The organism is Vibrio sp. 10N.247.310.23 (assembly GCF_041467155.1).
Taxonomy (GTDB): Bacteria; Pseudomonadota; Gammaproteobacteria; order Enterobacterales; family Vibrionaceae; genus Vibrio; species Vibrio crassostreae_C.
This window is the reverse complement of sequence record NZ_JBFSTZ010000001.1, coordinates 4,322-119,664: the sequence shown is the minus strand read 5'-3', so window position 1 is coordinate 119,664 and position 115,343 is coordinate 4,322. Positions and strand designations below refer to the sequence as shown.

Here is a 115,343-nt window from a genome sequence, read left to right as displayed (position 1 = left end):
CCATTTAGATACGATCGCACGGATCTTGTACATGTCATCAATAACGATTTGCTTATCAACCACGTTGTGACCCGCTTCTTTAGCATGCTCTGCTAGGTAACCGCCTGAAGTGTCGTTTTCTTCTGTACGAGTATCTGAAACCGTTAGTACTGCGATGTTTGCTGCTTGGAATTTGCTTTCTGCGTGACCCATTTGTTCACCTATATAAATTTTTCATTAGACTGATTCGCCCAGCCTGAAGAAGCTGAGCGATAAAATGCTTTAGAGTGTGTAGCGGGTTAACCGCCGATTGACGCCAAGTTTGGAGTCATGCCGCTGTTGCCATCGTGTAAGAAGTGGCTAACGGACTTGGTTTGAAGCTGAGCCTGAATTCGATCAATGAGTTCTTGCTCTTGTTGATCTTCTTGAATCAGATCTCTCAGTTCAACACCATGGTCGCCAAACAGACATAAGTGAAGTTTACCGGTCGCAGAAACGCGCAGTCGGTTACAACTCTCACAAAAGTCTTTCTCGTAAGGCATGATCAAACCGATTTCACCCTTGTAGTCTGGGTGGACAAACACTTGCGCCGGGCCATCGTTAACGGCTTTGACTTTTAACAGCCAACCATTAGCAATAAGCTGGTTGCGAATCGCAACGCCAGACACATGATGTTTATCGAACAACTCGTCCATCTCGCCGGTTTTCATCAGCTCGATAAAACGTAATTGAATAGGTTTGTCTTTGATCCAATTAAGGAAGGCTGGTAATTCCTGACTATTGAGGTCTTTCATTAATACGACGTTGACTTTGACTTGTTCAAAGCCAACCTCAAACGCTTTATCAATGCCTCGCATAACCTCAGTAAACTTATTCTCACCAGTGATCTGATGGAACATGCGCGAATCTAAACTATCCACGCTCACGTTTATATGGGTTAAACCAGCATCACGCCATTGCCCTACTTGTTTCTCCATGCGGTAGCCATTCGTTGTGGTGGCTACTTTTTCGATGCCTGGAGTAGAAGCAACGGTATGTATGATTTCAGGAAAGTCTTTACGCAGACTCGGCTCTCCGCCTGTAATGCGGATCTTTGAGGTACCACAATCTGCAAACGCTTTAACAACGCGTTTGATCTCGGGAACACTTAAAAAAGACGAGTTTTTTTGCCCTGACGGTTTGTAACCATCTGGCAAGCAGTAAGTACATTTAAAGTTACAGACGTCTGTAACCGACAAGCGCAAGTAATAAAACTTGCGATGGAATCTATCTTCGAATTGTTGCGCCACGGAACACCTTTCCAAACACGGGAGGCATAATCATTTCCAATTAAGCCCTTGTGACAACATGTCACTGGCTCTTGATGCGTATCGGTACAGCAAATACCACTGTGCGACTTAGCATGCGAGAGCTCGGAGTTATGGCAACTGAGCGTTATATTCACACGCGCAGTAGCTGAGTAATAAAATACTTAATATTTGTACGTGAATCTAGCTCTGATGGTAAAAAGCGGGTCACATCGGCAAAAAAAACGTATCAAACGCTCAAAATAACTCTTGTTGAGTATATAGCGAGAAGCATTTAACCTAAATTATAGTTGGTAATAACCTAACAAGAACAATAAATGAATATTTACTCTTCAAAGAAAGTCGTAGCAATCGGCGGTGGCCATGGCTTAGGTCGCATGTTAGCTGCATTAAAAGACTTTGGTAACAACGCAACTGGCATTGTTGCAACGACAGATAACGGCGGTTCCACCGGACGTATTAGAGATTGCCAAGGTGGCATCGCATGGGGAGATACACGCAACTGTATCAACCAATTAATCACAGAGCCTTCAATCAGTTCGATGATGTTCGAATACCGCTTTCGTGGTCAAGGTGAGCTAGACGGTCATAACTTGGGTAACCTAATGCTGACGGCGTTAGACAACCTTTCCGTTCGCCCATTGGAAGCAATTAACCTGATTCGAAATATGCTCAAGGTCGATGTCAATATCGTGCCGATGACTGAGCATCCTTCAGACCTCACGGCTCTATCAATGGACGGCCGCTGGGTTACCGGCGAAACCAACGTTGATGACATGACGGAAAAGCTGCGCATGATGGACTTGTCTCCAGAAGTGCCAGCAACCAAAGAAGCCGTTGCTGCCGTTGAGCAAGCAGACTGCATTGTCCTTGGCCCTGGAAGCTTTTTAACCAGTGTGATGCCCCCTCTTCTCCTTCCAGAGATTGGCAAAGCAATCTCTGAGAACACCAAGGCAAAAGTTATCTTCGTTGAAAACCTTTCACCAGAGCACGGTCCCGCAGGGAAAATGACGCTTCAAGAGCAATTGGAGTGGTGTGAACGTACCTGTAAGGCAAGGAAAATAGACATCGTGTTAGGCAATGAACCTCACCCGGAACTAGAAGTGCAATGGAATTGTGTGACCACAGATCTTGCATCGGCAAACCGAGATTGGCGACACGACCGTGTGAAGCTTCAACAAGCCATTGAAGCCCAGTTGGCGTAGCCATAGGTTCAAGCGACAAACAACAAAAAAGGAGCATGATGCTCCTTTTTTAATCTCAGTAATAACTCGCTGTTTTAAAGGTCCGTCATCAACTGCTGATATTCAGTGTACGTCGATAACAGGAGGTCTTGCATATCTTGAAAATCAATCTCGGTTACAGGCAACGCTTGCTTCACTTTTGCGTCTAAGCTAATCGCAAAACTACACAAAGAATCCGCACCAAAGCTTGCTGCGCTGCTCTTAAGCGCATGACTGATATCAGCCAAGTACTTAGAGGTATCCGACTCTTTATTTATCTCTAGGTGTTCGTAGTAGCCTTTCAACTCACCTAAAAAGATTTCCAGTAAAACCGGGACATTCTCTTGGCCTATTTCGCCGGCAAGCTCATCAACTTTTTGCTGATTTAATACTTTCGTCATTATTATTTTCTTATTGTTTGTTGATTACTGCTTCGCATTCCACGTTTGCAACTTACGGTATATCGTCGATGGACTGACATCTAAGAAACCTGCCGCACGAGGGATGTTGCCATCACACGCTTTAATGGCCTGCTCGATAGCCGTTTTCTCAGTGATCCACAATGGGAAAATATCTTTTACCGTGATGTCTTCATTCTGCTTCTCTTTCAATCGCAGACTGTTTTCAATCGGTTGGTTCAACGGTGGTGGAAGCATGTTGAGAGTAATCTCTTTGCCGTTATTCAAAACCACCACGTTCCGCAACACGTTTTGTAGCTGACGAACGTTACCCGGCCACTCATATTGATTAAAGCGATCAAGTACTTCCTGAGCAAAACGTACAAACGCCTTCCCCTCCTCGACCGACATATAGCCTAGCAACGAATACGCGATCTCGATGACATCTTCACCACGCTCGCGCAATGGCGGCAAGTGCAATGGAATCACGTATAAACGATAGTATAAATCTTCTCTAAAGCGACCTTCTTGTACTTCTTTCCAAGGGTCACGGTTGGTCGCACACACAAAACGAACGTCGACACTCTTCATCTTCGAAGAGCCGACTTTTTGGAAAGTACCGGTTTGGATAAAGCGCAGCAGCTTGGTTTGCAGCTCTAAGTCCATTTCGCACAGTTCATCAAGGAACAGTGTTCCACCATCAGCAAGCTCAGCAGCACCTTGGCGATCGGTCGCAGCACCGGTAAAGGCACCTTTAACGTGGCCAAACAGCTCACTTTCAATCAGGTCTTTAGGGATAGCGGCACAGTTAATCGCGATGAACGGCTTATCGCCACGCTTACTCGCCGCATGAATGGCTTCTGCACATACCTCTTTACCGGTACCACTTTCACCAGTAATGAAAATGCTCGCCTTACTCGATGCAGCAGAATCGATAGTTCGGTAAACCTGCTGCATGGTTTGGCTGCTGCCGATAAAACCTTGGTAGTTCTGGTTTCCCGGGTGTTCCGAGCTATTTTTAAGTTTGGTGGCTTTGCGGATCGCATTATTCACCGTAATACGGAGTCGGTCGGCTTCACACGGTTTGATAAGGAAATCTTGAGAGCCATGACGCATCGCTTCTACAGCGGTATCGATAGAGCCGTGAGCCGTCATGAAGATAACTGGAACTTCAGGGTATTTTTGTTTTACAGCAAATAGTACGTCCATACCCGTCATATCAGGCAGACGTAGATCTAATAAAATAAGGTCTGGGATTCGATGATTCAAACTCTCGATTGCATCGCGGCCAGTGCCGACAATGTTGATATCAATTTCGAGCGGTGTAAGATACGAGCGATATAAAGCTGCTACCGAAGCGGTATCCTCTACCATCAACAAATACTTCGATTTGTTATCTAGCGTTTTTGATTGCATATCCTAGCCATTTATAATTTGCATTTCTTATTATAGTCGCATTCCGCTTTGCATTATGCAAATTAGCCACAGTATTTGTAGTGTGTTTTTTTACTTGCTTCAAACAATCAATGTTTTATCTATCTGGCACGAACGATGCAACGGTATAAATGACCTTCGGGTCACCTAGCCAACTGACGTTGTTAGTGGACCGAGTGTTCACAAACGTAAGCCAGTAGAACATTTACTACTGGCTGTTTTTTTGCCTGAAACACTCTCAATTCTTGTATTGAGGGGAACAATTCTTCGAATGAAAAGTGAGATTAGCTGTTGGTAATAAACTGCTTTCTTAGCTGATCAATTTCATCACGCTTCTGTGCTGCCAATTCAAATTCCAGATTCTGAGCATGCTGATACATCGCAGCTTCTAGCTTACTGATCTCTTTATCAAGCTGTTGCGGCGTAAGTACGGCATAACTTTCAGAAGGCTCAGCCACCTTAGATAAAGGAACTTGCTTCGATTGGCGCTGCTGCTTCGACTTGGTTAGATCACCCAGTTCCATAATGTCTTTAATATTGCGTTTCAACGCTTGCGGCGTGATACCTTGCTCTTCGTTGTAGGCTTGCTGTTTCTCGCGACGACGATCGGTTTCATCAATCGCTTTTCTCATCGACTTAGTAATCGAATCACCATAAAGGATCGCTCTACCTTCCAAGTTACGCGCAGCACGACCAATGGTTTGAATCAGAGAACGCTCAGAACGCAAGAAGCCCTCTTTATCTGCATCAAGAATCGCCACCAGCGACACTTCAGGCATATCCAAACCTTCACGAAGTAAGTTAATGCCCACTAACACATCGAACTCGCCCAAACGTAGGTCTCGGATGATCTCTACACGCTCAACGGTATCGATATCCGAGTGCAAGTAACGCACTTTAACGCCGTGCTCACTTAGGTATTCGGTTAAGTCTTCTGCCATTCTCTTGGTCAACGTGGTAACCAAAACACGCTCTTCTTTCACTGAACGGATTCTGATTTCAGACAGCAAGTCATCCACCTGCGTCGCGACAGGTCTTACTTCGATGATTGGGTCTAACAGACCAGTAGGACGTACCACTTGATCAGCAATCTCGCCATCTGATTTTTCAATCTCGTAATTACCTGGTGTTGCCGACACAAAAATCGTTTGTGGGGCTATAGACTCAAATTCTTCAAACTTCATTGGACGGTTATCCAATGCAGAAGGCAGTCTAAAACCAAACTCGACCAAGGTTTCTTTACGAGAACGGTCACCTTTATACATCGCACCAATTTGCGGCACAGTCACGTGTGACTCATCGATGATCAGCAAACCATCATCAGGCAGGTAGTCAAATAACGTTGGCGGCGCTTCCCCTTCCGCACGGCCGCTCAAGTATCGTGAATAGTTTTCGATACCGGAACAGAAGCCAAGCTCAGTCATCATCTCAATATCAAACTGAGTTCTTTGAGAGATACGCTGCTCTTCCAAAAGCTTATTGTTGTCTTTTAAGTATTGAGCACGATCGCGCAGTTCGTCCTTGATGTTCTCAATCGCCTCAAGGATTTTTTCTCTTGGCGTTACATAGTGAGTTTTTGGATAAACCGTAAAGCGCGGCAAGTCTCTTTGTTTCACCGCACCAGTCAGAGGATCAAAAATACTAATGCAGTCCACTTCGTCATCGAACATCTCAATTCGAACCGCATCTTGGTCAGATTCAGCCGGAAAGATATCAATCACCTCACCACGAACACGGAACTGACCACGTTCAAAGGCGACATCGTTTCTTGAATATTGCAGCTCAGCCAATCGACGCAGGATGTCTCGCTGATCCATCACCTCGCCACGACTCAAATGAAGCATCATCTTCAAATAAGACTTAGGATCACCCAGACCGTAGATAGCCGACACAGAAGCCACAATGATGGCGTCTTTTCGTTCTAATAAGGCTTTGGTTGCCGAAAGCCTCATTTGTTCGATATGAGCGTTCACAGACGCATCTTTCTCGATGAACGTGTCCGTGGTTGGAACGTAGGCTTCAGGTTGGTAGTAATCGTAGTAAGAAACGAAATACTCAACGGCATTGTTTGGAAAGAAAGATTTCATCTCACCGTAAAGTTGAGCCGCCAATGTCTTGTTAGGCGCTAACAGAATCGCAGGTCTTTGAGATTGGGAAATGACGTTGGCAAGGGTAAAGGTTTTACCTGAGCCCGTTACCCCTAGTAGAGTTTGATGTGCCAAACCAGAATCTAATCCGTCTAGTAATTTGGTTATCGCTGTCGGCTGATCACCGGACGGGCTGTAGTCCGATACCAAGTCAAAGAGTTTACTCATAGGTCGCCATTTCCATACTGTTTTTTTAATCAGGTCATTGTCACTCTAGGAGGAGTGTCGTTGCAACAATTATCTAGAGAAATGCATCTTAAGATCAGAGATCAGTTATAGCTTTTATTTTTAGAACTTGGTATTATCCGTGCCCTTGCAAGATCTCTTCAGCTAAATCACTCAATTTTTCATCCACTACTTTTCCCCAAAAAATCTAAAAATAGCACTTGTTTTACTGTATGTTTTATAATCGCCAAAAGTTATACAATAGTGATATTTTGATACAAATCTTTTAAATACATTACCTTACCTTAGATTTTTATATTCTCAGATTTATCCCAATTATTGTTGTTAAAGTTTCACACACACACTTATCCACAATTTTGGTGGATAACTAAAGAAAGGCTAAATCCGGTAAGGCGTCCAAGAAAGTAAAGTTTTTTATATTATTTTTTTCTGCTATTTTTTGTTGACAGAAATTCGGACTATTATTAGAATTCGCGTCGCTAACAAGCAATTCCCCTTTAGTTCAGTCGGTAGAACGGCGGACTGTTAATCCGTATGTCGCAAGTTCAAGTCTTGCAAGGGGAGCCAAATTCAGAAAAAAGCTCAATCGAAAGATTGGGCTTTTTTCGTATATAACTGCGACTAACTTGTTCCAAGTTAATGTCACAAACCTAGCCGCCCGCGTTCAAGTCTCGACAAGGGGGCCAAATTTAAAGAAGCCGCATCACTCGATGCGGCTTTTTGCGTTTTAGTGCTTTGGGCTCGTATTTTACTCGCCTCTTTCACTCCTCTTTTTGATAGTTCTGAGCACAAAAAGCCACAAATATGACCCTATTCGTAGGAAGCAAATCGAGTTCAATTCAAGAATGATCTTATGAAAGATCCAATTCAACTACTCCTACAAACTTGTCTCACGAAGTAAAAATTGGCCGTCTATACTTACGGTAACTTTAATAATCAATCGATTACCTGATGTTTTTTTCACCAAGTGTCTAAATCCCTAGTGATCCTTGGTTGTTATTAGGTGAGCAAAGCAGGATAATATCGGGATCGGAATCTCAAGAATTAATCCATTATGACCGAATACCTTTTGTTGTTGGTTGGCACAGTGCTGGTCAATAACTTTGTGCTAGTGAAGTTTTTAGGACTATGTCCATTTATGGGAGTCTCCAAGAAACTGGAGACTGCGATTGGCATGGGCCTCGCGACGACTTTCGTTCTAACGTTAGCGTCGGTCTCTGCATACCTAGTAGAAACCTACATCCTTACCCCTCTGGGTATTGAATACCTGCGTACCATGAGTTTCATCTTGGTTATCGCGGTGGTTGTTCAATTTACGGAAATGGTCGTTCACAAAACCAGCCCGACTCTTTATCGCCTGCTGGGTATCTTTCTGCCTCTTATCACCACCAACTGTGCGGTATTAGGTGTGGCACTTCTGAACATCAATGAAAACCACAACTTCATTCAGTCGATCATCTATGGTTTCGGCGCAGCGGTGGGTTTCTCTCTTGTATTAATCCTATTTGCTGCAATGCGTGAACGTATTGCGGTTGCTGATGTTCCAATGCCATTCAAAGGCGCATCGATTGCGATGATCACAGCAGGCCTAATGTCTCTGGCATTTATGGGCTTTACTGGGTTGGTGAAATAAGCATGAGTACCATTTTAATTGCGATCATTGCGCTAGCCGTTTTAGCCGCTGTTTTTGGCGCTATTTTGGGCTTTGCTTCTATCCGTTTTAAAGTTGAAGCCGATCCTATCGTCGATCAAATCGACACCATTTTACCGCAAACTCAATGTGGCCAGTGTGGTTACCCTGGTTGTCGCCCATACGCAGAGGCGATCGCTAACGGCGACAAGATCAACAAATGTCCTCCCGGTGGCCAAGCAACTATTGAAAAACTAGCAGACTTAATGGGCGTAGAAGTTGAAGACTCCGCTCATGACTTAGATAACAAAGTAAAAACCGTTGCCTTCATTCATGAAGATATGTGTATTGGCTGTACCAAATGCATTCAAGCCTGCCCTGTCGACGCCATTGTTGGTGGCACCAAGGCACTTCACACAGTAATCAAAGATGAATGTACAGGTTGTGATCTATGTGTCGCACCGTGCCCTACTGACTGTATCGAAATGATTCCAGTGGCAACAACGACTGAAAATTGGAAATGGCAGATGAACATCATTCCTGTTACTGATATCACTAACCAAGCGACTGATGCGACTGCGTCAGAGCCTAAAGCATAGGGTTAGTATGATCTCTTTAATTGAACAAATTCGCACGGGCTCTATTTGGAACTTCCCTGGCGGCGTGCACCCTGCTGAAAACAAGAAACAGTCGAATACTACTGATATCGTCCATGCAAGGCTTCCAGAAGAAATCGTTCTTCCTGTGAAACAGCACATCGGTAAGCCGGGTAACCTATTGGTTGCTGCTGGCGACACTGTGTTAAAAGGTCAGCAACTTACTGCCTTAGATACAGGTTTTACGTTACCTGTACACGCACCAACATCGGGTGTGATTACCGCTATCGAACCGCGAACTACTGCTCACCCTTCAGGCTTGAGCGAAATATGCGTGGTTATTAAACCTAATGGCCTAGACACTTGGATTGAAAAAAATCCAGTTGAAGATTTTTCGACAAAGACTTCTGACGAACTGCTTGATGTGATTCGCCAAGCTGGTATTTCAGGCATGGGCGGCGCAGGTTTCCCTACGGCTAAGAAGCTTCAATCAGGCTTAGGTCGTACCGACATTTTGATCGTCAACGCTGCGGAATGTGAACCTTACATCACCTCTGATGACAAGTTGCTTCAAGAACATGCCGACGAAGTATTAAAAGGCATCGAAGTGGTTGAACACATTCTTCAACCAAAGCTGACGGTTATCGGCATTGAAGACAACAAACCAGATGCGATAAAAGCACTTGAGATTGCAGCGAAAGACAAAGATATCGTCATTCGCGTTATCCCAACCAAATACCCTTCTGGTGGTGAGAAGCAACTTATCAAGATCCTCACCAACAAAGAGGTTCCAGCTGGCGGCATTCCTGCAGACATTGGTGTTTTGGTTCAGAACGTCGGCTCTCTTTACTCGATTAAGCGAGCGGTAATTGACGGCGAACCTGTGGTTAACCGCGTTGTGACATTAACCGGTAAAACCTTTAAACAACCTCGTAACGTTTGGGCGCTATTAGGCACACCAGTACATGAGTTACTTGAAGAGTTTGGCTACAAAGCAGATAAAAAACTGCCGCGTTTAATTTTGGGCGGCCCGATGATGGGCTTTACCTTGCCGCATGCCAATGTGCCAATCACTAAAACGTCGAACTGTATTTTAGCGCCAACGCGTCGTGAGATCTCACCAAGCACTTACGAGATGGAATGTATCCGTTGCAGCGCATGTGCTGAAGCTTGCCCTGCGTCTCTACTTCCTCAACAACTGCAATGGCATGCCAAAGCTAACGAGTTGGATAAGTGTGAAGAGCTGAATATTAAAGACTGTATTGAATGCGGTGCTTGTGCGTTTGTCTGCCCAAGTGAAATCCCTCTTGTTCAGTACTATCGCCAAGCGAAAGCAGAAATCAAAACTCGAAAAGATGAAGCCGCTGCTGCAGAACGCGCCAAGATTCGTTTTGAAGAGAAGAACGCTCGTATGGAGCGTGATAAAGCCGAACGTGAAAACCGCTTTAAAAAAGCCGCAGATAACCGCCGTAAAGATATGAAAACATCCGGCGGTGATGATGCTATTGCTGCTGCGATTGCTCGTGTTAAAGCACAAAAATCCGCTGCGGATCAGGCTCCGAATGAAGAACCAGCAGTGAAACCTGCGGTTGCTGCCGCTATTGCGAAGGCAAAAGCGAAACAAGCTGCAGCTCAAAAAGCGGAAGGCGCTGAACCAGACAACTCTGAAATGTCTAAACTGCGTGAAGAGCGCAAGCGTCAAGCGAGAGAGCGCAAGGCACAACAAGCAGCAGCCGATACTCCTGCAGAAAGCTCAGGCGATACGAAGAAAGACGCCGTTGCTGCTGCGATTGCTCGCGCTAAAGCGAAGAAAGCACAGCAAGCGGAATCTGCTTCGGATGCTCCTATTGAAAGCTCTGGCGATGCTAAGAAAGATGCTGTCGCTGCGGCCATTGCTCGTGCTAAAGCCAAGAAAGCTCAACAAGCTGAATCTGCTGCTGAAGCTCCTGCTGAAAAATCCGGCGATGCCAAGAAAGATGCTGTTACTGCCGCTATCGCTCGTGCTAAAGCCAAAAAAGCCCAGCAAGCGAAGCAAGCAGAAACATCTGAACCAGTGGTTGAAGTTGAAACCGAGACTCAATCGGAGCAAGTCGACCCTAAGAAAGCTGCTGTTGCTGCGGCCATCGCTCGCGCTAAGGCTAAGAAAGCACAGCAAGCGACACAAGAAACAACCGAAGCTCCTGAACCTGCAGTTGAAACTGAAGCTGGAAGTTCTGGCGATGCTAAGAAAGACGCCGTTGCTGCCGCTATAGCCCGTGCTAAAGCAAAAAAAGCACAGCAAACTAAGCAAGCAGAAACATCTGAACCAGTGGTTGAAGTTGAAACCGAGACTCAATCGGAGCAAGTCGACCCTAAGAAAGCTGCTGTTGCTGCAGCTATCGCTCGTGCTAAAGCGAAAAAAGCCCAGCAAGAGCTAGATAAAAAGAACAATGAGGAGAAAGAGTAGTGGCCTTCTTTATCGCCAGCTCACCGCACGCGCATAGCCGTAGAAGCACCCCAGATCTAATGAAATGGGTGGCTATTTGTGCATTGCCAGGTCTACTAGCTCAAACCTACTTCTTTGGATGGGGTACCCTCATCCAGTTAGTATTTGCTATTGCACTTGCTGTTACCTTTGAAGCAGCCGTCATGCTATTGAGAAAACGCCCGCCAGTAATGGCACTGCGTGATTACAGTGCTGTTGTAACCGCTTGGCTACTGAGTGTCGCGATTCCCCCACACTCTCCGTGGTGGATCCTCGTCATTGGTATGTTCTTCGCTATTATTATCGCGAAACACTTATACGGCGGCCTAGGGCAGAACCCATTTAACCCTGCGATGGTCGCTTACGTTGTTTTGCTGATTTCATTCCCAGTTCAAATGACCAGTTGGAATGCTCCCGCGAGCCTGACAGCAGAAGCAACAAGCTTTATTGACTCATTCTTGATGATCTTTACTGGCTTCAATAACGAAGGTTTGTCTCTGCAACAAGCACGCCTTGGCATTGATGGCACCACAATGGCGACGCCGCTTGATGCATTCAAAACGGCATTAACGGCAGGCAATACTGCCTCAGAAGCACTATCTCAACCTCAATTTAGTTGGTTAGCTGGCGTAGGCTGGGAGTGGGTAAACCTTGCTTACCTAATCGGCGGTTTAGTGCTGATTAAGCAACGTGTTATTCAATGGTATATCCCTGTGGCTTTCATCGGCAGTCTTACTCTGTTTAGCTTAGTGTTCTTAGTGCTCACTCCTGGTGAAACCGCTTCTCCAACCATTCACCTTCTGTCTGGCGCGACTATGCTTGGTGCATTCTTTATTGCAACCGACCCAGTTTCAGCATCCACGACAGTCAAAGGTCGCTTAGTGTTTGGCGCTCTGATCGGCGGTTTAGTCTTTATCATCCGCAGTTGGGGTGGTTTCCCTGATGGCGTGGCGTTTGCTGTATTGTTAGCCAACATGTGTGTTCCACTGATTGACTACTACACCAAACCTCGCACATACGGTCACTAAGGGAGCGGATACCATGCTAAATGCAATTAAGAAAAACGGCCTTGTACTCGCGATTTTTGCGTGTGCTTCGACGGGTTTGGTCGCGGTAACTCACTACCTGACCAAAGATCAGATCAAACAACAAGAACAGGCTCAGTTACTGTCTGTTCTTAACCAAGTGATCCCACACGATCAGCACGACAACGAGCTGTTTTCGTCTTGTACTTTGGTTCAAGCAGAAGAGCTTGGTACTGAGCAAGCGATGCCGGCTTACATTGCTAAGCTTAATGGTGAGCCAAGCGCGATTGCGATCGAAGCGATTGCACCAGACGGCTACAATGGCGCGATTAAAGTCATTGTTGGAATGAAAACTGACGGTACTATTTTAGGTACTCGCGTGCTTTCTCACCAAGAGACTCCGGGCTTGGGTGATAAGATTGATCTGCGTGTGAGTGATTGGATTCTTTCGTTTGCAGGTAAGCAAGTGACGGATTCTAATCTAGACCGTTGGAAGGTTCGTAAAGACGGTGGTGATTTTGACCAGTTTACTGGCGCTACTATCACGCCAAGAGCAGTCGTGAAGTCAGTCAAACAAGCGGTCCAGTACGTTAACCAAAACAACCAAGCATTGCTTGCTCAACCTCTAAATTGTGGTGGTGAATAATGAGTGACCATAAAACATTGATCAAAAATGGCATGTGGGCCAATAACCCTGCCCTAGTGCAACTTCTTGGGTTATGTCCGCTGCTGGCTGTATCGTCAACAGTCACTAACGCACTTGGGCTAGGCATTGCTACCTTGCTTGTACTGGTCGGCTCAAACGTTTCTGTTTCTTTGGTTCGTAATCATGTGCCAAAAGAAGTACGTATCCCAGTATTCGTAATGATCATTGCCTCGCTAGTAACCTGTGTTCAATTGCTGATGAACGCTTACGCCTATGGGCTTTACCTCTCTTTGGGTATCTTCATCCCGCTGATCGTAACCAACTGCATCATCATTGGTCGTGCGGAAGCCTTCGCTTCAAAAAATGAAGTGCTACCAGCGGCTCAAGATGGTTTCTGGATGGGTCTAGGCATGACATCAGTATTGGTCGTGTTAGGTGCGATGCGTGAGATTATTGGTAACGGGACCCTATTTGATGGCGCAGACCTGCTGCTTGGTGACTGGGCTTCGGTGTTACGAATCCAGATATTCCAATTTGATAACAGCTTCTTGTTAGCCCTGCTTCCACCGGGTGCCTTCATTGGTGTTGGTTTCTTAATTGCTTTGAAAAATATCATCGATAACCAAGCAAAATCTAGACAACCAAAACAAGAAAAACCAGTCATTGAACGCGCTCGCGTTACCAATGCCTAATAAGTTAAATTAGCTTAAACCTCGCTGAGTTAGCTCAACCACTCAGCGGGGGAAATCAGATCTAAACAGTACATATAATAATGACGCTCATAAGAGCGCGTAACCGATGATAAAGCAGAAGCAATCCAAGCTTCATGCCCTAACTATTTGAAAGTAATGTCGCTATGAACAATGTAAAACGAGTAGAAATACTTGAGCGTTTAAGAGAAAACAATCCAAAGCCAGAGACTGAGCTTAACTGGAACAGCCCATTCGAGCTGCTGATTGCCGTTCTATTGTCTGCACAAGCAACCGATGTCAGCGTGAACAAGGCGACGGATAAGCTGTACCCTTTAGCCAACACTCCGCAAGCAATTTTCGACCTAGGTGTTGATGGCTTAAAAGAGTATATCAAGACCATCGGCCTATTTAACTCAAAAGCAGAAAACACCATCAAAACGTGTCGTATGCTGCTTGACCTACATAATGGTGAAGTACCGGAAGATCGCGCTGCATTAGAAGCCCTTCCAGGTGTCGGTCGTAAAACAGCAAACGTAGTGTTAAATACCGCATTCGGTTGGCCAACCATTGCCGTTGATACTCACATCTATCGTGTATCAAACCGCACTAAGCTAGCGATGGGTAAAACCGTCGACGATGTCGAAGCAAAACTACTTAAAGTTATCCCAAAAGAATTCAAACTGGATGTCCACCATTGGCTCATTCTTCATGGACGTTACACCTGTGTCGCACGTAAACCACGCTGTGGCAGCTGTATCATTGAAGACCTCTGTGAATTCAAAGAAAAGAGCGAAGATTAGTCTTTCCGTTCACAACGATTAATCAATACGGCAGCGCTTAAAGCGCTGCTTTTTTATTGCCACTCTCTAGAATCCGCCTCTACATAAGTTTTCACTTCTAATTCTGCGTTCCCAAGACAACAGGCATAAAAAATCCCGCCTTTTATGGCGGGATTCAATTATTTAGCTAAGAAGTCTGTCTTAGATAAACTCCACTTTAGTCACTTCTTTGATAGCAGATAGAACAAATGTTGGTACTGCTGCAATGAAGATTAACGATATTAAGTGATTAAACTCTAGCGCTTCTGTGCTGAATACCAACTGACCGAAGCTTGTGTACACAACGCTTAAAGACAAGATAGCCGATACTGCCACCGCACCAAGTAGGTAGTGGTTAGTGAACGGATTCTTACGATAAATCGTTGTAAACGTACGTGCATCGAACAAGCTCCAAAGTTGAGCAAAGATCAGTGTTAAAAACGCAACGGTTTGTGCGTATTGAGCACTGTAACCACCGTCGAGTGCGTAAGAGAATGTCACAAAGCTTAGACCACCTAATGCGAGACCACGAGTTAGGATACGAGCGCCTAGACCATTAGAGAAGAAGCCTTGGTCACGTTTGCCTGGCTTACGCTCCATGAGATCTTTCTCTTCTGGCTCAACACCGAGTGCGAGTGCTGGTAGACCATCAGAAACGAGGTTAACCCATAAAATCATTAGTGGAGTTAGCGGAAGTACTACATCTGGTCCCATGAGTAGGAATGCAAATAGGATTACCGAAACCTCACCCACGTTCGCTGTAAGTGCTTGGCGGATAAACTTACGTAGGTTATCGAAAATTTGACGACCCTGACGTACCGCCTTCACGATAGTACTGAAGTTGTCATCCAACAGGATAAGGTCACCTGAGTCTTTCGCAACAGACGTACCTGTAATACCCATCGCAACACCAATGTCTGCACGACGCAGTGCTGGCGCATCGTTCACGCCGTCACCGGTCATAGAGGCAACTTCATTGTTCTCTTGCTGCGCTTTTACGATACGCAGCTTGTGCTCTGGAGTAACACGGGCAAATACTGCAACCTGAGAACAGATAGACAACAGCTTCTCGTCATCCATTTGGTCAAGCTCAGCACCCGTTACCACTAGATCGTCTTCGCTACGGATGATTCCGATTTCACGAGCAATCGCTGCTGCCGTGACTGCGTGGTCACCGGTAATCATTACCGTACGAACACCAGCGCTATAACAGCTATTTACTGCATCGCGTACTTCTGGGCGTGGTGGATCCATGATGCCATAGATACCCAGGATGCTGACGTCTTTTTCAAGCTCAGGGAAATCTAACTCAAGCTCTTCTTCTTTTAATTCACGGAAACCAACGGCAAGTGTACGCAGAGCATCACCACCAAAGGTTTGGATTGCCGCTTCAAAGTTTAAATGAAGCTCTTGAGACGGTGCGGTATCGAGAGCCAAGTTGCCTGAAACTTCACAGCCAACCGTTGGTACGAAACCACCGTCAACCATGAAGCTGGTTGATTTACCAAGAACAACATCTGGCGCACCTTTCAATGCTAGGAAGTGCTTACCTTGTGGGTCACGAACGATAACAGAAGCCATCTTACGACCAGAATCGAACGGGAACTTCTTAACGATTGAGTAGCCACCCGTTGATAGCATTTCATCTTGTTTAAGACCTGCTTTTGCAGCTGCAACAATTAGTGCACCTTCTGTCGGGTTGCCACGAACCGTCCATTTACCATCAGCATTTACATATTCAGCATCGTTACAAAGCGTTGCAACAACAAGACCTTTCATCATTGCAGGGCTGTTTGTCGCTTCGACATTGTGACCTTTGGTAATGAATTCACCCTTAGGATCAAAACCTTTACCTGACACATCCCAGTAACGACCAGACACATCGTACGCTTTCATCACCTGCATTTGGTTTTGTGTTAGCGTACCGGTTTTATCTGAACAGATAACGGTTGTAGAACCAAGCGTTTCGATTGCTGCTAGCTGTTTAGCCAAAGCATTATTCTTAACCATCTTAGTCGAGCCCATCGTTAATACGATAGTAACCACCGTTGGTAAACCTTCAGGAATAGCGGCAACCGATAAAGAGATACCTGTTGTTAGGATTTCTAACCATGGCATACCGTGGTAAACACCGATAGCACAAACAATAGCAACAACCACAAGAGCAACAACCAATAATGCGAGTGCGATGGTGTCCATACGCTCTTGCATTGGTGTTTTCGTCTCTTCCGTTTGGTTCATCATATCAGCGATGTGACCAACTTCAGTTTGCATACCTGTGCTTGTTACCACAGCAAGGCCTGTACCTGTAGTCACGATTGTTGTCATGAAGCCCATGTTCTTCTGATCGCCAAGACCAAGGGTCTCATCTTCAAGGCGTTCAGACTGCTTATTCACTGGCTCAGATTCACCGGTCAGTGCAGCCTCATCTACCGTCAGACGGTTTGACTCAAGAATACGAACATCAGCAGGCAGAATATCGCCAGTATTAATTTTGATGATGTCACCAGGAACGAGGGTTTTAGCTGGAACACTGATCCATTTACCATCGCGCATCACTTCGGCTTCTGGAGCTGCCATTTCTTTTAGCGCTTCCATCCCTTTCTGAGCTTTAAATTCTTGCCAGAACGCGATACCAGTATTGATAAGGATAATCACTGCAATAGCCATAGCATCAATCGCGTGGCCAGTAGACCAAGAAACGATTGCACCAACAGCTAGAATAAAAATCAGTGGGTTTTTATATTGATGAATATACAGTTCCCACGCAGAAGCTGACTCTTGTGCAGTCAGTTCGTTAGTGCCGTGCTTCTCTAAGCGTGCATCCGCTTCAGAAGTTGATAAACCTGTCGTTTGATCTGCGTTCAGTTCGTTTAAAACATCTGAACTTTGTTGTGTAAACCATTTACTCGTCATTTGAGTACTCCACATCAATGCCTCACGCCGAGGCTAATGTAATAAAATAATACTTATTCTTATGTGATAGAAAAATCGCACAAATCAAAAGTGAATATTTAGTCGATTTGGTGCGCTTGAAAAACTATATAGTAAGGATTGTCTATTTAGCAAAGATCGCAAAAGATACACTTGATACACACTTGACAACTACTTTGAAAACACAACCACATCAAACATCAAACATAAAACAAACAATACAAGCCCAAACTATTGTTTAAAAAAGATAAGCACAAAAAATAGACACCCTTTGCACTTTCGTAAAAACCATTGGTTATCGGCGTATTTTATCGAAAATTCCTTAATAACGAAGTAAAACATCGGAATAACCTTTCTATAAACAGGGAGATGTTGGCGTAATCATAAATTGATAAAATGGAAAGTTAGATGCCAATTGTAAAAACGAAAGGAAATCAGCAACAAGATGGAGATATAAGTCACAATTCAACAACCAAGGCCATTCTTGGCCATTACAAAAAAGACCAACACTCAAACTTACTATTTATGCAAAACTGCGAATTAAGCGCTAGTGACTGACAAATTAATAAGGCCGTCGATCTTTAATTTCTTGTAATACAAATAAGAAAAAAGGCAGAGGGGGAGAGTAAGATAGATGATGAGAATAAGAAAATATGACCAAACTCATCATCTCTTTGGTGTTGCTTATGAGCTTGCTCATATATAGTGCTATAAAAGAAACAACCAATAACAAGCTAGGAGCAAATCATGTCAAACGGTCGTATTTTACACACCATGCTACGCGTGGGTGATCTAGACAAGTCTATCGAGTTCTACACCAATGTAATGGGCATGCAGCTATTACGTAAGAACGAAAACAAAGAGTACGAATACACACTGGCTTTCGTTGGCTTTGGCGACGAATCTCAAGGCGCAGTGATTGAGCTGACTTACAACTGGGGCACCACGGAATACGATCTTGGCTCTGCTTTTGGTCACGTTGCTATCGGTGTTGATGACATCTACACAACGTGTGATGCGATTAAAGCAGCTGGCGGCAACGTAACGCGAGAAGCGGGTCCGGTTAAAGGCGGCTCTACACACATTGCGTTCGTGAAAGATCCTGATGGCTACATGATTGAGCTGATTCAGAACAAACAAGCAAGCGCAGGTCTAGAAGGTTAATTCCTTAACCTCTTTGAGAAGTTGGGTTTGAACGCCTGAAGAAATGAAAAACGAAGCGAGCACTATGCTCGCTTCTTTTTTATCACTCTCACCATAATCGATATTCTTTACCAATTATTCTTAACAATCTCATTGATGAAACTTTACATGATAATGATTATCATTTAAATTAACCACCTATTGATTAGTGAGGTAATACAATGATTAGCGAATGGGAAAAACACACGTTACTTGCCGATACTGCATTGCAGCTCGACGATCCTGTACGAAGTATTCTTCATTATCAGCAGGCTTTGAACTTAAGTGAAGAAATTACAGAACGCACCGATATTCAAGCCGATGAACGCTTACTGATCTCGGTGATTTCTTGCCACAATCTTGCTCAATTCTGGCGTTGGGCTGGCGACACTGAATACGAGCTCAAGTATCTTCAACTGGCTTCTGAAAAGGTACTCACACTGATCCCTCAGTGCCCTAATACTCAATGTTCAAGCTTTATCGATTCTATTGGTTGCTGTAAGAAAGCGCTGATCGATTTCATGAAACGCCACCCAAACCCTAAAATTGCCTCTATGGTGGAAAAGATCGATACCGCGACCAACTGTGAAATGATCGCCCGCTTCCGCTTGAATTAAACAAGTTCCGTTAAAACAACGACTCCAAATTTAAAACATAAAAAAGCCCGTCATCAAGACGGGCTTTGTCATTTCAAAACAAGCTGTTGTTTAGCTTAAACCTGTGTGCGACCTAAAGAGATCACAACACGTCGGTTCTTATCTTTACCAATTGGCGAGTTATTGTCCGCAATCGGACGACGCTTGCCATAGCCTTGCACTTGGATACGATCTTCTGGCAGGCCTAGAGATTTGAAGTACTCTCTTAACGATTCTGCTCTGCGCTCTGAAAGGTTTTGGCTAATCCCTTTGCTGTCGACAGAGTCGGTGTAGGTTGCCACCAGCACAAGGTCGATGTCTTGGTTATAGCGAACGTAATCGGCAATCTGGCTCAGCCTTTTGCGCGACGACTTGTTCAGCTGGTCGCTGTTGCGGTCGTAATGCAAAATAGTGAAAGAGATATCTTCAAAGCTGTAAGGCAGCAGGTTAGCAACACAGTCACTGAACACATTGTATTTTTCTTGGAACAACACCGACGACAACGACACTTCGATACGTTGATCTCGGCTCTGCCACTCTTGGTAGCTGAATGTCGGATAACGCCCTTTCTCCAACTCACTCAAGATGCCCCAAGCTGTTTGACCGCCGACATAGCCGTCAAATTGCTGGAAGAACTTAATGGTTGTCATACGATCAGCACTTTCACCCGGACGCCAAGGTGGCGGCATAGAGATCAAGCTTACATTGCGCGTCGCACCCATTGGACGGCGCATTTTAAGCTCAAAGTCCAAAATGATTTTTTTACTCGCGCGAGATGAGAACTCAGCATCACCAAAGTTTGGAATTGGGTGGACCAAGCGACATTCAAGTGGCGTGTTGGCTACCATCTCCCATGTCGACTGTTGAGGAGATGCTCCGTAACGCTTTTCTTGTGCCATGACCGATGACGACACAAGTAGCGAAAATAGCATTGAACCTGTTATGAGTTGTTTCTTCATAAAGTGGAGTATCTCTTAAGCAATTCGTTTAACAATGCAGCCAATTGCCGCATTTTTCTCTCACGTTTAAATATGCAATTATCAAGCCGCAATGGGTTAGGTAATTTAAGATTTATTGCCCTTCCCTAGTTTTTATCACTGCTATTATCTGCAATAATGCAGCCTTAATCACACTTATTTGGGCTAACATGACTGTAGAAAACGAAGCTCTGACCCTAAAAAAACGCTTTCGCGGCTATTTTCCAGTGGTCATCGACGTGGAAACCGCAGGGTTTAACGCTGAAACCGATGCATTATTAGAAATCTGTGCCATTACATTAAAAATGGATGAGAACGGAGATCTGCACCCTGCATCAACGCTTCATTTTCACATTGAGCCTTTTGAAGGCGCAAATATAGAGCAGGCAGCATTAGACTTTAACGGAATTAAAGACCCATTTAGCCCATTACGTGGTGCTGTGTCGGAACAAGAAGCCCTTAAAGAAATCTACAAGCTAGTGAGAAAAGAACAAAAAGCTTCAGATTGCAGTCGTGCAATCATGGTTGCTCACAACGCTACATTCGATTTGAACTTCGTTAATGCGGCAAGTGAGCGCTGTAAGCTTAAACGCGTCCCTTTCCATCCATTTGCTACTTTTGACACTGCAGCTCTTAGTGGTCTTGCCTACGGTCAAACCGTTTTGGCTAAAGCTTGCCGCACTGCAGGGATGGAATTTGACAACAAAGAAGCACACTCTGCTTTGTATGATACGCAAAAAACCACAGAGTTATTTTGCGGCATTGTAAACAAATGGAAAGCCCTTGGTGGTTGGCCTCTTGTTGACGAAGAATAAAAAATAGAGTCGGTAAACGTTTTTCGTATTGCCTTCATAAAAAACACAACATCCCGAGAATAATATGAATCCTGTTGTAATTTCAGTTTGCATCATGCTTGTTTTAGCTTTGATGCGCGTAAACGTAGTCGTTGCTCTGACGTTCAGTGCAATTATCGGTGGCGTAGCCTCTGGTATGAGCTTGAACGACGCAGTCGCGGCTTTCGAAAGTGGGTTAGGCGGCGGTGCAACGATTGCACTTAGCTACGCTATGCTTGGTACATTCGCTGTTGCTATCTCACGTTCTGGTATCACAGATCTCCTTGCTCAAAGTGTTATCAAACGCATTCACGGCAAAGAGAACAGTGCAGCATCGACTGGTCTTAAATACGGCATGCTTGCGTCGTTGATCTTAGTGACCATGTCTTCGCAAAACGTGATTCCGGTACATATCGCCTTCATCCCAATCTTAATCCCACCTCTACTAGGCGTATTCGCAAAAATGAACCTAGACCGTCGTCTAGTTGCGTGTGTGCTGACTTTTGGTCTGATTACACCTTACATGGTGTTACCGATTGGTTTTGGTGGCATCTTCCTAAACAACATCCTGCTTAAAAACCTTCACGACAATGGTCTTGAAAACGTTGTAGCAAGCCAAGTACCTATGGCAATGTTGTTACCAGCAGCAGGCATGATCTTCGGTCTCCTTACTGCAGTATTCTTTACTTACCGTAAGCCTCGCCAATACAAAGAAACCTCTCACACTGTTGTTTCAACAGAAGTGAAAGAGATCAACAAGAAGCACATCTTAGTTGCAGCGGCGGGTATCGTAGCTGCGCTAACAGTTCAACTGTCGACGGGCTCTATGATCATCGGTGCTCTAGCGGGTTTCATGGTATTTACCTTCGGTGGCGTCATTGCTTGGAAAGAGACACAAGATGTCTTCACCAAGGGCGTTCACATGATGGCAATGATCGGTTTCATCATGATTGCAGCGGCAGGTTTCGCGGCAGTTATGAAGCAAACAGGTGGCGTTGAATCTCTGGTTGAAGCACTTTCAACAAGTATTGGCGACAACAAGCCTCTAGCAGCACTACTTATGCTAATTGTTGGTCTATTGGTTACTATGGGCATTGGTTCTTCGTTCTCTACGATTCCAATCCTTGCAACTATCTACGTTCCATTAGCAGCAGCATTTGGCTTCTCGCCTATGGCAACAATCGCCCTAGTAGGTACAGCTGCAGCACTTGGTGATGCGGGCTCTCCGGCTTCTGACTCAACATTAGGTCCAACGTCTGGTCTAAATGCTGATGGTCAACACGAGCACGTATGGGAAACCGTAGTTCCAACATTCCTGCACTACAACATCCCACTGATCGTATTCGGTTGGATTGCAGCCATGGTTCTGTAATTAGGTTTGTAGTTAAAGAGCCCTACACTCACTTTTATAAAGACCGCCTCGTGCGGTCTTTTTTGTCTCTGAGATTCATTCTACTCTTCCTTCCGCTCACTCTCATTGAACTAGCGACACCAAACAAAAAAGGCTTACTCTGATGAGTAAGCCTTAGAAATCATTGCGAATACAGATGACTCTCGCTGAATTACGCAGCGGGAGCATTACTCACTAAAATTTCGCGAATAGACTTAAGCGTCGCTTCCGTTGAATGATAATCCAATTCAACTTCACTAAAGATGCCGTTCACTTCAAGCATTAAGGTCGGGTAAGAAAATACACCCATCGCTTCTTTAAAGCCTAGCTGGTCATCTAACTCACTTTCCAATAACTTGCTAGAAAGGTCATTTTCAAACTGTTGAACATTCATACCTAGCTCTTCAGCCAACTGCAAATGTGTGTCTTGGCTATGTGGCAACATCGCACGAAGGTAGTAAGCATGTTGAATCGCTTCAAGCATCGCTTCGTAGTGGTCTTGAAAACCTGCAGCAATCACGGCACGGCACGCAGGGTAAGTACTGCGAACAGGTTGGCACTCTGTCCAAAAATCATGGTTAAACTCAGTACCCAACTTAGCTTCGATCTGCTTCCAAATCGCTTGCAGCTTGCCTTTCATCTCTTCTGACATTGGCTCATCAGAATCCGGGGCCAAACCACCCACTACATAGTTAAACTCAATGCTCGCAGGCAATTGTTGTTTCAATAACTCAAGTGTTGGCTTGTAACCCCAACACCAGCTGCACATTGGATCATGCACATAATGAAGTTTTACGTTCATTGTTCATTCCTTATCGAGTCAATGATTCGATCAATTCAAACAAAAAAGGAGCCTGATTAAGGCCCCTCATTTTAACTATTCAGCGCAAAGGCTAGAACTTATTCAGCGTCATCGCCAGCAACTTTAGCCGCTGCTTCTTTGATGATTGGCTGAAGTTCGCCTTTTTGGAACATCTCAAGAATGATGTCACAACCACCGATTAGCTCACCTTCAACCCAAAGTTGTGGGAAAGTTGGCCACTGTGCGTAAGCAGGAAGCTCTGCACGGATATCAGGGTTTTGTAGGATATCTACGTAAGCAAATTTTTCGCCACATGCCATTAGAGCTTGAGACGCTTGAGAAGAGAAACCACAGCTAGGTAGCTTAGGAGAACCTTTCATGTACAGTAGAATAGTGTTTTCTTCAATTTGCTGTTTGATTTTATCGATAGTTTCCATTGCTTCCTCGTTAATGGATTACGGCTTTTATTGCCTTTATTCTACCCCAAACTAAAAGAATAAAAACCATATAAAAAAAGCGGTTAACAAGCTAAGCTAACAATTCACACAAAAGTAATGAAATAAGCTTTTAATAAAGTAAAAACTTGCTAAACTATATCGCAAGTCAGCAAATTGACCATGGTTGGCAGTATAGCGAGCCATGAATAATAATATCACTGGAAGCAATCGAAAGAGTTAACTCTTTCATATCAATGGAGAATTGAGCAATGGCATTTGAACTACCGGCTCTTCCTTACGCGAAAGACGCGCTAGAACCACACATCTCAGCAGAAACGCTAGATTTCCACCACGGTAAGCACCACAACACTTACGTTGTTAAGCTAAACGGCCTTATCCCAGGTACTGAGTTTGAAGACAAAACACTAGAAGAGATCGTTAAGACTTCTACTGGTGGTGTTTTCAATAACGCTGCTCAAATCTGGAACCACACGTTCTACTGGCACTGTCTTGCTCCTAAAGCGGGCGGCGAACCAACTGGCGCTGTTGCAGAAGCTATCAACGCTGCATTCGGTTCTTTCGAAGAATTCAAAGCGAAATTCACTGATTCAGCAATCAACAACTTCGGTTCTTCTTGGACTTGGTTAGTTAAGAAAGCTGACGGTTCTCTAGACATCGTTAACACTTCTAACGCTGCTACTCCTCTAACAGAAGAAGGTGTTACTCCACTTCTAACTGTTGACCTATGGGAACACGCTTACTACATCGATTTCCGCAATGTTCGCCCTGACTACATGGCTGCATTCTGGAACCTAGTAAACTGGTCTTTCGTAGAAGAGAACCTAGCTAAGTAATTATTGCTTACGCTGCGCTATTTATAGCGAGTTATCTATTGAAAGCTCATGCCTCGGCGTGAGCTTTTTTGTATCTGTCGTGTTCCACAAAATCTAAACATTTCGTAATAAACCCGCCAATAGCGCTTACTTCTCGAACTATTGATAGCCTTCTTCCCAACCCTACATAAATTCTCTATTTGCCTGTAATTAAACACTAAAGTTTGCCGACTCCATGCCGTTAAAGGTGTATCCAATGAGAGGCGACATGCAAATACATACTTTAGACAAAGCAGGAATCATCAACGAACTGAAGTTCGGCATCGGGATCAGCCAAGCGGTTGAGCAAGGTCGCCGTGCAGATTTCGCGTTGCTGTTATCTATGTTTTCTAATGATGTCCGTGATTGCACGCCAATTGACACCATTGAAATCACAGAGACAAATGAAGATCGCCTGCGCAAACAATTTGGCGTAGCAGAACCTCAACAACTGCGTTCAAACCAGTCTTCATATGAGATTTCAGCTCAGCAATCTAATCATTTTCATCAAGCTAGCCTTGCCAGCGCCAAACTCAGCCATTACTTGAAACCTGAAGCGCTTGCCTTCATGCCTGAAGATACAGCCGACTTACCCGAAGAGGTTTACCAAAACCTTTCTGGTCATGACCGACGCAAACTCGCAAACAAGCATTTACCTGATTTGCCACATGCCACGCTCTACAATGAGCTAACCACCGCGCAACGTCGGTATCAAATTCAAGCTCAAGTATAGTCACAACAAACCTTACCTCACTGCCTGCTCATCAGCTCCTAAATTGTATCCCTTAAGCAATTGATGTGAGTGATATGAACCACTAGCCTTAGGCACACTCAAAATACAAATTGTGGGTTACGTCTTGAAGTTACTACAAAATGTGAGCTGCCACTAAGTTCATACAAACTTATCAATTGGTACGTCTTAGTTTGAACCAATTCACACCCGTTGTATGAAATTTAACCCATCCTTAAACGACATAGATTATTTTCTTAGGTGTTTGGATGGAAATAAAAAGCTCAATCATATTGGTGACATCAGCAGGCTCGCGCTTGGGAGGAACGATTGCGAACCACTTTGTTAACCTTGGAGCCACCGTTATCCTTTGTGATAAAGACACGGAAGCACTTAAAGCGACGTATCTACAGTGTGCCCGGTTTTCTGACTCTGTTTACCACTACACGCTCAAAGGCAATGACAGCCAAGCGATTCTCAGCGTATATGATTTTATTCAAACCACCTTCAACACGACACCCGATGTGCTGGTCAATAACTGGATAAGCTCCCCAATGCCTAGCCTAATTGGCGATCAGCCTGTGAGCAGCTTTATTAATGATCTCTCATCGATGGCATCGACCCTGTTCGCATTTGGGCAAATCAGTGCTGAGAGATTGCGAGAGGAAGATAAGGAAGGCGTGATTGTGAATGTGATATCTCATGATGACTTTCACGATGTGTCTGGCTTAGAGAGCGCAAACTCAATGATCACTGGCTTTACCCATAGTTGGGCGAAAGAGCTGACTCCCTTTGGCATTCGAGTCGGTGGCGTTGTTCCCGCCGTTCATAACTCCGATGGCAAGCTCAACCGATGTCACTGGGCGCAGCTGCAAGACGAGCTGACCAGAACAACCGAATACATTGTCTCGAATGACTACTTCAGTGGGCGAGTTGTCGCGGCAGAGGTTTAACTCCCTATTCCAATTGAACATGACTGGCTCAGCTCATATTAAGTAGCAGAGCTATTGCCTCTCAATCCGTTTTACAAACGAACCAAACATAAAAAAAGCCCCAGTCTCTCGACTGGGGCTTTCATCTTTTCCCGATAGATAAGTATCGTGCTAGCGAAAACTTATCTCAAAACTAATGCTTACTTATTATGCGTTAGCTTTTTCTTTTTTAGCTTTTGGCGCTTTCGCTTCAGCTGGCTTTTGGTCTGCTTTCTTAAGGATAACTGTAGTACCTTCGAAAGTTTCGCCTTCAACGTATGGTTGGCCGAAGTAAGAAGTTGTTAGAACTTCTTTTAGCTCAGTGATTAGAGGGTAACGTGGGTTAGCACCTGTACACTGGTCATCGAACGCTTCAACAGCTAGCTCGTCTAGTTTAGCGATGAAGTCAGACTCGTTAACACCCGCAGCTTGGATAGATAGTGGGATGTCTAGGTCAACTTTAAGCTCTTCTAACCAAGTCAGTAGACGTTCAATCTTCTGAGCTGTACGGTCACCAGCTTGGCTTAGGCCTAGGTGGTCAGCAACTTCAGCGTAACGACGACGTGCTTGTGGACGGTCGTACTGAGAGAATGCAGTCTGCTTAGTTGGGTTATCGTTCGCGTTGTAACGTACAACGTTTGAGATAAGTAGTGCGTTAGCAAGACCGTGTGGTAGGTGGAACTCAGCACCAATTTTGTGAGCCATTGAGTGACACACACCTAGGAATGCGTTCGCAAATGCTACACCAGCGATAGTTGCTGCGTTGTGTACTTTCTCACGAGCTATTGGGTCAGCCGCACCATTTTTGTAGCTTGATGGTAGGTATTCTTTAAGCATCTTAAGAGCTTGAAGAGCTTGACCGTCTGAGTACTCGTTCGCTAGAACAGATACGTAAGCTTCAAGAGCGTGAGTTACTGCATCGTAACCACCGAACGCTGTTAGAGACTTAGGCATGTTCATTACTAGGTTCGCATCAACGATAGCCATGTTTGGCGTGATTTCGTAATCAGCTAGTGGGTATTTAGCACCAGTCTTGTCGTCAGTAACAACAGCGAATGGAGTAACCTCTGAACCTGTACCTGAAGTTGTAGTGATACATACAAGCTCAGCTTTTTGACCCATTTTAGGGAACTTGTAGATACGTTTACGGATGTCCATAAAGCGCATTGCTAGTTCTTCGAAGTGAGTTTCTGGGTGCTCGTACATAACCCACATGATCTTAGCAGCATCCATTGGAGAACCGCCACCTAGAGCAAGGATTACGTCAGGTTGGAAGCTCTTCATTGCTTCAGCGCCTTTCTCAACAACAGATAGCGTTGGATCCGCTTCTACGTCGAAGAAAGTTTGAACTTCGATGCCTTGTGCTTTAAGTAAGCTAACTACGTCATCTGCGTAACCGTTGTTGAATAGGAAACGGTCAGTTACTAGGAATGCGCGTTTCTTACCTTCTAGGTCGCTCATTGCGATTGGAAGGCTACCACGACGGAAGTAGATAGACTTAGGTAGTTTGTGCCACAACATGTTTTCAGCTCGCTTCGCTACAGTTTTCTTGTTGATAAGGTGCTTAGGACCTACGTTCTCAGAGATAGAGTTACCACCCCATGAACCACAACCTAGAGTTAGAGAAGGTGCAACGTTGAAGTTGTACAGGTCACCGATACCACCGTGAGTAGTCGGGATGTTGATTAGGATACGAGCAGTCTTCATCTTGTCACCGAAGTAACGGATGCGGTCTGCGTTAGTATCTTGGTTAGTGTAAAGACCAGATGTGTGACCGATACCACCGATTTCAACCATAGTTACCGCTTGAGCAACTGCGTCTTCGAAGTCATCTGCGCGGAATAGACCTAGAGTTGGAGATAGTTTCTCGTGAGCGAATTCGTCATCGTAAGAAACTTTACCAAGACCTTCACCTACAAGTACTTTTGTATCAGCAGGAACTTTAACACCAGCCATTTCAGCGATTGCTGGAGCAGGTTGACCTACGATTTTAGCGTTTAGGTTGCCGTCGATAAGCAGAACTTTACGTACTTTATCAGCGTCAGCTTTAGATAGAACGTGAGCTTTGTGAGAAGCGAAACGCTCTTTAACTTCGTCATATACTTCGCTAACTACGATTGCAGCTTGCTCAGAAGCACATACTACGCCGTTATCGAAAGTCTTAGACATAAGGATAGATGCTACAGCACGTTTGATGTCAGCTGTTTCATCGATAACGACAGGAACGTTACCAGCACCAACACCGATAGCAGGCTTACCAGAAGAGTATGCTGCTTTAACCATGCCTGGACCACCAGTAGCAAGGATAAGTGCGATACCGTCGTGCTTCATAAGCGCGTTAGAAAGCTCTACAGATGGTTGGTCGATCCAACCGATGATGTCTTTTGGAGCACCCGCTGCAACAGCTGCGTCTAGAACTAGTTTCGCTGCGTCGTTAGTTGAGTTCTTTGCACGTGGGTGTGGCGAAAAGATGATGCCGTTACGTGTCTTAAGAGAAATTAGAGATTTGAAGATTGCTGTAGAAGTTGGGTTCGTTGTTGGAACGATACCACAGATGATACCTACAGGCTCAGCGATAGTCATTGTGCCTAGGTTGTCATCTTCTTCTAAGATGCCACATGTTTTTTCGTCTTTGTATTTGTTGTAGATAAATTCAGATGCAAAGTGGTTTTTGATAACCTTATCTTCAACAATACCCATTCCAGATTCAGCAACTGCTTGTTGAGCAAGTGGAATACGAGCGTGGTTAGCAGCAAGAGAAGCTGCGCGGAAGATTGCGTCTACTTTCTCTTGAGAGAATGTTGCAAACTCTTCTTGTGCTGCTTTAACGCGAGCTACTAGAGCATCAAGTTCCGCTAAGTTAGTTACAGGCATGGTGGATCTCCTAAAATAATAAATATTAAAAACTTTTTATTAAATTCGCTGCTTGCCGTTAACCTTAAACACCAGCGTTCTTAGTAAATTGCTTTCAGGGCTGAGTATATTATTTCACTGTGTGAAAAAAATTGACCCAGATCAGTTACCCAAAAAGAATTAACCAGAAAGTAGTAAGGCAATCGCAAAAATGAACTTAAGAGCATGATTTATATATATTAAACTCACACTTTTCGTTCGCGCAAAAAACAAGCAAACAGACAACTTTTTTCTACATAGCGTAATAAACTGTAAAAAAGTTTCATTTTTAGTCCGTTAAATTACATGTATACAGCTATATTCGTGCTACTGAGAGTATATCCATAGCGTTGTACGGGCTAGATTCTGACATAATTTTTATTAATTTCGTGCGTCGGTTAACAGTTACTCAATAATAAATTACAAAATGAAACACTACCAACTAGCTTGCAACAGGCTTAAAACAAAAATGAGATTCAATTAGTTTTTCTAAAAAGAATCACCCATTTCAAGTTAGTTTTTTTCATTCGCGTAAATTGAGTTTGTCCCTTACATTACGCGCCTAAACTATTCACAGATCAACCCTTCAACCTTAAGTACGCTAACTGGAGATCGCTCTCATGCAAGGCTTAGAACTCGCAATTTTTATGCAATTCTTCCTTGGGCTTGTTGCTGCCGTAAACCCAATCGGCATCATGCCTGTTTTTGTTTCTCTTACTGCTCATATGCCGCCAGAAGAGAGGAACAGGACAGCCTTACAAGCAAATATTGCTGTTGCCGTGATCCTCATTGTCTCTCTTGTTGCGGGGCAAATGCTGCTTGATATGTTTAGTATCTCGCTGGACTCATTCCGTGTTGCAGGTGGTTTACTATTACTGAGCATCGCATTTTCGATGATGAGCGGTAAGCTCGGTGAAGATAAGCAGAACAAACAAGAAAAATCTGAATACATCAGCAAAGAGCAAATCGGTGTTGTTCCACTGGCTATGCCGCTAATGGCAGGCCCAGGTGCTATCAGCTCGACCATTGTTTACGGGTCTCGCTACCCTGCTGCTATTGATACGGTCGGCATCGGCATTAGTATCATCGCATTCGCAACATGCTCTTGGCTTTTGTTCCGTTCAGCGCCGGTTATCGTTCGCTTTTTAGGTCAAACGGGTATCAACGTGATCACTCGTATCATGGGCCTGATTCTTGGCGCATTGGGCATCGAGTTCATCGCCAATGGTCTACGTAATCTGTTCCCAGGCTTGGCATAACGTTTAACAACATTTCGGTTGCTCTATAAAGGGCAACAATATTGAAATATAGATGAGGCGAGTAAAGCAATTGGGCTTTCACTCGCCTCGTTATTATGAAGCTTGTATAATGACTGTTAATGCATTTAACAGAAGACGAACCTCTCCTTATGTCACGCAAGCCACTCAAGCATCATTTGTACGTCATTATCTTTGGTACTCACACGCCAGCCGGACGTGCATTTGATATAACTCTGATCGTTGCAATCTTGGCTTCGCTGTTGGTTCTGATCTTAGAATCCATCCCTAATGTGATGACCGAATGGTCACAACAGCTGCGTTATATCGAATACACCTTCACTGCACTCTTCACTCTTGAGTATTTGTTAAGGCTCTATTGCTCCCCAAAGCCAAAATCTTACGCCACCAGTTTTTATGGTGTCGTTGACCTATTGGCGATTCTTCCGACCTACCTAGCAATCATCTTCCCAGGCGCTTCATTTATGGGTGTGGTGAGACTGCTGCGTGTGATGCGTATCTTCCGAATTCTAAAGCTGGTTCGCTACCTGCAAGATTCCAATATTCTGTTGCGCTCACTATTAATGGCACGACGAAAGATACTGATCTTCTTTAGCACCGTCGGCATCTTGGTGGTTATCTTTGGCGCCTTGATCTTTGTTATTGAAGGTCCTGACAATGGCTTCACCAGTATTCCTCACAGTATCTATTGGGCGATCGTGACTATCACTACGGTAGGTTATGGTGACATGGTGCCGCAGACCGCGCTTGGTAAAGCCATAGCATCACTGACCATGCTATTGGGTTACTCTATCTTAGCAGTGCCAACCGGGATCATTACTGCAGAACTCAGTAATGAGATGAACTCGCACAAAGAGTTGGTTAAGTGCCCGAACTGTAACCGAGCGGGTCATGATTCAGACGCCATGTATTGCAAGCACTGTGCTAGCGAATTAGCGGATCCAGACAAGCGTGTCGTCACCGACGAGAAATAAAAGCAGACACGAGATTCGAGTAGCGAGATGCGAAGAGATTTAAGGGCAGTTTCGAGGGCCGAATAACGAGGTAGCAATAAACTAAAAAGGGTTGACGTTTGTCGTCAACCCTTTCGGTTTATCAGCTAATAGAATTTAAGCAATCTTGCCTATTACGCTTTCTCAGCAAGGATAATGCGCAGAGTACGACGTAGTGGTTCTGCAGCACCCCAAAGTAGTTGGTCACCAACCGTGAAGGCGTTTAGGAAGTCGTTACCCATCGACATCTTACGCAGACGACCGACAGGTACAGACATTGTGCCTGTTACTTTCGCTGGTGTTAGCTCCTGTGCCGTGATGTCGCGGTCATTAGGAATCACTTTAACCCAATCATTGTGCGTTGCGATGATCTCTTCGATCTCGTCCATTGGCACGTCTTGCTTAAGCTTGATCGTTAGTGCTTGAGCGTGACAACGCATTGCACCGATTCGTACACAAGTACCATCAATTGGGATTGGCTGACCATCTAGACCAAGAATCTTGTTCGCTTCAACACCGGCTTTCCACTCTTCTTTACTCTGACCGTTTTCACGCTTCACATCGATCCAAGGAATCAGTGAGCCTGCAAGCGGAGCACCAAATTGGTCTGTTGGGAATGAAGATGAACGAATCGTATCAGCCACTTTCTTATCGATATCAAGAATTGAGCTTGAAGGGTTTGCTAACTCAGAACTTACGCTGTCGTTGATCACACCCATTTGTGAGATCAGCTCACGCATGTTCTTAGCACCCGCACCAGAAGCTGCTTGGTAAGTCATGGCACTCATCCACTCAACCATGCCTTTCTCGTACAGACCACCTAGAGCCATAAGCATTAAGCTCACAGTACAGTTACCGCCAACGAACGTGTTGGTGCCGCTGTGAATGCCTTGCTGGATTTGAGCCAAGTTAACAGGATCAAGAGTGATGATTGAATCAGCATCCATACGCAGAGTAGATGCTGCATCAATCCAGTAACCTTTCCAACCTGCTTGACGCAGTGCTGGGTATACTTTTGATGTGTAATCGCCGCCTTGACAGGTAATCACAGCATCAAGCTGTTTTAGGCTATCAATATCAAAAGCGTCTTGAAGTAGACCCGCATCTTTACCACCTAAAACAGGGGCAGGAATACCAATCTGAGATGTGCTGTAATAAACAGGCTCAATCAAGTCGAAGTCTTTCTCTTCAACCATACGTTGCATCAGTACAGAACCAACCATACCGCGCCAACCAACTAGACCTACTCTCATCGCTCACTCTCCATGTATAAATTAAAAATTGCTCTCCCCCATCTATAAGTTTTTCAGAAACAGAACTCAAGTGCTTTTTGTCAAAAAGTGTAACTTTTTCGTTTCTTTTAAGTGAACGTAATGAATCGTGCAGTTATCTCTGTATCGACATTCCATCTCCACCTCATTGATTAAGCGTCCATTATCGTCAAATTCAAACATTTACATCGCCAAAGTCGATTCAATCGACGCTCATCACAAACAGTAAACCCCTCTTTTAAACCAAGGTTAATCAGAGTTTTATTTTACAAAACGAAAACAACGTGCGACAAATTTCAACATGTAACAATCATGAATGTAACAAAAATTTAGATTATGAAACCACAATTGATTGAGTTAACAGTCAAATATCACAACTTGGGCGTATTTTTTCGATATAATAAACTAATTACTGTAGTGTCCGTTTTGCACCACACACTATAACGAAGCACTATAAATGCTCGAAATCACAAGAGGCTTTTATGAAGCAGAGTAAAACTCGCCTACCGAACCTATTGCAGGTATTCATCGCGTTAGGACTATTTCTATCCCTTGCTTTTTCCTTTACTGCAAAGCTTGACCTTCCAATTCAACTTGCCTTGTATATTGGCTGGTTCATTATCATGGTTCTTGGTATTCGTCTTGGACACCAATACAAAGACTTAGAAAAAGCAGCACTCAAAGGAATATCCAATGGCTTAGGCGCGGTTTTAATACTTTTAGCCGTTGGCGCTCTTGTTGGTACTTGGATCTCAGGCGGGATCGTACCTACTATCATTTACTATGGTCTGAAAGCGATCCACCCTTCTATCTTCCTTTTAGCGACCATGATCATCTGTTCTCTAACTGCATTGGCGACCGGTACTTCTTGGGGTGCTGCGGGTACAGCAGGTATCGCGATGATGGGTATCGGCCAAGGCCTAGGTGTTCCAGCACCGATTACTGCAGGTGCCGTGCTGTCAGGCTGTTACTTCGGTGACAAGATGTCTCCTCTTTCTGATTCAGTGATTCTGGCTTCTTCAATGTCTGGTGTTGAAGTGGTTGAACACATCAAGGGCATGCTTCCAGTTGCGTTAATCAGCTACGTGATTACAGGCATCATGTTTACTGCGTTTGGTTTCCACTACGCGGGCAACGTTGACATGAGCCAAGTAGACTCTGTCATCAAAGCGATGGAAGTTCAGTTCTACATCACGCCTTACTCATTCGTTCCGGTACTTATCGTGCTTGGTCTGTTGGCTTTCCGTATGCCTTCATTCCCGGTCATCAGTTTTGGTTCTCTGCTGGGTATTATCTGGGCAGTCATGATCCAAGATATCGACTTCCTAACGGCATTCAACACTGCTTGGGCACCGTTCTCAATCTCATCTGGCGTAGAGTTTATTGATTCGATTCTTAACCGTGGCGGCATGTCTTCAATGCTAGGTTCAGTTGCGGTTATCGTATTTGGTCTAGGTTTCGGTGGCTTACTGGATAAAGTGGGCGTACTAGAGACAATCGCTAAGGTGTTTGAGCGCCGCGTAAACAGCGCAGGCTCACTAGCGACGAGCACAATTGGTACGGCCTTCATGGGTAACGTGTTCGGTTCTGCAATGTACGTATCGTTAATCCTTACGCCAAAAATCTGTGCGAAAAACTACGACCGTTTAGGCTACAAGCGTAAGAACCTATCTCGTAATGCTGAGTTTGGTGGCACGCTAACGTCGGGTATGGTTCCCTGGAGTGATAACGGTATCTACATGGCGAGTATTCTTGGTGTTGCGACGCTGTCTTACGCACCCTTCATGTGGTTAAGCTTCATCTGTATCATCGTGACTATCGTGACATCTTACATGGGTTGGTTCGTTGATAAGTGTGAACCAACAGCACCAGCGTTTGAAGCTGAAGAAGCGACCGAGTTAAGCAAGCAACAAGCTTAAGTTCAGGAGCTAACGCTTTCGAACGTAACTCAAAACGTTAATGGATAAATGCAAAAAGAGCGCCCTAGAGCGCTCTTTTTTGATCTGCTGATTTACTTATTTATCTATTTATTGGCGGTTCGTTTACCCAACCAGTAACCGATGCCTAACGGTGCAAAGAACACTACTAAGATAAACAGGATGAAGTAGATAATCACACCTTTGATTAACTCCATTAGCTTATCAATCGCCAGTACCACCACCTCTTGAGAGACGCGATCAAGGTCTTGCGTGAACAGTTCTCTTTCTGAAGTCACAATGCCGGCAATCTCGATGCGCTCTTTCGCAATCATCTCTACTAGAGCTTCTCTCTCACGTGTCACCATTTTTTCTAATGCCACACGTTCATCACTCAGCATCGCTAATTTTTGGTCGGTTTTATCACTGAGGTCGTTGAGCAATGGTTGCATTTCTGTCGACATAATAGAAGCCAGTGTTTGCATGTACTCCGGATTGTTCTCAATGAAGTCTTGCATGCTTGCTGATGTTTGACGAAGGCTTTCCAGCGTCATCGATAGGTCTTCACCCGTTAGTGAGCTATTCAATGCAACCAACTCCGCCTTCCACGACATCAGTTTTGGTGTCTGGTCAGCCATAAGGCTTAAACGATCAGATGCGTCACTCATTGCTTCTGGCATGGTGCCTAAGCTCTGAACGATTTGCGATTCGTCTTTACCAAGGTAATTTAGCCATTCACGGTAAGCAGGTGTGCTTCTGAATGTGAGGTCTTTAAATGGGTGGCTAGCAGAAAACTGCGCAACGAACGCTTTGCTGTTTTTGAAATCACTCGAGCTCAATACACCCTTTGCCAGCTTCTCGGCTTCTTGATCAAGAAAACGAGCGGTCTCTACTGCATCATCCGTCGCGAACAGATCCGCGCCGTCGCCTTGGCTATAAAACTGATTCATTTGGGCAGTGAAAACCCACGAGTCAATTAACGCAGACATAGGGGAAGTTTGGTAAGCCGCTTGTTGTAAGCCCTGCTCTGCATGGATCTTCCAAAGCAACACATAAGATTGATGTAAGGTGTCATCAGCAGGGTAAGATTGCGCGATGAGATCGGCCGAATCTTCTACTCTTGTAAAGAACATCTTGGCGTATTCACGCGTCATGATCCGAGCATTTAACTCTTGTTGAGTGAGAGGCGTCGTTTGACTATCTAACTTAACTTCTAAGAGAGAACAACCACTTAGCACAATGCTAAGCACCAACACCATCCAACTTCGACTCGAAACTCGTAACATATAAACCTCTGACAAAGACTAAGGGCGCTGATTGTATGAGCGCTTCGTCATAGTATTGTCAAAAATCCTGTAAAAGTTAACGCTGACTGTCTAAATATTCATGAGCAGAATCCACAGAGGCTTTTATAGCCTGCTCTAGTTCAGCTAAATCATGTTCACTGATTGCTCTGGACTGCTTCATTGTCATTTCAATGGTTGCGGCAATGATGGCTAACCGAGACGCTTTAATACTGCCAGCCACGCCTTTTAAGCTATGTACAATGCGAGCCGCGGAGGTTTCATCTTTGGTCAACAAAGACTTAAACTTCTCGTAGTCACCTGCGTGGTCTTGTACAAACACACCAAGCAAGAGTTCGACAGACTCAGCATCACCATCGAGCGTTTCTAACATGTCTTCGATATCAATCGCAGGCTTTGAATCTGTGACACTGGCAACGTGTTTCTCTACTACTGGCGCCTGTTCAGGGACTTGCTGAATAGAGTATTGCGGTACAACGGGTTGGCTTGTAACGTTAACGCTCTGCGGAGGTTGAGAGTCGGAAGACTGGCGCGTTGGCCTGTTCTCGGATACATAAGCGTCACTATCTACTTGTTTCACTGCTGAGGAAACAACATCGCTATAAGAAGCGTCTTCCTTACTTGAATTAATTTCTAGTTCAGAGCTGAGTTCTTGGTCTGCTTCTTTCATCGTTTTTGTGGACCTAACGCCCCAAAACACTATCCCGCTCATCGCCACCAAGCTTAAGCCTAGCATCACCAACAATAGGTTGAATTGACGATCATGGAACTCAGCTTCGAGTTTTATGATCTGTTCATTTACTGAGTTTTTCTTAATCTTATCAACCAAATAGTTAAGCTGAGCGTAATCACTCAACAATGCTGACGCATCAGCCAGTAGTTGTTGGAGTGCATCTTGTTCTTCGTTTTCTAAGGAATAAGATTTTTCTAGAATGGAATCAAAGGCGCGATAAGTCGCTGACGAACTTTGATTTTCAGAATACATGGCTTCAAATACCACAACACCGAATTCGTTGAGGAGCGGTTTTAGCTGAGGGGAAAGCTCTTTATCAGCACGCAAGATCTTAATGTTATCAACGATGTCTTGAACTTGGCTTTCTATTGGAATGAACTCATCGAACTTTTCTAGGAACTGATCAGCTACGTACAACAGTTGGTTGACATCAGGACGAAACAAGGCGTGTTGGAAATCAGATTCAATCTGCAGTCGGATCGAATAAACCAACTGAGCATCGAGTGCGAGATCATTGATACGAGAGACTCGAAGCGGTTCTGAGAAATAAAGCGATTGCCTCAATTCGTTGACTCGAATACCGAGCTCTTCGATTTGAGCTAGAGAATTGGTGTAGGAACGGCTTAGATTAAGAAGAGCCAATGAAGGAAGTAACCACAGAGCCAAGAGCACAACCAAAAAGGTGGCTGGTTTTTTAAAGCGTTTGGGCTTTGCTACTGATTGTTCCATCTATATTCCTTGTGCGTGTTAACTTGAAGCCATGACCGTAGCTAAAAGATTAAGCACAAAATAAGCGACAACGTCCTGCTGCCGCTTTTATCCGTTAACTTCGGACTATGACTTATTGCGAGTCAGTTGGTCACGTAAGTTCGGTGGAGTGCCTTTAATCGTTAGCGTGTCTGTCTCCGGATCGTAAAAGATACGTTCGCCTAGAAGCAGACTATCAAAACTAACATTCAAACCGCCACCAGCACCAACAAATTTTGTTAGTTTACGCATAGTTGCGCGATCGGCTGGGAAGCTGTCTTCTAACTCGTAGCCTTGCTCACTAGTATAGTCAAAGAAGCTTGTGCCATCAGTGCTTGCTGGCAACTCACCAGAAAGTTCACGAACTTGTACTTCATCGCCCGCTTTAAGCTGCTCGTTACAGTAATCCGCAACCTGCTTTTTGTAGCTGATCGCTTCTTCTTTCTCTAATTTAGAGTCAGAAACGAAGTCTTCTACCGCTTGCATCAGTACTTGGTTCTGCTGTTTCGCATCCAAACCAACTTCAGCTTGTAAGAAATCTAAGAAGAAATCCGCGACTTTACGGCCAACACGTCCTTTAATGTAAGTTAAGTAACGGTTTGATTCTTTATCAGTCTCATAAGTTGAAAGGTCTAGACGAGCCGCGATATCCATTTTTGAGATATCAAGGTAGTCAGTCGCACTAATATCAAGCCCTTCAGTTACCTTTAGGCTTTGGTTTGAAGGCAATAAACCAATGAAAAGGTAATCTGTTGCAAGTGACTGATATTCAGCCATTACCAAGATACCTTCGTCAGCGAATGGGTACTTTGATAGTTCGTCTTTTAGACGTTGCGCACTCTTTTGAGAAAAATCGTAAAAGTTTGTCTCACCAGCACGAAGTTGATGCAACCACTGCTGGAATTCGCTGTCAGATTTGAAAGAACCAAACCCTTTGCCTGCTTTTGAATTAAAAACACGGTGAAGTTCAGCAACTAGGCTTTCAGATGAAGCATCGTTTTCTAGAGATTCAGCACGATAGTTAACAATCAGCTCATCCTGATCGTTCTTGCTCAGCTGGTGTAAAATTACGTTGGAAAGGTGAAGGCTCATAGTGAAAATATTACCGTTCAGGTTTCAGTTGTCGTGCATAGTAGGTTATCATAAGCCGCTTTTACTATCATTATTAGAGTCCTTATGCCGATTATATCTAAATACACAGATGATCAAGTTGAAAAAATCCTAGCTGAAGTAGGTGCTGTACTAACTAAGCACAAAGCTTCGCCAGAACTTTCACTGATGATCGCTGGAAATATCGCAACCAATGTCTTAAATCAGAATGTTGCTGCTTCACAACGCAAAGGAATTGCTGAAAAATTTGCCGAGGCTTTAATTTCTTCTCTTGAAGATAAAAAGTCTCACTAAATTTGATTGACGGATAAAAGAATTATAAATGGTAGACAGCGCAAACTCATATAGCGATCGTGTATCTCGACTGGTTGGTTGGGGTCACTGGTTTGCATTTTTCAACATCATTGCTGCGATGTTGATTGGTACTCGTTATATTACTCAATCTGCTTGGCCAGAAACCTTGCTAGGCCAATTCTATTTGGCTGCATCGTGGGTTGGTCATTTTGGCTTTTTAGTGTTCGCGCTCTATCTATTAGTGCTGTTCCCGCTCACTTTTATTCTTCCGTCGAGGAAGTTATTACGTTTGGTTGCCGTTATCTTCGCGACCATAGGTTTAACTGTCCTACTGATTGATACCCAAACGTATCAAAATATAAACCTCCACCTGACGCCTGTCGTGTGGGAGGTTTTATTCAGTGGAGAGGAATCTGCATTCACGTCTGATTTGCAGCACCTCTTCATTGTTATGCCGCTTATCTTCTTGCTGCAACTCGGTCTATCTGAGTGGGTTTGGCGTAAGCAGCGTAAACTGTCTCATAAACACATTGGCCGTCCGATTACTGCCGTCTTCTTCTTGTGTTTCATCAGCAGCCACTTGACCTACATGTGGGCTGATGCGTACTTCTATAACCCAATTACTAGCCAGAAAGCGAACTTCCCACTGTCTTACCCTATGACAGCGAAAAGCTTTATGGAAAAACATGGCCTATTAGACCGTGAAGAGTACCTTGAGCGTTTAGAAGCGAACAAAGAGAATGTAAACCTAGTTAGCTACCCGCTAGAAAAAATTCAATACAACCGCCGCAGTGATGATCTTAATATCCTGATGGTGAGTGTGAACAACCTTCGCTCTGACGCTCTTAATGCGACAGCGATGCCAAACAGCTATGCCTACGCACAACAGTCGATCAACTTCACCAACCACTACAGTTCAAGTAACGATATGTTTGGTATTTTTGGCTTGTTCTACGGCCTACCGAGCAGCTACGCAAGCAGCATTGAAGCTCAGGGGTCAAGCGCAGTATTGCTCGATGTTTTAGAGAATCACGATTACAAGTTCGCTGCTTTCAGTGGCGACAACTTTAGTGATGCACTGTACTCGGATATCATCTTCCGAGGCCGTGATGTGATGCCAGAGCAAGCAACTTATGATGACCAGAGTGCCATAAAAGCTTGGTCTAACTGGATTCAATCACCGCAAGCTAAACGCCCTTGGTTTAACTTTATTGAATTAACCACACTGGATAACTTCGCCAGCTACGATTCAAGTTCAGAGTCGGACTCTACGCTAACGACAGCAGAGCGTTTTGCAGCAGACTATCAAAAGTCGGCGACAGCGGCCGATGCTCAGCTAGCAACTATCTACGCTGAACTGGAACGCTTAGAGCTTGCCGATAACACGGTGGTTATCATTACCTCTAACCACGGTACTGAGTTTAACGAAACCAAAACCAACAGCTGGGGTGCAAACTCCAACTACAGTCGTTATCAGTTACAAGTACCACTGTTTATCAGCTGGCCTGGCAAGTCTGCTTCTGAATACACCCACCGTTCTAGTCATCTAGACGTGTCAGTAACACTGATGCAAGAGCTATTGGGTGTATCTTCGAACCCAACAGATTTCAGTAGTGGTCGCAGCCTGTTTAATGAACGTAACAGAAAGTGGATTCTCGCGGGCGACTCTCGTGAACTTGCTCTTGTTACTGACCAGCAAACAACGGTGTTGGATAAATTTGGTAACTACAAATTGTACGACCAAAATTACAAGCGCCTGAAAAACGTAAGCCCTCGCTTACCTGTGTTGATGCAAGGCCTGACAGAGCTACAGCGTTTCTACACAAAAAATGACTAAATAATCAGCAAACAGCAAAGGGAAGCCAATGGCTTCCCTTTTTTATTGCCGTGAATGATTAGAAAACAAGCAACAAAACAAAATTATGAAAATTAAGGGTTTACAAGATCCTCCACCCCTTATATTATTCACGCCACTGGAGGGATGGCTGAGTGGTCGAAAGCACCGGTCTTGAAAACCGGCAACCGTTAATAGCGGTTCTAGGGTTCAAATCCCTATCCCTCCACCACTTTAAAGAAAGCCGCTGAGAAATCAGCGGCTTTTTTGCATCTGAAGCTTTTTAAAATATAAAGCTCATCTAACAAAACTCTCTACAGTCCCAGTTTCAAACCCATTCACTTTATACCTAGTTTTAAATTCCGATCTCACCGTTCTAAACTAAAAGTTCATGCGCCTAAGCCACTCCCCTCATAACTTTACCTGCAAGCCAATTAGATACTTTCTTTTTTAATAGCACAGAAACACTTCACGTATAACAAAAGTTGGGAATACTTGGCTTATTGAATATTAGATTTTGTCGGCTTCTTAATAAACCGAACAATAAATAATCATTCAGAACAAAAGTACCAAAAAGCGTTCATAAAAAAAGCAGTCAGTTAATAAGGGTATTTACAAGCGAAAGCCACCCTTATATTATACGCGCCACTGGAGGGATGGCTGAGTGGTCGAAAGCACCGGTCTTGAAAACCGGCAACCGTTAATAGCGGTTCTAGGGTTCAAATCCCTATCCCTCCACCACATTAAAGAAAGCCGCTGAGAAATCAGCGGCTTTTTTGTATCTGGCGTTTACGTAAAGAGCTTACGTAGTTTCTACTACGCCACCTTTCGGCTCACTTCAAAGCGTCCAATCAATTGGTCTAAGCGGCTCAATGCATTGCCCATCAAAGAAACTCGACGTGCGAGTTGCTTAGTAGACAGTTGTAAGTCAGATATTGAACGTTGGGCTTTATCTGCCGTTTGTCCGTTTTTCTGACTGTTCTCATCTAGATTAGACATCGTGGTAAAGAGGTCACTCACCGCTGCTTGAATTTGTTCACTGCGGGTGTTTGAGTCTACTGTTAAGTTTCCCTTACTCACATTCTCCACGCCTCGCTCCATAGACTCAACAGCACTGTGAGACTTACTATGCAGCTCTTTCATTAGGTCACTAATATGGTTAGCAGCTTGTGAAGTTCGGTCAGCCAGAGTTCTTACTTCAGAAGCGACGACAGAGAACCCTCTCCCGTGTTCACCTGCTCTTGCCGACTCAATGGCCGCATTCAAGGCCAAAAGGTTAGTCTGCGCGGTAATGTCAGTAATGATATCTATAATGTCAGACACCTTAGTCATTTCATTATTCACCTCATTCACGCTATGCGCCGAGCTTTCTACGATATTGCGAACAATCTCCATGCCTTCGACGGACTGATTGTACTCCTTCTCTGCGCTCAGGACGGCTTGCTTCATCACCGTGTCCATTTGCGTTGCTGAGACACTCGCATGAGTAATTTCGCTCTGTTGATACTGACTCAACTGAAGCATATTGCTTAATGCTTGTGATGCATCATCACTGGTTTGCTTCATCACGACACTGCGACGAAACATCGATTCCGAAACCTCTCTAACTTCGTGACTCGCATGGATCAACTCACTCACCGTGTTATCTAAATTGTCGATAAAACTGTTAGTCCAGCGCCCTAAGTTGCCAAGTTCATTATGACTGAATGTGGTGGGATCAAGTCTCCGACTTAAGTTGCCATCACCTTCGGCTAAGGTCTGCATTACCCCGGTCATTTCATGAATCTTCTTCGCTAGTGGTTTGGCGCTAACTAAACGGAATAAGCCCAATGAAAGCAACGCGCAAGCGAACATAATGCCACTCTGCATAAAAGGTGTGAGTGTATAAAGGTTGGCAAACAGTAATGGAACAAATAGAGGCAGTAGCATGCAGCTGATAAAGTGCTTAGATAAGGTATAACTTAGACTTCGGTCTCTGTAGACCTCTTCTAAATCGGACTCACACATCATGCCAAAGGTATCTGGTGAACCATCCAATTGAAAAGTGATACCTTTGCCAATAACGGGTATGTGGCGATAGTCAGAATACCCCGGATAACCAATAAACAAGTTATTGCCATTTTTAATGGTTTCTCTTACGCCTGGGTGAAGCTGATTAGTGGCTGGGTCTGTAAAGCGAATCTCAAATTCGGTGTGGTGCTGGATCTTAACCGTTCCCCAATCAGTATGAATCCCTTGCTTTAAGTTCTCGCCGTGTGAAAAGGTATTATCTTCAAAGCGAGAACGAGAGAGCGCAACACCCGGCTGAGTATTAGGATCATGAATGGAGTCGACCATAAAGATATAGTTATCACCCGACTCGCTATAAATATGCCCCGCTTCTCTTTGAATAATGTCACCAATAACATCATTTGGAACACGACCACATAGGAATTGCGGCGCCCCTTCATCCCGAGAAAAGGGGACATAAAACATCAGCGTTACTTGGTCATGAAACGATGAACTCGAAGCCCCTACGTTCAACGTGCGCTGATCCATATACGGCCCATGCAGATAACGCTTTGAAGCCCCTTCAACTAAAGCCTTCTTGTCTCCAAGGTTAACCCCTACATGCTCATGATAACTCGATGCTTGTGCTATCCCCTTAGCATCGACGATCGCCAACTCAGAAAAATCCGTACTGCGTTTAAGAAGGCTAGATAACGTCCCCTGTGCTTGCTCTTCCGTTCGACTTGCCAAATAAACAGCAGAGTCTTCTAAAAAGTCCCATTGATTCTTGACCCAGTTATGCAGAAGTTGAACTCGCGTGTGAGCAATACTTTCAAAAGCTTGTTCAAGCTCCTCCGTCCTACTTCGATTGAGGAAACAAGCTCTGCGCATAGCCAGTTTTCCTGTTGCGCCAAACCAATTAAGCCAACTACGTTCCTTGTCCGTCAGGTTCATTTTTATCCCTTGTGTTTTTATAGACACATGGGTCAAGCAATTTACAGACCGCAATTAACCACACAAATACGTAACTAATTAATAAAAAAGTACTTTATATGAGTCACAATGGTGCAAGCGTGTCTTTTATGGTGCAAAAGGCGCTTATTTCACACCATCATTTCAATGAACTATCAGCCGCTAATTTGAGAGGTTAACCGTGAACATGATAGGCCGCTTTTAACAGCTGCATGTGAATCGGCACCAAATCTTGATGTTGAGTTCGATATCCGCCACCGACTACGCAGGCCATCGGAATAGACTCTGATTTCGCTAACTCAATCATCAAACAGTCGCGCTCAAATATCCCTTGTGTAGAGACATTCAAATAACCCAGTTCATCGTCTTGATGGATATCGATCCCCGCATCATAAATAATCAGATCAGGTTGATGGAGAGCAATCGCTAACTTAGTGACTTGTTCAAAACAACGCAAAAACTCTTCATCTTCTGTTTCACGACTTAACGGTACATCTAAATCAGACAGCGGTTTTCGTGCAGGGAAGTTTTTGTCGCAGTGGAATGACAGAGTAATGATGTCGTCATTCTCTTGGCAAAGAGTTGCTGTGCCATCACCATGATGAACGTCGCTATCAACGATCAGCACTTTATCGATATGTTCAAAGGTCAGCGCGTGTTTTGCCGCTAAAACCAAATCGTTCAACAAACAAAAGCCACTGCCAAAATCATGATGCGCATGATGATAACCACCACTCAAATGAATCGCTAAACCAGTCTCTATTGCCATTTCAGCGGCCAAGCAGGTTCCACCACTTGAGTAGAGTGTTCTTTCGATAAGTTGCTCGCTCCACGGGAAACCGATACGTCTCATCTTTGCTGCAGGTAACTTACCAGACACGAGCAAATCAACATATTCGCTATCATGTACCTGTTTTACTTGCTCAACCGAAACCGGCGTTGGTTGGCACACTTCAAACTTGCACTTCCATCGAGGTTCGCTATTCATCAGCGCCTCAACAGCACTATGCAACAACTGATATTTGTTGATTGGGTAGCGATGACCTTCTGGTAAAGGTAACTGTGAATAGATTGGGTGGTAAATTAAAGGAATCATAATCAGGCTAATTGCGTATCTTTCTCAAAATCATAACAGCCTCAAACTTGGCGACAACCTTAATTAATGATAATGGTTATCATTGTTATTAATTATAAAGTAGAGACCATAATGAAAAACGTAATACTCATCTTTGGGGTGATCTGCGGCTCAGCGGCAGCAGTAATGATTTTTGTAGGAATGCTAATGGCCAGTTGGTGGAGCGTTGATTTTCTCGTGTTAAGCCATCAAACTTAACTAATTGAACTGAAAAGGAATCACCATGAGCGTTATTTTTATTACTGGAGCGAACCGCGGCATTGGCTTAAGCCTGACTCGACAATACTTGGAAAGTAATCACAAGGTGTACGCGACTTATCGTGATGACAATTCAGCAAAAGAACTGCTCTCACTCGCAGACCACAACACCAACCTTACCTGTATTCAATTAGAGATAACCGATTACCAAGCAGTAAGCCAACTCCCTTCGCAAATAGAGTCGATTGATATCTTGATCAACAACGCTGGCTACTATGGCCCTAAAGGCTATGGGCTAGGTAATACCGATGTCGAAGAGTGGCGTCGTGTATTCGAAGTTAACACTATTGCCCCACTCAAGCTTGTCGAAACGCTATTGCCTCTACTAGAAGGCAGCCATATCAAAAAGGTCGCTTGTTTATCCTCTAGAGTCGGCAGCATGACCGAGAACACCTCAGGCGGAGGTTATATCTATCGCTCCTCTAAAGCCGCTCTAAACTCCGTGGTTAAGAGCTTAAGCAACGACTTAACCGATAATGGCTTTACGGTGTTAGCACTGCATCCAGGCTGGGTACAGACCGAAATGGGTGGCCCTAATGCTCTGATCGATACCAACACTTCAGCTTCCGGCCTTATTAAAGTCATCGAGTCCGCGAATACCGGAGTAAGTGGTCACTTCTTCAATTTCGATGGCAACGAAATAGACTGGTAATCCACAGATGAATGCAGGCTCTCTCTCAAACCTAGTTAAGCACTCAACGCTGTTTTGTCTAACAGTGATGCTAACTGGCTGTTTCAGTAATGGCCCCGGCGACTTATTCGACGACTATCAAACTAAGGTCGCTAGAGTACAAGATGCTGAAGAACTCAAAGAGGATTGGGAGTTTGAAAGCCTACCGAGAAAACGAGAACTGCTGCTTGACGTGCCCTCACTCTCTATCGGCCTCATCGACAGCTACCAGCTTCGTCAGTGTGGATTGTTCAATCTGATTGCAGAAAGAAATTCGGTTCTGGGCAAGGTCGCGGATGAGTTTCGTAATTACGATTATCAAGTCGCGCTACTTGAAGGCGTGGGCAAATGTTTATCCAGTAATGAATTAGACCCAGAGATCGTAGAATTACTAAGAGAAATTGAGCAACAGAAACTCGCACAGTTTCCACTGCATCAATGGAATCTCATCTATGCCAGCGATGCTATGCAGTCACAAATGCGGGGTAGTCAGTGGTTACGCGCTGATATAGGCGATCAGGTAAGACAAACCGTTGATGCCTTACAACATATCAATCAAGCGTTAAACGTTCCGCTCGTTTCCGGCAAAACCACTGAGGTTCAAGAAGTATTAGAGAAGAGTTCGACCCTTGGGGATTTATACTACTCGCTCGCTCGGGCGTCAGTTGAGCTTGATACCATCACCAAACAGCTGACAACTTTTGATGACAAGATCATCTGTGGTAAACAACGAGACACCACTAAGTTCCGCTATCTCAACAATGTGTTCGAGCAACAATACATAGGTAAGGTTCAGCCTTACATGGCGCAACTGGATGGCTACTATCAGCACATAGCCCCGCAACTAGGAATGTTTGACGCGCAACCTGAACTGCACAGTTATTACTTTCCCATCCAAGATGCACATCAAGCCTTTCGATCATCCACTCGTCGCCATGTTGACTATTGGCAGCAACTGTTTAAACGTTGTGGCCGTAAAGTCGGTCGCTAATCCTAACCTCAATAAGTCTTAGCTTTTAGTGCTCTTTTTAGCGGAAGTACCTTTCTTAGCATACGTACCTGTCTTGGCGTAAGACTTCTTCGCCCCACCGCCTTTACGGCGTTTGAAGGCAGGTCTCTCGACTTTAGGAAGGTGGCGGAGTGATTCAGGAACTTCTCCCGTTTTTACTTTACCCATTAAACCATCAATCTTGCTTTCTAACGCTTGCATGAAAGGCTGATACGCTTGATTTCGTTCTGCCATGCCTTGCAGCTGGTGCTCCCAATGTGCCGTCATGTCTGGGAAGGTAGAATCCTCAGGTAAGGCATGAATCAAGCCTCTGCCCGCAGGGCTACTGTGAATACTCTTACCTTGGCGCGTTAGCAGCTGCCTTTTGAATAGAGTATCTAGAATACCCGCACGGGTTGCTTCTGTGCCAAGGCCATCGGTTTCTTTCAAAATGGCTTTGAGATCTTTGTTCGCGACAAAGCGCGCGATACCTGTCATCGCTTGGAGCAATGTCGCTTCTGTAAAGTGTTTTGGTGGCTCGGTTTTCTTATCACCAATCACACCTTCACGACAGGTGAGCACAGTGCCTTTATCTAACGGAGGAACCGTATCAGTACCATCACCTTTCTCTTCGGTGTCTGTTTTACCCATCAACACTTTCCAACCAGGGTTGATAAGCTGACGCCCTTTTGCGATGAACACGCCACCAGCGATATCAAAGACCAGCTTAGCATCAGCAAAAACCGCAGGTGGGTAAAACTGCATTAGATACTGACGAGCGATTTGCTGATAGATTTTCATCTCGTTGGCAGACAGGCCGTTCACCGATGACTTCTTCGGAGTAGGAATAATCGCGTGGTGAGCATCGACCTTACTGTCGTTCCATGCTTTTGATTTAAGAGAAAGGTCCGCACCTTGAGCGCCACTTTGCAGCTCTTTCGCATTGTTAGCGATAGCATCAACGATCGATTCTCGCTGCGAGTAGTGCTCTTTAGGTAGATAGCGGCTATCAGAACGTGGGTAAGTGATGAGTTTGTGTTTCTCGTACAATGACTGACACGTATCTAACACCTGTTGAGCACTCATACCAAAACGCTTAGACGCATCAATCTGCAAGGCTGACAGCGAGTAAGGCAGTGGCGCAGCTTGTTTACTTTGCTTTTGCTCTGATTCCGTCACCGTCGCGGGTTGATTCGCAATTCGGTTAGCCACATTCTCAACCAGCTTTCGATTGAGCACGCGCCCTTCTTCATCTTGCCATGGTTTACATGCTTCGCTTGGCTTCCAACGCGCACGAATATCAAAGCTCTGGCCGTGATTTTGATAAGGGATCAAAGCGTGCAGCGTGAAGTAATCTTTGGGAATGAAATTTTCGATCTCTTCATCGCGCCTTACCACCAAACCAAGTACAGGCGTTTGTACTCGCCCGACCGACAACACACCTTGGTAGCCAGCCTTTTGACCGAGTAAGGTATAAGCACGAGTCATGTTCATGCCATACAGCCAATCGGCTCTAGAGCGCGCTAATGCGGAAATAGAAAGCGGAATAAAGTCACGGTTGCTGCGCATTTGAGAGAGCGCACGCTTCACAGCAGGTAAGTTCAAGTCGCTGATCAATAGCCTGTCCATCGACTCTTTCTTAGCCTTAGAAACCTTGCAGTAATCGATCACTTCATCCACCAGCAGCTGCCCTTCTCTATCTGGGTCTCCCGCATGGACAATTTGGGTTGCGTCCTTCAATAGCTTTCGGATCACCGTGAGCTGTTTGCTTGACGTCTTACGCGGTCTTAGCTGCCATTGCTCTGGCACAATAGGAAGATCGGCTAAGTTCCACTTCTTATAACGGTCATCATAAGCATCCGGCTCAACCTGCTCCAATAAGTGTCCAATACACCAAGTCACCACATCCCCGTTACCACATTTGATAAACCCTTGGTCTTTCTTCTGTGGATTAGGCAGTGCAGCGGCGATCGCGCGGCCGAGGCTTGGTTTTTCAGCAATAATAAGGCGAGACATGTTTTTCCAGATGCTACAAACAATTAGAGCCACATTATCTAATGTGGCTCTAATAAATCAAGAAAAACTGGTTGTTTATACAGTTAGCATTCCACTATTCAAGCTTCAGCTTTCTTTATAAAAACTCAACGAACTTAGAGAAGTCGCGCTCTGGCACTTTCATTGGCGTACAGCCCGGAGTGCCTAGGTATAGGAAGCCAACAATTTCATCGTCGCCTTCTAGGCCAAATGCTTGGTGAACCTCAGGGTGGAACATCCATTTACCTGAACGCCAAAAACCTTGGAAACCTTGTGCGACGGCGGCCATTTGCATTGCTTGTGCCGCGCAACCTGCAGAAAGGTGTTGTTCAATCGCTGGTACTTTCTCGTGCTCAGTCACTTTAGCAATCACGGTGATCACCATAGGAGCTCGGAACGGCGCTTTCTTAACTTTCTCGATCACCGCTTCTTCGCTTTCATCCGCTTCAGCAGCACGAACCAAGATGTCAGAAAGCTTCTGTAGCCCTGAACCTTGCGCGATGACAAAGCGCCAAGGTGTTAACGCACCGTGGTCAGGAGCTCGTAAGCCCGCTTTGATAATGTTTTCTAACGCTACACCTTCAGGTGCCGGATCAGAGAGTTTTGCGATAGAGCGTCTGTTGAGCAATAGATCCAAAGCATCCATTTGAAGTCCTTACTATTTCTTTATTATTTGTATACTTGAACTTTAGCACAGAATACAAACGATAATAAATCTCAACCACTGCCCATTTGGGCTCGATTAGAAACAATAAAGGCTCCTAAATCTATGACTTAGGAGCCTTGTTCAAAATCTAACTCAGCGAATTAAGTAACAATATCTACCGATAAAATTACAGCTTGATAGCTGATTCTATAACTTAATCGCTAGCTCAACACCTTGACGGATAGCGCGTACCGCATCTAACTCACCGGCATAATCGGCGCCGCCTATCACATGCAGTTTGCCACCAAACTCTTGCCACATGTCTTCGAATGGACGAACTGACACCTGACCTGCACATACGATAACCGAATCGGCATCCAGCACCTGCTCTTTCTTACCAACGCTGATATGCAGACCTTGGTCATCAATCTTGTTGTAGCTCACGCCACCCAGTAGATTAACACCGCGTTTTTCTAGTGTGCGTTTGTGAATCCAGCCTGTAGTTTTGCCCGGACCTTTACCAACACGACCCGCTTTACGCTGCATCACCCACACCGTTTTATCGCTGAATGAATCAGGGTAAGGGTAAAGTCCGCCTGGGTGTTCCATATTCTTATCGATGCCCCACTCATGCAGCCAATCGTCTAGGCTGTGTGAAGTCGGTTCTGTCAGCATGGTTGCCACATCGACACCAATACCACCAGCACCAACAATCGCGACCTTTTCGCCTACTGGTGTCTTTTCACGAATCAAGGTTTGGTAATCGACCACGTTTTCTTGGTCAATGCCCTCAATATCGAGCTTTCTTGGCTCTACGCCAGCCGCCATCACGACTTCATCGTACTTCAACAACATCTCAAACGTTGCCTCAGTATCCAGTTTCAGGTTCACGCCTGATGCGTCGATTTGGTTAGCAAAGTAGCGAATCGTTTCTCTGAATTCTTCTTTACCCGGAATCTGCATTGCCAATCTAAACTGACCGCCGATACGGTCATTTTTCTCAATCAAGTCAACCTTATGCCCACGCTGAGCTAAAGTCGTTGCACAGGCTAAACCGGCTGGGCCTGCGCCAACAACCGCAATGGTCTTAGTCGCTTGCGCTGGCTGAACAACAATTTCGGTTTCGTAACAAGCGCGTGGGTTAACCAAACAGCTCGCACGTTTACCTTTAAACACGTTATCAAGGCAAGCTTGGTTACAACCGATACAGGTATTGATGAACTGAGCTTGGTCTTGAGCTGCTTTATTAACAAAATCCGGGTCTGCCAAGAATGGACGCGCCATAGACACCATATCAGCCTGCCCAGAGCTAAGAATACGTTCGGCCTCTTCTGGCGTATTAATTCGGTTACATGTCACCACTGGGATCGACACGTATGGTTTCACTTTTTCCGTCACCCAAGAGAATGCACCACGTGGTACTTGTGTCGCGATAGTCGGAACACGCGCTTCATGCCAACCGATGCCGGTATTGATAATAGTCACGCCTGCTTCTTCCAGCTTTTGAGCCAATAGAACAACATCTTCAAAGGTGCTGCCTTGCTCAACCAAATCCAGCATCGACAGTCGGAAAATAATAATGAAGTCGTCACCCACTGCTTCGCGAATCGATTTAACAATCTCCAGCGGGAAACGCATGCGCTTCTCATAAGAACCGCCCCATTCGTCGTAACGCATATTGGTACGTTTACAGATGAATTGGTTAATCAAGTAACCTTCAGATCCCATAATCTCAATGCCGTCGTAACCCGCGACTTGGGCGAGTTCGGCACTGTTGGCAAAGGCACCAATGGTCTTTTTAATCTGACGAGGGCTCATCTCACTCGGTGCGAACTTAGCGATTGGCGCTTTAATACCCGAAGCACTTTGCGCGAATGGGTGCATGGCATAGCGGCCAGCATGCAGCAACTGAAGGGCAATCTTACCGCCATGCTTGTGCACGGCCTCGGTAACAACTTGGTGAGCTTTTGCATGCTTCACTTTACTGAATTCAGCACTAAATGGGGTTAATCTGCCACGTAAATTAGGAGAGAAACCACCGGTAACAATAAGGCCAACGCCTCCTTTTGCTCGCTCTTCATAAAACGCGGCGAGTTTGTGGAGACCTTCTTTATTTTCTTCTAAACCTGTATGCATTGATCCCATCAATACACGGTTACGTAACTGGGTAAATCCAAGATCGAGTGGTTCAAGTAAATGTGGGTACATGGCAGACATCACTTCTATTATTTTATCCTTGTGGTCTGACCACAGTATAGTTCAATTACCAAAAGTTCAAACAACCGTTTACATTTTTGTAACACCGATCATAATGCTGCACGTATTAATCGTTCAGAAGCCCTTAATTTGACTACACTTAATGAGAATATATATCGATTAACAATTCTTGGTGTAGTTTGAGCTTGGGAATTATCGTAGGATACTAAGCAGTTCATATTATTGAGATTAATGGTACTACGGCTTGTTAAAGCGACGTGATCTCACTGCGGAGACAGAATGAAAAAAATATTCAAATTTATAGGCATGTTCTTTAAAGGGATTTGGAAGCTCATTACGTTTGTACGTCTTGCGCTGGTTAACCTAGTCTTTTTACTCAGTATCGCCATCATCTACTTTGTGTACTTCCATTCAGATACGGCTCAACCGACGGTTCCTCAGGATTCGGCTTTAGTGCTTAATCTGTCTGGCCCTATTGTGGAACAAAGCCGCTATATCAATCCGATGGATTCGGTCACAGGTTCACTACTTGGCAAAGACCTTCCAAAAGAGAACATCCTGTTTGATATCGTTGAAACGATTCGCTACGCAAAAGACGATGACAAGGTTACTGGTATCGTTTTAGCTCTCAAAGAGCTGCCAGAAACCAACCTGACCAAGCTACGCTACATTGCTAAAGCATTGAATGAGTTCAAAGCAACAGGCAAACCGATTTATGCGGTGGGTGACTTTTACAACCAAAGCCAATACTACCTAGCCAGCTACGCAACTAAGGTCTTCCTATCACCAGATGGTGGGGTTCTTCTTAAAGGCTATAGCGCTTACTCGCTTTACTACAAAACGTTGTTAGAGAAACTAGACGTAAACACGCACGTGTTCCGTGTGGGCACTTATAAGTCAGCTATTGAGCCTTTCATTCGTGATGACATGTCAGACGCAGCGAAAGAGTCCGCTTCTCGTTGGTTAAGCCAACTATGGGGTGCGTACGTTGATGACGTCAGCAACAACCGTCAAATAGACGCTAAGACACTGAACCCAAGCATGGACACCTTCTTGAAAGAACTTGAGTCTGTGGACGGTGACATTGCAAAACTGGCCGAGAAACTTGGCTTAGTGGATGAGCTAGCGACACGCCAGCAAGTTCGACTAGAGCTTGCCGATGTTTTCGGCAGTGACGGCCAAGACAGCTACAACGCGTTTGGTTACTACGAATACCGTGCAACCATGCTTCCAGACATGACCAGTGAATCTCACGACGTTGCCGTGATTGTAGCGAGCGGCGCAATTATGGATGGCAAGCAACCGCGTGGCACAGTTGGCGGAGACACCACTGCAGCCCTACTGCGCCAAGCACGTAACGACGATAAAGTGAAAGCCGTTGTACTTCGTGTCGATAGTCCAGGTGGCAGTGCCTTTGCTTCTGAAGTTATCCGTAATGAAATAGAAGCGATCAAGCAAGCGGGTAAACCGGTTGTTGTGTCGATGTCGAGCCTTGCTGCTTCGGGTGGTTACTGGATCTCGATGGGTGCGGATAAGATCTTAGCTCAACCAACCACACTAACGGGTTCGATTGGTATCTTCAGTGTTATCACCACCTTCGAAAAAGGGCTGAATGATATTGGTGTCTACACAGATGGCGTTGGTACCTCACCTTTCTCAGGTCTTGGTATTACAACTGGGCTTAGCGATGGCGCGAAAGACGCGTTCCAAATGGGCATTGAAAACGGATACCGCCGATTCATCAGCCTAGTTGGAGAAAATCGCGGTCTGGAAGTCGATGCTGTCGACAAGATTGCTCAAGGTCGAGTTTGGACAGGTCAAGATGCGATTCAGAAGGGCTTAGTCGATGAGATTGGTGATTTCGATGATGCGGTTGCAGCTGCGGCTTCACTTGCAGAGCTTGAAAGCTACAACATCTACTGGGTAGAAGAGCCACTTTCGGCCACTGAACAATTTATTCAAGAATTTATGAACCAAGTTCAGATGTCGATAGGCCTAGATATTCAATCGATGATACCAAGCAGTTTACAGCCTGTTACTCAGCAGTTAGCTCAAGATAGCCAGCTGTTAGGCAGCTTTAACGACCCACAAGGCCGATACGCTTTCTGCTTAAATTGCCAAGTTCAATAAGTTGAGCCAATAACTCAATGACTAAGGGGTACCTCTGTGTGAGGTGCCTCTTTTTATTGCATGATAATTCGCTATAATCGCCCCCCTGTTCCCTACATCACACTAAGTATTAATCGCCATGGAAAGAAAACACATCTATATCGCGTACACCGGCGGCACAATTGGCATGCAGAAGTCTATTGACCACGGCTATGTTCCAGTCGCAGGTTTCATGGATAAGCAGCTAGCTGGCATGCCTGAATTCCATCGCCCAGAGATGCCTGAGTACACCATTCACGAATACTCTCCATTAATGGACTCTTCAGATATGACGCCACTTGATTGGCAAACTATCGCTGATGACATTCGCGCGAACTACGATAAGTACGATGGTTTCGTTATCCTGCATGGCACAGACACTATGGCTTACACTGCCTCTGCACTGTCTTTCATGCTTGAAAACCTCTGCAAACCTGTGATTGTTACGGGCTCTCAGATCCCATTAGCAGAGCTTCGTTCAGACGGACAAGCAAACCTGCTGAATGCGCTACACATTGCAGCAAACTACCCAATCAACGAAGTGACACTGTTCTTCAACAACAAGTTGATGCGTGGTAATCGCAGCACAAAATCACACGCAGATGGCTTCAATGCGTTTACCTCTCCAAACCTGAATCCATTGCTAGAAGCGGGTATCAATATCCAACTTAGCAATAACGTAAAGGTAAACGAACAACCTAAAGGTGCTTTCAAGGTTCATAACATTACTCCGCAACCTATCGGCGTAATCACAATGTACCCAGGCATCTCACACGAAGTTATCCGTAACACGCTATTACAACCTGTTAACGCGATGATTCTGCTTACTTTCGGTGTGGGTAACGCACCACAAAACCCAGAACTGCTTCAGCACCTGAAAGATGCCTCAGAGCGCGGTGTTATTGTGGTGAACCTAACTCAATGTTTGGCTGGTAAAGTCAACATGGGTGGTTACGCGACAGGTTGTGCACTAGCAGAAGCGGGCGTGGTGAGTGGTTACGATATGACACCAGAAGCGGCACTGGCGAAATTGCATTATCTATTAAGCCAAAACCTAGGCTACGAAGAAGTGAAGGCTCAGATGCAACAAGTATTGCGCGGTGAGATGAGCTTATAACCTGTTCAAGGATTCACGTTAAAGCCAGCTATTCTATGAAAGTAACGGCGGCTTAACGTGAACTAAATCGTTTTATTGCTTATAAATAAACGAGTTAAACTAAAAGGGGTGGCACATTGCCACCCCTTTGTTGTAATTTAAGCTTAATGATTCGGGTTAACCCTAACAATGTCTTCTTGATCTGACTTAAACTGTTTCTTTAGTTCAGACTTAGATTTAAAGCTAATCTCACCACCAGCTGCAATTGTCATATGTTGAGCTTCAGAGTTATGTTTAGATTGGTATAACATAACCGCTTGCATACACGAGTCGCGCTGTTCTTTTGAGAGCGCCGTACCTTCTGGCCATTTACCCGTTTCAACTGCGTAGGTTAAACGTTCGTAGACCTCGGGTGTCATTGCGCTAAGAAGTTGTTCTGCATCCATGGTAAAGCCTTAGTTTTAACAATTTTCACCAGAAAATAACCCGTAACAGAATTGAGTCAAGAACCTGACCAATAATAAGTGCATCTGATCACAAGTGAAGGAATATGAAAATTATGAAATGGTTGGCGATTAGCCTATTGCCTTTCACTCTGGTTGGGTGTCTTGAAGGGAACAAAAGTACCGATCAACTGTGCCAAAGCAATCCGGGTCTTCAGTGTGAACAATTGAACATGAACGATGGGCAATGTCGTGTCGCACGTACCGACCTCATCTGGCATCGATTTGAAGTTCAGAAGCAACCCACCGAAATCAACAAAATTAAAGAATTCGAATTAGTCACTGCCTACAAAAAGTGCCTAGAGCTCGCGGCACAGATCGAAACGATCGATCAATCTAAGCTGCAAGAGCGTCGCTTTACCTCTTTAATGCACAGTATCGAAGAGTCTGAGCGCATTGTTGATGAGCTATCGAAATCTGATACACCGGAAACGCTTTACTTCTTGTGGTCGCAAACTGGGGACACCAATGCCAGACGCAGTTTCCTACAACTAGAAGGCTCTGAAGCGTTAAACACAGCTGAGATGCAATATGCCTTGGCAACCTTCTATACCACCCGCAATCATATAAAGACACTTAAGCTACTCAATAATGCGCTAACGCTTTCTAATGGCTCGGTAGCCAACACTGAAATCTTCAAGTCGATGGCCAGTATCAACCACAGCCTGGGACATATGGAAAAAGCGTACGTTTGGGCAATGGTTGCCAAAGACTTTGACGTGCCGATTGCTTCTGAAGCCGAGCTCACGGTGTTGTACCATTTCGACAAGGCAACCTATAAGAAGCTAAATAAAGACGCAGATAACATCGTCGAAGCGATTGAGGATGGAATTTACAGCCCTTCAATCGTCCCGAGTTACTGATCGCTTCATTTATAGTGTTCTTACTTAAGCTTGTTATTCACCTGCTTTCAAATAAAAACAGCTACCTTTTTAGTAGCTGTTTTTATTTGTACTAGAGTTAAATCTGAAACCTTGGGCGTTTCAGCATTCCTAAATCGACAAATGCGACCTGTAAGGATTAGACAATAGTTACAAGTTATTTCGTACTTTCGTCATTTTTGTTGAAAATTAACGACACTGAATTAACACAGAACCGTTCACCTGTGGTCTTCGGGCCATCTGGAAAAACGTGACCTAAATGGCTATCACAGGCGGTACAACGGATCTCTACACGCTTCATTCCGTGACTTAGATCTTCTATATAGCGTACTGCTTCATCATTCACTGGGGCATCAAAGCTTGGCCAACCACACCCAGAGTCATATTTGTTATCCGACAGAAACAAAGGGCTTTCACAGCATGTGCAGCTATAGACGCCAGTCTTATGGTTGTGCAGTAACTTGCCGCTATATGGGGCTTCAGTACCACGCTCACGACACACTGAAAATTCGTCGTCCGTTAGGCGCTCACGCCAGTATTCATCAGGCTTTATCATATTTCCTCCCTTTTGAATCACGTTAATATCTCTCCACATTCTCAGTTATTATATTTACTTTTTTCTATAAAGGCTTGCATATGAGTCGTTTTGTAGCACATACTTTCTCACCAGGAAACATTGTACATATACACTCATAAGTGAATCATCATTTAGGGGTATTTTACCCAACTGGAAGGGTACAGAGCCACTTGCAATGGTCAATTTTCAATCACTTACACCCAATTGTTAAGAAAAGCGTCGCTTTTTTTTGACATTAAACAAGTTAAGTCGGATTATCTATTGCAGATGTATACTGGATTCTGTAATTTTACTACCAGTTATCTTTAATCAGAAATTAAGTTGTGGAGCAACTACAATGACTATCAAAGTAGGTATTAACGGTTTTGGCCGTATCGGCCGTTTCGTATTCCGCGCAGCTCAAGAGCGTGCAGACATCGAAGTAGTAGGTATTAACGATCTAATCGACGTAGAGTACATGGCATACATGCTTAAGTACGACTCAACTCACGGCCGTTTCAACGGTACTGTTGAAGTTGAAGGCGGTAACCTAATCGTTAACGGTAAAACTGTACGTGTTACAGCTGAGCGTAACCCAGAAGACCTTAAGTGGGATGCTATCGACGTAGACGTAGTTGCTGAAGCAACTGGTCTTTTCCTAACTGACGAGACTGCACGTAAGCACATCACTGCTGGCGCTAAGAAAGTAGTTCTTACTGGTCCTTCTAAAGATGCAACTCCAATGTTCGTAATGGGCGTTAACCAAGCATCTTACGCTGGTCAAGACATCGTTTCTAACGCTTCTTGTACTACTAACTGTCTTGCACCTATCGCTAAAGTACTTAACGATAAGTGGGGCATTGAGTCTGGTCTTATGACTACAGTTCACGCTACTACAGCAACTCAAAAAACTGTAGATGGCCCTTCTGCTAAAGACTGGCGCGGTGGCCGTGGTGCTTCTCAAAACATCATCCCATCTTCAACTGGTGCTGCTAAAGCTGTAGGCGTTGTTCTTCCAGAACTAAACGGCCTTCTAACTGGTATGGCTTTCCGTGTACCAACTGCTAACGTATCTGTAGTTGACCTAACAGTTAACCTAAAAGAAGCTGCATCTTACGAAGAAATTTGTGCTGCAATGAAAGAAGCTTCTGAAGGCGAAATGGCTGGCGTTCTTGGTTACACTGAAGACCAAGTAGTATCACAAGATTTCATCGGTGAAGTTCAAACTTCAGTATTCGATGCTAAAGCTGGTGTTGCTCTAACTGACAAATTCGTTAAAGTTGTATCTTGGTACGACAACGAAATCGGTTACTCAAACAAAGTTCTAGACCTAATCGCTCACATCTCTAAGTAATTTCTTTTTAGAAATCGCTTTAGATAAGTATTAGCGAAGACTGTTTTGAGCAGACTTTGAAAAAGGCGACCTTAGTGTCGCCTTTTTAATGCCTGCTATCTTTTAAACCGCGTCTGTCTAAGCTCATCAAGATAGCCCAAACGCAAAATTCAATTCTAATACTGACTCTGCTTGTTACTCATGAAAACACAAGCATCACTCTAGTCAGCATTTGAATTCAATTTCCTTAGAAGGATCATGTAATGGATTTATCTACTCTACCTGCACTGGCGGTACTTTCTGACAACGTCACTATCGTTGAACACGAAGGTGTAAAACTGGTTCGCGTTATCCACGATAAAGCAAACGCAGCGATTTCACTGTTTGGCGGCCATGTGGTGTCATTCCAACCGCAAGGTCAAGAAGACCTAATTTGGATGAGCCAACAAGCTAAGTTCGATGGTAAAACGGCTCTGCGTGGTGGTATTCCAGTATGTTGGCCTTGGTTTGGCCGCATTGCAGCACCAGCACATGGTTTTGCCCGTTCAAGTGAATGGCAATTGGTTGAACACCGTGAAAGCGAAGCTGGCGTGATTGTTAGCTTAGGTCTGAAGCCAAGCGAAGAGACGCTAGCAGTATGGCCTCATCAGTTTGATGCTCGCTTGAATGTTGAGATCGGCGAACAACTAAAAGTAACGCTGGACGTGAAGAACACTGATTCTCAGCCATGGACTTTCTCTGGTGCACTACACACTTACCTAAACGTTGGCGATATCCACAACACAACCACCACTGGTATGGGTGCTGAGTACATTGATAGCCTGCAAGGTGGCAAGATCTGCCAAGGTGGATCTGAACTGGTACTGACCGACACGATTGACCGCGTTTACACGCAACCAGAAGCGCAAATCTTTGTTGCTGACAAGAAGCTGGATCGCACGCTAACAGTTGAAAACCACGGTCATAACTCTGCAGTACTGTGGAACCCGTGGGCAGAAGGCGCTGCGGGTATGGGCGACATGCAAGACGACGGTTACCTAACCATGCTATGTGTTGAATCAACACTGCACGCACCAAGCCTAGAAGCAGGAAAAACATTACAGCCTGGTGAAAGCCACCAGCTGATTACTGTGATTAGTGCCCAATAACCGTATAAATACAGTTATAAAAAACGATTTTTGAGCGGCTTTATGTCGCTCTTTTACTTTTTGGTTTTAGCTCGTTACACTTGCGCTGTCTATTCTCCTTTAGAGGTCTCCATGACTTACCAATGCCCTTTGTGTCACCAACCTTTATCTCAAAACGATCGTACGTTTAAGTGTGAAAAGAACCATCAGTTCGACCTAGCGAAAGAAGGCTACGTCAATTTGATGCCTGCGCACCACAAACGCTCAAAAGATCCAGGTGACAACAAAGAGATGATGCAGGCACGTCGTCGCTTCCTTGAAGGTAACCACTATGACCCAATGCGCCAAGCGGTGGTGACGTTGTGTTCTCGCTATCTACCAGAAGAGACGCCTAGCCTATTGGATATTGGTTGTGGCGAAGGTTATTACACCAACGAAATTGCTGTGAATCTTCAAGAAAAGAAAGGGGCTACGTTTGGCCTAGACATTTCTAAGATTGCTATCAAATACGCCGCTAAACGCTACCCTGCTGTCGACTTCTCAGTTGCATCAAGCCATCGCCTACCCTTTGCTGAAAACAGCTTAGACGGAATTCTACGCATTTACGCGCCTTGCAAGGCTGAAGAGTTACAACGCACCATCAAAGATAATGGTGTGGTGATCACCGTGACACCAGCTAGCCGACACCTGTATCAACTGCGTGATGCAATTTATGATGGCGTTCGCTTGCACGATGAAGATCCAGAAGTGATCGAAGGTTTTACGCTTGAGCATCAAGAGCAACTAAACTATATGATGGAACTATCGGGGTCAGATGCATTCGACCTGCTACAGATGACGCCGTTTGCTTGGAAGGCGAGTGAAGAGTTTAAACAACAACTCACCGAGGCAGAGCAATTCAACTGTGAAGCTGACTTTATGCTGCGAGTGTACCGCAAACAAATTTAATTGATATTGATTATCGTTTGCATTGAAATCTTATCTTGCCTCCTTTAGTATGCGTGTTCTTCAAGGAGGCATTTCATGCAACGTATTATTCTTATCGGATTAGCTACTCTTCTCACGGCTTGTGCTAGTCAACCTGCAAAAGACACTTCTCAAAAAGTGGCTCAAACGGAATCCGTTTCCACATTCTATGACTACCAGTTCGCTTCTCCACAAGGCGAAACACTTTCTCTCGATGCATTACCCGAGCAGCTGATTGACGCTGATGTGGTTCTAATTGGCGAATGGCACACGCATTCTGCCATTCACCGCTTCCAAACCGACTTCTTAAAAGCGCGCCGCAACGCAACATCAAACATTGCGCTTTCAATGGAACAGTTCACTCGAGAGCACCAAGCCACACTTGACCAATACTTAAACGGCGAAATTGGCGAACAAATTCTCATGTCTCAAGCGGCAGCTTGGCCAAATTACGAAAGTGATTACCGCGCGTTAGTTGAGTTCGCAAAAGCCAACGACGTCGATGTTATTGCGGCAAATGCACCAAAGCCATTCGTGCAGTGTATTGGCCGTAAAGGATTGCCTTACCTAGACCAATTATCGACCGAGCAACGCCAATGGATTGCTGCCGAAGTGGATACTGGCGATAGCCCTTACAAAGAAAAGTTCATGGCTTCTATGCATCACGGTACGCCAGAGCAAACAGAAAAGCAGTTTGCCGCTCAGGTTACCTGGGACGAAACCATGGCTGAGTCGATTGTGGATTACCTAGCATCAAACCCTGATAAACAAGTGATTCACGTGGCTGGCAAGTTCCACACCGAGGGTGGTTTAGGGACGGCGGCATCAATTCTACGTCGTAACCCTGATTTAAAAATCGCCATCATCAGCCCGGTTGAAGCGATCTCATCGGATAGCGGTGATTATCAGCTTGAAGTGCTTTCGCCGCCGGCTCGCTTTGTAAAGAAAGAGAACCGAATGAAGGCATACAAGCATCTGTCAAAACGTAGCGCTAGCCTAGAGTGTGAGTAGGATCTGTTGATCCACTCTTCTAAGCTAAAGAGTCGATGGGCTAATCCTAGATAATTAGCCCATCGTCACAACTTGATCACGTTCCCGTCATTCATCCTAACTCTATCTAAAATCAAACATTCTTATCGGCACAAGACTTGCTTAGTAAATAGACGATTTAACCAAGCAGACGAAAATGTAATGTGCGAATAAAAAAACATCACTATCGATGATTAATTGCACAAGTTTTTCACACCTCTGCCGATACTATATTTAAGGATAGGTAAGGAGAGCTATATGACGCCAGTAGGAACGAGTAATACTCAGCTGTATTCGCCTTCGCAGATGAACGCTAAGAGTTCAGCTAACGAAGCTGAAAAGCCTACACCGCTTAAGGTTGAGCAAAATACGGTTAAGCTTTCTGATGAAGGCAAAGCACTCTTATCTGCCCTAAAAGAAATTGATAAAGAAGCGAAGAAAGTCGAAGCAGAAAACGCGACAGTTACCGATAAAGTTGAGTCATTCGCTCATGGTGCCTTGGGTATGGATCACCCAGATAAGATTGAAGAAGAAGATGATGGTTCTTATTCAGCGGGGCAATACCTGTCCGCAGCGGCAACCGTAGGCGGTATTCTTCTCGCACTCATTTAGCCTTGCTAACCTATCGCATTCTCTAGAATAAAAGCGATTTATCGTTACGACAATAGACCCGATTAGGTCTAAAAAACGAGTTCATTCCATAATTCCGCTCTCATTTTAATGGAATAATACTCGTAAAAAACACTTTTGAGCTTATCGATAAGCCAACCTTTTTTGGTGCTATAGCACTCCTACTCACGATAGTTTTCCCGCTCATTTTGTTCCCTGCACAGGGCGCAGACTGGATTGCGGTTGCGAAAACATTCATGACTGATCAACTCGGATTCCTGTATCTTGCTCTAGGTCTCGCAGCCTGTGCATTTATGGTGTACGTAGTATTCAGTGATATGGGACAAATTAAACTGGGCGAAGCTGATGAAGAGCCTGAGTTTAAAACTGCATCATGGGCTGCCATGCTATTTTGTGGCGGTATCGGTGCAAGTATCTTGTATTGGGGCTGTATTGAGTGGGCTTACTACTACCAATCACCGCCTTTCCAACTAGAACCTGGCAGTGAAGAAGCAGTACGCTGGGCTGCGACCTACGGCCTATTCCACTGGGGACCAATCGCATGGTCTATCTACCTAATCCCGGCAATTCCTATCGCTTACTTCTTCTACGTACGTAAACAACCTGTTCTAAAGATTTCAAGCGCATTAATGCCTGTTCTTGGTGAACACCGTAGTAAAGGCGTACCAGGAAAGATCGTTGATATCCTATTCATTTTCGGTCTATTAGGCGGCGCTGCAACAACATTAGGTTTAGCCGCTCCTCTGATCACTGAAGGTCTAAATCACCTATTTGGTCTACCTAAAAATAACCTAACGCAAGTGATGGTGCTTTTAGTGTGTACTGCGATTTTTGCTTACTCATCTTATGCTGGATTGGAAAAAGGCATCAAGATCCTAAGTAACATCAACTTCTGGGGTGCGATGGGTCTACTGGCTTTCGTTCTGATCGCGGGTCCAACAATCTTCATGTTAGAAACAGGCTTAGACTCAATTGGTCGTCTACTGTCTAACTTCTTCGTGATGGCAACGTGGGCTGAACCATTTGGTGGTTACGGTACATTCGAAAACACTCACTTCCCACAAGACTGGACGATTTTCTACTGGGCATGGTGGCTAGTATTTGCACCGAGTATGGGTCTGTTTGTTGCGCGTATCTCTCGCGGCAGAACCATCAAACAAATGGTGTCAGGGTCGATCTTCTTTGGTTCTCTAGGTTGTTTCCTGTTCTTCATGATCTTAGGTAACTACGGCCTATCACTGCAGCTTTCTGGTGAGCTAGATGTCGTTACCATTTTGAATGCGGAAGGCGCAACCAAAGCTATCTTCTCGATGCTTGCACAATTGCCAATGAGCACGCTGGTTATCGCTGTATTTACAATGCTGTGTATCATTTTCACGGCAACAACATTTGACTCTATCTCATACATCCTAGCGTCTGTTGTACAAAATAACGTGACCGAAGAGCCAATGCGCTGGAACCGTATGTTCTGGGCATTTACTCTGTCGTTCTTACCAACGATTCTAATGTTCTTAGGCGGTCTAAGTACGCTACAAACGGCGGCGATTGTTGGTGGCTTACCACTGCTTGCTATTTCTGTGATGCTGATGATTTCAGCGGTTCGTGCGACTAACCTCGACCTACGCCATCAAGATGCGTATATCGAGCCAACGATCAACATCGAAGAACTGCCAGACATGGACCCTTGGTCTGCTGAAGGTATGGCGTTGGCTCAGTTTGAGAAAGAAAGAGATGCAGCACAAGAAGCCGCAGAACTTGAGCGTGTTGCTTACACAGAACTTGCCGCAGTGAAGAAAGAAATTCGCGCTTATGTGTTAGAACAAGGTTCACAAATGGAAACTCACGAGTTACCAGAGAACCTACAACAAGCACTTGATCAGGCCGAGAGTAATCTTAGTGCCGCACAAGCGAAAAAGATCGAGTTATCTGAGCAAGCTCAGAATGCTCGTATCACGTTCAATCAGGTGGTTGCAGACTTACCGCTTGCTTGACATTAGCCATGACACAGTCCATTGATTTGGACCCTCCTAAATACGACAAAGGCTCACAGAAATGTGAGCCTTTTTTTATTCGGGTGATTGACTAGTCTTCGTTAACTAGCGGTTCGGGTGGTTCAAGATGTGATCTTCCCAATCGACAACATCGATTTCGTATACCACTTTGTTACGAACGCTTTCACCTGCTGCATGCATCTCTGTTTTTGATCCGGTGATCAACGGGTGCCATTCAGGAATCGGCTTAGATTCTGATAAAAGGCGGTAAGCACAAGTGTCTGGTAGCCAGTGAAACTCATCGATCTTGTCACGAGTCAGCTTCAAACACTCTTCACCTGAAGTGAAGCGGTTCGGGTAATCTTTACACGAACATGTTTTGTCGTTTAACCAGCTACACGCCACATTGGTGTAGTAAACTTCATCGCTATCTTCATCCATTAGTTTATGTAGGCAGCACTTACCACAACCGTCGCAAAGTGATTCCCACTCATTCTTGGTCATCTGTTCTAGTGTCTTTTCTTGCCAAAATGGATTCGTCATAGGATTACTTCTTACTCTTTTACTGGGGTGCGTGTTATACCGCTAGCCCATAAAAAGTTCAAGGATAATAATTGTTCATTCTTTGATTCAATCAACAGCTGTCACTCTCATCATTTTTTGCTACTATCGCGCACCCTGTTATTTAGTGAGTTTAATTTGATGGAATGTCGCCTAGGTTGTGGAGCATGCTGTATCGCTCCAAGTATTACATCTGCTATTCCTGGAATGCCTAATGGTAAGCCTGCTGGGGTACGCTGCATCCAATTAAATGAGCAAGATCTCTGCAAATTATTTGGTCAACCTTCACGCCCGAAGGTATGTCACCAATTCAAAGCTTGCCCTGTCATTTGTGGTAAAACCGACCAAGAAGCGCTTGATAACCTTATTGAGCTCGAAGCAATAACTTAACAATACTTTTCTTCTTATATATGCCCAAGATTTCACAACTTTGATAGAACTAAACTATCTTATTGATACTGGTAAAGATTAATAAGGATAGTTATGAATAAGTATATCGCAGAAATGTTCGGTACGTTTTGGTTGGTGTTAGGCGGTTGTGGTAGTGCCGTCTTAGCCGCGGCTTTCCCTGATGTGGGAATTGGTCTACTCGGAGTTTCCCTTGCCTTTGGTTTAACCGTACTCACTATGGCTTTCGCTATTGGTCATATATCCGGTTGCCACCTCAACCCTGCTGTCACCATCGGTCTATGGAGTGGTGGTCGCTTTGATGGCAAGGATGTTGCGCCTTATATTATTGCCCAAGTGATTGGCGGTATTATCGCGGGCGGCGTGTTATTTGTGATTGCTTCAGGCCAAGCAGGCTTTGACGCTGCGGCATCTGGCTTTGCTTCAAATGGTTATGGTGAACACTCACCGGGCGGCTACTCGCTCACAGCAGCTCTCGTTTGTGAAGTGGTCATGACCATGGTGTTCCTATTCGTGATTATGGGCGCGACGGATTCGAAAGCACCCGCTGGGTTTGCACCTATCGCAATTGGTCTTTGTTTGACCCTAATTCACCTTATCAGTATCCCTGTAACCAATACCTCGGTGAATCCTGCGCGAAGTACTGGTGTAGCCGTATTTGTCGGTGATTGGGCCGTTTCGCAATTGTGGCTATTCTGGATTGCACCGATTATTGGTGCCGTGATTGGCGCGATGATATACAAAGCGGTGAGAGGTTCAGATTAAGCGCTGAAAAACGTCTAAAGCAATAAAAGAAAAAGCCGCTTAGTGATGCTTCACCAAGCGGCTTTTTTAGATCTTATGACGACCGAGTAAGGAGTGCGAAAGCGTGGTGCCATCCACCAGCTCTAGCTCACCACCAACGGGAACACCATGAGCGATACGGCTAGCGTTCACTTCATGGGCATTACATAGCTCAGCAATGTAGTGCGCTGTCGCTTCCCCTTCAACTGTTGGGTTAGTCGCTAGGATTACTTCCGAGATATCACCACGACGCAGGCGGTAGTCCAAAACATCGAGACCGATGTCACTTGGACCAATACCATCAAGTGGTGAAAGGTGGCCCATCAATACAAAGTAACGGCCTGAATATTGGCCAGTCGCTTCTATTGCTGCAATGTCTGCAGGGCTTTCTACTACACAGATTTGACCATTTTCCTGACGTTTAGGATTGGTACAAATGTGGCAAGTATCTTCTTCAGTAAAAGTACGGCACTCATTACAGTGACCAATTTCGGTCATTGCTTGGCTAAGAGCTTCAGCCAATTGTAGGCCGCCTTTTCTATCGCGCTGTAACAAATGAAAGGCCATACGCTGCGCCGACTTGGGGCCAACCCCAGGTAGACAACGTAAGGCCTCCATCAAATGCTCCAGCATATGACTGGTACGCATATTTAACCGTTCTAATGTTCAAGTAATAGCCTGTTCAACACAAACCACCACCTGAATTAACCTTTAAGAATAAGTTACTTAGAAAGGCATCTTCATACCTGGTGGAAGTTGCATTCCGCCAGTTACGCTAGCCATTTTCTCTTTTTGAGTTTCTTCAACGCGACGAGCCGCATCGTTGAAAGCAGCAGCGATAAGATCTTCAAGCATCTCTTTATCGTCTTCCATTAGGCTTTCATCGATATCAACACGGCGAACGCTGTGGCTACCAGTGATCGTTACTTTTACAAGGCCAGCACCTGACTCACCTGTAACTTCCATATTTGCGATTTCTTCTTGAAGCTTTTGCATGCGCTCTTGCATTTGCTGGGCTTGCTTCATCATGTTGCCCATACCGCCTTTACCAAACATGTTAATACTCTCTGGTCTAATTGGTTTATTAAAATTAATTAAGCTATACGAGCTTAAATGGGGGTTAAAACAGTGTGATTCAACCCCTCGATGTTCAGTTCTCAGATTTGCTTATCTGGGATGATATGCCGGTCACTAAACAAGAAAACGTTCTAGATAGGACGAACGCTGTCTCTGTCGAGTTCAGCGGCAAAACGTCTTTCAATGAACTGTACGTTGGCATCGTTTTCTAAAGCGGTAAACGCGTCTTTCAACTTACCTTGGTACAACCTTTCTCGTAATTCTAGCGGCGTTTCTCCACCATCACCGATTTCAACACTCAAATGACACTCTTCTCCAAGCACAGTATTGAGAGACTGCAATAATTCACTCTGTGCACGGTCCGTATTCAAGTGAGCTTGGCTCGCTCTTAACGTTAAAGTGATTGATGTGTCGTTTTTAGCAAACACTGAGTTCAATGCTAACTGTTCAACAAGCTTGGCTGTCTCTAGCTTTTGAATCGTGGCGGACCATTCATCTTGAGCAATCGACTCTTGAAGCAATTTGTCGACCATTTCTGGTGTCTTAATATGCTCTAACGCACGCTTGATCTGAGTAGGTGTAAGCTCTTTGCTCACCTCTTTCACTACAGGTTTAGACGGTTTCCAGCGATAAGGTTCATTATCGTTGGTCACATTTTCTGTCGAAGAGGCTGATAAAGAAGCTGGCGACACCCGCTCAGAACCACCGTGTTGCTGAGCAACTCGATCAAGAACTGAAGTTTTAGCTGGTGTCGCTTTAGCCTTTTTTGGCGCCGAGCCTTTGTTTTCTGTTGCCGCGCTGCCTCTACGTTGAGAACGTAATTGGTGGCGTAAACCACTCACAGGCGAAGTTGCACGCGCCGGCTGCTCTTGCGGAGCAGAAGGTGCAACGCTTGGCTGTTGAACCGGGCTCTGGTTTTGATAATTCGTTTGTTGCTGCTGAGGCTGATCTGCACCGTAGCTTGGACGCTCATCATAAGCAGGAGGCGCGTCATACTGGCTATGCGGGTAATCCTGTTCTGGATAACCTTGGTTGCCTGAATGTTCAGCGTAACCTTGCGAATCTGAATACTGTGCTGGAGTCTGTTGCACGGGTGGCTGCTGCATAGCTTGCTGTTGAGGCGCCTGTTGTTGCATCTGAGGCTGTCTCGGAGCTGCCATTGGCGCAGGTTGACTCACTGACTGAGCAACGTTCTGAGCTTGAGCTGCTGGAACTGGCGCTGGGCTTGCCGACTGAGTCGAGATTGCCGTAGCAACCGCTTGTTCAGCTGGTCTAAATGCCAACATGCGTAAAACCACCATCTCAATACCAACGCGAGCGGTTGGCGACAATGGTAAGTCTTCACGACCTTTCAATACGATCTGGTAGTAGAGTTGAATGTCTTGTGGGCTAAGCGCTTTGCTCAGTAGTTCAAGCTTCTCAGCGTCAGGCTGTGCCTTATCTAATGTAGATGGCAAAGCTTGGAACATCGCAAGACGATGCAGTTGGGCCGCAAGCTGATTCAGCAAACCATCCCACTCAACACCGTTCTCAGCAAGGCTTTGGATACACGCCATCGCTTGCTGTGGCTGCTTACTGCTAATCGCTTCAAGCAAGTGGATAGCTTGGTCGGTATCCAGTGTTCCGAGCATGTGAGCAACAGTATCTGTTACGACATTGCCATTACCCAATGCGATAGCTTGGTCTGTAAGGCTTAGCGCATCACGCATACTGCCATCAGCAGCATGAGCAATCATTCCAAGCGCACGAGATTCAGACGTCACATCTTCTTGTTCAAGAATATGATCGAGCTGCTCGTGAATATTATCAACGCTGATCGGCTTAAGATGGAACTGCAAACAACGCGACAAGATCGTTACTGGAAGCTTCTGTGGATCCGTTGTTGCGAGCAAGAATTTCACATACTCAGGCGGCTCTTCTAAGGTCTTTAGAAGCGCGTTAAAGCTGTGCCTGGAAAGCATGTGGACTTCATCGATTAGGTAAACCTTGAAGCGACCACGTGCAGGCTTGTACTGAACATTGTCCAGAAGCTCGCGGGTATCTTCTACCTTAGTTCGTGATGCCGCATCGATCTCGAGCAGGTCAACAAAGCGACCTTCATCGATTTCTTTACAGGTTGCACATTCACCACAAGGTGTTGAGGTAATGCCTGTTTCACAGTTGAGTCCCTTAGCAAACAAACGACCGATGGTTGTTTTACCAACACCTCGTGTACCGCTGAACAGGTATGCGTGGTGCAACCTATTCTGGCTAAGGGCATTCTCTAATGCTGTTAAAACATGGGCTTGACCAACCACTTCTTTGAATTTGGTTGGTCGCCATTTTCGCGCTAACGCAAGATAGCTCATGAATAATTCCGAAAAGGATTAATGACCGTCGAATTCGCAGATGCTAAACACTTCTAGACCTAAGCCTTGTAAGCGCTTGTCACCACCGATTTCTGGAAGGTTAATAACAAATGCAGCGTGTTCTACCACACCACCAAGCTGACGAATCAACTTTGTTGTTGCTTCAATCGTACCGCCCGTTGCTAGCAAATCATCAACCATCAACACTTTATCGCCTTCAACGATAGCATCAGTATGGATTTCTAGAGTGTCGGTGCCGTACTCAAGCTCATAAGATTGTGCCACAGTTTGACGAGGCAGCTTGCCCGGCTTACGAACAGGAATGAAGCCAACACCTAGCTCAAGTGCCAAAGGCGCACCAAATAGGAAACCACGAGCTTCAGTACCAACGATCTTAGTAAAGCCCATGTCCTTGTATGTTTCCGCTAGCAGGTCGATAGTCGCTTTGTAAGCTACTGGGTCTTCCATCAAGCTTGTTACGTCACGGAACAAAATACCCGCTTTAGGGTAATCAGGAATGCTTTTGATGCTTGCTTTGATCAGAGAGATTTTTTCTGTGTTCATAATCTTATGCACTTCATTAGGCCGCTTTCCAAACTCTCGTTAACGAATCAAACATCAACGCTCGGAATTAAGGAAAGGTACGATTGGTATTCATTGCAACGAGAGTCATAACTCTGATTGCTGAAATAATAAACGCCCGCTATACAAGCAGGCACACTGGCTTAATGGTAGTGATTTTCTTTGCTGTCAGCAACCAACTCATGGGTTGGAAGTCGCATAAACCATGTGAGAAGAATAACAAGTACACAAATTAGGAAAGCCTTGACCCAAATGATAGGGGCAAAGTAGATGGATAACGCAAAACTCAACAAGATAAAGAATACGCCACGCGTTTTAACTTGTTTGGTGACGGCACCGTGTTGATACCAATTGTTCAGCAAAGGACCCAGCGTTTTGTGCTCATGCATCCATTTATGAACTTTCGGATTGCTTCGCATGAAGCATGCGCTGGCAAGAAGGAGAAAAGGAGTGGTTGGCAGAACGGGCAAAACTATCCCTAGAACTGCGAGAAATATACAAAGGCCACCAGCAATATTGAGGCTTAAAACTCGAACGCTAATTGTGGCCTCCTTGAGTTAGCTATCACCAATCGGCGACGACAGCTTAACTAGAATGTTGCGTAACCATTGAATACACGGATCAACGTAAGTGTTGCTGGTAGCAATGGAATCATTAAAAATGCGGCTAAAAATCCTAAAAAGTAGAATACATTAAACGGGTCTTGAAAGTCTTTGTTATCTGCCATGATTGCTTCTTGTTTTTGTTAGTGAAGGTAAGTATCCGGCGAACCAAACCCGCTTTGCTAAATCGACATTTAACAAAAAAGGCATAGCCACACCATTTGCGCAACTATACCTTAATCAATTATTCACAAAAACCGAGGAAATATAGGGTTAATCAGTAGACCCTTGGTGTATGTCTAAACTAAAACTTGCCGCTCCAAGTAGGCTCAACGACAGTTGGCAGCCCTGTTCGATCGGAAGGTCCCGCGTAATAAAGTTCTTCTTGCAGTTCTCACCCAAGCGCTCACCTGCTGCAATATATTGATTCAATTCACCATTCGACCATTGCCCGTCTAGACCCGCAGGCAAAATGGAGATGGTTCCCTCGGCAAGGTCAGCAACACCAAACAAGGCATTCACTGGGGTGGAGCATTTAGAGCAACGAATCCCCTTCTCTAAGATTTCAGCAATATCTTTGAGATCAACATTAAAATCTTTTCTGTTTCTTATGTAATCGTGGAACAGCGCTCTCACTAACAATGTTGTCGCGGAGCCGCCATTATCAGACGACGATGAATCGACTAGGTAAAAAGCAAACTGCCCGTTCATCATCCACGCATAGTCAAACACAAGTGGCATCATCTCTGTTGATTGCAGTAACCGGTAACTGCAACGCCATGAGCCTTGTCGCGTATCTTTCTCTGGAAGCAGCGCATGCAGTAAGTCTTTTGCTGCGCTTGGGTTATCTTGAAGGTAATTCAGGTGCCAATGCAGTTCTTGGTCTTCAGGGATCTCTCCCCCATCATCCACACAGAACCATTGGCTCGAAAAATCTCGTTGGTCTGAAATGTTATCGAACGAATCTGTCAATGTATTCGCAATCGCACTTCCTAGGTGACGGTGATCCTCTAACGGCTTCGCCAAGAAGTCTTTAATACCAAATCGCAAGGCTTTCGCCACGTCAGACATATCATCAGTGCCAGACACAACGATCATAGGCAGTGACGGGTACTCTAAACTGAGCTCTTCCACAAGCTCTATGCCATCAAGTATTGGCATTGATAAGTCACACACAATTAAATCTGGCGCTGAGTCTCTAAGTTTCTGCAAAGCGTCCAGTCCATTTTCAGCCTCAACCACTTTATAACCGACCTTGTCTAGGTACGCGCTGGTTATACGGCGAAAAATAGGATCATCATCAACCAACATCACGCATTTTTGGTTAATTACTTCCTGAGCCGAGGTCATTACTGGCTGACTGTGAGTTTTGTACATAATCTATAACCTCACAAAACTAAGTCGAATTATTATTGTTATCTGTTCTAAGAACTAATATAAAACTTAGTAATAAAATGCTAAATACACAAATTTGCACTCTTTACTGGTAATTCGTGACGAGGGTTGGAATACTTGTAAATAGTGCAACGAGTTGACGTAACGCAAACATTGATCTCACTGTTACGTATAAATTAGATGAGATTGTAAACAAATGTGTCTGGATTTATGAAATTAGATGATTTAAACCTCTTTCGACTCGTCGTTGAAAATGGGAGCTACACCGCAACATCGCGCAAGACTATGATTCCGGTTGCGACCATCACACGACGCATCCAAGCCTTAGAAGATTCTTTGAACCTTAGGCTTCTCAATAGACACGCGCGTAAACTTTCTTTAACAGAGGCAGGCGAACGTTTCTTCAATGAATGCTCTCCGCTGTTGCAACGTCTCTCTTCTACTGCAGAAGAGTTAACTGACGTGTGCAAAGGCGCTTCCGGTAAGATTCGTATTACGGCACCCTCAAACCTGACCAAGCGCATGATGATGCCAATGTTCAGTGAATTCATGATTCAATACCCTGATATCAATATTGAGCTGATGATGAACAACCAAGCGGATCAGCTGGATCCAACGGAGTGGGACGTAATTTTCCGAGTCGGCCCTCAGCGTGATTCAAGCCTAATCGCTCGAAAAATCAGTGAAGTCAAAGATATTCTTATCGCGAGCCCTGAGTACTTAGCGAAGAACCCAGCTCCAAGCCATGCTGAAGAGCTAGCGAACCATTCGCTACTCAAAGGCTACCCGCTGATTAAGTGGCAGCTGAGTAATTCGAATGAAGAGACGGTGGTGAATAGCGAGAAAGGCCGTTTCAACGCCAATGCGCTTAATGTCGTAAGACAAGCGTGCTCAGAAGGCCTAGGTATCACCCTAATGCCTGACGTGATGATTCGTGAATACATTGAAGATGGCAGCTTAGTGCAAGTCTTAGAAGACTGGAGCGCTAACCCTCGTGATATCTACATGCTTTATAACCACAAAGATCATCTACCAGAGAAAGTGAGATTGTTTATTGATTTTGTGATCGCGTACCACATTCATTAAGGTCAATCCCCTTCTCTATAAACAAAAAAACCAGAGCCGAAGCTCTGGTTTTTTATTTTCTGTATCGCTAGCAATACGGAATCATTGCTAGGAAAAACTCTTTATCACTAACGAAACGCTAATTAAGCGCCTTCGTTGTGTAACTCTAAGTTCGCAAGATCTTGTTGAATCTCACGTTGAACCTTTGAGTCGTCATTACGCAAAGAGTCTAGGAAATCTAGGTACGCTTGGTCGATATCGCCCGTTACATACTCGCCGTTAAATACAGAAGTATCGAAACGAGAGATGTCTTGATTGCCCATACCTACTGCAGAAATCAGATCTGGTAGTGTTTGGAAAATCAATGCGTCTGCGCCAATCTGCTTACAAATCGTTTCGTTATCACGACCATGAGCAATCAGCTCTGTCGCGCTCGGCATATCAATGCCGTAAACGTTAGGGAAGCGAACCTCTGGAGCCGCTGAAACCATGAAGACCTTGTTTGCGCCAGAATCACGAGCCATCTCAATGATCTGCTCTGATGTTGTGCCGCGAACGATAGAATCGTCAACCAGTAGAACGTTCTTACCTTTAAACTCAGAGCGAATTGCGTTGAGCTTACGGCGAACCGACTTCTTACGCTGTTGCTGACCTGGCATGATGAATGTGCGGCCAACATAGCGGTTTTTCACGAAACCTTGACGGTATGGCTTATTGATCGCTTGAGCGATTCGTAGCGCAATATCGTTTGATGTTTCAGGGATTGGAATAACTACATCAATGTCTAAGTCTGCGTACTCTTCTTTAATACGCTTACCAAGCATCTCACCCATCTCAACGCGTGCGCTGTAAACCGAGATTTTGTCGATGAATGAATCTGGGCGTGCAAAGTATACAAACTCAAAGATACATGGGTTCAGTTGTGGGTTGTCTGCACATTGCTTAGTGAAAAGCTCACCGTCAAACGTTGCGTAGATAGCTTCACCTGGTGCTACGTCGCGCATGAAGTCGAAACCAACAGCATCGAGTGCTACCGATTCAGACGCAACCATGTACTCTGTTTTACCTTGAACTTCACGCTTACCAAGACACAATGGACGAATACCATGTGGGTCACGGAATGCGATCATACCGTGGCCGATGATCATCGCCGTTACGGCGTAAGCACCACGAATTGTACGATGCACATTTGCCACAGCGCGGAAAACGTCATCTGAAGTTACGTTACCTTTAACAGTATCGATCTCATGAGCTAATACGTTCAGTAGAACTTCAGAGTCAGAGGTTGTGTTTACATGACGACGGTCTTTTTCGAACAACTTCTCACGAACTTCGTTTGCGTTCGTCAGGTTACCGTTGTGCGCCAACGTAATGCCAAAAGGAGAGTTTACGTAGAAAGGCTGAGCTTCAGACGCACTTGAACTACCCGCAGTAGGATAACGAACATGGCCAATACCAACTTCACCTTGTAGGCGCTGCATGTGTTTTGCTTCAAAAACATCTTTTACTAAACCGTTCGCCTTACGCAGACGGAAACGATTGCTTTCTATGGTACAAATACCAGCGGCATCTTGGCCACGATGCTGCAATACCGTTAAAGCGTCATAAATAGACTGGTTTACAGGTGTTGAACCCACGATTCCAACAATACCACACATGTCCTAATCCTCGATTTTTCGACATTAACTGGCGCTAGAGCGCGCCAGATAAGAAACTAGATGTTGCTTGTAAATGCTCGAAGAACGGCGCAATGATTCGACTAAATTCTGGAACCAATTGCGAATTCTTCCACCACTCAGAACTTGGGAATGCAGTAAACGCATCCATGAAAAACAACACTGCAGAAACAATCAAAACACCACGTAAGCCACCAAAGACGACACCGAGGATTCTGTCTGTACCTGACAGGCCTGTTTTCTGAACTAGTTGACCGATGACATAGTTAACTAAGGCACCCACAACTAACGTTGCAACAAACAATGCTGCTATCGCAGTTCCGTTTCGAAACATCTCATCTTCGATATTGGTGAAGTACATCGCTAATTTAGCGTAGTACTGGCTAGCAATAAAAAATGCTCCAAACCAAATAACGAGTGACAAGGCTTCTTTAGCGAAACCACGAACTAAACTGATCACGGCAGAGAAGCCGATCACGCCTAAAATGACAAAATCTAACCAATTCATGAATTCTTCATCTTAAGTTGGCGCGCATTTTAACAGAAAAAATGCTGACGCAAACGTTTTCTTATGGATTTAACGGTTTAAATTTGAGCAACTGGCCTTTTGAACCCGTAATTTTTTCTAATTCCTTAATTTGTCGCTCAAGTTTGGATTTAGAGACATCCGGGCCAATAATTACTCGCGTAAAAGTTTTTTCTTGCTTGGTGTGAGCCTGATAACCGCGCTTTTGCAGATCCTTAACAACGTTTTTTGCGTTGTCAGCATTCTTCAAAGCCATCAATTGAATAATCCAAGCACTGTCTTGGTATTCATTTTTTTCAGGTACCGGCTTAACCACAACTGCCACTTTGTCTGCTTCTTTATCATTAGAAGAAGACGCGGTTTGCGTGTTTGAATTATCAGTACGACCACTTTCAACCACTTGCTCAACCGGAGAATCCGGTAGCGCTATCTGATCTTCAACGGGATCGAGTACTTCAAACACTTCAACATTACTATCAAGCTCAGGCTTAATTGGAATGCTTGCAAACTCTTCTTTGTAGTGGAGCTTCTTACCATCTAGTACATCGGGCAATACAATCACACCAATGGCCACTAAAATGATGGTGCCGACTAACCGGCTTTGGAATTTACTTGCCATTTAGTTTCCTTTTTTCTGCCAATGCTCCAACACTTCACCCACTGTATGGAAAGAACCGACAACCAACACAACATCGTCACCTTTAACAGAAGCTAAAGCCGCTTCAAACGCTACAACAGGGTTTGAATACCGCTCTACACCTTCAGGTAAGCTTTGACACAATTCAGCGGCTGTTGCGGCTCGTGGGCCGTTCAGCGAAGCTGGGTACCAATGTGTTGTTATTGGAGCTAATACTTCCAATGTCGCGGGGATATCTTTGTCATGAAGCATGGCGACTACAACGTGTAAATTTTTGCCTGCATACTTCTTCGCGACTTGCTGCGCAAAGTACTCAGCAGAATGCGGGTTGTGTGCTACATCAAGCACAATCACCGGTTGTTCGCTAATTTGCTGCATACGCCCAGGAAGCTGCGCATTCTTCATGCCGTTAACCACGTTCACGTCGCTAATACTAAGCTCTGATGTGCCCAATGCCATCAACGCTGTTGCAGCGTTAGGTAACGGCAGGCTTGGAATAGGTAGCGATTCTAGTTGGAATGCACCACTGCGCCAGTTCCACGTATCACCGTCAACATCATAAGTGTATTGAATACCGACTTGGTAGAACTCAGCCTTAATGTCATCAGCGTGCGCTGCAACCGTAGCCGGTGGCTTGGGTTGACCACAGATAGCGGGTTTACCGCTACGATAAATGCCCGCTTTCTCAAAACCAATCACATTGATGTCATCACCTAGCCAGTCAACATGGTCGACAGCCAAACTAGTAATCACAGAAACATCATGCTCAACGATATTGGTCGCGTCTAAACGCCCGCCTAAACCCACTTCTAAAAGCACAACATCAACCGCTTCAGTTTGAAATGCACGTAACGCCGCTAAAGTGCCATATTCGAAAAAACTCAGGCTGATTTCGCCACGCTCTTTCTCAATGAAATCGAAAGACTGAACCATCTTTTCATCAGATAGATCTTGGCCGTTGATACGAACACGTTCGTTATAGCGAATTAAGTGAGGAGAGCTGTAGACACCAACTGAGTAACCAGCGTCCAATAGAATCGCTTCCATCAGTGCACATGTTGAGCCTTTGCCATTGGTTCCGGCAACAGTAATAACATGTTGAGCAGGTTTGGTGAGGTTTGCCTTAGAGGCGACGGCCTGAACTCGGTCTAATCCAAGATCAATAGCGCTTATGTGGATGTTTGATAAATAATCAAGCCACATCTCCAAAGAGGATGTGGCTTGAGGAATAGGTTGTTGACTCATCTAACTCATAACCATAATTAAGTTGGTTTGTTAGAAGGTACTTTACCCTTTTTCTGGCGCTTCTGGTACTTCATAAGTAGCTTCATTCGGTGAATCGTTCACAGAAACTACTAATGGTGAAGGCTGGTTGGTCATTTTAGCAACAAGGCTTGCAACGCGCTGACGCATCTCACGACGGTCAACAATCATGTCGATAGCACCGTGGTCTAGTAGGAACTCACTGCGTTGGAAACCTTCAGGAAGGTCTTCACGTACCGTTTGTTCGATTACACGACGTCCAGCAAAACCGATCAGTGCTTTTGGTTCACCAATATTGATATCGCCAAGCATTGCCAAACTTGCAGAAACACCACCCATTGTTGGATCAGTCATAACTGAAACAAACGGTAGGCCTTTCGCAGATAAACGCTCAAGCGCAGCACTGGTTTTCGCCATTTGCATTAGAGACATCAATGCCTCTTGCATACGAGCACCACCACTTGCAGAGAAACACACTAAACCACAGTTGTTCTCGATAGCAGCATCTACCGCTTTCACGAAACGAGCACCAACAACAGAACCCATTGAGCCGCCCATGAATGAGAATTCAAAAGCACACGCTACGATAGGTAAACCCAATAGTTCGCCTTTCATTGCAACTAATGCGTCTGTTTCACCACTGTTCTTTTGAGCAGCAGAGATACGTTCTTTGTAACGCTTAGAGTCTTTAAACTTCAGCTTGTCTTGTGGCTCAAGATCAGCACCTAGTTCAACACGCTCACCTTTGTCTAGGAATGTATCCAGACGACGACGTGCTTTCATGCGCATGTGATGGTCACATTTTGGACATACTTCTAGGTTACGCTCTAGTTCAGCATGGTACAGAACCTGCTCACAAGAAGTACATTTCGTCCAAACACCCTCAGGGATAGACGCTTTACGAGATGTTACGATGTTGCTTTTTTCTAAAATCTTTTCAAGCCAACTCATGGAAGACCTTTTTGTTTCGATTCTTCCGCTTGATTGCGAAAGAAATAAATTTGGGAATTATGCGTGGGAATTAAAGCACATAAAACAGCGACTGTAGATAAAAAACTGGTTGTACCTATTTTCTGGGACTATCTTACGCACTAAACCGTAATAATTTTTGAACCTAAGTCTCACATTTAGTTCAAATTATCCGGTAAAAATAGAGGACCAATTGGCTCTCGTGGTAGCTCAAAATGTTCAGGATAATCAACATCCACCAGATACAAACCTTCCGCTTTTGCAGTTGCGCCGGCTACTTTTCGATCTTTAGCTTCTAAAAGCCACTGGATCCACTCTGGTTTCTGCTCACCTTTACCTACGGCAATAAGGCTACCCGTAATATTCCTCACCATGTGGTGAACAAACGCATTCGCTTTAATATCGATCACAATGTAGTGTCCATGACGAGTCACGTTCAAGTGAATCATGTTTCTCCATGGGCTACGAGATTGACAGTGTGTTGCCCTGAACGAAGTGAAGTCATTCTCACCAAGTAAGTACTGACCCGCTTCATGCATTTTTTTCTCATCAAGATGACCATGATAATGGCTCACACCTGAATTCAAAATGCCTGGGCGTAGTGCATGGTTAAAGATAATGTAGCGATAACGGCGGGCAGTAGCCGAGAAACGAGCATGGAAATCCTCATTCACTTCTGTCGCCCAACGAACCGCAATATCTTTTGGCATGTTGGCATTCGCGCCCATTGTCCATGCCACCATTTTACGATCGACATTAGTTTCAAAGTGAACGACTTGTCCCGTACCGTGAACACCGGCATCTGTACGACCTGCGCACATAACTTCTACAGGGTGATTCGCGACAACTGAAAGAGCCTTTTCCAATTCTTCTTGGACACTTTTCACGTCTCGTTGGCGCTGCCAACCAAAGTAGTGGGTACCGTTATATTCAATACCTAAAGCAATTTTCATGTTCTTGTTCTCTTTGAAAATGGGCGAGAATTATATACGGAAATCAGTGCTAGCCCAAATAGGATGGGGCTAAAACTTCAATAAACAATCAGCATCGACCGAGACGATGCTGTTGAAAAACCAAATGAAACGATAGCGCTCTGTATCGCCTTAAAATAAAGGGTAGCCAACGCTACCCTTTCTGATTTGTAAATTTATCGACCGTTTAACGTATCGATAAGATTTTTTGCCTCTCGACGAATATCATCGCTGCCGTCAACGATTGCCTCTTCTAGAAGCTTAATTGCCCCTTGCGAGTCACTCATCTCGATGTAGATTTTGGCCAAATCAAGCTTACCCGCAGCTTCTGCATTGCTGTCGACATCATAATTGCCAATATCACCGATAACATCAGGGAATTCGTTAAGACCCACATCCAGTTTAAGCTCTTCATCGTCTGGATTAATGACTTCTTCACCTTCTTGCTCGACTTGAGCCATTAGCTCATCAATCGTCATGTACTGCTTATCACGACTGTTGCCTGATTCGGTTAGATTGTCTTGTTCAGCCCAATTCTCTTCTTTGATTTTCGGTTCAGCTTGCTGTTCAGCCGATGCCCAAATCTCTTGTTGGTCATCAGGCACATCATTATGCATGCTCGATTGTTGTTCTGGCGCTAGGTTAAAGCCTTTCCAGTCTTCGCCGCCGACTTCAAGCATGGCGTCAATATCTAACCCTGCGCTATCAATCGAAGTTGCGTCCAATGGCTTATCGAACATGTTGTCGACAGAGTCTTGAACATCTTCAGAAAGCAACTCAGCTAATGCTGTCTCATCAAAGTCATCAAAGCCTTCTAGTGGCTCGTCTTGAACCGCTGCAGGCGTTGAGTTTGGCTCTGAAGCCGCGCTCAGTGATTGTTCTGGCTGTGCAAAACCAGCCGGTTCAGAGTCTTCAGCATTCGAGAAATCATCAGCCTGACTATAGCTCTGCGGATTTGAGAACAGATCATGCAACGCATCTTGCTCTTCGCCTTGTGGGCTGAAAGAAGTCAGTGGTGTTGGCTTCTCAGCAAACGCATCAGAGATGGCTTCATCTTCACCATATTCCGGTAAATCAAACTCATCGAACTCTACGCCTTGGGCTTCCGCCACCGGCTCGGCATTGCTTTGCTCAATATCATCTAAAACAGAGTCTGCTTTTGCGCTTTCTTCATCGTACTCCGGAAGATCAAGGTCATCGAACTCGAACTTCTCTGTGTCAGGCGCTAAGTCTTGCTCTAACTGTGCTTCATCTGGTTCACTCACCACTTCCGCTAACGCATCGCCTTCACCAAACTCTGGTAGTTCGAAGTCATCAAGCGAGAATTCTTCTTCGCTTTCTGGTTTCGCAGTTTCAACTTGTGGTGCAGCATCTAACTGAGGCTCAGCGGTAGGTTGTGATTCAACACTTGGTTGAGCATCAATAGCTGGCGTTACTGGTTCTGGTGTTGATTCAGCATCAGCTTCCGCTAGTGCGTCTTCTTCACCAAACTCTGGTAGCTCAAAGTCATCAAACGAGAACTCTTCGTCGTCTTGCTCTTTAGCTTGAGCTTGAGGCTCAACAGCAGGCAATACTGATTCTGTTGTTGATTCAGCATCAGCTTCCGCTAGTGCATCTTCTTCACCAAACTCTGGTAGCTCGAAGTCGTCAAACGAGAATTCTTCTGCGCTTTCTTGTCCTAGAACTTCAGCTTGTTCTGCTACTTCCGTTTGTGGTGTAGCTTCAACTTGCGGTTCTTCATCTAACTGAGGTTCAGCGACAGGTGTTACTGGCTCTGGTGTTACGTCAGCTTCCGCTAATGCTTCTGGTTCAGACGCCTCATCTTCAATCAGCCAATCATCGTCTTCTGGCACACCAAATTCATTTGGAATGATCTCTGGCATGTTTGCAGCACGAACTGGCTCTGGCTCTGGCTCTGGCTCTGGCTCTGGCTCTGGCTCTGGCTCTGGCTCTGGCAAGGATTCAACGACATCTTCAAGCTGATCGCTACCTTGGATTTTCGGTTCAAAGTCAAAATCAGAGTCAATGTTCGCTGGCGACTCTACATCGTCGATGGCTTCAGCTAACCAGTCTTCAACCGTTTCTTCTTCATCTTCAGAGATATCGTTCAAAGACGATGGCGAAGCTTGCTCTTGTACGTCGGCTTCTTTCGGCTCAGATTCTTGTTGTGCGCTTTCTTCTTGAACTCGCTCTTCAAAATCTGGTTTATCAAAATCAGAATTCTCAGATAACAGCGAGTCGATATCCAATTTATCATCCTCCACCGATGATGCGGTTTCTTGCGCTGATACTTCGTTGCTGTTTGAAAGAGGCGCTTGCTCTGATTCAACCGTATTTTCAATTGATGGTTCAACAGGCTCTTCTATTGCTGGCAACAAATCATTGTCATCAGAAGTCATTAACTCATCAATCAACGCTTCGTCTGTTGTTTCTAGCGAGTCATCAAGCAAAGCATCCGTTGCCGGTGCGACACCGAACAAATCATCGATAAAACCATCACGATTAAAGGCTTCATCATTTTCTGGCTTAATGTCAGAACTTTCTTGAGTCATTTCAGAATCTAACGATTCATCAGTAACGACTTCAGGTTGTGGTGTTTCACTAATGTCCGGATCTTGCTCAGGCTCACCTTCAGAGGTTAACGGAGTAAGCTCAACGTCTGAGTCCTTTTCAGGCTTCTCATTGGCGTTGTCCAAACCAAAGGCTGCGTCTAACTCTTTATCAAACGTCTTATCTTCAGATTCAAGCTCGTCTTCAATGCCACTTGTCAGTAAGTCATCAAATGGGTCTAGAGATTCTGATTTTGATGCATCCGCTAAAAGCTCATCATCTGACAATTCACTATCAAGGAAATCATCCAATAAGTCGGTACTTTCGGCGTCGAGTTCGAAATCATCGTCGTCAGAGTCACCTATTAATTCATCCAAGGTTTCCGTGCTGTCTTCTGCGATGTTGAGGTCATCATCGGTCGATAAACCAGAAAGCTCTTCAAGCTCAGACAGAGAATCAAAGCCAAGAGGTTCGCTTTCAGACTCATCATCCGAATCGTCCCCTAGCATCTCATCAAGAAGGTCTGTCGAGTTACTTAGGTCTACGTCATCGCCTGCCAGTTGCTCATCAAGCAGATCAACGCTGTCTTGAGGTTCTTCATTTACGATGGGCTTATCGAACTGAGACAGAATGTTTTCGATATCATCATCAGACGCCAAACCACTGTTTAGGTTAGTGGCAATCTCATCGTCGCTATCGAGGTTGAAAGGGTCATTCGCTTGATCGTTCTGAGCAGCAACTTGGGCAAAGATGTCATCAATATCATCATTCGCTGTCGGTGAAGCTGGCTCAGGGGACTGTTGTTCAGAGATTAGAGCATCAATATCAAAATCGTCATTGCTCAAATCAACAGGCTTAGTCTCACTTTGTTGCTCAGAGATAAGCGCATCGATGTCAAAATCATCGCTTGCTGGTGTTTCAGTGCTAGAAGGCGAATCACTTTGCTCTTCCGAAATCAGAGCATCAATATCGAAGCTGTCGTCATCTTCGTCATCAAGAGCAAACAGATCATCTAATAAAGATTGGTCTAGCTCGTTGGAACCGAGATCTTCAGTTTCAGACTCTTGAGATAGTAAAGCTTCAATGTCATCAGCAGACATTGCGTTATCATCAGAAAGATCAAAGTCAACATCATCAGTATCGACGGCGCTTTCCGCTGTTTTGTCTAGCGCACGTTCCATCTCTTCAAGGCCAAGCGCTTTCTCTTCGCCATTAACACTAATGCCGTTGCTGCTGTCTAAATCTAGATCGTCGAAGTTGGTGTCTAAATCACCGTTTTCGCCAATGCTAGCAAATGGGTCATCGTCTTCACCATCTAGATTGAAATCGAGATCAGATTCATCTAAACCAGCAAAGACATCATCCTCTTCGGCTAGCGCTTGATCGTCAAATAGCTTGTTGGCGTCATCTTCCGTACCAAACAAGTCATCATCTAAAGACAGCTCGTTAAGGTCGTCCATCTCGTCGCCCAATGTAATAGGTGCAACGGTACTTGGTTCTGGCTGGAGCGGTTGTTCTTGAGTCGTCTGCTGTTGCTCATCATTTTTAGAACGACGGCCTAACAGCATCACAACGATCAAACCAATGAGCAGACCTGGAATAATCGCAAGAGCCGCCACTAACCAACCATTCGATAACAGTTCGTCAATGACACTTGGTGCCATCTTTTCAATTTCGGCGTTCTTTCTGCGCTCTTCATCAAGCAGCTTTTCCACTTCGCTACGAATGCGGTCTTCATCACTGAGCTCTGTTTTTAGCTCATCCACTTCCGATTGAACATTCGATAACATCAAACGAAGTTGGTGATTTTTCTCTTCAAGTGACAGCAGTTCAGTTTCTGAAAGCTCTAGCTGCTTCTCTAACTTGTTCATCTCTTGGGTTGGTGCAGATTGAGCTAGAGATGATTGAGTTGGAGACAATGGCTTTTTAGCAGTTTCAGTAGTGCTTACTTGCTTAGCAGGAGTAACATTTTTTGCATCAGAACTCGGCGCTTTGGGTTTTGAAGCGACAGGCTTACTTGCAGGAGCATCAAGCTTAGCAAGATGTGAGTTCATGATGTTGATAGCTTGCTGCGTCGAGCTTGCACGTGCTTGCTCTAAAGAAGGCACGCGTAGATTGCTCGCAGGCAGCAGGCTATGGATATTCTGGTTTTCAAACGCTTGTGGGTTTAAGCGATAAATAGCCAACAGAGTTTGTTGGACTGAAACGGAGTTATCAGGGCGTAACTTTGAGGCAATAGACCACAATGTTTCTGAGCCGCGAGTTGGACCATAGAAACGTGAAGGCTCAGCGCTATTTGATTGCGCTCTTTGAAGTGGTTCTGAAAACGTAGGCGCTGATTGTATCTGGCCATTAGGCCCTACAACTCGAATGGAATCTGCACGAACAACGGAAATCTGAGTCGCAATGATAAAGGCAAAAGGCATTAACCACGGCTTGAAAATTTGAAACATAAAAGGCTCAGCTAGGTGCTTAAATTCGGAAAAGTGATGATCTATTAAATATATCGGATAAATGACGTAAAACTATAGAGATGAAAACAAAAAATGTGTTGCAGCAACAATATTCGCAGCAATTTCACACAATTTGACTAACAATATTTTTAATCGATTAAAAAAGCCCCACTAAAGAGTGAGGCTTTTTTATCAAAGCAATAAAGCTTAGAAGTAATCGCGAATCAGAACTTCAGCGATTTGAACTGCGTTTGTTGCTGCGCCTTTACGAACGTTATCAGCGACAACCCACATGTTTACGCCACTGTGATGGCTGATGTCGTTACGAATACGACCAACCATTACGTGGTCTTTACCACCTGCATCACGAACTTGAGTTGGGAAGTCTAGCGCTTGGAATACTTCAACACCTTCTGTGTTCTCTAGAAGCTGAACCACTTGCTCTGCACCGATTGGTGCGCGAGTTTCAATGTGTAGAGATTCTGCGTGACCGTAAAATACTGGTACGCGGACACAAGTCGGGTTCACTGTGATTGAAGAGTCAGCAAAGATTTTTTGAGTTTCCCAAACCATCTTCATCTCTTCACGCGTGTAGCCGTTCTCTGTAAATTCATCGATTTGAGGAATACAGTTGAAAGCGATTTGTTGTGAGAACGCTGAGTTTTCAGCTGGCATACCGTTAAGAAGCTTAGCCGTTTGACCCGCTAGCTCATCGATACCTGGCTTACCTGCACCAGACACAGATTGGTAAGTTGAAACGTTAATACGCTCAAGGCCCACTTCATCGTGAATTGGTTTTAGCGCTACTACCATTTGGATAGTCGAGCAGTTAGGGTTCGCGATGATGTTACGGTTACGGAACTCAGCAATCGCTTCAGGGTTCACTTCAGGCACAACCAGAGGAACATCGTATTCGTAACGGAAGCGTGATGTGTTATCGATGACAACCACACCTTCATCAGCCGCAATTGGAGCCCAACGCTCTGAAAGCTCGCTACCTGCAGAGAAAAACGCAATATGTACTTGAGACCAATCGAAGTCTTCTACGTTTTGTACTTGTATTGTTTTGCCGTTAAAACGGGAAGTTTTGCCTTCACTACGTTCACTTGCTAGTAAGTGCATTTCACCGACAGGGAATTTACGCTCTTTAAGTACTTCAAGAATGGTTTCACCAACCGCACCAGTCGCACCTAAAATAGCAATATTAAATTCTTGGCTCATTGTTTCTCTCTTTTATAAAGTTGGCTTTACCATAAAACCGAGTTTAGATAACGGCGTTAAATTACAAGATTCGTCGCCCGTTAACTCGACTGCACTGTACTCTCTGCGGTCCCAATATTCTTTACGCATCTTGTCAAAAGAACCCGGCGTAACGATATTGCGACGGAATAAGGCGTCGTCTTTGCGCACATCATAGATCAACTGAGTCAAATTGTGCAGTGTTGCTTCATCCCAAGCTCTATCTAATTTCATTTGAGGTACAGGCGCTGTCGGCAATAAGTCGCTTGCATACGCACGCTGTTCAGTACCTAAAAATTCACAATAACTGTTGAAGATCATCGTGGTACCACGCGCTTTACCTTCTAAACCGTAGCCCGCTACGTGAGGCGTTGCAAAAGCGAGTAACGGAAGAAGCTCAAAGTCGACTTCAGGTTCAAACTCAAACACATCAAGCACTGCAGTGAAACCATCGGCTTTTTGCAGGCGAGCTTTTAGCGCTTGGTTATCAACCACAGGACCGCGAGCTGCATTAATCAGGATTTGATCAGCACGTAAGTTGTTCAGCACTTGCTCACTGATCAAGTGATGCGTTGGATACTCACCCGTCTTAGTGATTGGCGTGTGTAATGTAATAACGTCTGATTGTTCAAGCAAAGTCTCTAACTCAGTAAATTCGCGAGTATCACCCTCTTGCTGTTTTAGAGGGTCGTTCAGCAGAACTTTGATACCAATACCTTCAAGGCACTTCGCTAAGTAACTGCCCACTTGACCACAGCCGATAATACCAACCGTTTTATCAAAAACAGAAAAGCCTTGTTGCTGCGCAAGCACCATCATCGCACTGAACGCGTACTCAGCAACACCCACCTTGTTACAACCAGGTGCCGCAGTAAAGAAAATACCACGCTCTTTCATCAACTCTTGGTCAACGTGATCCATGCCAGCCGTCGCAGTACCAACAAACTTCAGCTTATTGGCTTTGCTGATCAATGACTCGTTTACCTTGGTAACAGAGCGAATCATCAATGCGTCTACGTCAACTAGGTCGTCAGCTGTTAATGTGCGACCAGACTTCATTGTCACTTCCCCTAGCTGGCTAAAAAGCGCTTCAGCGTAAGGCATATTTTCGTCGATTAAGATTTTCATTTGGCGAGTACTTTTGTTGGGGTCTATCGACCTAAATGTGAATTGAAATGATTGTGCAAAATTCCACACACGGTGTCGAGTAGCAATTGGAATACATTATAAATAAAGGGCTGAATCACCTAACCTTGGCAGACAAGAACCGAAACCAGAGTGAACACCCAAGATCAAACGGCTAAAACGAAAAATGCCCGATTGAATAAACAATCGGGCAAACATCCAGAACAAAAGGATCCTATCTCGCTCTCCAGGAGACAGAGTCTTGCGTCTGTTCAACCAGTACTAACCAAAGTCAGTACTGGTCAAGCTCTGGAAACCTTTCAATCTCTAAACCCAGATTTAAAAACTATGTTCAAAAAACACGTTTACCAACCTGCGTCTAAAAACTTTGTTCTGATGGTCATTATTACTGGGTGACCTGTGCGTGTTGAATCGGCACTAGCGCAACCCTTTAACGATTAACCTTGTCTATGTAACTCAAGCTTAAGTTAAGCTTGGTACTTTTTGATTACTAGCGTTGCGTTCGTACCGCCGAAACCAAAACTGTTAGACATAACTGTAGTTAGCTCTTGATCACGAGCTTCAGTTACGATGTCTAGGCCAGCAGCAGCTTCGTCTAGGTTCGAAACGTTAATGCTTGGAGCGATAAAGCCGTTATCTAGCATTAGCGTTGAGTAAATAGCTTCGTGTACGCCAGCAGCACCTAGAGCGTGACCTGTCATCGCTTTAGTTGCAGAAATTGCTGGGCTGTTGCCACCGCCATTGCCTTGAGAGAAAACTTCTTGGATAGCGCCTAGCTCTTTAACGTCGCCAACTGGAGTTGAAGTACCGTGAGTGTTCACGTAATCAACGCCATCAACGTTTTGCATCGCCATCTTCATACAACGAACCGCACCTTCACCAGAAGGAGCAACCATGTCGTAGCCATCTGAAGTTGCGCCGTAGCCTACGATTTCACCGTAGATTTTTGCGCCACGAGCAACAGCGTGCTCAAGCTCTTCGATAACTAACATGCCGCCGCCACCAGAGATAACGAAACCATCACGGTCTGCATCGTAGGTACGAGAAGCCAGCTCTGGCGTGTCGTTGTACTTAGTAGAAAGTGCGCCCATTGCGTCGAACATCATAGTCAGAGACCAATCCAGTTCTTCACCGCCACCAGCGAATACAACGTCTTGCTTACCAAGTTGGATAAGCTCCATTGCGTGACCAATACAGTGTGCAGATGTCGCACATGCAGAGCTCATAGAGTAGTTCACACCACGGATTTTGAAAGGAGTTGCTAGACAAGCAGAAACCGTAGAAGCCATTGTACGTGGAACCATGTATGGACCAACGCGCTTCACGCCTTTCTCACGGATGATGTCTACCGCGTTTACTTGGTTTAGAGATGAAGCACCACCTGAACCCGCAACGATACCCGTGCGGTCATTAGATACTTGATCTTCAGTTAAGCCAGAATCAGCAATTGCTTGCTCCATTGAAAGATAAGCGAATGCCGCTGCATCACCCATAAAGCGCATTTTTTTGCGATCGATATGGTCAGCAGGGTTCATTTTTAGGTTACCCCATACTTGAGAGCGCAAGCCATTTTCCTTGAACTGCTCTGAAGCGGTAATACCAGATTTACCCTCTTTCAGTGATGCTAAAACTTCTTCGACGTTGTTACCGATACTTGAAACAATACCCATACCGGTGATTACGACTCGTTTCATGTGACATTCCTATAATTCTAAATTCAGCTAGATGATAACTAAGAAGCCTAACAAAAGTGGTCAGCTTTCCTAGAAATTCGTACAATCCCTACCAACATATCGCTTCAAATCACAAAATGATAGATTTTATGACTTCAATTACTAATGCAGAGCTGGAATGGAATGAGTCTGGCACGCCAGTTTCAGACCAATTTGACGACGTTTACTTCTCCAATGTTAACGGTTTAGAAGAAACTCGCTACGTCTTTTTAAAGCAAAACCACCTTCCAGAGCGTTGGCTTGAACATGAACAACGCCGCTTTGTGATTGCTGAAACCGGCTTTGGCACAGGTTTGAACTTTCTTGCAGTTTGGCAATGGTTCGATGCTTTTCTTAAAGATAACCCACAAGCGATGACCAAAGAGTTACATTTCATCAGTTTTGAAAAATATCCTTTAAATAAAGAGGATCTCATCAAAGCACACCAATCGTGGCCAGAATTAGCCGAGTATGCGACGCAACTCCAAGAACACTACCCTATTGCTCTACCTGAATGTCACCGCATTGTGCTGGGTGACGGTGCAATCACGCTTGATTTGTGGTTTGGCGATATTAAAGATTGCATGCCCAACGTACCAACCCCGCGTGAAGGTTTGGTTGATGCTTGGTTCTTAGACGGTTTTGCTCCGAGCAAGAACCCAGAGATGTGGAATCAAAACCTATTCAACGGCATGGCTAAGCTCGCTAAGCAAGATTGTAGCTGCGCCACCTTCACCGCTGCTGGCTTTGTTCGCCGTGGCTTAATTGAAGCTGGCTTTGAAATGAAAAAGGTCAAAGGCTTTGGTACTAAGCGAGAAATGATCGCCGGCCGACTTGGCGAAAAGCACGCTCACACCAACATCAAACCTTGGTATGGCCTCGCTCAACACACTGAATCCCAAGACATTGCGATCATTGGTGGTGGTGTCGCCAGTGCTGCATTAGCCAAAACGCTAAGCCGTCGTGGTAAAAACATCACCCTTTATTGTGAACATCCACAAGCTGCGGGCAATGCCTCAGGTAACAACCAAGGTGCGATTTACCCGCTATTAAGCGAAGCGACCTCGAACGTGTCTCGCGTGTTTGGCCCGGGATTACTGTTTGCTCGTCAATTTATTAATCAAGCGGCTCAGTCTATTCAATTTGATCACAGCTTGTGTGGCGTGAACATCTTGATGTGGGATCAAGGCTCCACTAAAAAGCTCAACCGCATGTTGGAAGGCAACTTCCACACCGACCTGATTCAGCGTTTATCGCCAGAGCAAGCCAACGAAAAGATTGGCTTACCCGTCGATAAAGAGAGTGTTTACTTTCCGCTGGGTGGTTGGTTAAGCCCTCTTCAACTGACTCAAGGCTTGATTGGCAAGCTAGAAGAGAGCAACCAAGTGAGCGCACACTATCAACATCAAGTAACGCAACTTGAGTGGCTCGAAGCTGAAAAACAATGGTTACTGACGATTGAGGCACCTCAAGGTGAGATTCAAACTAAGCACGACCAAGTAGTTGTCGCAAACGGACACAAGTTCACTCAGTTTGAACAAACTCAGCCAGTACCACTGACTCCGGTTAAAGGCCAAGTGAGCCATATTCCGACCACGGAAAATCTCAGCCAGCTAAAAACCGTGTTGTGCTTTGATGGCTATTTGACGCCACAGAACCCCAACAATGGTCATCACTGTATTGGTGCGAACTACGACAAAACCAATATCGACCAAGAATTTGATATTGAGGTTCAGCAGCACAATGGCGAGCGCCTACATGGGTCACTACCAGACCAAGCATGGACAAAAGATGTCGATACCAGTGACAACTTAGCGCGCCAAGGTATCCGAAGCGTAAGCCGTGACCACCTTCCGTTTGTCGGAAACGTTGGTGACTTTGAAGCCATTAAGGAGCAGTACCAAGATCTCCACAACTTCAACCCGCAGCGTGACTCGGTTGAGGATGTAGAAACGGTAACAAGCTTCCCTAACCTTTATTGCTTTATCGGACTGGGTTCACGTGGTTTGAGCTCTGCACCATTATTGGCTGAAGTATTAGCATCACAGATCTGTGGCGATCCGCTGCCCTTGCCTGTTGATGTGCTTGAGGCGATTCACCCAAGTCGAATGTGGGTACGCAGACTGCGTAAAGGTAAGGCATTAACGGCTGGATGGGTTGCTGACAAGCATTCTAAATCAAAGCCGTAGTTTCTAGTTCAGCTATTTTGAACATCTGAAATTTCTGAATATCTGAAACTAATAAGTTAAAAGCTAAAAAGCCCGAGTTCATTGTGTCGCTCGGGCTTTTTGTTATTCGTGTTGCTCTAAACTGATGTTCTAAACGAAGCTGTATTTACAGCTTAGCAACCGCGTCTTTAATCTGTAGAACGATCTCTTCGTTGCTGATAGAACCCGACTCAAAATCAAAGTTATCGTAGAAGCTTGGTACTGAAACTGACGCTTGCACGTTTCCACCGAAGTAAGGTGCAGAACCTGTCGCTGCGCCAAGTACCGTTTGTGCGCCGCCAGGGCCTGGTGAAGTCGCTAGGTAAACCGCCGGCTTCTCGCCAAATACTGAACGCTCAATACGTGTCGCCCAATCAAATAGGTTTTTATACGCAGCTGGGTAGTGACCATTGTGTTCTGCGAACGAGATAACAAACGCATCAGCTTCAGCTAGGTCGCGTAGGAATGCTTGAGCACCTTCCGCTTGGCCAATCTCTTTTTCAGTGTCTTCACTGAACATAGGAACATTGTAATCGTTGATGTCTAGGACTTTTACTTCAGCACCTTCAATCAAGTTTGCTGCGTAAGTTGCTAGTGCTTTATTGATAGAGGTAGAGCTTGTGCTTGCGCCAAATGCGATAACTTTCATGGTGTGACCTTTTCTATAGTTCCGTTAAGTGGGATTAGAATAACGTAGTAAGAAAATGTAACCATCACAAGAAATGAACGGACTCATTCAAAAATTTCGAACGAGTCTCAAATAAACCAGTTCGCTCAGCAAAATGGGAAAGGAAGGGACTGAGCGGATAGTATTAATACATCGAGATTAAGCTTGGTTTTGTAGCTCAACCCAAAGGTCATTAACGATAGTGCGGTCTGCTGGTGTTAGTTCAGAGCGAGCGTCGTCTAGGCTCTGTTCAATACGAGCTTTTACTTCAGCCACATCTTCAATGCCTTCTTCTTCACATGAAGCCACTGAAAGAGAAATATGACCACGTAAGTAACCACCAGCAAACAGTTCATCGTCTGATGCGTTTTCAATGCGAGCATCAATTACTTCAAGTAGTTTTTCTTCAAATTCGATAATCATAATATTCTCTTATTTCACAATAAATTGGCTAGCACATAAAGGTTCTACATCGTAGAAGCTGCGTAATGCTTCAGAGAGCATTTTCACGCGAGGCGGAAAGCCTACTTCAAAGATACCCATAACTTCGCTATGTACTTTATTCATAAAGGCCAAACGATCTGGCTCAAAATCGCCGTGTAGATTGTCACAGCTGACATTAAAAGGAAAGCCCGCACTCATCGCAATTATCCATTCATACGCTTGTGGGCGAATTTCTACTTTTTCAAACTCAGCTTGAACCGCCTCAGTTCGACCATCAGGCTCATACCAATAGCCAAAATCTTCCAGTAAACGACGCTCAGGCCCAGCAACGCACCAGTGTGCGATCTCATGGAGTGCAGAGGCGTAAAAGCCACGTGCGAACACGATTCGATGGTGTGGGATAGTATCATCAGCAGGCAAATAGATCGGCTCATCAGCCCCTAGCTCTAGTTTGGTATTAAAGCTTTCAAAAAAGGTCTGATTGAAGATATCGATAATGTCTGAGTATTGGTGTGTCATAAAATCAAATTTAAGTAAAAATAACTGGGGCATTTTGCTTTTTTTTAAGCGCTCGGTAAAGCCCTATCAAGCGTAATGACATCGGGTTCGCCATTATACTTTGCAGTGACAATCGATTGCCATTCCCAGATTACACCACTTTAAGGTGAATGATTAGTTTAGCTAATCTGAAACGCCCATTCACGGTACAAATATTCATTCGTCAACAAGCATTTTTACTACTACACTCGCGCTTCATTTTTATATCTCCAAGGCCTATAAGACTCCAATTTATAGACCTAAATAATAGAGCTACAGCAATGCTACTAAGTGTTTTGTATATCATTGGCATCACGGCAGAAGCCATGACCGGCGCTCTCAGTGCAGGCAAACAAAAAATGGATTGGTTTGGTGTAATGTTGGTTGCGAGCGCAACGGCAATTGGCGGCGGTACAGTACGCGATATCTTACTTGGCCATTACCCTTTAGGTTGGGTTGAAAACCCTCAGTATCTGGCCATCACCTGTATAGCAGGTGTTATTACAACCGGGTTGGCGAAATGGGTTATCAAGCTAAAAGGTTTGTTTATTCGCTTGGATGCCTTAGGCCTAATCGTATTCAGTATCATTGGTACCAAAGTAGCGATGACCATGGGTCTGCACCCGATGATTTGCATGGTATCGGCATTAGTGACAGGTGTCTTTGGTGGTTTGTTACGTGACCTTATCTGTCGTCAAACACCATTGGTGTTACATGAAGAGCTGTATGCCTCTGTCGCACTTGTCGCTTCAGGTTTGTACCTAGGTTTGCTTGAGCTTGGCATCAACGACGTCACGGCGACAATTGTGACGCTTGTAGTTGGTTACTTGCTGCGCATGGCGGCTGTAAGATTCAAATGGAGTTTGCCTTCGTTCCAGCTTGATCCTGAAAGTTCAGTGCATTAATGGATTAAGAGCCTTAAGCTGCTAGCTGTCTTTAATGACGATAGTCGCTAACCGGACGAATAATCCTGCTAATGTGAAAAAGGGTTACTTCATTACGAAGCAACCCTTTTTTGTTTCTACCAATTCTATTCTAAATAAAAAGAAGCAGAATTAGATTTGTGGTGTTTCAGTTGTCACACCAAAGTTTTGACCACGATGACGTAGCAAGTGGTCAAGCAGCACGATAGCCAGCATTGCTTCTGCAATAGGTACCGCACGGATGCCAACACATGGATCGTGACGACCTTTCGTGATTAGCTGCGTTGCTTCACCATCTTTCGTGATTGTGTCACCAGGTACAGTGATGCTTGATGTTGGTTTAAGCGCAATGCTTGCCACAATATCTTGACCAGTAGAGATACCACCTAAGATACCGCCAGCATGATTGCTGCTGAAACCTTCTGGAGTTAATGGGTCACGGTGTTCACTACCGCGTTGATTAACAACATCGAAGCCATCACCAATCTCAACACCTTTCACAGCGTTAATGCTCATTAGAGCGTGCGCGATGTCAGCATCTAGACGATCAAAGATTGGCTCACCAAGGCCTACTGGCACTTTAGTCGCAACCACTTGAATCTTCGCACCGATCGAGTTGCCTTCTTTTAGCAAGTCACGAATCAGTTGATCAAATTCTGGTACTTTGTCGGCATCTGGACAGAAGAAAGCGTTGTTTTCAATCTCGTTCCAATCCACTTTATCAATTGAGATATCACCCATTTGAGAAAGGTAAGCTTGGATTTCAACACCAAATTCTTGTTTTAGGTATTTCTTCGCAATTGCACCTGCAGCAACACGCATTGCAGTTTCACGAGCTGAAGAACGACCACCACCTCGGTAATCACGCACACCGTACTTTTGATGGTACGTATAGTCAGCGTGGCCAGGGCGGAACTTGTCTTTAATTTCGGAATAGTCTTTAGAGCGTTGGTCTGTATTTTCAATCAATAGACCAATAGAAGTACCCGTAGTTTGGCCTTCAAATACACCTGATAAGATTTTCACTTCATCCGCTTCACGACGAGCCGTTGTATAGCGAGAAGTACCAGGGCGACGACGATCCAAATCTCTTTGAAGGTCTGCTTCGGTAATTTCTAATCCTGGTGGGCACCCATCTACGATACATCCTAGTGCGATACCGTGACTTTCTCCGAACGTGGTCACGCGGAAATGTTGTCCGATACTGTTTCCTGCCATTACTTCCTCTAAATCAGCTATTGAGCAGAAGGTTTGATTCCTAAACCGACTGGCTAATAGCTTTACTTGTCTATTCTTCGTGAATTCATAGTGGCTTTATTACCAAATGATGTAAACCCCAAAAAACGAACAATTTTAACTTTCTATTACATAAGCCGAATGAAACGAATAACAGAAGAAAATGAGTCGCGCTTGAAAAGAAGTGTTTTATGATGTGTAAAATGCAAAAAACCCGACAACTCGGAGAGTTATCGGGTTTCTTTAAATAATGGCACGCCCTGAAGGATTCGAACCTTCGACCACCTCCTTAGAAGGGAGGTGCTCTATCCAGCTGAGCTAAGGGCGCGCTACAGGAACGAATTATACGAATTCGAATCAGTAAAGCAACGGCTTTATGTAACATTCTGATCTAAGTGGGTAAAAAAAGGCCAACAAACATATAAGTGTTGGAAAATAGACCAAAGCAAACGTTTGCTTGATGGTAATCAAAAAGATTTTCTGGAATAATGCGCCAAAAACATCAGCCACTAACTTGAATATCAATACTAAGGAAATTCATGACTGCTCAAAATATTGATGGAAAGCTAATTTCTCAAACGGTTCGCTCCGAAGTTGCTGCACGTGTAAAAGCTCGTACTGAAGCTGGATTACGCGCTCCGGGCCTAGCGGTTGTTTTAGTGGGTGAAGACCCTGCTTCTCAGGTTTACGTTGGAAGTAAGCGTAAAGCGTGTGAAGAAGTTGGCTTCGTATCTAAATCTTACGACTTGCCAGCCACTGCGACAGAAGACGAATTGTTAACATTGGTAGACCAACTGAACGACGATCCAGAGATCGACGGTATTCTTGTTCAACTGCCTCTACCAGCTGGCATTGATAGCACTCACGTTCTTGAGCGTATCACGCCAGAGAAAGACGTTGACGGCTTCCACCCATACAATGTCGGCCGTTTGGCTCAGCGCATGCCTAAGCTTCGCTCTTGTACGCCAAAAGGCATCATCACGCTGCTTGACCGTTACAACATCGACTTACGTGGTAAACACGCGGTTGTGGTTGGCGCATCAAACATTGTAGGTCGCCCAATGACGCTAGAACTTCTTCTAGCAGGTTGTACAACGACAACATGTCACCGCTTCACCAAAGACCTTGAAGGTCACGTGCGTCAAGCAGACGTTGTTGTAGTTGCCGTTGGTAAGCCTAACTTCATTCCTGGCGCTTGGATTAAGAAAGGCGCTGTTGTGGTCGATGTTGGTATCAACCGTTTAGAATCTGGCAAACTAGTGGGCGACGTTGAATACGACGTAGCGAAAGAAAGCGCAAGCTTCATCACACCTGTGCCGGGTGGTGTTGGCCCAATGACGGTTGCGAGCCTAATCGAGAACACCATGATCGCTTGCGAGCAATTTCACTCGAAGTAGTCCGCAGCGCATATAAATAAAATTAGAAAGCCGCAACGTGATGAACGTTGCGGCTTTTTTGATGCTTTGGTACTTAGCTATTCGTTTTTACAACGGGGTGACTCGCTTCTGATGAAGTGCTCGTTGCTACTTATCTGGAGTCTCGACTTTTTCCGTCTGTTCAGAAGGCGGTAATAAACTAATAAGCTCACACTCCGTTGATATGAGTTTTTCCAACTCAGATCCTTGTGTAATTAAACGGAAATCACCGCCATTAATCACCCCAAGAGGAATGGCTTTAGGATACAAAGCGTTAAACTCTTTTAAATCAAATGCCTCGGTCAAACCTGTACTTTTAATTTGGCTACCCTGAGCCATCAACGAGTTAAGCTTAGAATAGGTGATCCCTTCCGAAAACAGACTTCTATTGCCATCGCGGCTCACTTGGTGCCTTTCATGTTTATTCTCTGAGGATTCAAGCTCAAACACCTTATTGGCACCAAACTCGTCTTGGTAATGCATGCTGACTAACGGGTTGGTTTGACGATAAGGCGAGACGATCATCGCACGCCCTATCCCATCGAGTTCCAAATTGTTTTCCGCGTGGCTTGAAGCTGGGTTACCAAAGTAAACATTCAAGTTATCCATACGAGCTAAGCGAATGCTTTCCCAGTTAGTATCAGCAAGCACACTGTTGATGTTGTGTGTGGCTAGCACCTTGGCAAATTGTCTTGCAAAGTGAGTGGCGCCAAAGAAGATAACCCCTTGCGCTTTCTCTTGAGTGACCCCTAGCCTTCTCGCCCACCAGCTCGCGGTTAAGCTCTGAATCACAACCGTACCAATAATGACTAAGAACACCATGGGCACGAGCAGATCTGCGCCTTCAATCAATTGCTTCTCTTGCAGTTTTATCGCAAACAGAGAAGAAACCGCGGCTGCTACGATCCCGCGAGGTGCCATCCAACTCAAAAACCATTTATCCGCCGAATTAAGATCCGTACCGATCCCGCTGATCCACACGCTTAACGGGCGAGCCACCAACATAACCACCGCTAGCAACCCAATACCGCCCCAACCTATCGAAAGGAAAGCCCCCGAATCGAGTCGACTGGCTAACAGAATAAACAACGCAGAAATAAGTAACACGGTCAGGGTTTCTTTGAATTCGATGATGTCTTCGATGTCCAAGCCCTTCACGTTGGCAAGCCAGATCCCCATGATGGTCACGGTTAATAAACCCGATTCTTCACTCAGATCATTAGAAAACGAGAACGCCGCCAACATTAGCGTCAGCACAGCCACATTACGTAAATAGTGCGGTACCCAATGCCCTTGCAGCATCTTGGCAATCAAATGGCCACCGATGACCCCTAAGCCTAAACCTATGACTAACGTCAGGCCCAGAGCTGACAGAACATGGCTTGTAGGATCGGCTGAAGAGACAATGTATTCGTAAACCAGAACCGCAAAGAGAGCGCCAATCGGATCAATTACTATCCCTTCCCATCGCAAGATACTGCCTAACGAAGATTTAGGCTGAATACTGCGAAGCATGGGCACGATTACCGTAGGGCCAGTTACCACAACTAATGCACCAAACAGTGCGGCTAACGGCCAACTGAAGTCCACAAAGTAGTATGCCCCCACCACGATACACGCCCATGTAATCAACATGCCGAAACTCACGAGGTGAGTCACCATCCGGCCATGGCCTCTGATTTCTTTGAAATTTAGGGTCAATGCTCCTTCAAACAAGATGATGGCAACCCCTAAGGAGATCATAGGAAACAGCACATCACCGAAAATGGCATCGGGATTTAGAATATTCAGGCCGGGACCTAACAATAGGCCAACGATAAGGAGAGGGAGAATGGCGGGAAGACGTAAACGCCAGCCGAGCTGCTGACAAGCTAAAGACAAGAGTCCAATTAACGCCAAAGAAGAAGTAATCGACAAATCCATTTGTGCCCCTAAAAGGTTTGCACCACACCCTGTGGTACAAACTATTCAATGAAATAAGAAAGCCTACGTTCTTACACTATAGGCTCTCTTTTTCACGCTAACCGAATATTATTGTGATTAATCAGTCACTTTACTATAGGGGGAGTAAAGTCATGATCAGTTAACTATAGAGAAAGTACAACACCAGCAATAGCAGCACTCATTAGGTTAGCAAACACACCTGCACAAATTGCTTTGAAGCCATATTGTGAGATGAAAGAGCGACGCTCTGGAACTAAGCTGCCCAAACCACCGATAAGAATCGCCATGGTAGAGATGTTAGCAAAGCCGCATAGAGCGAAAGTTACGATCGCTTGTGAGTGCTCACTTAGCGCCTCTTTAGCATCCATTAGTTGGATGAAAGCCACGAACTCGTTCACGACAATCTTGTTACCGATCAATGAGCCCGCAACCACAGCCTCAGACCACGGCACACCGATCAGCCATGCAACGGGTGCGAACACATAACCTAGTAGAAGTTCGAAGCTTAGGTTTACGCCAAACCAACCACCAACAATACCTAGCAAGCCATTCAGCATTGCAATCACACTGATAAAGGCAAGTAGTGTCGCACCCACCGCAACGGCAATACGAAGTCCAGACATAGCCCCATCTGCCATTGCCTCAACTACGTTTGTTGCTCGTGGAATTTCAACGTCAGACTCAATATTTTCTTGAGCGTCATCTGCGCTACCTGGTACTAAGATCTTAGCCATCAATAGGCCAGCAGGTGCAGACATAAATGCAGCTGCGATCAGGTAATTTAGATCAACGCCAAGCGATGCGTAACCCACTAGCGTACCACCAGCGACAGAAGCCAAACCACACACCATCACAGCAAACAGTTGTGAATCCGTCATGTGCTTCAAGTAAGGCTTAACCACCAATGGCGCTTCAATCATGCCAACGAAAATGTTTGCAGTCGCAGACAGTGACTCCGCACGACCTGTGCCCAAGAACTTTTGTAGCGCACCACCAATAAGGTTGATCACCTTTGGCATAAAGCCGATGTGGTACAAGCCTGAAATCAGTGCAGAGAAAAAGATAATGATGCCAAGAACATTAATCGCGAAAACAAATCCGTTATTAGTTAGGCCACCAAATAGGAAGTTAATCCCCTCTTGACCGTAGTTGATCAAGCTAGATACCGCACCCGTGGCTGCATTCAACGCTTCTTTACCCATTGGTACATACAGAACCAATAGCGCGAATGAGATTTGTAATAAGAAAGCCAAAGAGACTGTTCTTAGTGGAATATTTTTTCTGTCCGTAGATAGTAACCAAGCGGCAACTAAAATAGTGATAATTCCAAGTAGGGAAGCCATGTGCGTCAACCTAAAAGTTGTAGGTAGGAAAGGCGACGCATTCTATAGAGGAAATCGTTTGCGGCAAGCTGAGGTTGTTAATGTGATGTTGGGGTAATCACGATTTAACTATGAGTATAATTAAGTTATTGAATTTTAATAATTAACTTTGATTAAAAAGCGTACTTTTTCCATATGGAAATTATATTTATAGATTAGGAAACAGTTAGCGATGCAGTTCAACGCAAGTTTTGAGGTTTTTGTCCCAATACGTCGGCGACCCGATATGATCTTTAATGAACTCAATCACTGCCGAAAGCTTCTTCGGCATATTCTTTCGGCTCGGGTAAACGGCATAGAATGGCATCAGCTGACTGGCTCTCCACTCTGGCAATACTTGAATGAGCTTGCCCGTTCTAAACTCTTCTTTCACTAAGTAAGTCGCCAAATAAGCAACGCCCCACCCTGATACTGCCGCGTCTCGTACTGCCTCAGCCAAATCGACTGAGTAATCGCCCGCGACTTTGACGCTGAGGTTTTCTTGCCCGTTGTCAAACGCCCACGATGTGTAATCTCGTTCACGGCTGCGATAGATAAGACAGTTATGGTCAATCAAATCGGAAGGTACATGTGGCGTCCCGGCCTTAATCAGATAATCCGGTGACGCAGCCACCACAAACTGGCTGTCTGCTAAACGCTGCGCAATGTAACCTTCAGGCAAGTCTTCATTGTTGGTGATCCAGAGATCCAATCGCTCTTCAATCATGTCCACCTTATAGTCGAACAAGTGGACCTCGATTCTCAACTGAGGATAAAGCTGTCTGAGTTGATCAATCGCCGGAATGATATGGAGTGTGCCAAATGACTGCGACAAACCGACGCGTAGTATTCCAGAGATATCATCGCGCTGGCTATCCATATCCATCTGAGCTGCTTTCACCGTGTTAAACAGCTGCTCACAATGTTGATAGAACACGTCTCCCGCTTCAGTCAGCGTGAGGCTTCGTGTGGTTCGTTGTACCAACTTGATGCCGATTGAGTCTTCAAGCAAAGCGACTTGCTTACTGATATGAGACACCGAAACGTTCAAGCTTTTTGCAGCACTGGTAAAGCCTTCGTGCTTGATCAGCGCATGGAATATCACCATCTGTGCAGCTCTATCTGTTAGCACAAGATCACCTTATTAAATCTCTGAAATATAAAATCAAAAAGGACTCCGAAGAGTCCTTTAGTTCGTTCTGCCTATGATAGGCCAAATGCTATTCAAAGCGACTTAGGTCTGTTAATCAAACTTAATTCTGTCGGCTAGGTGGCTTACTGCCAAAGCAAAGTAGTAAGAACGATTCCACTTCATTAACACATTGTAGTTGTTATAAATGAGGTACGAACGTCCGGTTTCATCATCCGGCATGATTAACCAAGCTTTAATGTCTTCATCAAGTGTTGGCAGTGGGCGATCGTCATAGCGTTTAATACCGAGTTCAGACCACTCTTTTAAGTATTTCGCTTTGTCTTCGTCTCGACCTTGTAAATCGATCGACACAGTTGACGGAACATGAACCTGACGACCCCAAGTATATTTGTCATCCCACCCTGATTGGCTGAGATAATTGGCCGCCGAAGCAAATACGTCTTCTTCAGTGCCCCAAATGTCTTTCTTGCCATCACCACTGCCATCAGCGGCGTAAGCTAAGAATGAGCTTGGCATAAACTGAGGTTGACCCATCGCACCAGCCCAAGAGCCTTTCATCTCTTTTGGTGCAATATGGCCTTGATCAAGAATCTTCAATGCCGCCATCGCTTCGCTACGGAAGAAAGCTTCTCGGCGTCCTTCATAAGCCATGGTCGTTAGGGCGTCGATAACGCTGTAATTGCCCGTGAACTTACCAAAATTACTCTCAACGCCCCATAGCGCGACAATGAATCTTGGTTGAACACCATATTCATCACCAATACGCTTTAACGCGGTGTAATGCTCCTTGTAGAGTGACCTTGCTTGCTTCACTTTCCAATCTGGAACCGCTCGTGGAATGTATTCATCCAGAGTCAGTTTTTTCTCAGGTTGGTTTTTGTCGGCTTTTACCGCTCTTGGCTTAAACGTTACACCATCAAAGGCTTCATCAATGATCGCTTCAGAGATGCCTTCTTCACGGCCTTGTTGTTTTAGTTTTTCTACATATTGCTCGAAGCTCAGTTCTTCAGCTTGTACTGAACTTATGGTCAGGCTATTACCCAATAGTAATGCCGACACAGCCAATATGGTTTTCGAAAATTTACTCAACGATCACTCCTCCTTGAATTGAGGTGGCTATCACTCTTCGTCTTGAGATTTCTGTTGAGCTTTACGCTCTTTATGAAGCTCAAGTTCGTTAACTGGTGGTGGCGGAACCTGTAAAAAGAAACCATCGGTATTCAGTGATTCTTTCACTTTTTCGATGTTTACTTGAGCCAGTTTACGGCCATCCATTTTAATTACCATTACAAAACTAGGTTTACCAAACATTTGCATCAATGCGTCAGGAACTTGTGAAAAATCATCCTTCTTAGGGATATAAAGGTATGTTCCTTCTTTCTTTGAGCTTTTATATATAGAACACAGCATGACAAACCTTTTAATTGATTATGACTACAAAACTCTCACTTGCGAGATCAATAGTTTATGTTAGGGAAATATTGGGAACAAAACGTCCATTTGACAACAAGATTACTTGCTGTGCTTGGTTTGGGAATATAACATGATAAACCTAGTTTCAGGCAATGCCCTTTATTTTATTGATAAAGAAATTGTACCCATTCGCTATTGAGGTCCTGTAGTTTTTCGATGTCTAGTAACCCAGATCTAAAAGGTAGCAGTTTTACGCTATCTGTATTGCACTTATCCGATGATCAAGTCGAAAATGCAGTGTCTTTTCTTCAAGAGAAGGTAGACCAAGCACCTACGTTTTTCGCTGCCGCACCTGTTGTTATCAACATCAGTAAAGTCGCGGGCGATATCGATTTTGTGCAACTTAAAAATGGTATATCTCAAGCGGGCATGATCCCGGTTGGTGTGGCAGGCTGTTCTGATAAGCGAATGCAAAACCTCGCTAAAGAAGCCGGTTTTGCAGTGATGACGGCAAGCAAGTCGCCATCTCAAGCTCCAGCGAAAATGGCACCAATCAAAGTGATTAGAACCCCTATTCGTTCTGGTCAGCAGGTTTATGCGAAAGATGGCGATCTATTGATACTCAGCCATGTGAGTGCAGGCGCGGAAGTGATTGCCGATGGCAGCATCCATATTCATGGCACTTTACGCGGCCGTGCGATTGCAGGTGCAAGTGGTCAAACTGAAGCAAAAATAATTTGTAATGATTTACAAGCCGAGCTGGTTTCCATTGCAGGAAATTACTGGCTCAGCGATCAAATTGAAAGCGAGTACTGGCAGAAGAAAACCATGTTCAGTATGGCAAACGATGTATTACACGTTGATGTCCTCGCAATATAAGAGAAATAAAAGGAAAACAGAATGGCACGCATTATCGTTGTAACGTCAGGTAAAGGCGGGGTAGGCAAAACGACCTCCAGTGCAGCTATTGCCTCGGGTCTGGCTTTAAAAGGAAAGAAAACCGCAGTTATCGACTTTGATATCGGTCTGCGTAACCTAGATTTAATCATGGGTTGTGAGCGTCGTGTTGTGTACGACTTCGTTAATGTTATCAATGGTGAAGCGACGCTGAACCAAGCGATGATCAAAGACAAGCGCACAGAGAACCTGTTCATTCTTCCTGCTTCTCAAACTCGTGATAAAGACGCACTAACAAAAGATGGTGTTCGTCGTGTATTTGATGAACTGGATGAAATGGGCTTTGATTTCATCATCTGTGATTCTCCTGCGGGTATCGAACAAGGCGCTCTTATGGCGTTGTACTTCGCTGATGAAGCGATTGTAACCACCAACCCAGAAGTCTCTTCAGTACGCGATTCAGACCGTATTCTAGGTATTCTTGACTCTAAATCTCGTCGTTCTGAAGACGGCTTAGAGCCAGTGAAAACACACCTTCTATTGACTCGCTACAACCCAGCACGTGTAACTCAAGGTGAGATGCTCAGTGTTGAAGACGTTGAAGAAATCCTGCACATCTCTCTACTGGGTGTAATTCCAGAGAGCCAAGCGGTACTGAACGCATCGAACAAGGGTGTTCCAGTTATCTTTGACGAAGCAACCGACGCAGGTATGGCTTACAATGATACTGTAGAGCGACTACTGGGTAGCCAAGTTGACTTCCGCTTCTTAACGGAACAGAAGAAAGGCATCTTCAAACGACTGTTCGGGGGCTAATGCACAATGTCATTATTAGAGTTTTTTAGACCACAGAAAAAGACAACCGCAAACCTAGCCAAAGAACGTTTGCAGATCATTGTTGCCGAACGACGCAGCCATGACGACCCAGCGCCGTCTTACCTGCCGCAACTAAAAGAAGACATCTTGAAGTGTATTGCCAAGTACGTTGAGGTCGATCCATCAATGGTTGATCTGACTTTTGAACACAAAGATGACGACATCTCAGTGTTAGAGTTGAATGTTAAGCTTCCAGAAGAAGATCGATAATCTTTCTGAACAAGATTGGCAGGTAATACACTTGCTTGTATTGATTGAATAAAAAAGAGAGCCTAGGCTCTCTTTTTTGTATGTGCAGTTTATAACTGTAACTAAGTTAGGCTTTAAAGCAGCAAGCGGTTATTTGATCGCTTTACTCAGCTTTTCGCCAACCACATCTAAACGCCAGCCTTGCATAACATCAGGCAGCTTTTCTGGGTTACGATCGTGCTTCCACACCCAGCTTAACATTTGGTTAAGTTGCTTCTTCGATGCCAAGAATTCCGTCGCCAAACCACTGTGTTGTGATGCTGTTTTCACTTCATCTTTCAGCACTTTGAAGAGTTGCTTGTAGCCAGGGAAGTCCATTAGACGTTCTACTGGTGCTGGGTACTCTTCTTCTGGTGTATGTTCCGCTAACTTTACGATTGAGCTGATCTTCGCACCATGGCGACGCACAGAGCGGTAATCAAAACCCTCTTGCTCCATGTGCTTGGGATCTTTCATCGCAAAACGCGCCACAGCCCATAGGTCTTGTTCTTTGAAGACAAAGTTCAGCGCTAAATCGCGCTTGATTGCTTCTTTTAGACGCCAAGTTGCTAGAGGTCGTAAGATCGCTAATTGCTTAGGTTTAAGCTGCCACGCCCCTTTAATATCAAGGTAGGCTGTATCTGGGTTTACTTTACGAATGCGCTTGGCAACTTGTAAATCAGACTCTTGCTGAGCCGCTTCCCACCAGCCAGCTTCCATCACTTTTTCTAGAAGCTTGTTGTACATTGGCATTAGGTAATGCACGTCTGCTGCTGCGTAGTCCAATTGTTTTTGAGAAAGCGGACGCGCTAGCCAGTCTGTGCGAGATTCACTCTTATCGAGATCGACACCGACAAACTCTGAAACCAGAGCAGCAAAGCCCGTTGATAAACCATGACCTAAGAAAGCCGCCATGATCTGTGTATCAACCATTGGTGTTGGTGTACAGCCAAATGCGTTCTGGAACACTTCCAAATCTTCACCGCACGCGTGCAGCACTTTCAATACTGATGCGTCTTTCAACAAGGTAACGAACGGTGTCATGTCATCAAGAGCAATAGGGTCAATCAGTGACAGCGTTTCACCATCAAATAACTGAATCAAGCCTAATTGAGGGTAATAGGTTCTAGTACGAACGAACTCCGTATCAAGCATAACGACATCGGCTTCACGTGCTTGTTGGCAAACTCGCTCAAGGTCTTTCAATTGGGTAATGATTTGATAATCCACAAAAACTCTCACAGGTTTCTATTTGATCGCCGGATACAAAAATGCCGACATTAACTGTCGGCATTCTAACACCATTTTTCAGCGCTCGCTTAGATTAAGCGCCTCAATGGTTTTGGTGCAGTACTTTCGCGCAAACGGGCTAATTATTCGCTAGCGCGTTTCGCAAGTTCTGCATCGTTTTCTTCACGCAGTACGCGGCGTAAGATCTTACCTACGTTAGTCTTTGGAAGATCATCTCTGAACTCGACTAATTTAGGGATTTTGTAACCCGTTAAGTGCTCACGACAGTGCGCGATAATGTCTTCTTTGGTCAGGCTAGGGTCACGCTTCACAACGTAGATCTTAACCAGCTCACCAGACACCTCATGAGGTTGGCCGATAGCCGCAACTTCTAACACTTTGCCATGCAGAGCCACAACATCTTCAATCTCGTTCGGGTAAACGTTGAAGCCTGACACTAGAATCATGTCTTTCTTACGGTCTACGATGTACAACAAGCCTTCGTCATCAAACTTAACGATATCACCAGTCGATAACCAACCATCTTGGTCGATCACTTCTTTGGTCGCTTCTGGACGTTGCCAGTAGCCTTGCATCACTTGAGGGCCACGAACCTGCAATTCACCCACTTGGTCATTACCAACCACTTTACCTTCATCATCAACAATACGAACTTCTGTTGATGGTACTGGTAGGCCGATTGCACCTGTGTAGTCTTTCAGATCGTATGGGTTACCTGTGACCAAAGGAGCACATTCGGTTAAACCATAGCCTTCAAGTAGGTGGACACCTGTCGCTTTCTTCCATTGCTCAGCAACAGCGCGTTGAACCGCCATACCACCGCCAACAGATAAACGCATGTTACTGAAGTCCAATTCGTGGAAATCTTCGTTATTCACGAGCGCATTGAACAAGGTGTTTACGCCAGTAATCGCGGTAAACGGAACCTTTTGCAGCTCTTTAATAAAGCCAGGAATGTCACGAGGGTTAGTAATCAGAAGGTTACGGCCACCCATCTCAACAAACAATAAGCAGTTCACGGTAAGAGCAAATACATGGTAAAGCGGCAATGCCGTTACCACCAATTCACGGCCTTCTTGCAGAACAGGGCTATATGCCCCTTTCGCTTGCAGTACGTTCGCAATCATATTGCGGTGCGTTAGGATTGCGCCCTTCGCTACGCCCGTTGTACCACCTGTGTACTGTAGGAATGCGATGTCATCACCTGCCATAAATGGCTTCACGTACTGTAGGCGACGGCCTTTATGCAGTGCTTTTCGAAATGAGATAGCACCCGGCAGATCGTACTTAGGCACCATGCCTTTTACGTATTTCACTACGAAGTCGACAATCGTACCTTTCGCTCGTGGCAGCATTTGCCCCAAGCTGGTTAGCACAACGTGTTTAACCGGAGTTTTATCAACGACTTTCTCTAGCGTGCTCGCAAAGTTAGAAACGATAACAATCGCCTTTGCGCCAGAGTCATTCAATTGATGTTCAAGTTCACGAGGCGTGTACAGTGGGTTGACGTTCACTGCAATCATACCTGCACGCAGTACACCAAAGAGTGCAATTGGGTATTGCAGCAGGTTTGGCATCATCAGCGCGACACGATCGCCTTTCTTCAGTTTTAGATCATTCTGCAGGTAAGCAGCAAAAGCACGACTGCGCTCTTCAAGCTTACGGAATGTCATGATAGACCCCATGTTCTCGAATGCTGGTTGGTCCGCGTACTTCTGTACCGACTGTTCAAACATTTCTACAAGAGATGGGTACTGATCTGGGTTGATCGTTTCTGGTACGTCACTTGGATAACGTGAAAGCCAAGGTTTATCCACGATGTTACTCCTCGTTTATCAGCTGACGACTGCTTCGCCGCTTTTTATCATTGCGGTATTACAGCACAGCTTTAGTGCATGAGCACTAAAAGGCTCAAACACTTGTTTAAATTTTGTTAACTACACCAAGAATTAGCTCTGAAACTAACTCTGGGCTCTCTAAGTGACAATGATGTCCGCCAGGAACAGTCTCTATATGCAGAGGACTATGCACTGATTTGTAGCGATTATGCTGCAAATGTCGGAATCCACCATTCCCTAGGATTATTAATTGAGGGCATTCAATAGCCGCCATAATCGCTTCAGCGTGCGCCTGTGACATTCGATATAACGAGTCACATTTTAGATTAGGGTCGCATCGCCATTGCCAAGAGTTCTCGAACTCGACAATACCTCGCTCAACAATAGGAGCGATTAATTCAGCATTAATTTGGTTGGCGTGAGCTCTCAGCTTAATAGCATCCTCAAGGCTTGCCAAAGGACGTGAAGGCTTTCTTCGCTGTCGAAGACGACTGAGTACCCCATCCCTCAAGCGAGAGACTGTTTCGTGGGGAGCTTCAGAAAGAGGTCCGTGACCTTCAATTTGAATTAATCCTGACACCTTTTCAGGAAAGGCGGCACTATAGCAACTTGCTATCAATGCACCAAGTGAATGTCCTACCAGTACCAGTCTGTTTGGCGATAATTTAGTCACCAACTGATGCAAGTCATCAATATAATCATGAAATGGGTAGTAACTTCCCGATTTGTGCGACGAGAAGCCGTGTCCGAAGAGATCGATAGCAACAAGGTGAGCATTGGGCGCAAACTTGGCGACTTGCTGCATAACCGGATTAAAGCTGGACGAATTATCCAACCACCCATGAATAAAAACGACCGTCGTTGCGGTCGTTTGTGGGTTGCCAATCTGTTGTGTTGCAAGCGTCCCGCTAGCAAGGGAGTATGACTTTTCAATCATCAAACACTTAGTTCCATCTGTTTGCGCAATCAACGTCTAAAAAGTTAATTACTCTACGTCCTGTATCACTCGACCTTGTCTTGGCATCGTTTGAAAACTGCGACAATGTAAACTTCTGCACGAGTAGTAGGTTGGTGCAAAATCGTTAACAACAACACGCTCAGTGATGTTCCACAGTCGTTGGTTGTCCACTTTCATCACAGGGAAGATGTAAGGGTATTCCCCTATTTTCCCATCTTCACTTCCGCTTGACTGACCAACCAGTGTAATCAGACGGCCTTCTGCAAAACTTAGAGGCTCAACATACCCTTCAATATAACCAACAAAACGTCCGCTTGGCTCTGCGTCTAGGTCTGGCTTACCGCTACTCGAAATCGGCATATTAGCAACTTCGATTCGAGTCTTATCTTTCAAGTTGGTTACTTTAGAGATAACGCCACCCAATCGAACACTTTTCGCCTCCGGTAGTTGGTCGACCCACTGTTGGTAATCACTAATTACAGGCTCTGATTTTGCTTCAAGTTCGCTAGGAAGTGATGAACACCCGGCAAGTACCAAGACACCAAGAGAAAGGGCTATTAAGCGTAATTTAGAGAGATAATTTGACATGGTTCTGGTCCTTAAACAGGCATTAATAAGAAGCTCTAGATGTAGATATCGACACCGATAAGCTTTGCAAGTTCTTCTTTCTTCGCCTGATTCATTACATCCATATACTCTTCCATAGCCTTACGTCCTCGGCCTTCTGGAAGATCATACTGGATTTGAGCCTTGTGTAGTTCAGACTCTTTAACTTGACGAATAGAGTGAGAAACAGCATTAGCGACCTTAGTCGGTTGCCCAACCGCAGTGCTAGCATCAGATTTTTTTGCCTGCTCCTTCTTTTTAATTCGATTCGGCTTAGACGTGCTGCCTATCGAAGAAGGAGGTAAGTTGTTAATTGATACCATGACTAAATATCTGCCCTCTCAAATCTAAATAATACGCATTTAGACCTAATTTGCATCAGAACCTTGTAAAAATTATTCGCGACCTGGCAGTTTCTTCCAAGTCACTTTGTCACGAAGATAAACTGGCTCAGATTCTTCTGCTGCAACCGCTTTACCTTCTGCGTAAGCAAATTGAGCAAGGAACGCCATATCTTGAGCTTCTGGGAATAGCACTTCACACGCTTTGGTGTTGATCGCAAGTGTATCCATATGCTCGGCATAAGCTTCCCAGCCGGTACCGACTTTCGCCCATATTTCAGAATCTGCTTCTAACTGCGCAGCCAGTTCACTTGGTGGCGTTACACATTCGGCATCAACCGCAGTCCAACGACCATCTTGTTCGCGGCTGTAACGAGCCCAGTACACTTCGCTCATACGCGCATCAATCGCTGTTGCTACATGAGTTTCACCAAATTTACGGTAGCTGCCTTGCGCCATCGCTGCCAGTGTAGAGACACCAATCATTGGTAAATCCGCACCAAAAGCCAAGCCCTGAGCAATACCAATACCAATACGCACACCCGTGAAACTGCCTGGGCCTTGGCCAAACGCGATAGCATCGATATCGGTTAAAGCGACATTCGCTTCTTTCAGTACTTCATCCACCATAGGTAGAATTTTCTTCGTATGGTCTCGAGGAGCCTCTTCGCTACGTGCGAACACCTGGTCACCAATTACTAATGCAACTGAACAGTTTTCAGTTGCGGTATCTACTGCAAGAATTTTCGCGCTCATTTGTGTCTCAAATATTCGTTATCTAATCTAAAAATAATGGCTAAACTCAACAATGCCAATTACTCAGCAGCGGTTGAATGGTCTTTAGCTAAGAATTCTTTAATGACCCCTAAGTCACGTGTACGAGGGATAGGCGGTAAACTCGCCAAAAATATGCCACCGTAATCGCGAGTCACCAATCGGTTATCGCAAATAATCAAAGCACCATTATCGCGCTTGTCACGTATCAATCGGCCGACACCTTGTTTCAAGGTAATCACAGCGTCTGGCAACTGTACTTGTGCAAAAGGATCACCCCCTTTTAGCTTACAGTCCTCGATTCGAGCCTTAAGTAAAGGGTCATCAGGGGCTGTAAAGGGCAATTTATCGATGATAACACAGCTTAATGCGTCGCCCCTAACATCTATCCCCTCCCAGAAAGCACCTGTAGCCACCAGCAATGCGTTACCTAATTCCATGAATTCGGCTAAGGTTTTTTGCTTACTTGTCTCACCTTGCAATAGAACGGGAACCGAGAGGGTTTCACGGAATCGCTCCCCCAACTCTTTCATCATGCTGTGTGAAGTACACAAGAAGAAACAGCGGCCTTGGTTTTGCTCAATCACAGGAGTCAGCATTCTTACTAGCTTATCCGCGAGACCGGGGCTATTCGGTTCTGGAAGATAACGAGGCACACACAAGCGCGCTTGATTCGGATAATCAAACGGGCTCGGCAGTGAAAACTGTGCCGACGGTTTTAACCCTAATCGAGAAGTAAAGTGTTCGAAATCATCCGACACCGCCAAGGTTGCTGAGGTAAACACCCATGCGCCCGGCTTCAGCTCAATCTGTTCGTGGAATTTATCGGCAACCGAAAGAGGCGTGATGTGCAGAGCAAAGTGGCGCGGTGTAGTGTCATACCAATACGAATAGCCAGTGATCGACACATCGCACACACGTTCGATACGCGACTTAATCATATTTGCGCGTTCGAAAGCGGTATCTAACAGCTGGCTTCGCCCAAGTGCTAACTTCAATACATCAACAGCAAGTTGCAGAGCATCTTGCAAACGAACTAACTCGCGTGCAATCGACTCGGATTTCAAAGCTTCGCGCCAGTTACCACGAAAGCCGGTATCACCAAGCACAATACGCAGATCGGCTGACGATTGAACGAGCCTATCCCCTACTTTCTGTAGCTGACGCATGTCTTTGGCTTCAGTTCGGTAAGCAATTTCAATGTCTTTGGCTAACTCTTGGATCTGTCGACTGGAAACCGATTGTCCGAAGTACTGGCTGGCGATGTCAGGAAGTTGATGTGCTTCATCGAAAATAAACACGTCAGCTTCAGGTATCAATTCGCCAAATCCGGTTTCTTTGATCGCCAAATCAGCTAGGAAAAGGTGGTGGTTTACGACCACCACATCGGAATCCATCGCTTTTTTACGCGCTTTAAGCACAAAGCAATCGGTATAGCTAGGGCACTCTTTACCCAAGCAATTATCATTGGTCGAGGTAATGGTTGGAATAACCGGGCTGTCTTCAGCGATATCATCACAATCGCCTAAATCACCCGTTTGAGTGGATGACGACCAACTACGAACTTTGACTAACTGAGCCAGCAGCGTTGGATCGGTATGAGCACCATGACTCTCGATCATTTGGCGGCTGAGTCTGTCCAAACACAAATAGTTTGAACGTCCTTTGAGCAACGCAACTTGACCATAAAAGCCAAGCGCATCGACCATCAAGGGTAAATCTCGGTGAAACAGCTGCTCTTGAAGGTTTTTAGACCCCGTACTAATGATGGTTTTCTTGCCACTAAGCAGCGCAGGCACTAGGTAAGCAAACGTCTTACCAGTACCTGTTCCAGCCTCAACAACCAACTGGCTTTGATTTTCAATAGCTTGTGAAACCGCTTCAGCCATGTCTAACTGAGCTTGTCTTGGTTGAAACCCAGGGATAGCTTTGCCCAGAGCGCCATCAGCAGAAAACGTTTTAGATATCATAGAGTACGAAGTTTAGAAAAAGAGAAGGAGAATTATGGCAGGTTTAGTGAGCCGGCGCGAATCAAGAATGACTTCGCACCGGAGGTGTTTGGCTTGGCTTGACGTGGCTTAAGTTACCTTGAAGGTAAGAATTGAAGAAGTAGGAATTAGAGAATCGTTTTTATTTTCGACTGAGATAACGTGATAGCCAAGGAGCACCTTCAAAATGGTTATCACCAGGCTGTATGGCTTTCGCTGCATCGGTTGGTGAGGTCTTACTTTCCCACATTTCATCTAGAACATGACCATCTAATTCGGTACCTCTCGCCAATGAATTCACTCGCTTGCAGTACAGTTTTTTGGCTAGTAACTCTTTATCCATAAGTATCACCTCTATTTTTGGCCAAGGCGTAAATGCCTCGGTTGAAGTTCAAATGCGTACTACGGTCAAAACTTTTAAAAATGAAGCTTCTGCCTGTTTTTCTATCTAAAAACTGATATTTCTATATCAAACAATTTATCAAAGCGATAAATCAGCAGCAGAATTTGTTGAAACCAACTTGATAATAGATTAATTATAACGGTGATATTGCGGCTCAGTTCACCGTTCGACGGCCTGCATTAAATTTGAAGAATCCCTATTTCATATAATAAGTGCAACATTTCATGGAAGTAAGATGCAAATGGAAAGAAAAACTTTACTAACACATTGTACTGATGCCCCGGGCCTCATCTCTAAGATCACCAATATTTGTTATAAGCACCAACTCAATATTATTCACAACAATGAGTTCGTAGATAACACAAGTGGCCACTTCTTTATGCGCACCGAGCTTGAAGGCTATTTCAATGACGAAACCTTACTTGCCGATTTAGATCAAGCCCTGCCACCAAATACGAAACGTAAGCTTGTTGATTCGTCTCGCAAGCGTGTTGTGATACTCGTGACCAAGGAAGCACACTGCCTTGGCGACATTCTAATGAAGAACTTCGATGGCAGCTTAGACGTTGAAATTGCGGCCGTTGTCGGTAACTACGACATTCTACAAAGCCTAACCGAGCGTTTTGACATCCCTTACCACCATGTTTCTCACGAAGGGCTAAACCGTGAAGAACATGAGAAGAAGATGCTAGAAGTGATTGACCAGTACGAGGCGGATTACCTTGTTTTGGCTAAGTACATGCGAGTGCTGACACCAGGTTTTGTTGAAAAATACCACCACAAGATCATCAATATCCACCACAGCTTCTTGCCAGCATTTATTGGCGCGAAGCCATACCAACAAGCGTATGAGCGCGGCGTGAAGATCATTGGCGCAACGGCACACTTTGTGACGAATGATTTGGATGAAGGTCCAATCATCAAGCAAGATGTTATCCCTGTGGATCACAACTTCAGCGCGAAAGACATGGCACAAGCCGGTCGTGACGTAGAGAAGAATGTATTAAGTAAGGCGTTAAACAAGGTGATCAATGATCATGTGTTTGTTTACGGCAACAAGACTGTAATTCTGTAAATCGGATATTCGATTTCCGGTAAGACTTCCAGTTAGAACCCAATAAAAAACGCGCAATAGGGAAAGCCCATCGCGCGTTTTTTGTATCTGATGATCAGACTCGCTTTGAGAGATTCCCGACTACGCTCCTTCGTCGCTATCGGGAATGACGAACTCGGTGATGAACCTTCGAGCTATAGGCTCTAACATACGCTCTCGAACGCTCAGTCTGTCACTATCCAAAGATAGACTCTGGAAAATTTCATCGAACACCCCGTCATTCCGACGAGCCAAGGCGAGATCAGGAATCTCTTTCCTAGCAACTCTCTATTCAAATTAAGCCTGTTCTGATTCCACAATCTTCTTCAAAGAGTGTGGATGCAGCTTGATGCAAATCCCTTGATGTTTAAAAGCCACTGTTGGGTTATTCAAGCGTTCACCCTCGCCTTTCGGGCTAGAGAGTTTGATCTTAACGCCTTGCTCACCCAGCGTTTCAAAGTTAGCAGCGAACTGCGGGTAAGTTTCTTTAAGATCCGCTAGATACTCATCAGCTGTTTGGGCATGAGAAGGAATCACAAACTCTACATGTTCCCAATCTTGGCTTGGGTAAATCTTACCTTCTGCTGGATATGGCAGCTCCAAACATTCAATTTTCCAGCCAAGGCTTTGCAAGGGTTCATCGAAAGCCAACACCACAATTGGACGACCATTAATCATCGCCTCAGAAATCATAGAGCCGTACTCAGACCACGCTTGATGGGCAGATTTCGCTAGCTCAGTGTCATTGATTCGCAGCGCAATATGATCCGCTTGAGCAAAGCTTAAATCCAAACCTAATGTATTTCCTAGGCTCTCGATTTTTGCCATAAAAGTATCAAGGCGGGCGATCATTTGTTGTGGTTCTAGTTCAGCTTGCTTCAGGCTCATCATCATTGTCTGTGTTCTCCAAATAATGGCTGCATGTTATCAGTTTTGCCTTTTGCAACAAGCGTTGCTTTTACAAAAAACACTCAATAACTATGTTCTTTTCGCTCCTTAAACATGCAAACGCGTCTTGCTAAAAGTCGATTGTCAAAAACCACTCAGGAAATGTTAATTTTCTATCAATTCGACCTATAAGAAACCGCACAAAATTGGTATGATTACCGCCATTTCTGTGAACTTAAACAGAGTCTGCTGCTGATTTTGGCATTAAATCGTTAACTAGAAGCATAATTAACCAATTTAATGACCAAGAATTAACGGCCACTCTTATCATCCTTGAATTGAAGGAAACGCGTGTGAATATCCAAGCACTTATTAATGACAAAGTATCTCAGGCTCTAGAAGCCGCTGGCGCACCTGCAGGCTCTCCTGCTGCTGTTCGTCAATCTGCAAAACCACAGTTTGGTGACTACCAAGCAAACGGCGTTATGGGCGTTGCTAAACGACTAGGCACTAACCCACGAGAATTTGCTCAAAAAGTATTGGACGTTCTAAACCTAGACGGTATCGCGTCTAAAGTTGAAATCGCAGGTCCGGGTTTCCTAAACATCTTCCTAGATGAAGCTTTCCTAGCCAAACAAGCAGACGCAGCATTGGCTGACTCTCGCCTTGGTGTTGCCGTTGCTGAAACGCAAACTATTGTTGCGGATTACTCTGCGCCAAACGTTGCTAAAGAAATGCACGTTGGTCACCTACGTTCAACTATCATCGGTGATGCAGTAGTTCGTACTCTAGAATTTCTAGGCCACAACGTTATCCGCGCTAACCACATCGGTGACTGGGGTACTCAATTCGGTATGCTTATCGCAAACCTTGAGCGCGTTCAGGCTGAGTCTGGTGAAGTTTCAATGGAACTTGCTGACCTTGAAGGCTTCTACCGTGAATCTAAAAAGCTCTACGATGAAGACGAAGAGTTCGCAGTTAAAGCACGTGGCTACGTTGTTAAACTGCAAAGCGGCGACGAGTTCTGCGCAGAGATGTGGAAGAAGCTTGTTGACGTAACAATGATTCAAAACCAACGCAACTACGATCGTCTAAACGTGTCTCTAACACGTGATGACGTAATGGGCGAAAGCATGTACAACCACATGCTTCCAACTATTGTTGCGGACCTGAAAGAGCAAGGTCTTGCTAAAGAAGATGACGGCGCACAAGTTGTATTCCTAGACGAATACAAAAACAAAGATGGTGACCCAATGGGCGTTATCATCCAGAAACGCGACGGCGGCTTCCTTTACACAACCACTGATATTGCTTGTGCAAAATACCGTTTTGAAGAACTAGGCGCAGACCGCGTTCTTTACTTCATCGACTCACGTCAACACCAGCACCTAATGCAAGCTTGGACTATCGTTCGTAAAGCAGGTTACATCCCAGAATCTGTTTCTCTTGAGCACCACGCATTCGGCATGATGCTAGGTAAAGACGGTAAACCATTCAAGACTCGTGCAGGCGGTACTGTTCGTCTTGCTGATCTTCTTGATGAAGCCGAAGTTCGTGCAGCGCAGCTAATCGAATCTAAGAACCCAGAACTAGCAGAAGACGAGAAGAAAGCGATCGCGAACACTGTTGCTATGGCAGCGGTTAAGTACGCAGACCTTTCTAAGCACCGCACTACTGACTACGTGTTCGATTGGGACAACATGCTTGCATTCGAAGGCAACACAGCACCATACATGCAGTACGCATACACTCGTGTTGCTTCTGTATTTGCTAAAGCTGGCATTTCTATGGACTCGCTTGAAGGTGAAATCAAAATCACTGAAGAGAAAGAGAAAGCGCTTATCGCGAAACTTCTACAGTTTGAAGAAGCAGTACAGTCTGTTGCTCGTGAAGGTCAACCACACATCATGTGTAGCTACCTATTCGAACTAGCTGGTCAATTCTCTAGCTTCTACGAAGCTTGCCCTATCCTAGTTGCTGAAGACAAAGCTGTTAAGCAGAGCCGTCTGAAGCTTGCTGCACTAACAGCGAAGACGATCAAGCAAGGTCTATCGCTTCTAGGTATCGACACTCTAGAGCGCATGTAAGCGAT

99 protein-coding genes, 4 tRNA genes and 1 riboswitch (1 of these 104 cut by a window edge) are annotated in these 115,343 nt (G+C 44.9%); of the genes, 45 read left to right on the top strand and 58 right to left on the bottom strand.

Annotated features, from left to right (window positions below; all coding sequences use genetic code 11):
* A protein-coding gene (gene moaB / locus AB6D93_RS00540) for a molybdenum cofactor biosynthesis protein B (protein ID WP_004734027.1) crosses the window boundary here: on the bottom strand, nt 1–192 show its 5' end (the start). It extends 321 nt beyond the left edge of the window; only the first 192 of its 513 coding nucleotides appear in the window; it begins with the start codon at nt 190–192; the stop codon falls past the left edge of the window.
* An 86-nt stretch (nt 193–278) separates the two neighbouring features.
* A complete protein-coding gene (gene moaA / locus AB6D93_RS00535) occupies nt 279–1,268 on the bottom strand; it encodes a GTP 3',8-cyclase MoaA (protein ID WP_009848642.1) in 990 nt (329 codons plus the stop codon).
* Nucleotides 1,257–1,409, bottom strand: a riboswitch (molybdenum cofactor riboswitch). (Overlaps the previous gene by 12 nt.)
* A 194-nt stretch (nt 1,410–1,603) precedes the next feature.
* Between moaA and AB6D93_RS00530 the strand changes: the two genes are divergently transcribed.
* On the top strand, nt 1,604–2,491 hold the full coding sequence (locus AB6D93_RS00530; RefSeq protein ID WP_017062178.1) for a YvcK family protein: 888 nt from the start codon (nt 1,604–1,606) through the stop codon (nt 2,489–2,491).
* Nucleotides 2,492–2,565: 74 nt separating this feature from the next.
* Here the strand turns inward: AB6D93_RS00530 and luxU are convergent, their stop codons facing one another.
* From luxU to uvrB, 3 genes are all read right to left on the bottom strand, one after another.
* Nucleotides 2,566–2,910 (bottom strand): quorum-sensing phosphorelay protein LuxU, encoded by a 345-nt coding sequence (gene luxU, locus AB6D93_RS00525; protein ID WP_017062179.1) that lies wholly within the window; start codon nt 2,908–2,910, stop codon nt 2,566–2,568.
* A 24-nt stretch (nt 2,911–2,934) separates the two neighbouring features.
* Complete coding sequence (luxO, locus tag AB6D93_RS00520) at nt 2,935–4,323, bottom strand: quorum-sensing sigma-54 dependent transcriptional regulator LuxO (protein ID WP_004734031.1); 1,389 nt, start codon at nt 4,321–4,323, stop codon at nt 2,935–2,937.
* A 302-nt stretch (nt 4,324–4,625) separates the two neighbouring features.
* Complete coding sequence (gene uvrB, locus AB6D93_RS00515) at nt 4,626–6,656, bottom strand: excinuclease ABC subunit UvrB (protein WP_102332514.1); 2,031 nt, start codon at nt 6,654–6,656, stop codon at nt 4,626–4,628.
* A 509-nt stretch (nt 6,657–7,165) separates the two neighbouring features.
* Between uvrB and AB6D93_RS00510 the strand changes: the two genes are divergently transcribed.
* The 8 genes from AB6D93_RS00510 to nth all read left to right on the top strand — a co-directional run bounded on the left by AB6D93_RS00510 (nt 7,166) and on the right by nth (nt 14,527).
* Nucleotides 7,166–7,241, top strand: a tRNA-Asn gene (locus AB6D93_RS00510).
* A gap of 487 nt (nt 7,242–7,728) precedes the next feature.
* Complete coding sequence (gene rsxA, locus AB6D93_RS00505) at nt 7,729–8,307, top strand: electron transport complex subunit RsxA (protein WP_004734039.1); 579 nt, start codon at nt 7,729–7,731, stop codon at nt 8,305–8,307.
* 2 nt (nt 8,308–8,309) lie between these two features.
* Entirely contained in the window at nt 8,310–8,903 is a 594-nt protein-coding gene (gene rsxB / locus AB6D93_RS00500) for an electron transport complex subunit RsxB (protein ID WP_004734040.1), read from the top strand.
* Nucleotides 8,904–8,910: 7 nt separating this feature from the next.
* Nucleotides 8,911–11,346, top strand: coding sequence for an electron transport complex subunit RsxC (rsxC, locus tag AB6D93_RS00495; RefSeq protein WP_102332515.1), 2,436 nt, complete (start codon nt 8,911–8,913; stop codon nt 11,344–11,346).
* Nucleotides 11,346–12,392 carry an electron transport complex subunit RsxD gene (rsxD, locus tag AB6D93_RS00490; RefSeq protein WP_017063459.1) on the top strand — a complete coding sequence of 349 codons (1,047 nt, stop codon included), beginning with the start codon at nt 11,346–11,348 and terminating at the stop codon, nt 12,390–12,392. Before rsxC ends, rsxD begins: the two co-directional genes overlap by 1 nt.
* Before the next feature lie 13 nt (nt 12,393–12,405).
* On the top strand, nt 12,406–13,035 hold the full coding sequence (rsxG, locus tag AB6D93_RS00485) for an electron transport complex subunit RsxG (RefSeq protein WP_017061171.1): 630 nt from the start codon (nt 12,406–12,408) through the stop codon (nt 13,033–13,035).
* Nucleotides 13,035–13,727, top strand: a complete 693-nt coding sequence (locus AB6D93_RS00480; RefSeq protein ID WP_012603531.1) for an electron transport complex subunit E — start codon at nt 13,035–13,037, stop codon at nt 13,725–13,727. The genes rsxG and AB6D93_RS00480 overlap by 1 nt, the downstream gene beginning before the upstream one ends.
* A 164-nt stretch (nt 13,728–13,891) precedes the next feature.
* Nucleotides 13,892–14,527 carry an endonuclease III gene (gene nth, locus AB6D93_RS00475; protein WP_017061172.1) on the top strand — a complete coding sequence of 212 codons (636 nt, stop codon included), beginning with the start codon at nt 13,892–13,894 and terminating at the stop codon, nt 14,525–14,527.
* Between the two features lie 180 nt (nt 14,528–14,707).
* Here the strand turns inward: nth and AB6D93_RS00470 are convergent, their stop codons facing one another.
* Nucleotides 14,708–17,461: a cation-transporting P-type ATPase gene (locus tag AB6D93_RS00470; RefSeq protein WP_017061173.1), complete on the bottom strand. Its 2,754-nt coding sequence runs from the start codon at nt 17,459–17,461 to the stop codon at nt 14,708–14,710.
* A gap of 765 nt (nt 17,462–18,226) precedes the next feature.
* Between AB6D93_RS00470 and gloA the strand changes: the two genes are divergently transcribed.
* Both gloA and AB6D93_RS00460 read left to right on the top strand, forming a co-directional pair.
* Entirely contained in the window at nt 18,227–18,643 is a 417-nt protein-coding gene (gene gloA, locus AB6D93_RS00465; protein ID WP_004734046.1) for a lactoylglutathione lyase, read from the top strand.
* Between the two features lie 200 nt (nt 18,644–18,843).
* Nucleotides 18,844–19,278, top strand: coding sequence for a DUF2753 domain-containing protein (locus AB6D93_RS00460; protein ID WP_004734047.1), 435 nt, complete (start codon nt 18,844–18,846; stop codon nt 19,276–19,278).
* A 95-nt stretch (nt 19,279–19,373) separates the two neighbouring features.
* Here the strand turns inward: AB6D93_RS00460 and motY are convergent, their stop codons facing one another.
* Nucleotides 19,374–20,255 (bottom strand): flagellar protein MotY, encoded by an 882-nt coding sequence (gene motY, locus AB6D93_RS00455; RefSeq protein ID WP_017063457.1) that lies wholly within the window; start codon nt 20,253–20,255, stop codon nt 19,374–19,376.
* A 188-nt stretch (nt 20,256–20,443) separates the two neighbouring features.
* Between motY and rnt the strand changes: the two genes are divergently transcribed.
* Both rnt and AB6D93_RS00445 read left to right on the top strand, forming a co-directional pair.
* Entirely contained in the window at nt 20,444–21,088 is a 645-nt protein-coding gene (rnt, locus tag AB6D93_RS00450) for a ribonuclease T (protein WP_017061178.1), read from the top strand.
* Between the two features lie 64 nt (nt 21,089–21,152).
* The gene (locus AB6D93_RS00445; protein WP_029235135.1) at nt 21,153–22,478 is read left to right on the top strand and encodes a Na+/H+ antiporter family protein; all 1,326 of its coding nucleotides are present in this window, start codon (nt 21,153–21,155) and stop codon (nt 22,476–22,478) included.
* 190 nt (nt 22,479–22,668) lie between these two features.
* Here the strand turns inward: AB6D93_RS00445 and AB6D93_RS00440 are convergent, their stop codons facing one another.
* Both AB6D93_RS00440 and AB6D93_RS00435 read right to left on the bottom strand, forming a co-directional pair.
* Complete coding sequence (locus AB6D93_RS00440) at nt 22,669–23,298, bottom strand: DsbA family protein (protein WP_017061180.1); 630 nt, start codon at nt 23,296–23,298, stop codon at nt 22,669–22,671.
* 98 nt (nt 23,299–23,396) lie between these two features.
* Nucleotides 23,397–23,735: a Grx4 family monothiol glutaredoxin gene (locus tag AB6D93_RS00435; RefSeq protein WP_004741702.1), complete on the bottom strand. Its 339-nt coding sequence runs from the start codon at nt 23,733–23,735 to the stop codon at nt 23,397–23,399.
* Nucleotides 23,736–24,004: 269 nt separating this feature from the next.
* Between AB6D93_RS00435 and sodB the strand changes: the two genes are divergently transcribed.
* From sodB to AB6D93_RS00420, 3 genes are all read left to right on the top strand, one after another.
* Nucleotides 24,005–24,589: a superoxide dismutase [Fe] gene (gene sodB, locus AB6D93_RS00430; protein ID WP_017092701.1), complete on the top strand. Its 585-nt coding sequence runs from the start codon at nt 24,005–24,007 to the stop codon at nt 24,587–24,589.
* A gap of 247 nt (nt 24,590–24,836) precedes the next feature.
* Nucleotides 24,837–25,340 carry a VC2046/SO_2500 family protein gene (locus AB6D93_RS00425; protein ID WP_276202729.1) on the top strand — a complete coding sequence of 168 codons (504 nt, stop codon included), beginning with the start codon at nt 24,837–24,839 and terminating at the stop codon, nt 25,338–25,340.
* 266 nt (nt 25,341–25,606) lie between these two features.
* Complete coding sequence (locus AB6D93_RS00420; RefSeq protein WP_050620898.1) at nt 25,607–26,290, top strand: SDR family oxidoreductase; 684 nt, start codon at nt 25,607–25,609, stop codon at nt 26,288–26,290.
* 186 nt (nt 26,291–26,476) lie between these two features.
* Here the strand turns inward: AB6D93_RS00420 and adhE are convergent, their stop codons facing one another.
* On the bottom strand, nt 26,477–29,182 hold the full coding sequence (adhE, locus tag AB6D93_RS00415) for a bifunctional acetaldehyde-CoA/alcohol dehydrogenase (protein WP_102332516.1): 2,706 nt from the start codon (nt 29,180–29,182) through the stop codon (nt 26,477–26,479).
* A 638-nt stretch (nt 29,183–29,820) separates the two neighbouring features.
* Between adhE and AB6D93_RS00410 the strand changes: the two genes are divergently transcribed.
* Both AB6D93_RS00410 and AB6D93_RS00405 read left to right on the top strand, forming a co-directional pair.
* Nucleotides 29,821–30,459, top strand: a complete 639-nt coding sequence (locus tag AB6D93_RS00410; RefSeq protein WP_004734056.1) for a YchE family NAAT transporter — start codon at nt 29,821–29,823, stop codon at nt 30,457–30,459.
* A gap of 149 nt (nt 30,460–30,608) precedes the next feature.
* Nucleotides 30,609–31,451 carry an ion transporter gene (locus tag AB6D93_RS00405; protein ID WP_029235134.1) on the top strand — a complete coding sequence of 281 codons (843 nt, stop codon included), beginning with the start codon at nt 30,609–30,611 and terminating at the stop codon, nt 31,449–31,451.
* A gap of 152 nt (nt 31,452–31,603) precedes the next feature.
* Here AB6D93_RS00405 and asd read toward each other — a convergent pair whose 3' ends face one another.
* A complete protein-coding gene (asd, locus tag AB6D93_RS00400; RefSeq protein WP_017629874.1) occupies nt 31,604–32,722 on the bottom strand; it encodes an aspartate-semialdehyde dehydrogenase in 1,119 nt (372 codons plus the stop codon).
* Between the two features lie 500 nt (nt 32,723–33,222).
* Between asd and nhaC the strand changes: the two genes are divergently transcribed.
* On the top strand, nt 33,223–34,659 hold the full coding sequence (gene nhaC / locus AB6D93_RS00395; RefSeq protein ID WP_017063453.1) for a Na+/H+ antiporter NhaC: 1,437 nt from the start codon (nt 33,223–33,225) through the stop codon (nt 34,657–34,659).
* 104 nt (nt 34,660–34,763) lie between these two features.
* Here nhaC and AB6D93_RS00390 read toward each other — a convergent pair whose 3' ends face one another.
* The 3 genes from AB6D93_RS00390 to yejK form a co-directional block, all read right to left on the bottom strand.
* A complete protein-coding gene (locus tag AB6D93_RS00390) occupies nt 34,764–35,942 on the bottom strand; it encodes a hypothetical protein (RefSeq protein WP_017065980.1) in 1,179 nt (392 codons plus the stop codon).
* A gap of 76 nt (nt 35,943–36,018) precedes the next feature.
* Complete coding sequence (locus AB6D93_RS00385) at nt 36,019–37,422, bottom strand: Hpt domain-containing protein (RefSeq protein WP_102332517.1); 1,404 nt, start codon at nt 37,420–37,422, stop codon at nt 36,019–36,021.
* A gap of 105 nt (nt 37,423–37,527) precedes the next feature.
* Nucleotides 37,528–38,532, bottom strand: a complete 1,005-nt coding sequence (gene yejK / locus AB6D93_RS00380; RefSeq protein ID WP_017061190.1) for a nucleoid-associated protein YejK — start codon at nt 38,530–38,532, stop codon at nt 37,528–37,530.
* 84 nt (nt 38,533–38,616) lie between these two features.
* Between yejK and AB6D93_RS00375 the strand changes: the two genes are divergently transcribed.
* The 4 genes from AB6D93_RS00375 to AB6D93_RS00360 all read left to right on the top strand — a co-directional run bounded on the left by AB6D93_RS00375 (nt 38,617) and on the right by AB6D93_RS00360 (nt 41,419).
* The gene (locus AB6D93_RS00375; RefSeq protein WP_004734063.1) at nt 38,617–38,844 is read left to right on the top strand and encodes a YejL family protein; all 228 of its coding nucleotides are present in this window, start codon (nt 38,617–38,619) and stop codon (nt 38,842–38,844) included.
* A 28-nt stretch (nt 38,845–38,872) separates the two neighbouring features.
* On the top strand, nt 38,873–40,681 hold the full coding sequence (locus AB6D93_RS00370) for a DUF3413 domain-containing protein (RefSeq protein ID WP_017065981.1): 1,809 nt from the start codon (nt 38,873–38,875) through the stop codon (nt 40,679–40,681).
* Between the two features lie 138 nt (nt 40,682–40,819).
* Nucleotides 40,820–40,910: transfer RNA gene (locus AB6D93_RS00365), tRNA-Ser, on the top strand.
* Nucleotides 40,911–41,328: 418 nt separating this feature from the next.
* Nucleotides 41,329–41,419: transfer RNA gene (locus AB6D93_RS00360), tRNA-Ser, on the top strand.
* Nucleotides 41,420–41,494: 75 nt separating this feature from the next.
* Here AB6D93_RS00360 and AB6D93_RS00355 read toward each other — a convergent pair.
* Together AB6D93_RS00355 and AB6D93_RS00350 are read right to left on the bottom strand one after the other, a co-directional pair.
* Nucleotides 41,495–43,621 carry a methyl-accepting chemotaxis protein gene (locus AB6D93_RS00355; RefSeq protein WP_102332518.1) on the bottom strand — a complete coding sequence of 709 codons (2,127 nt, stop codon included), beginning with the start codon at nt 43,619–43,621 and terminating at the stop codon, nt 41,495–41,497.
* Nucleotides 43,622–43,814: 193 nt separating this feature from the next.
* Nucleotides 43,815–44,735, bottom strand: coding sequence for a histone deacetylase (locus AB6D93_RS00350; RefSeq protein ID WP_102332519.1), 921 nt, complete (start codon nt 44,733–44,735; stop codon nt 43,815–43,817).
* A 262-nt stretch (nt 44,736–44,997) separates the two neighbouring features.
* Between AB6D93_RS00350 and AB6D93_RS00345 the strand changes: the two genes are divergently transcribed.
* Together AB6D93_RS00345 and AB6D93_RS00340 are read left to right on the top strand one after the other, a co-directional pair.
* Nucleotides 44,998–45,684 (top strand): SDR family oxidoreductase, encoded by a 687-nt coding sequence (locus AB6D93_RS00345; RefSeq protein WP_102332520.1) that lies wholly within the window; start codon nt 44,998–45,000, stop codon nt 45,682–45,684.
* A 7-nt stretch (nt 45,685–45,691) separates the two neighbouring features.
* Complete coding sequence (locus AB6D93_RS00340) at nt 45,692–46,693, top strand: DUF3080 domain-containing protein (RefSeq protein WP_102332521.1); 1,002 nt, start codon at nt 45,692–45,694, stop codon at nt 46,691–46,693.
* 18 nt (nt 46,694–46,711) lie between these two features.
* Here AB6D93_RS00340 and AB6D93_RS00335 read toward each other — a convergent pair whose 3' ends face one another.
* The 3 genes from AB6D93_RS00335 to AB6D93_RS00325 form a co-directional block, all read right to left on the bottom strand.
* Nucleotides 46,712–48,706 carry a DNA topoisomerase III gene (locus AB6D93_RS00335; RefSeq protein ID WP_017063444.1) on the bottom strand — a complete coding sequence of 665 codons (1,995 nt, stop codon included), beginning with the start codon at nt 48,704–48,706 and terminating at the stop codon, nt 46,712–46,714.
* A 115-nt stretch (nt 48,707–48,821) separates the two neighbouring features.
* On the bottom strand, nt 48,822–49,370 hold the full coding sequence (locus AB6D93_RS00330) for an NAD(P)H nitroreductase (protein WP_017070328.1): 549 nt from the start codon (nt 49,368–49,370) through the stop codon (nt 48,822–48,824).
* A 207-nt stretch (nt 49,371–49,577) separates the two neighbouring features.
* Nucleotides 49,578–51,587 carry an NADPH-dependent 2,4-dienoyl-CoA reductase gene (locus AB6D93_RS00325; protein WP_017070327.1) on the bottom strand — a complete coding sequence of 670 codons (2,010 nt, stop codon included), beginning with the start codon at nt 51,585–51,587 and terminating at the stop codon, nt 49,578–49,580.
* Nucleotides 51,588–51,866: 279 nt separating this feature from the next.
* On the opposite strand from AB6D93_RS00325, the gene sppA reads away from it, so the two are divergent.
* Nucleotides 51,867–53,717 (top strand): signal peptide peptidase SppA, encoded by a 1,851-nt coding sequence (gene sppA / locus AB6D93_RS00320; RefSeq protein WP_102332522.1) that lies wholly within the window; start codon nt 51,867–51,869, stop codon nt 53,715–53,717.
* Nucleotides 53,718–53,835: 118 nt separating this feature from the next.
* Nucleotides 53,836–54,852, top strand: a complete 1,017-nt coding sequence (gene ansA, locus AB6D93_RS00315) for an asparaginase (protein WP_102332523.1) — start codon at nt 53,836–53,838, stop codon at nt 54,850–54,852.
* Nucleotides 54,853–54,995: 143 nt separating this feature from the next.
* Here the strand turns inward: ansA and AB6D93_RS00310 are convergent, their stop codons facing one another.
* The gene (locus AB6D93_RS00310; RefSeq protein ID WP_010437067.1) at nt 54,996–55,277 is read right to left on the bottom strand and encodes a YeaC family protein; all 282 of its coding nucleotides are present in this window, start codon (nt 55,275–55,277) and stop codon (nt 54,996–54,998) included.
* A gap of 113 nt (nt 55,278–55,390) precedes the next feature.
* Here AB6D93_RS00310 and AB6D93_RS00305 point away from each other — a divergent pair, with 113 nt between their 5' ends.
* The gene (locus tag AB6D93_RS00305) at nt 55,391–56,197 is read left to right on the top strand and encodes a DUF2989 domain-containing protein (RefSeq protein WP_102332524.1); all 807 of its coding nucleotides are present in this window, start codon (nt 55,391–55,393) and stop codon (nt 56,195–56,197) included.
* A gap of 175 nt (nt 56,198–56,372) precedes the next feature.
* Here AB6D93_RS00305 and msrB read toward each other — a convergent pair whose 3' ends face one another.
* The gene (gene msrB, locus AB6D93_RS00300; RefSeq protein WP_080582205.1) at nt 56,373–56,810 is read right to left on the bottom strand and encodes a peptide-methionine (R)-S-oxide reductase MsrB; all 438 of its coding nucleotides are present in this window, start codon (nt 56,808–56,810) and stop codon (nt 56,373–56,375) included.
* Nucleotides 56,811–57,129: 319 nt separating this feature from the next.
* On the opposite strand from msrB, the gene gap reads away from it, so the two are divergent.
* The 6 genes from gap to AB6D93_RS00270 all read left to right on the top strand — a co-directional run bounded on the left by gap (nt 57,130) and on the right by AB6D93_RS00270 (nt 63,847).
* Nucleotides 57,130–58,125: a type I glyceraldehyde-3-phosphate dehydrogenase gene (gap, locus tag AB6D93_RS00295; protein WP_017059382.1), complete on the top strand. Its 996-nt coding sequence runs from the start codon at nt 57,130–57,132 to the stop codon at nt 58,123–58,125.
* A gap of 242 nt (nt 58,126–58,367) precedes the next feature.
* Complete coding sequence (locus AB6D93_RS00290) at nt 58,368–59,252, top strand: D-hexose-6-phosphate mutarotase (RefSeq protein ID WP_102332525.1); 885 nt, start codon at nt 58,368–58,370, stop codon at nt 59,250–59,252.
* Between the two features lie 111 nt (nt 59,253–59,363).
* Nucleotides 59,364–60,179, top strand: coding sequence for a 23S rRNA (guanine(745)-N(1))-methyltransferase (gene rlmA, locus AB6D93_RS00285; RefSeq protein WP_102332526.1), 816 nt, complete (start codon nt 59,364–59,366; stop codon nt 60,177–60,179).
* Between the two features lie 75 nt (nt 60,180–60,254).
* Nucleotides 60,255–61,208, top strand: coding sequence for a ChaN family lipoprotein (locus tag AB6D93_RS00280; protein ID WP_017059385.1), 954 nt, complete (start codon nt 60,255–60,257; stop codon nt 61,206–61,208).
* 276 nt (nt 61,209–61,484) lie between these two features.
* Nucleotides 61,485–61,838 carry a hypothetical protein gene (locus AB6D93_RS00275; protein WP_017070749.1) on the top strand — a complete coding sequence of 118 codons (354 nt, stop codon included), beginning with the start codon at nt 61,485–61,487 and terminating at the stop codon, nt 61,836–61,838.
* Nucleotides 61,839–61,954: 116 nt separating this feature from the next.
* Nucleotides 61,955–63,847 (top strand): BCCT family transporter, encoded by a 1,893-nt coding sequence (locus tag AB6D93_RS00270; RefSeq protein WP_102332527.1) that lies wholly within the window; start codon nt 61,955–61,957, stop codon nt 63,845–63,847.
* A 105-nt stretch (nt 63,848–63,952) separates the two neighbouring features.
* On the opposite strand, the gene AB6D93_RS00265 is transcribed toward AB6D93_RS00270, so the two are convergent.
* Nucleotides 63,953–64,390 carry a YcgN family cysteine cluster protein gene (locus tag AB6D93_RS00265; RefSeq protein WP_102332528.1) on the bottom strand — a complete coding sequence of 146 codons (438 nt, stop codon included), beginning with the start codon at nt 64,388–64,390 and terminating at the stop codon, nt 63,953–63,955.
* Between the two features lie 159 nt (nt 64,391–64,549).
* On the opposite strand from AB6D93_RS00265, the gene AB6D93_RS00260 reads away from it, so the two are divergent.
* Nucleotides 64,550–64,798 (top strand): YkgJ family cysteine cluster protein, encoded by a 249-nt coding sequence (locus AB6D93_RS00260; protein WP_017059389.1) that lies wholly within the window; start codon nt 64,550–64,552, stop codon nt 64,796–64,798.
* A 93-nt stretch (nt 64,799–64,891) separates the two neighbouring features.
* Nucleotides 64,892–65,581 carry an aquaporin Z gene (gene aqpZ, locus AB6D93_RS00255; protein ID WP_017059390.1) on the top strand — a complete coding sequence of 230 codons (690 nt, stop codon included), beginning with the start codon at nt 64,892–64,894 and terminating at the stop codon, nt 65,579–65,581.
* A 66-nt stretch (nt 65,582–65,647) separates the two neighbouring features.
* Here aqpZ and recR read toward each other — a convergent pair whose 3' ends face one another.
* From recR to AB6D93_RS00220, 7 genes are all read right to left on the bottom strand, one after another.
* Complete coding sequence (recR, locus tag AB6D93_RS00250) at nt 65,648–66,247, bottom strand: recombination mediator RecR (protein WP_019823189.1); 600 nt, start codon at nt 66,245–66,247, stop codon at nt 65,648–65,650.
* Nucleotides 66,248–66,325: 78 nt separating this feature from the next.
* Nucleotides 66,326–66,655: a YbaB/EbfC family nucleoid-associated protein gene (locus AB6D93_RS00245; RefSeq protein WP_017062338.1), complete on the bottom strand. Its 330-nt coding sequence runs from the start codon at nt 66,653–66,655 to the stop codon at nt 66,326–66,328.
* A gap of 152 nt (nt 66,656–66,807) precedes the next feature.
* Nucleotides 66,808–69,024: a DNA polymerase III subunit gamma/tau gene (gene dnaX / locus AB6D93_RS00240; RefSeq protein WP_102332529.1), complete on the bottom strand. Its 2,217-nt coding sequence runs from the start codon at nt 69,022–69,024 to the stop codon at nt 66,808–66,810.
* A gap of 18 nt (nt 69,025–69,042) precedes the next feature.
* Nucleotides 69,043–69,588, bottom strand: coding sequence for an adenine phosphoribosyltransferase (apt, locus tag AB6D93_RS00235; protein WP_017062340.1), 546 nt, complete (start codon nt 69,586–69,588; stop codon nt 69,043–69,045).
* Between the two features lie 161 nt (nt 69,589–69,749).
* Nucleotides 69,750–70,121: a YbaN family protein gene (locus AB6D93_RS00230; RefSeq protein ID WP_029225617.1), complete on the bottom strand. Its 372-nt coding sequence runs from the start codon at nt 70,119–70,121 to the stop codon at nt 69,750–69,752.
* 74 nt (nt 70,122–70,195) lie between these two features.
* Nucleotides 70,196–70,333 carry a hypothetical protein gene (locus AB6D93_RS00225; RefSeq protein ID WP_017067606.1) on the bottom strand — a complete coding sequence of 46 codons (138 nt, stop codon included), beginning with the start codon at nt 70,331–70,333 and terminating at the stop codon, nt 70,196–70,198.
* A 148-nt stretch (nt 70,334–70,481) separates the two neighbouring features.
* Complete coding sequence (locus AB6D93_RS00220; RefSeq protein ID WP_102332530.1) at nt 70,482–71,585, bottom strand: response regulator; 1,104 nt, start codon at nt 71,583–71,585, stop codon at nt 70,482–70,484.
* 228 nt (nt 71,586–71,813) lie between these two features.
* Between AB6D93_RS00220 and AB6D93_RS00215 the strand changes: the two genes are divergently transcribed.
* The gene (locus AB6D93_RS00215) at nt 71,814–72,689 is read left to right on the top strand and encodes a LysR family transcriptional regulator (RefSeq protein ID WP_017062344.1); all 876 of its coding nucleotides are present in this window, start codon (nt 71,814–71,816) and stop codon (nt 72,687–72,689) included.
* A gap of 122 nt (nt 72,690–72,811) precedes the next feature.
* Here the strand turns inward: AB6D93_RS00215 and purF are convergent, their stop codons facing one another.
* The 10 genes from purF to fabB all read right to left on the bottom strand — a co-directional run bounded on the left by purF (nt 72,812) and on the right by fabB (nt 87,792).
* Entirely contained in the window at nt 72,812–74,326 is a 1,515-nt protein-coding gene (gene purF, locus AB6D93_RS00210) for an amidophosphoribosyltransferase (protein WP_017066676.1), read from the bottom strand.
* A 34-nt stretch (nt 74,327–74,360) separates the two neighbouring features.
* On the bottom strand, nt 74,361–74,852 hold the full coding sequence (locus AB6D93_RS00205; RefSeq protein WP_009848678.1) for a CvpA family protein: 492 nt from the start codon (nt 74,850–74,852) through the stop codon (nt 74,361–74,363).
* A 61-nt stretch (nt 74,853–74,913) separates the two neighbouring features.
* Nucleotides 74,914–75,489, bottom strand: a complete 576-nt coding sequence (locus tag AB6D93_RS00200; protein WP_017063432.1) for an SPOR domain-containing protein — start codon at nt 75,487–75,489, stop codon at nt 74,914–74,916.
* Nucleotides 75,490–76,752, bottom strand: a complete 1,263-nt coding sequence (folC, locus tag AB6D93_RS00195; RefSeq protein ID WP_102332531.1) for a bifunctional tetrahydrofolate synthase/dihydrofolate synthase — start codon at nt 76,750–76,752, stop codon at nt 75,490–75,492.
* A gap of 42 nt (nt 76,753–76,794) precedes the next feature.
* Nucleotides 76,795–77,721 carry an acetyl-CoA carboxylase, carboxyltransferase subunit beta gene (gene accD / locus AB6D93_RS00190; protein WP_017062348.1) on the bottom strand — a complete coding sequence of 309 codons (927 nt, stop codon included), beginning with the start codon at nt 77,719–77,721 and terminating at the stop codon, nt 76,795–76,797.
* A 176-nt stretch (nt 77,722–77,897) separates the two neighbouring features.
* On the bottom strand, nt 77,898–78,692 hold the full coding sequence (truA, locus tag AB6D93_RS00185) for a tRNA pseudouridine(38-40) synthase TruA (protein ID WP_004734161.1): 795 nt from the start codon (nt 78,690–78,692) through the stop codon (nt 77,898–77,900).
* 194 nt (nt 78,693–78,886) lie between these two features.
* Entirely contained in the window at nt 78,887–83,713 is a 4,827-nt protein-coding gene (locus tag AB6D93_RS00180) for a FimV/HubP family polar landmark protein (protein ID WP_372139304.1), read from the bottom strand.
* Between the two features lie 207 nt (nt 83,714–83,920).
* Complete coding sequence (locus tag AB6D93_RS00175) at nt 83,921–84,934, bottom strand: aspartate-semialdehyde dehydrogenase (RefSeq protein WP_017062350.1); 1,014 nt, start codon at nt 84,932–84,934, stop codon at nt 83,921–83,923.
* Nucleotides 84,935–84,946: 12 nt separating this feature from the next.
* Entirely contained in the window at nt 84,947–86,080 is a 1,134-nt protein-coding gene (locus AB6D93_RS00170; protein WP_017062351.1) for a 4-phosphoerythronate dehydrogenase, read from the bottom strand.
* Between the two features lie 485 nt (nt 86,081–86,565).
* On the bottom strand, nt 86,566–87,792 hold the full coding sequence (fabB, locus tag AB6D93_RS00165; protein WP_017070308.1) for a beta-ketoacyl-ACP synthase I: 1,227 nt from the start codon (nt 87,790–87,792) through the stop codon (nt 86,566–86,568).
* 56 nt (nt 87,793–87,848) lie between these two features.
* Here fabB and mnmC point away from each other — a divergent pair, with 56 nt between their 5' ends.
* The gene (gene mnmC, locus AB6D93_RS00160) at nt 87,849–89,999 is read left to right on the top strand and encodes a bifunctional tRNA (5-methylaminomethyl-2-thiouridine)(34)-methyltransferase MnmD/FAD-dependent 5-carboxymethylaminomethyl-2-thiouridine(34) oxidoreductase MnmC (protein ID WP_080582254.1); all 2,151 of its coding nucleotides are present in this window, start codon (nt 87,849–87,851) and stop codon (nt 89,997–89,999) included.
* A gap of 145 nt (nt 90,000–90,144) precedes the next feature.
* Here the strand turns inward: mnmC and AB6D93_RS00155 are convergent, their stop codons facing one another.
* The 3 genes from AB6D93_RS00155 to AB6D93_RS00145 all read right to left on the bottom strand — a co-directional run bounded on the left by AB6D93_RS00155 (nt 90,145) and on the right by AB6D93_RS00145 (nt 91,647).
* Nucleotides 90,145–90,666 carry an NADPH-dependent FMN reductase gene (locus tag AB6D93_RS00155; protein WP_102332533.1) on the bottom strand — a complete coding sequence of 174 codons (522 nt, stop codon included), beginning with the start codon at nt 90,664–90,666 and terminating at the stop codon, nt 90,145–90,147.
* 177 nt (nt 90,667–90,843) lie between these two features.
* Complete coding sequence (locus tag AB6D93_RS00150) at nt 90,844–91,107, bottom strand: YfcL family protein (protein ID WP_017063425.1); 264 nt, start codon at nt 91,105–91,107, stop codon at nt 90,844–90,846.
* Nucleotides 91,108–91,116: 9 nt separating this feature from the next.
* The gene (locus AB6D93_RS00145) at nt 91,117–91,647 is read right to left on the bottom strand and encodes an elongation factor P hydroxylase (protein ID WP_076654578.1); all 531 of its coding nucleotides are present in this window, start codon (nt 91,645–91,647) and stop codon (nt 91,117–91,119) included.
* A gap of 299 nt (nt 91,648–91,946) precedes the next feature.
* Between AB6D93_RS00145 and AB6D93_RS00140 the strand changes: the two genes are divergently transcribed.
* Nucleotides 91,947–92,570 carry a trimeric intracellular cation channel family protein gene (locus tag AB6D93_RS00140; protein ID WP_017062358.1) on the top strand — a complete coding sequence of 208 codons (624 nt, stop codon included), beginning with the start codon at nt 91,947–91,949 and terminating at the stop codon, nt 92,568–92,570.
* Nucleotides 92,571–92,720: 150 nt separating this feature from the next.
* On the opposite strand, the gene aroC is transcribed toward AB6D93_RS00140, so the two are convergent.
* On the bottom strand, nt 92,721–93,806 hold the full coding sequence (aroC, locus tag AB6D93_RS00135) for a chorismate synthase (RefSeq protein WP_017062360.1): 1,086 nt from the start codon (nt 93,804–93,806) through the stop codon (nt 92,721–92,723).
* A 269-nt stretch (nt 93,807–94,075) separates the two neighbouring features.
* Nucleotides 94,076–94,152, bottom strand: a tRNA-Arg gene (locus AB6D93_RS00130).
* Between the two features lie 211 nt (nt 94,153–94,363).
* Between AB6D93_RS00130 and folD the strand changes: the two genes are divergently transcribed.
* Nucleotides 94,364–95,221, top strand: a complete 858-nt coding sequence (gene folD / locus AB6D93_RS00125) for a bifunctional methylenetetrahydrofolate dehydrogenase/methenyltetrahydrofolate cyclohydrolase FolD (RefSeq protein WP_017062367.1) — start codon at nt 94,364–94,366, stop codon at nt 95,219–95,221.
* A gap of 126 nt (nt 95,222–95,347) precedes the next feature.
* Here folD and AB6D93_RS00120 read toward each other — a convergent pair whose 3' ends face one another.
* The 5 genes from AB6D93_RS00120 to AB6D93_RS00100 form a co-directional block, all read right to left on the bottom strand.
* Nucleotides 95,348–97,162 (bottom strand): sodium:proton antiporter, encoded by a 1,815-nt coding sequence (locus AB6D93_RS00120; protein ID WP_102332534.1) that lies wholly within the window; start codon nt 97,160–97,162, stop codon nt 95,348–95,350.
* Between the two features lie 164 nt (nt 97,163–97,326).
* Entirely contained in the window at nt 97,327–98,526 is a 1,200-nt protein-coding gene (locus AB6D93_RS00115; RefSeq protein WP_017070735.1) for a NupC/NupG family nucleoside CNT transporter, read from the bottom strand.
* A gap of 205 nt (nt 98,527–98,731) precedes the next feature.
* On the bottom strand, nt 98,732–99,652 hold the full coding sequence (locus tag AB6D93_RS00110) for a LysR family transcriptional regulator (protein WP_017063421.1): 921 nt from the start codon (nt 99,650–99,652) through the stop codon (nt 98,732–98,734).
* Between the two features lie 135 nt (nt 99,653–99,787).
* Entirely contained in the window at nt 99,788–100,786 is a 999-nt protein-coding gene (locus AB6D93_RS00105; RefSeq protein ID WP_017062371.1) for a lytic transglycosylase domain-containing protein, read from the bottom strand.
* A 30-nt stretch (nt 100,787–100,816) separates the two neighbouring features.
* Nucleotides 100,817–101,107, bottom strand: coding sequence for a YcgL domain-containing protein (locus AB6D93_RS00100; RefSeq protein WP_017062372.1), 291 nt, complete (start codon nt 101,105–101,107; stop codon nt 100,817–100,819).
* A 219-nt stretch (nt 101,108–101,326) separates the two neighbouring features.
* On the opposite strand from AB6D93_RS00100, the gene minC reads away from it, so the two are divergent.
* Genes minC through minE form a run of 3 tightly spaced genes read left to right on the top strand, consistent with a single transcriptional unit; the run spans nt 101,327 to nt 103,093 of the window.
* Complete coding sequence (gene minC / locus AB6D93_RS00095) at nt 101,327–101,989, top strand: septum site-determining protein MinC (protein WP_017063419.1); 663 nt, start codon at nt 101,327–101,329, stop codon at nt 101,987–101,989.
* Between the two features lie 21 nt (nt 101,990–102,010).
* On the top strand, nt 102,011–102,823 hold the full coding sequence (gene minD / locus AB6D93_RS00090) for a septum site-determining protein MinD (protein ID WP_009848498.1): 813 nt from the start codon (nt 102,011–102,013) through the stop codon (nt 102,821–102,823).
* Nucleotides 102,824–102,829: 6 nt separating this feature from the next.
* Nucleotides 102,830–103,093 (top strand): cell division topological specificity factor MinE, encoded by a 264-nt coding sequence (gene minE / locus AB6D93_RS00085; RefSeq protein WP_010436847.1) that lies wholly within the window; start codon nt 102,830–102,832, stop codon nt 103,091–103,093.
* 129 nt (nt 103,094–103,222) lie between these two features.
* Here the strand turns inward: minE and rnd are convergent, their stop codons facing one another.
* The 8 genes from rnd to AB6D93_RS00045 form a co-directional block, all read right to left on the bottom strand.
* Nucleotides 103,223–104,341, bottom strand: a complete 1,119-nt coding sequence (gene rnd / locus AB6D93_RS00080; protein ID WP_017062374.1) for a ribonuclease D — start codon at nt 104,339–104,341, stop codon at nt 103,223–103,225.
* Between the two features lie 143 nt (nt 104,342–104,484).
* Complete coding sequence (fadD, locus tag AB6D93_RS00075; protein WP_102332535.1) at nt 104,485–106,179, bottom strand: long-chain-fatty-acid--CoA ligase FadD; 1,695 nt, start codon at nt 106,177–106,179, stop codon at nt 104,485–104,487.
* A 106-nt stretch (nt 106,180–106,285) separates the two neighbouring features.
* Complete coding sequence (locus AB6D93_RS00070) at nt 106,286–107,137, bottom strand: alpha/beta fold hydrolase (protein ID WP_102332536.1); 852 nt, start codon at nt 107,135–107,137, stop codon at nt 106,286–106,288.
* Between the two features lie 48 nt (nt 107,138–107,185).
* Nucleotides 107,186–107,746, bottom strand: coding sequence for a Slp family lipoprotein (locus AB6D93_RS00065; RefSeq protein ID WP_017067373.1), 561 nt, complete (start codon nt 107,744–107,746; stop codon nt 107,186–107,188).
* Nucleotides 107,747–107,781: 35 nt separating this feature from the next.
* Entirely contained in the window at nt 107,782–108,087 is a 306-nt protein-coding gene (locus tag AB6D93_RS00060) for a hypothetical protein (protein WP_017062378.1), read from the bottom strand.
* A gap of 72 nt (nt 108,088–108,159) precedes the next feature.
* Nucleotides 108,160–108,861 (bottom strand): tRNA (adenosine(37)-N6)-threonylcarbamoyltransferase complex dimerization subunit type 1 TsaB, encoded by a 702-nt coding sequence (gene tsaB, locus AB6D93_RS00055; protein ID WP_017062379.1) that lies wholly within the window; start codon nt 108,859–108,861, stop codon nt 108,160–108,162.
* Between the two features lie 59 nt (nt 108,862–108,920).
* Entirely contained in the window at nt 108,921–110,849 is a 1,929-nt protein-coding gene (locus tag AB6D93_RS00050; RefSeq protein WP_017063417.1) for an ATP-dependent DNA helicase, read from the bottom strand.
* 160 nt (nt 110,850–111,009) lie between these two features.
* Entirely contained in the window at nt 111,010–111,210 is a 201-nt protein-coding gene (locus AB6D93_RS00045) for a hypothetical protein (RefSeq protein ID WP_017062381.1), read from the bottom strand.
* 301 nt (nt 111,211–111,511) lie between these two features.
* On the opposite strand from AB6D93_RS00045, the gene purU reads away from it, so the two are divergent.
* Nucleotides 111,512–112,345: a formyltetrahydrofolate deformylase gene (gene purU / locus AB6D93_RS00040; RefSeq protein WP_029235131.1), complete on the top strand. Its 834-nt coding sequence runs from the start codon at nt 111,512–111,514 to the stop codon at nt 112,343–112,345.
* Between the two features lie 315 nt (nt 112,346–112,660).
* Here purU and AB6D93_RS00035 read toward each other — a convergent pair whose 3' ends face one another.
* Nucleotides 112,661–113,257 (bottom strand): VOC family protein, encoded by a 597-nt coding sequence (locus AB6D93_RS00035; RefSeq protein ID WP_017070298.1) that lies wholly within the window; start codon nt 113,255–113,257, stop codon nt 112,661–112,663.
* A 347-nt stretch (nt 113,258–113,604) separates the two neighbouring features.
* Between AB6D93_RS00035 and argS the strand changes: the two genes are divergently transcribed.
* Nucleotides 113,605–115,338 carry an arginine--tRNA ligase gene (gene argS, locus AB6D93_RS00030; protein ID WP_017070297.1) on the top strand — a complete coding sequence of 578 codons (1,734 nt, stop codon included), beginning with the start codon at nt 113,605–113,607 and terminating at the stop codon, nt 115,336–115,338.
* Nucleotides 115,339–115,343 lie beyond the last annotated feature (5 nt).

Excerpts from the sequence above, each read along its gene's own strand:
- minC (WP_017063419.1), top strand. The coding sequence starts at position 101,327 with ATGTCTAGTAACCCAGATCTAAAAGGTAGCAGTTTTACGCTATCTGTA.
- AB6D93_RS00275 (WP_017070749.1), top strand. The coding sequence starts at position 61,485 with ATGACGCCAGTAGGAACGAGTAATACTCAGCTGTATTCGCCTTCGCAG.
- AB6D93_RS00385 (WP_102332517.1), bottom strand. The coding sequence starts at position 37,422 with ATGGAACAATCAGTAGCAAAGCCCAAACGCTTTAAAAAACCAGCCACC.
- AB6D93_RS00100 (WP_017062372.1), bottom strand. The coding sequence starts at position 101,107 with ATGCTGTGTTCTATATATAAAAGCTCAAAGAAAGAAGGAACATACCTT.
- yejK (WP_017061190.1), bottom strand. The coding sequence starts at position 38,532 with ATGAGCCTTCACCTTTCCAACGTAATTTTACACCAGCTGAGCAAGAAC.
- truA (WP_004734161.1), bottom strand. The coding sequence starts at position 78,692 with ATGAAAATTGCTTTAGGTATTGAATATAACGGTACCCACTACTTTGGT.
- fabB (WP_017070308.1), bottom strand. The coding sequence starts at position 87,792 with ATGAAACGAGTCGTAATCACCGGTATGGGTATTGTTTCAAGTATCGGT.
- sppA (WP_102332522.1), top strand. The coding sequence starts at position 51,867 with ATGAAAAAAATATTCAAATTTATAGGCATGTTCTTTAAAGGGATTTGG.
- tsaB (WP_017062379.1), bottom strand. The coding sequence starts at position 108,861 with ATGAGCGCGAAAATTCTTGCAGTAGATACCGCAACTGAAAACTGTTCA.
- AB6D93_RS00330 (WP_017070328.1), bottom strand. The coding sequence starts at position 49,370 with ATGGATGCTTTGGATCTATTGCTCAACAGACGCTCTATCGCAAAACTC.
- AB6D93_RS00470 (WP_017061173.1), bottom strand. The coding sequence starts at position 17,461 with ATGACGAGTAAATGGTTTACACAACAAAGTTCAGATGTTTTAAACGAA.
- sodB (WP_017092701.1), top strand. The coding sequence starts at position 24,005 with ATGGCATTTGAACTACCGGCTCTTCCTTACGCGAAAGACGCGCTAGAA.
- AB6D93_RS00170 (WP_017062351.1), bottom strand. The coding sequence starts at position 86,080 with ATGAAAATCTTAATCGACGAAAATATGCCTTACGCTGAAGCGCTTTTT.
- AB6D93_RS00175 (WP_017062350.1), bottom strand. The coding sequence starts at position 84,934 with ATGAGCCAAGAATTTAATATTGCTATTTTAGGTGCGACTGGTGCGGTT.
- AB6D93_RS00065 (WP_017067373.1), bottom strand. The coding sequence starts at position 107,746 with ATGTCAAATTATCTCTCTAAATTACGCTTAATAGCCCTTTCTCTTGGT.
- adhE (WP_102332516.1), bottom strand. The coding sequence starts at position 29,182 with ATGCCTGTAACTAACTTAGCGGAACTTGATGCTCTAGTAGCTCGCGTT.
- AB6D93_RS00460 (WP_004734047.1), top strand. The coding sequence starts at position 18,844 with ATGATTAGCGAATGGGAAAAACACACGTTACTTGCCGATACTGCATTG.
- minE (WP_010436847.1), top strand. The coding sequence starts at position 102,830 with ATGTCATTATTAGAGTTTTTTAGACCACAGAAAAAGACAACCGCAAAC.
- AB6D93_RS00045 (WP_017062381.1), bottom strand. The coding sequence starts at position 111,210 with ATGGATAAAGAGTTACTAGCCAAAAAACTGTACTGCAAGCGAGTGAAT.
- AB6D93_RS00245 (WP_017062338.1), bottom strand. The coding sequence starts at position 66,655 with ATGTTTGGTAAAGGCGGTATGGGCAACATGATGAAGCAAGCCCAGCAA.
- AB6D93_RS00375 (WP_004734063.1), top strand. The coding sequence starts at position 38,617 with ATGCCGATTATATCTAAATACACAGATGATCAAGTTGAAAAAATCCTA.
- AB6D93_RS00140 (WP_017062358.1), top strand. The coding sequence starts at position 91,947 with ATGCTACTAAGTGTTTTGTATATCATTGGCATCACGGCAGAAGCCATG.
- AB6D93_RS00335 (WP_017063444.1), bottom strand. The coding sequence starts at position 48,706 with ATGTCTCGCCTTATTATTGCTGAAAAACCAAGCCTCGGCCGCGCGATC.
- AB6D93_RS00205 (WP_009848678.1), bottom strand. The coding sequence starts at position 74,852 with ATGAATTGGTTAGATTTTGTCATTTTAGGCGTGATCGGCTTCTCTGCC.
- AB6D93_RS00150 (WP_017063425.1), bottom strand. The coding sequence starts at position 91,107 with ATGATTATCGAATTTGAAGAAAAACTACTTGAAGTAATTGATGCTCGC.
- luxO (WP_004734031.1), bottom strand. The coding sequence starts at position 4,323 with ATGCAATCAAAAACGCTAGATAACAAATCGAAGTATTTGTTGATGGTA.
- nhaC (WP_017063453.1), top strand. The coding sequence starts at position 33,223 with ATGAAGCAGAGTAAAACTCGCCTACCGAACCTATTGCAGGTATTCATC.
- AB6D93_RS00440 (WP_017061180.1), bottom strand. The coding sequence starts at position 23,298 with ATGAACGTAAAACTTCATTATGTGCATGATCCAATGTGCAGCTGGTGT.
- recR (WP_019823189.1), bottom strand. The coding sequence starts at position 66,247 with ATGCGTACCAGTCATATGCTGGAGCATTTGATGGAGGCCTTACGTTGT.
- rsxA (WP_004734039.1), top strand. The coding sequence starts at position 7,729 with ATGACCGAATACCTTTTGTTGTTGGTTGGCACAGTGCTGGTCAATAAC.
- AB6D93_RS00220 (WP_102332530.1), bottom strand. The coding sequence starts at position 71,585 with ATGTACAAAACTCACAGTCAGCCAGTAATGACCTCGGCTCAGGAAGTA.
- AB6D93_RS00060 (WP_017062378.1), bottom strand. The coding sequence starts at position 108,087 with ATGGTATCAATTAACAACTTACCTCCTTCTTCGATAGGCAGCACGTCT.
- AB6D93_RS00265 (WP_102332528.1), bottom strand. The coding sequence starts at position 64,390 with ATGACGAATCCATTTTGGCAAGAAAAGACACTAGAACAGATGACCAAG.
- aroC (WP_017062360.1), bottom strand. The coding sequence starts at position 93,806 with ATGGCAGGAAACAGTATCGGACAACATTTCCGCGTGACCACGTTCGGA.
- gloA (WP_004734046.1), top strand. The coding sequence starts at position 18,227 with ATGTCAAACGGTCGTATTTTACACACCATGCTACGCGTGGGTGATCTA.
- AB6D93_RS00050 (WP_017063417.1), bottom strand. The coding sequence starts at position 110,849 with ATGATATCTAAAACGTTTTCTGCTGATGGCGCTCTGGGCAAAGCTATC.
- AB6D93_RS00310 (WP_010437067.1), bottom strand. The coding sequence starts at position 55,277 with ATGGATGCAGAACAACTTCTTAGCGCAATGACACCCGAGGTCTACGAA.
- AB6D93_RS00445 (WP_029235135.1), top strand. The coding sequence starts at position 21,153 with ATGAATCCTGTTGTAATTTCAGTTTGCATCATGCTTGTTTTAGCTTTG.
- rsxC (WP_102332515.1), top strand. The coding sequence starts at position 8,911 with ATGATCTCTTTAATTGAACAAATTCGCACGGGCTCTATTTGGAACTTC.
- AB6D93_RS00215 (WP_017062344.1), top strand. The coding sequence starts at position 71,814 with ATGAAATTAGATGATTTAAACCTCTTTCGACTCGTCGTTGAAAATGGG.
- folC (WP_102332531.1), bottom strand. The coding sequence starts at position 76,752 with ATGAGTCAACAACCTATTCCTCAAGCCACATCCTCTTTGGAGATGTGG.
- apt (WP_017062340.1), bottom strand. The coding sequence starts at position 69,588 with ATGAACACAGAAAAAATCTCTCTGATCAAAGCAAGCATCAAAAGCATT.
- AB6D93_RS00425 (WP_276202729.1), top strand. The coding sequence starts at position 24,837 with ATGCAAATACATACTTTAGACAAAGCAGGAATCATCAACGAACTGAAG.
- motY (WP_017063457.1), bottom strand. The coding sequence starts at position 20,255 with ATGAAGAAACAACTCATAACAGGTTCAATGCTATTTTCGCTACTTGTG.
- AB6D93_RS00280 (WP_017059385.1), top strand. The coding sequence starts at position 60,255 with ATGCAACGTATTATTCTTATCGGATTAGCTACTCTTCTCACGGCTTGT.
- gap (WP_017059382.1), top strand. The coding sequence starts at position 57,130 with ATGACTATCAAAGTAGGTATTAACGGTTTTGGCCGTATCGGCCGTTTC.
- purU (WP_029235131.1), top strand. The coding sequence starts at position 111,512 with ATGGAAAGAAAAACTTTACTAACACATTGTACTGATGCCCCGGGCCTC.
- AB6D93_RS00405 (WP_029235134.1), top strand. The coding sequence starts at position 30,609 with ATGTCACGCAAGCCACTCAAGCATCATTTGTACGTCATTATCTTTGGT.
- AB6D93_RS00110 (WP_017063421.1), bottom strand. The coding sequence starts at position 99,652 with ATGGTGATATTCCATGCGCTGATCAAGCACGAAGGCTTTACCAGTGCT.
- rsxG (WP_017061171.1), top strand. The coding sequence starts at position 12,406 with ATGCTAAATGCAATTAAGAAAAACGGCCTTGTACTCGCGATTTTTGCG.
- AB6D93_RS00355 (WP_102332518.1), bottom strand. The coding sequence starts at position 43,621 with ATGAACCTGACGGACAAGGAACGTAGTTGGCTTAATTGGTTTGGCGCA.
- AB6D93_RS00350 (WP_102332519.1), bottom strand. The coding sequence starts at position 44,735 with ATGATTCCTTTAATTTACCACCCAATCTATTCACAGTTACCTTTACCA.
- AB6D93_RS00410 (WP_004734056.1), top strand. The coding sequence starts at position 29,821 with ATGCAAGGCTTAGAACTCGCAATTTTTATGCAATTCTTCCTTGGGCTT.
- AB6D93_RS00035 (WP_017070298.1), bottom strand. The coding sequence starts at position 113,257 with ATGATGATGAGCCTGAAGCAAGCTGAACTAGAACCACAACAAATGATC.
- AB6D93_RS00340 (WP_102332521.1), top strand. The coding sequence starts at position 45,692 with ATGAATGCAGGCTCTCTCTCAAACCTAGTTAAGCACTCAACGCTGTTT.
- AB6D93_RS00120 (WP_102332534.1), bottom strand. The coding sequence starts at position 97,162 with ATGGATTTGTCGATTACTTCTTCTTTGGCGTTAATTGGACTCTTGTCT.
- msrB (WP_080582205.1), bottom strand. The coding sequence starts at position 56,810 with ATGTGGAGAGATATTAACGTGATTCAAAAGGGAGGAAATATGATAAAG.
- ansA (WP_102332523.1), top strand. The coding sequence starts at position 53,836 with ATGGAAAGAAAACACATCTATATCGCGTACACCGGCGGCACAATTGGC.
- AB6D93_RS00480 (WP_012603531.1), top strand. The coding sequence starts at position 13,035 with ATGAGTGACCATAAAACATTGATCAAAAATGGCATGTGGGCCAATAAC.
- accD (WP_017062348.1), bottom strand. The coding sequence starts at position 77,721 with ATGAGTTGGCTTGAAAAGATTTTAGAAAAAAGCAACATCGTAACATCT.
- rsxB (WP_004734040.1), top strand. The coding sequence starts at position 8,310 with ATGAGTACCATTTTAATTGCGATCATTGCGCTAGCCGTTTTAGCCGCT.
- uvrB (WP_102332514.1), bottom strand. The coding sequence starts at position 6,656 with ATGAGTAAACTCTTTGACTTGGTATCGGACTACAGCCCGTCCGGTGAT.
- asd (WP_017629874.1), bottom strand. The coding sequence starts at position 32,722 with ATGAGAGTAGGTCTAGTTGGTTGGCGCGGTATGGTTGGTTCTGTACTG.
- AB6D93_RS00420 (WP_050620898.1), top strand. The coding sequence starts at position 25,607 with ATGGAAATAAAAAGCTCAATCATATTGGTGACATCAGCAGGCTCGCGC.
- minD (WP_009848498.1), top strand. The coding sequence starts at position 102,011 with ATGGCACGCATTATCGTTGTAACGTCAGGTAAAGGCGGGGTAGGCAAA.
- AB6D93_RS00115 (WP_017070735.1), bottom strand. The coding sequence starts at position 98,526 with ATGGCTTCCCTACTTGGAATTATCACTATTTTAGTTGCCGCTTGGTTA.
- nth (WP_017061172.1), top strand. The coding sequence starts at position 13,892 with ATGAACAATGTAAAACGAGTAGAAATACTTGAGCGTTTAAGAGAAAAC.
- AB6D93_RS00345 (WP_102332520.1), top strand. The coding sequence starts at position 44,998 with ATGAGCGTTATTTTTATTACTGGAGCGAACCGCGGCATTGGCTTAAGC.
- aqpZ (WP_017059390.1), top strand. The coding sequence starts at position 64,892 with ATGAATAAGTATATCGCAGAAATGTTCGGTACGTTTTGGTTGGTGTTA.
- AB6D93_RS00070 (WP_102332536.1), bottom strand. The coding sequence starts at position 107,137 with ATGATTGAAAAGTCATACTCCCTTGCTAGCGGGACGCTTGCAACACAA.
- AB6D93_RS00390 (WP_017065980.1), bottom strand. The coding sequence starts at position 35,942 with ATGTTACGAGTTTCGAGTCGAAGTTGGATGGTGTTGGTGCTTAGCATT.
- AB6D93_RS00200 (WP_017063432.1), bottom strand. The coding sequence starts at position 75,489 with ATGGCAAGTAAATTCCAAAGCCGGTTAGTCGGCACCATCATTTTAGTG.
- AB6D93_RS00180 (WP_372139304.1), bottom strand. The coding sequence starts at position 83,713 with ATGTTTCAAATTTTCAAGCCGTGGTTAATGCCTTTTGCCTTTATCATT.
- folD (WP_017062367.1), top strand. The coding sequence starts at position 94,364 with ATGACTGCTCAAAATATTGATGGAAAGCTAATTTCTCAAACGGTTCGC.
- purF (WP_017066676.1), bottom strand. The coding sequence starts at position 74,326 with ATGTGTGGTATTGTTGGAATCGTGGGTTCAACACCTGTAAACCAGTCT.
- AB6D93_RS00290 (WP_102332525.1), top strand. The coding sequence starts at position 58,368 with ATGGATTTATCTACTCTACCTGCACTGGCGGTACTTTCTGACAACGTC.
- AB6D93_RS00435 (WP_004741702.1), bottom strand. The coding sequence starts at position 23,735 with ATGGAAACTATCGATAAAATCAAACAGCAAATTGAAGAAAACACTATT.
- dnaX (WP_102332529.1), bottom strand. The coding sequence starts at position 69,024 with ATGAGCTATCTTGCGTTAGCGCGAAAATGGCGACCAACCAAATTCAAA.
- AB6D93_RS00305 (WP_102332524.1), top strand. The coding sequence starts at position 55,391 with ATGAAATGGTTGGCGATTAGCCTATTGCCTTTCACTCTGGTTGGGTGT.
- AB6D93_RS00260 (WP_017059389.1), top strand. The coding sequence starts at position 64,550 with ATGGAATGTCGCCTAGGTTGTGGAGCATGCTGTATCGCTCCAAGTATT.
- luxU (WP_017062179.1), bottom strand. The coding sequence starts at position 2,910 with ATGACGAAAGTATTAAATCAGCAAAAAGTTGATGAGCTTGCCGGCGAA.
- rlmA (WP_102332526.1), top strand. The coding sequence starts at position 59,364 with ATGACTTACCAATGCCCTTTGTGTCACCAACCTTTATCTCAAAACGAT.
- AB6D93_RS00530 (WP_017062178.1), top strand. The coding sequence starts at position 1,604 with ATGAATATTTACTCTTCAAAGAAAGTCGTAGCAATCGGCGGTGGCCAT.
- AB6D93_RS00325 (WP_017070327.1), bottom strand. The coding sequence starts at position 51,587 with ATGTCTGCCATGTACCCACATTTACTTGAACCACTCGATCTTGGATTT.
- rnt (WP_017061178.1), top strand. The coding sequence starts at position 20,444 with ATGACTGTAGAAAACGAAGCTCTGACCCTAAAAAAACGCTTTCGCGGC.
- AB6D93_RS00225 (WP_017067606.1), bottom strand. The coding sequence starts at position 70,333 with ATGGCAGATAACAAAGACTTTCAAGACCCGTTTAATGTATTCTACTTT.
- AB6D93_RS00155 (WP_102332533.1), bottom strand. The coding sequence starts at position 90,666 with ATGAAAGTTATCGCATTTGGCGCAAGCACAAGCTCTACCTCTATCAAT.
- AB6D93_RS00145 (WP_076654578.1), bottom strand. The coding sequence starts at position 91,647 with ATGACACACCAATACTCAGACATTATCGATATCTTCAATCAGACCTTT.
- AB6D93_RS00370 (WP_017065981.1), top strand. The coding sequence starts at position 38,873 with ATGGTAGACAGCGCAAACTCATATAGCGATCGTGTATCTCGACTGGTT.